Annotated in this window: 102 protein-coding genes (2 of these 102 cut by a window edge); 72 read left to right on the top strand and 30 right to left on the bottom strand. The window is 72.9% G+C overall.

The annotated features are described in order from the left end of the window. The 3 genes in view from BSB02_RS03570 to BSB02_RS03560 are tightly spaced (each overlapping or abutting the next) and all read left to right on the top strand, a layout consistent with a single transcriptional unit that may run on beyond the window. A protein-coding gene (locus BSB02_RS03570) for a carbohydrate ABC transporter permease (RefSeq protein ID WP_084956688.1) crosses the window boundary here: on the top strand, positions 1-246 show its end. It extends 654 nt beyond the left edge of the window; the window shows 246 of its 900 coding nt (coding positions 655-900); its start codon lies beyond the left edge, outside the window; its stop codon occupies positions 244-246. Then, positions 243-1067: a carbohydrate ABC transporter permease gene (locus BSB02_RS03565; RefSeq protein WP_084956686.1), complete on the top strand. Its 825-nt coding sequence runs from the start codon at positions 243-245 to the stop codon at positions 1065-1067. Before BSB02_RS03570 ends, BSB02_RS03565 begins: the two co-directional genes overlap by 4 nt. Beyond that, positions 1064-1627 carry a nucleotidyltransferase family protein gene (locus BSB02_RS03560; protein WP_084956684.1) on the top strand — a complete coding sequence of 188 codons (564 nt, stop codon included), beginning with the start codon at positions 1064-1066 and terminating at the stop codon, positions 1625-1627. Before BSB02_RS03565 ends, BSB02_RS03560 begins: the two co-directional genes overlap by 4 nt. Here the strand turns inward: BSB02_RS03560 and BSB02_RS03555 are convergent, their stop codons facing one another. Further along, a complete protein-coding gene (locus BSB02_RS03555) occupies positions 1628-2515 on the bottom strand; it encodes an endonuclease/exonuclease/phosphatase family protein (protein ID WP_240506150.1) in 888 nt (295 codons plus the stop codon). A gap of 67 nt (positions 2516-2582) precedes the next feature. On the opposite strand from BSB02_RS03555, the gene BSB02_RS03550 reads away from it, so the two are divergent. The 3 genes from BSB02_RS03550 to BSB02_RS03545 are packed head-to-tail and all read left to right on the top strand — an operon-like array spanning position 2583 to position 5094. Further along, on the top strand, positions 2583-3623 hold the full coding sequence (locus BSB02_RS03550; protein WP_084956682.1) for an LLM class F420-dependent oxidoreductase: 1041 nt from the start codon (positions 2583-2585) through the stop codon (positions 3621-3623). Between the two features lie 47 nt (positions 3624-3670). Further along, positions 3671-3757, top strand: a complete 87-nt coding sequence (locus BSB02_RS43385; RefSeq protein WP_420855825.1) for a putative leader peptide — start codon at positions 3671-3673, stop codon at positions 3755-3757. A gap of 59 nt (positions 3758-3816) precedes the next feature. Next, positions 3817-5094 carry a dicarboxylate/amino acid:cation symporter gene (locus tag BSB02_RS03545; protein WP_084956680.1) on the top strand — a complete coding sequence of 426 codons (1278 nt, stop codon included), beginning with the start codon at positions 3817-3819 and terminating at the stop codon, positions 5092-5094. A gap of 55 nt (positions 5095-5149) precedes the next feature. Here BSB02_RS03545 and BSB02_RS03540 read toward each other — a convergent pair whose 3' ends face one another. Further along, entirely contained in the window at positions 5150-6121 is a 972-nt protein-coding gene (locus BSB02_RS03540; RefSeq protein WP_206184488.1) for an NAD(P)H-dependent flavin oxidoreductase, read from the bottom strand. A gap of 93 nt (positions 6122-6214) precedes the next feature. Here BSB02_RS03540 and BSB02_RS03535 point away from each other — a divergent pair, with 93 nt between their 5' ends. The 7 genes from BSB02_RS03535 (at position 6215) to BSB02_RS03505 (ending at position 11824) form a co-directional block, all read left to right on the top strand. Continuing rightward, complete coding sequence (locus BSB02_RS03535; protein ID WP_084956678.1) at positions 6215-7696, top strand: serine/threonine-protein kinase; 1482 nt, start codon at positions 6215-6217, stop codon at positions 7694-7696. 165 nt (positions 7697-7861) lie between these two features. Then, positions 7862-8422, top strand: a complete 561-nt coding sequence (gene efp / locus BSB02_RS03530; RefSeq protein WP_084956676.1) for an elongation factor P — start codon at positions 7862-7864, stop codon at positions 8420-8422. A gap of 2 nt (positions 8423-8424) precedes the next feature. Then, entirely contained in the window at positions 8425-8835 is a 411-nt protein-coding gene (gene nusB / locus BSB02_RS03525; RefSeq protein ID WP_084956674.1) for a transcription antitermination factor NusB, read from the top strand. A 25-nt stretch (positions 8836-8860) separates the two neighbouring features. Continuing rightward, positions 8861-9190, top strand: coding sequence for an MmcQ/YjbR family DNA-binding protein (locus BSB02_RS03520; protein ID WP_084956672.1), 330 nt, complete (start codon positions 8861-8863; stop codon positions 9188-9190). A 69-nt stretch (positions 9191-9259) separates the two neighbouring features. Continuing rightward, positions 9260-10000: a methyltransferase gene (locus BSB02_RS03515; protein ID WP_084956670.1), complete on the top strand. Its 741-nt coding sequence runs from the start codon at positions 9260-9262 to the stop codon at positions 9998-10000. A gap of 9 nt (positions 10001-10009) precedes the next feature. Continuing rightward, the gene (locus BSB02_RS03510; RefSeq protein ID WP_084956668.1) at positions 10010-11278 is read left to right on the top strand and encodes a DNA polymerase IV; all 1269 of its coding nucleotides are present in this window, start codon (positions 10010-10012) and stop codon (positions 11276-11278) included. Positions 11279-11431: 153 nt separating this feature from the next. Continuing rightward, a complete protein-coding gene (locus tag BSB02_RS03505) occupies positions 11432-11824 on the top strand; it encodes a DUF3040 domain-containing protein (protein WP_084956976.1) in 393 nt (130 codons plus the stop codon). Positions 11825-11869: 45 nt separating this feature from the next. On the opposite strand, the gene BSB02_RS03500 is transcribed toward BSB02_RS03505, so the two are convergent. The 3 genes from BSB02_RS03500 to BSB02_RS03490 are packed head-to-tail and all read right to left on the bottom strand — an operon-like array spanning position 11870 to position 16632. Continuing rightward, the gene (locus BSB02_RS03500; RefSeq protein WP_084956666.1) at positions 11870-14338 is read right to left on the bottom strand and encodes a transglutaminase TgpA family protein; all 2469 of its coding nucleotides are present in this window, start codon (positions 14336-14338) and stop codon (positions 11870-11872) included. Further along, complete coding sequence (locus BSB02_RS03495; protein WP_084956664.1) at positions 14335-15615, bottom strand: DUF58 domain-containing protein; 1281 nt, start codon at positions 15613-15615, stop codon at positions 14335-14337. The genes BSB02_RS03500 and BSB02_RS03495 overlap by 4 nt, the downstream gene beginning before the upstream one ends. A 27-nt stretch (positions 15616-15642) precedes the next feature. Continuing rightward, positions 15643-16632: an AAA family ATPase gene (locus tag BSB02_RS03490; RefSeq protein WP_206184487.1), complete on the bottom strand. Its 990-nt coding sequence runs from the start codon at positions 16630-16632 to the stop codon at positions 15643-15645. Positions 16633-17151: 519 nt separating this feature from the next. Between BSB02_RS03490 and mraZ the strand changes: the two genes are divergently transcribed. From mraZ to BSB02_RS03400, 18 genes are all read left to right on the top strand, one after another. Further along, on the top strand, positions 17152-17583 hold the full coding sequence (gene mraZ, locus BSB02_RS03485; protein WP_084956662.1) for a division/cell wall cluster transcriptional repressor MraZ: 432 nt from the start codon (positions 17152-17154) through the stop codon (positions 17581-17583). Between the two features lie 244 nt (positions 17584-17827). Next, positions 17828-18784 (top strand): 16S rRNA (cytosine(1402)-N(4))-methyltransferase RsmH, encoded by a 957-nt coding sequence (rsmH, locus tag BSB02_RS03480; RefSeq protein ID WP_084956661.1) that lies wholly within the window; start codon positions 17828-17830, stop codon positions 18782-18784. Next, positions 18771-19217, top strand: a complete 447-nt coding sequence (ftsL, locus tag BSB02_RS03475) for a cell division protein FtsL (RefSeq protein ID WP_143590195.1) — start codon at positions 18771-18773, stop codon at positions 19215-19217. Before rsmH ends, ftsL begins: the two co-directional genes overlap by 14 nt. 476 nt (positions 19218-19693) lie before the next feature. Beyond that, positions 19694-21412 (top strand): peptidoglycan D,D-transpeptidase FtsI family protein, encoded by a 1719-nt coding sequence (locus BSB02_RS03470; protein ID WP_476756177.1) that lies wholly within the window; start codon positions 19694-19696, stop codon positions 21410-21412. A gap of 91 nt (positions 21413-21503) precedes the next feature. Then, a complete protein-coding gene (locus tag BSB02_RS03465) occupies positions 21504-23018 on the top strand; it encodes a UDP-N-acetylmuramoyl-L-alanyl-D-glutamate--2,6-diaminopimelate ligase (protein ID WP_084956657.1) in 1515 nt (504 codons plus the stop codon). Beyond that, complete coding sequence (locus BSB02_RS03460) at positions 23015-24466, top strand: UDP-N-acetylmuramoyl-tripeptide--D-alanyl-D-alanine ligase (protein ID WP_084956656.1); 1452 nt, start codon at positions 23015-23017, stop codon at positions 24464-24466. Before BSB02_RS03465 ends, BSB02_RS03460 begins: the two co-directional genes overlap by 4 nt. Beyond that, positions 24463-25521 carry a phospho-N-acetylmuramoyl-pentapeptide-transferase gene (gene mraY / locus BSB02_RS03455; protein WP_084956654.1) on the top strand — a complete coding sequence of 353 codons (1059 nt, stop codon included), beginning with the start codon at positions 24463-24465 and terminating at the stop codon, positions 25519-25521. The genes BSB02_RS03460 and mraY overlap by 4 nt, the downstream gene beginning before the upstream one ends. Beyond that, positions 25518-26912, top strand: coding sequence for a UDP-N-acetylmuramoyl-L-alanine--D-glutamate ligase (gene murD, locus BSB02_RS03450; RefSeq protein WP_084956652.1), 1395 nt, complete (start codon positions 25518-25520; stop codon positions 26910-26912). Before mraY ends, murD begins: the two co-directional genes overlap by 4 nt. Continuing rightward, on the top strand, positions 26909-28165 hold the full coding sequence (gene ftsW / locus BSB02_RS03445) for a putative lipid II flippase FtsW (RefSeq protein ID WP_084956650.1): 1257 nt from the start codon (positions 26909-26911) through the stop codon (positions 28163-28165). Before murD ends, ftsW begins: the two co-directional genes overlap by 4 nt. A gap of 1 nt (position 28166) precedes the next feature. After that, positions 28167-29237 (top strand): undecaprenyldiphospho-muramoylpentapeptide beta-N-acetylglucosaminyltransferase, encoded by a 1071-nt coding sequence (murG, locus tag BSB02_RS03440; RefSeq protein ID WP_084956648.1) that lies wholly within the window; start codon positions 28167-28169, stop codon positions 29235-29237. Further along, complete coding sequence (murC, locus tag BSB02_RS03435) at positions 29234-30628, top strand: UDP-N-acetylmuramate--L-alanine ligase (RefSeq protein WP_084956647.1); 1395 nt, start codon at positions 29234-29236, stop codon at positions 30626-30628. The genes murG and murC overlap by 4 nt, the downstream gene beginning before the upstream one ends. 99 nt (positions 30629-30727) lie before the next feature. Continuing rightward, positions 30728-31390 carry a cell division protein FtsQ/DivIB gene (locus BSB02_RS03430; RefSeq protein WP_084956644.1) on the top strand — a complete coding sequence of 221 codons (663 nt, stop codon included), beginning with the start codon at positions 30728-30730 and terminating at the stop codon, positions 31388-31390. Positions 31391-31575: 185 nt separating this feature from the next. After that, the gene (gene ftsZ, locus BSB02_RS03425; protein WP_084956642.1) at positions 31576-33078 is read left to right on the top strand and encodes a cell division protein FtsZ; all 1503 of its coding nucleotides are present in this window, start codon (positions 31576-31578) and stop codon (positions 33076-33078) included. A 552-nt stretch (positions 33079-33630) separates the two neighbouring features. Further along, positions 33631-34350 carry a YggS family pyridoxal phosphate-dependent enzyme gene (locus BSB02_RS03420; RefSeq protein WP_084956640.1) on the top strand — a complete coding sequence of 240 codons (720 nt, stop codon included), beginning with the start codon at positions 33631-33633 and terminating at the stop codon, positions 34348-34350. A 179-nt stretch (positions 34351-34529) separates the two neighbouring features. Next, positions 34530-35024, top strand: coding sequence for a cell division protein SepF (locus BSB02_RS03415; protein WP_084956638.1), 495 nt, complete (start codon positions 34530-34532; stop codon positions 35022-35024). 87 nt (positions 35025-35111) lie between these two features. Beyond that, on the top strand, positions 35112-35381 hold the full coding sequence (locus tag BSB02_RS03410) for a YggT family protein (RefSeq protein ID WP_420855824.1): 270 nt from the start codon (positions 35112-35114) through the stop codon (positions 35379-35381). A 109-nt stretch (positions 35382-35490) separates the two neighbouring features. After that, a complete protein-coding gene (locus BSB02_RS03405; RefSeq protein WP_084956634.1) occupies positions 35491-36357 on the top strand; it encodes a DivIVA domain-containing protein in 867 nt (288 codons plus the stop codon). Positions 36358-36400: 43 nt separating this feature from the next. Then, on the top strand, positions 36401-37780 hold the full coding sequence (locus BSB02_RS03400) for a hypothetical protein (RefSeq protein ID WP_143590193.1): 1380 nt from the start codon (positions 36401-36403) through the stop codon (positions 37778-37780). Positions 37781-37874: 94 nt separating this feature from the next. Here the strand turns inward: BSB02_RS03400 and ileS are convergent, their stop codons facing one another. After that, the gene (ileS, locus tag BSB02_RS03395) at positions 37875-41054 is read right to left on the bottom strand and encodes an isoleucine--tRNA ligase (RefSeq protein WP_084956630.1); all 3180 of its coding nucleotides are present in this window, start codon (positions 41052-41054) and stop codon (positions 37875-37877) included. A 461-nt stretch (positions 41055-41515) separates the two neighbouring features. Here ileS and BSB02_RS03390 point away from each other — a divergent pair, with 461 nt between their 5' ends. Genes BSB02_RS03390 through BSB02_RS03380 form a run of 3 tightly spaced genes read left to right on the top strand, consistent with a single transcriptional unit; the run spans position 41516 to position 43361 of the window. Then, positions 41516-41908, top strand: coding sequence for a TraR/DksA family transcriptional regulator (locus tag BSB02_RS03390; protein ID WP_084956628.1), 393 nt, complete (start codon positions 41516-41518; stop codon positions 41906-41908). Then, positions 41872-42435, top strand: a complete 564-nt coding sequence (lspA, locus tag BSB02_RS03385) for a signal peptidase II (protein ID WP_420855823.1) — start codon at positions 41872-41874, stop codon at positions 42433-42435. Before BSB02_RS03390 ends, lspA begins: the two co-directional genes overlap by 37 nt. Then, a complete protein-coding gene (locus BSB02_RS03380; RefSeq protein WP_084956624.1) occupies positions 42432-43361 on the top strand; it encodes an RluA family pseudouridine synthase in 930 nt (309 codons plus the stop codon). Before lspA ends, BSB02_RS03380 begins: the two co-directional genes overlap by 4 nt. Positions 43362-43459: 98 nt before the next feature. Here BSB02_RS03380 and BSB02_RS41935 read toward each other — a convergent pair whose 3' ends face one another. From BSB02_RS41935 to BSB02_RS03350, 6 genes are all read right to left on the bottom strand, one after another. Beyond that, positions 43460-44830, bottom strand: coding sequence for a serine/threonine-protein kinase (locus BSB02_RS41935; RefSeq protein ID WP_158088545.1), 1371 nt, complete (start codon positions 44828-44830; stop codon positions 43460-43462). Positions 44831-44906: 76 nt separating this feature from the next. Next, entirely contained in the window at positions 44907-45218 is a 312-nt protein-coding gene (locus tag BSB02_RS03370; RefSeq protein WP_084956620.1) for an AzlD domain-containing protein, read from the bottom strand. Continuing rightward, positions 45215-45868, bottom strand: a complete 654-nt coding sequence (locus BSB02_RS03365; protein ID WP_084956618.1) for an AzlC family ABC transporter permease — start codon at positions 45866-45868, stop codon at positions 45215-45217. Before BSB02_RS03365 ends, BSB02_RS03370 begins: the two co-directional genes overlap by 4 nt. A gap of 10 nt (positions 45869-45878) precedes the next feature. Continuing rightward, positions 45879-46709 carry an AraC family transcriptional regulator gene (locus BSB02_RS03360; protein WP_084956616.1) on the bottom strand — a complete coding sequence of 277 codons (831 nt, stop codon included), beginning with the start codon at positions 46707-46709 and terminating at the stop codon, positions 45879-45881. Further along, entirely contained in the window at positions 46706-48235 is a 1530-nt protein-coding gene (locus BSB02_RS42885; protein WP_084956614.1) for a serine/threonine-protein kinase, read from the bottom strand. The genes BSB02_RS03360 and BSB02_RS42885 overlap by 4 nt, the downstream gene beginning before the upstream one ends. Before the next feature lie 14 nt (positions 48236-48249). Next, entirely contained in the window at positions 48250-50199 is a 1950-nt protein-coding gene (locus BSB02_RS03350; protein WP_158088544.1) for a serine/threonine-protein kinase, read from the bottom strand. Positions 50200-50508: 309 nt separating this feature from the next. Here BSB02_RS03350 and BSB02_RS43260 point away from each other — a divergent pair, with 309 nt between their 5' ends. Beyond that, positions 50509-51348 (top strand): chorismate mutase, encoded by an 840-nt coding sequence (locus BSB02_RS43260; RefSeq protein WP_084956611.1) that lies wholly within the window; start codon positions 50509-50511, stop codon positions 51346-51348. Between the two features lie 3 nt (positions 51349-51351). On the opposite strand, the gene BSB02_RS03340 is transcribed toward BSB02_RS43260, so the two are convergent. After that, positions 51352-52455: an SGNH/GDSL hydrolase family protein gene (locus BSB02_RS03340; RefSeq protein WP_143590191.1), complete on the bottom strand. Its 1104-nt coding sequence runs from the start codon at positions 52453-52455 to the stop codon at positions 51352-51354. Positions 52456-52646: 191 nt separating this feature from the next. Between BSB02_RS03340 and dnaE the strand changes: the two genes are divergently transcribed. After that, positions 52647-57335 (top strand): DNA polymerase III subunit alpha, encoded by a 4689-nt coding sequence (dnaE, locus tag BSB02_RS03335; protein ID WP_084956607.1) that lies wholly within the window; start codon positions 52647-52649, stop codon positions 57333-57335. Positions 57336-57406: 71 nt separating this feature from the next. Here the strand turns inward: dnaE and BSB02_RS40445 are convergent, their stop codons facing one another. The 3 genes from BSB02_RS40445 to BSB02_RS03325 all read right to left on the bottom strand — a co-directional run bounded on the left by BSB02_RS40445 (position 57407) and on the right by BSB02_RS03325 (position 59027). Beyond that, positions 57407-57568 carry a hypothetical protein gene (locus BSB02_RS40445; RefSeq protein ID WP_158088543.1) on the bottom strand — a complete coding sequence of 54 codons (162 nt, stop codon included), beginning with the start codon at positions 57566-57568 and terminating at the stop codon, positions 57407-57409. Further along, entirely contained in the window at positions 57565-57954 is a 390-nt protein-coding gene (locus BSB02_RS03330) for a VOC family protein (RefSeq protein ID WP_084956605.1), read from the bottom strand. Before BSB02_RS03330 ends, BSB02_RS40445 begins: the two co-directional genes overlap by 4 nt. A gap of 113 nt (positions 57955-58067) precedes the next feature. Continuing rightward, positions 58068-59027, bottom strand: coding sequence for an AraC-like ligand-binding domain-containing protein (locus BSB02_RS03325; RefSeq protein ID WP_158088542.1), 960 nt, complete (start codon positions 59025-59027; stop codon positions 58068-58070). A 258-nt stretch (positions 59028-59285) separates the two neighbouring features. Here BSB02_RS03325 and BSB02_RS03320 point away from each other — a divergent pair, with 258 nt between their 5' ends. Next, a complete protein-coding gene (locus BSB02_RS03320) occupies positions 59286-62699 on the top strand; it encodes a M28 family peptidase (RefSeq protein ID WP_240506148.1) in 3414 nt (1137 codons plus the stop codon). A 41-nt stretch (positions 62700-62740) separates the two neighbouring features. On the opposite strand, the gene BSB02_RS03315 is transcribed toward BSB02_RS03320, so the two are convergent. From BSB02_RS03315 to murA, 3 genes are all read right to left on the bottom strand, one after another. Continuing rightward, positions 62741-65560: an ATP-binding protein gene (locus BSB02_RS03315; RefSeq protein WP_084956599.1), complete on the bottom strand. Its 2820-nt coding sequence runs from the start codon at positions 65558-65560 to the stop codon at positions 62741-62743. A gap of 91 nt (positions 65561-65651) precedes the next feature. Next, positions 65652-67862 (bottom strand): transglycosylase domain-containing protein, encoded by a 2211-nt coding sequence (locus BSB02_RS03310; protein WP_240506147.1) that lies wholly within the window; start codon positions 67860-67862, stop codon positions 65652-65654. A 45-nt stretch (positions 67863-67907) separates the two neighbouring features. After that, the gene (gene murA / locus BSB02_RS03305; RefSeq protein WP_084956598.1) at positions 67908-69230 is read right to left on the bottom strand and encodes a UDP-N-acetylglucosamine 1-carboxyvinyltransferase; all 1323 of its coding nucleotides are present in this window, start codon (positions 69228-69230) and stop codon (positions 67908-67910) included. A 73-nt stretch (positions 69231-69303) separates the two neighbouring features. Here murA and BSB02_RS03300 point away from each other — a divergent pair, with 73 nt between their 5' ends. Next, positions 69304-69843 (top strand): hypothetical protein, encoded by a 540-nt coding sequence (locus tag BSB02_RS03300; RefSeq protein ID WP_240506146.1) that lies wholly within the window; start codon positions 69304-69306, stop codon positions 69841-69843. Here BSB02_RS03300 and BSB02_RS03295 read toward each other — a convergent pair. Both BSB02_RS03295 and ybaK read right to left on the bottom strand, forming a co-directional pair. Then, complete coding sequence (locus BSB02_RS03295) at positions 69840-71210, bottom strand: amidase (RefSeq protein ID WP_084956595.1); 1371 nt, start codon at positions 71208-71210, stop codon at positions 69840-69842. The genes BSB02_RS03300 and BSB02_RS03295 overlap by 4 nt on opposite strands. 45 nt (positions 71211-71255) lie before the next feature. Next, positions 71256-71711 carry a Cys-tRNA(Pro) deacylase gene (gene ybaK / locus BSB02_RS03290; protein ID WP_084956967.1) on the bottom strand — a complete coding sequence of 152 codons (456 nt, stop codon included), beginning with the start codon at positions 71709-71711 and terminating at the stop codon, positions 71256-71258. Positions 71712-71838: 127 nt separating this feature from the next. On the opposite strand from ybaK, the gene hisD reads away from it, so the two are divergent. From hisD to hisF, 9 genes are read left to right on the top strand one after another with little or no spacing between them, the layout of a single operon-like run. After that, on the top strand, positions 71839-73176 hold the full coding sequence (gene hisD / locus BSB02_RS03285) for a histidinol dehydrogenase (RefSeq protein WP_084956593.1): 1338 nt from the start codon (positions 71839-71841) through the stop codon (positions 73174-73176). Further along, positions 73142-74263 (top strand): histidinol-phosphate transaminase, encoded by a 1122-nt coding sequence (locus tag BSB02_RS03280; RefSeq protein WP_084956592.1) that lies wholly within the window; start codon positions 73142-73144, stop codon positions 74261-74263. Before hisD ends, BSB02_RS03280 begins: the two co-directional genes overlap by 35 nt. After that, positions 74260-74853 (top strand): imidazoleglycerol-phosphate dehydratase HisB, encoded by a 594-nt coding sequence (gene hisB / locus BSB02_RS03275; RefSeq protein WP_084956589.1) that lies wholly within the window; start codon positions 74260-74262, stop codon positions 74851-74853. Before BSB02_RS03280 ends, hisB begins: the two co-directional genes overlap by 4 nt. A gap of 1 nt (position 74854) precedes the next feature. After that, positions 74855-75019, top strand: coding sequence for a hypothetical protein (locus BSB02_RS41015; RefSeq protein WP_169729343.1), 165 nt, complete (start codon positions 74855-74857; stop codon positions 75017-75019). Beyond that, positions 75016-75648, top strand: a complete 633-nt coding sequence (gene hisH / locus BSB02_RS03270; protein ID WP_143590189.1) for an imidazole glycerol phosphate synthase subunit HisH — start codon at positions 75016-75018, stop codon at positions 75646-75648. Before BSB02_RS41015 ends, hisH begins: the two co-directional genes overlap by 4 nt. A gap of 19 nt (positions 75649-75667) precedes the next feature. Then, positions 75668-75997 (top strand): hypothetical protein, encoded by a 330-nt coding sequence (locus tag BSB02_RS03265; RefSeq protein ID WP_084956585.1) that lies wholly within the window; start codon positions 75668-75670, stop codon positions 75995-75997. Continuing rightward, on the top strand, positions 75998-76714 hold the full coding sequence (gene priA / locus BSB02_RS03260) for a bifunctional 1-(5-phosphoribosyl)-5-((5-phosphoribosylamino)methylideneamino)imidazole-4-carboxamide isomerase/phosphoribosylanthranilate isomerase PriA (protein WP_084956583.1): 717 nt from the start codon (positions 75998-76000) through the stop codon (positions 76712-76714). Then, positions 76711-77100 carry a Rid family hydrolase gene (locus BSB02_RS03255; protein WP_084956581.1) on the top strand — a complete coding sequence of 130 codons (390 nt, stop codon included), beginning with the start codon at positions 76711-76713 and terminating at the stop codon, positions 77098-77100. Before priA ends, BSB02_RS03255 begins: the two co-directional genes overlap by 4 nt. Further along, on the top strand, positions 77097-77858 hold the full coding sequence (gene hisF, locus BSB02_RS03250) for an imidazole glycerol phosphate synthase subunit HisF (protein ID WP_084956579.1): 762 nt from the start codon (positions 77097-77099) through the stop codon (positions 77856-77858). Before BSB02_RS03255 ends, hisF begins: the two co-directional genes overlap by 4 nt. Here the strand turns inward: hisF and BSB02_RS03245 are convergent. From BSB02_RS03245 to BSB02_RS40440, 4 genes are all read right to left on the bottom strand, one after another. Then, on the bottom strand, positions 77855-79216 hold the full coding sequence (locus BSB02_RS03245) for a glutamine synthetase family protein (protein WP_084956577.1): 1362 nt from the start codon (positions 79214-79216) through the stop codon (positions 77855-77857). The two genes, hisF and BSB02_RS03245, sit on opposite strands and share 4 nt — an antisense overlap. Positions 79217-79254: 38 nt before the next feature. After that, positions 79255-79416 carry a hypothetical protein gene (locus BSB02_RS41010; RefSeq protein WP_169729342.1) on the bottom strand — a complete coding sequence of 54 codons (162 nt, stop codon included), beginning with the start codon at positions 79414-79416 and terminating at the stop codon, positions 79255-79257. Positions 79417-79504: 88 nt separating this feature from the next. Next, positions 79505-79972 (bottom strand): ABA4-like family protein, encoded by a 468-nt coding sequence (locus BSB02_RS03240; protein ID WP_084956575.1) that lies wholly within the window; start codon positions 79970-79972, stop codon positions 79505-79507. After that, on the bottom strand, positions 79972-80919 hold the full coding sequence (locus BSB02_RS40440) for a hypothetical protein (RefSeq protein WP_158088541.1): 948 nt from the start codon (positions 80917-80919) through the stop codon (positions 79972-79974). The genes BSB02_RS03240 and BSB02_RS40440 overlap by 1 nt, the downstream gene beginning before the upstream one ends. Positions 80920-81010: 91 nt before the next feature. On the opposite strand from BSB02_RS40440, the gene BSB02_RS03230 reads away from it, so the two are divergent. Then, the gene (locus tag BSB02_RS03230) at positions 81011-81652 is read left to right on the top strand and encodes a MerR family transcriptional regulator (protein WP_206184486.1); all 642 of its coding nucleotides are present in this window, start codon (positions 81011-81013) and stop codon (positions 81650-81652) included. Here the strand turns inward: BSB02_RS03230 and BSB02_RS03225 are convergent. Then, positions 81649-82278 (bottom strand): TIGR03085 family metal-binding protein, encoded by a 630-nt coding sequence (locus BSB02_RS03225; RefSeq protein WP_084956569.1) that lies wholly within the window; start codon positions 82276-82278, stop codon positions 81649-81651. The two genes, BSB02_RS03230 and BSB02_RS03225, sit on opposite strands and share 4 nt — an antisense overlap. A 116-nt stretch (positions 82279-82394) precedes the next feature. On the opposite strand from BSB02_RS03225, the gene BSB02_RS03220 reads away from it, so the two are divergent. From BSB02_RS03220 to BSB02_RS03170, 12 genes are all read left to right on the top strand, one after another. Further along, positions 82395-84173, top strand: coding sequence for an ABC transporter ATP-binding protein (locus BSB02_RS03220; RefSeq protein WP_084956965.1), 1779 nt, complete (start codon positions 82395-82397; stop codon positions 84171-84173). Then, positions 84170-85963: an ABC transporter ATP-binding protein gene (locus BSB02_RS03215; RefSeq protein ID WP_084956566.1), complete on the top strand. Its 1794-nt coding sequence runs from the start codon at positions 84170-84172 to the stop codon at positions 85961-85963. The genes BSB02_RS03220 and BSB02_RS03215 overlap by 4 nt, the downstream gene beginning before the upstream one ends. A 59-nt stretch (positions 85964-86022) precedes the next feature. Then, on the top strand, positions 86023-86361 hold the full coding sequence (gene hisI, locus BSB02_RS03210) for a phosphoribosyl-AMP cyclohydrolase (RefSeq protein WP_084956565.1): 339 nt from the start codon (positions 86023-86025) through the stop codon (positions 86359-86361). Further along, entirely contained in the window at positions 86358-86885 is a 528-nt protein-coding gene (locus BSB02_RS03205; protein ID WP_158088540.1) for a Trp biosynthesis-associated membrane protein, read from the top strand. Before hisI ends, BSB02_RS03205 begins: the two co-directional genes overlap by 4 nt. 89 nt (positions 86886-86974) lie before the next feature. Beyond that, complete coding sequence (locus BSB02_RS03200; RefSeq protein ID WP_084956561.1) at positions 86975-87580, top strand: DUF4190 domain-containing protein; 606 nt, start codon at positions 86975-86977, stop codon at positions 87578-87580. A 28-nt stretch (positions 87581-87608) separates the two neighbouring features. Continuing rightward, a complete protein-coding gene (locus BSB02_RS03195) occupies positions 87609-88028 on the top strand; it encodes a DUF2752 domain-containing protein (RefSeq protein WP_084956558.1) in 420 nt (139 codons plus the stop codon). Between the two features lie 105 nt (positions 88029-88133). Then, on the top strand, positions 88134-88973 hold the full coding sequence (gene trpC / locus BSB02_RS03190) for an indole-3-glycerol phosphate synthase TrpC (protein WP_084956556.1): 840 nt from the start codon (positions 88134-88136) through the stop codon (positions 88971-88973). Positions 88974-88984: 11 nt separating this feature from the next. Continuing rightward, a complete protein-coding gene (gene trpB, locus BSB02_RS03185) occupies positions 88985-90208 on the top strand; it encodes a tryptophan synthase subunit beta (protein WP_084956963.1) in 1224 nt (407 codons plus the stop codon). Between the two features lie 2 nt (positions 90209-90210). Further along, positions 90211-91008 carry a tryptophan synthase subunit alpha gene (gene trpA / locus BSB02_RS03180; RefSeq protein WP_084956962.1) on the top strand — a complete coding sequence of 266 codons (798 nt, stop codon included), beginning with the start codon at positions 90211-90213 and terminating at the stop codon, positions 91006-91008. 377 nt (positions 91009-91385) lie between these two features. Then, positions 91386-92381 (top strand): hypothetical protein, encoded by a 996-nt coding sequence (locus BSB02_RS41915; RefSeq protein WP_240506144.1) that lies wholly within the window; start codon positions 91386-91388, stop codon positions 92379-92381. Beyond that, the gene (locus BSB02_RS03175) at positions 92336-94759 is read left to right on the top strand and encodes an endo-alpha-N-acetylgalactosaminidase family protein (protein ID WP_240506167.1); all 2424 of its coding nucleotides are present in this window, start codon (positions 92336-92338) and stop codon (positions 94757-94759) included. The genes BSB02_RS41915 and BSB02_RS03175 overlap by 46 nt, the downstream gene beginning before the upstream one ends. A gap of 159 nt (positions 94760-94918) precedes the next feature. Continuing rightward, positions 94919-95236, top strand: coding sequence for an NPCBM/NEW2 domain-containing protein (locus BSB02_RS03170; protein WP_338064318.1), 318 nt, complete (start codon positions 94919-94921; stop codon positions 95234-95236). Positions 95237-95271: 35 nt separating this feature from the next. Here the strand turns inward: BSB02_RS03170 and BSB02_RS03165 are convergent, their stop codons facing one another. Further along, complete coding sequence (locus BSB02_RS03165; RefSeq protein ID WP_084956550.1) at positions 95272-96993, bottom strand: glycoside hydrolase family 35 protein; 1722 nt, start codon at positions 96991-96993, stop codon at positions 95272-95274. Positions 96994-97100: 107 nt separating this feature from the next. Between BSB02_RS03165 and BSB02_RS03160 the strand changes: the two genes are divergently transcribed. From BSB02_RS03160 to BSB02_RS03130, 7 genes are all read left to right on the top strand, one after another. Continuing rightward, positions 97101-97937: a helix-turn-helix transcriptional regulator gene (locus BSB02_RS03160; protein WP_084956548.1), complete on the top strand. Its 837-nt coding sequence runs from the start codon at positions 97101-97103 to the stop codon at positions 97935-97937. Between the two features lie 83 nt (positions 97938-98020). Further along, positions 98021-98533 carry a MauE/DoxX family redox-associated membrane protein gene (locus BSB02_RS03155; protein WP_240506142.1) on the top strand — a complete coding sequence of 171 codons (513 nt, stop codon included), beginning with the start codon at positions 98021-98023 and terminating at the stop codon, positions 98531-98533. Continuing rightward, positions 98533-99285, top strand: coding sequence for a DsbA family protein (locus BSB02_RS03150; protein ID WP_084956544.1), 753 nt, complete (start codon positions 98533-98535; stop codon positions 99283-99285). Before BSB02_RS03155 ends, BSB02_RS03150 begins: the two co-directional genes overlap by 1 nt. Before the next feature lie 26 nt (positions 99286-99311). Then, complete coding sequence (gene lgt, locus BSB02_RS03145; RefSeq protein WP_084956541.1) at positions 99312-100322, top strand: prolipoprotein diacylglyceryl transferase; 1011 nt, start codon at positions 99312-99314, stop codon at positions 100320-100322. Then, the gene (locus tag BSB02_RS03140; protein ID WP_084956539.1) at positions 100319-101023 is read left to right on the top strand and encodes a VIT1/CCC1 transporter family protein; all 705 of its coding nucleotides are present in this window, start codon (positions 100319-100321) and stop codon (positions 101021-101023) included. Before lgt ends, BSB02_RS03140 begins: the two co-directional genes overlap by 4 nt. Continuing rightward, positions 101020-101871: a hypothetical protein gene (locus BSB02_RS03135; RefSeq protein WP_084956538.1), complete on the top strand. Its 852-nt coding sequence runs from the start codon at positions 101020-101022 to the stop codon at positions 101869-101871. The genes BSB02_RS03140 and BSB02_RS03135 overlap by 4 nt, the downstream gene beginning before the upstream one ends. After that, positions 101871-102458 carry a hypothetical protein gene (locus tag BSB02_RS03130; protein ID WP_084956536.1) on the top strand — a complete coding sequence of 196 codons (588 nt, stop codon included), beginning with the start codon at positions 101871-101873 and terminating at the stop codon, positions 102456-102458. The genes BSB02_RS03135 and BSB02_RS03130 overlap by 1 nt, the downstream gene beginning before the upstream one ends. On the opposite strand, the gene BSB02_RS42875 is transcribed toward BSB02_RS03130, so the two are convergent. After that, positions 102455-104011: a bis-aminopropyl spermidine synthase family protein gene (locus BSB02_RS42875; protein WP_276206308.1), complete on the bottom strand. Its 1557-nt coding sequence runs from the start codon at positions 104009-104011 to the stop codon at positions 102455-102457. The genes BSB02_RS03130 and BSB02_RS42875 overlap by 4 nt on opposite strands. Before the next feature lie 175 nt (positions 104012-104186). Here BSB02_RS42875 and gltB point away from each other — a divergent pair, with 175 nt between their 5' ends. The 5 genes from gltB to pyk all read left to right on the top strand — a co-directional run bounded on the left by gltB (position 104187) and on the right by pyk (position 113789). Then, positions 104187-108677 carry a glutamate synthase large subunit gene (gene gltB, locus BSB02_RS03120; RefSeq protein ID WP_084956534.1) on the top strand — a complete coding sequence of 1497 codons (4491 nt, stop codon included), beginning with the start codon at positions 104187-104189 and terminating at the stop codon, positions 108675-108677. Positions 108678-108742: 65 nt separating this feature from the next. After that, positions 108743-110194 (top strand): glutamate synthase subunit beta, encoded by a 1452-nt coding sequence (locus tag BSB02_RS03115; RefSeq protein ID WP_084956532.1) that lies wholly within the window; start codon positions 108743-108745, stop codon positions 110192-110194. Positions 110195-110383: 189 nt separating this feature from the next. Next, positions 110384-111976 (top strand): S8 family peptidase, encoded by a 1593-nt coding sequence (locus tag BSB02_RS03110; protein WP_084956530.1) that lies wholly within the window; start codon positions 110384-110386, stop codon positions 111974-111976. Beyond that, positions 111973-112323: a DUF2784 domain-containing protein gene (locus BSB02_RS03105; RefSeq protein ID WP_084956528.1), complete on the top strand. Its 351-nt coding sequence runs from the start codon at positions 111973-111975 to the stop codon at positions 112321-112323. The genes BSB02_RS03110 and BSB02_RS03105 overlap by 4 nt, the downstream gene beginning before the upstream one ends. Before the next feature lie 35 nt (positions 112324-112358). Continuing rightward, on the top strand, positions 112359-113789 hold the full coding sequence (gene pyk / locus BSB02_RS03100; protein WP_084956526.1) for a pyruvate kinase: 1431 nt from the start codon (positions 112359-112361) through the stop codon (positions 113787-113789). A gap of 45 nt (positions 113790-113834) precedes the next feature. Here pyk and dapD read toward each other — a convergent pair whose 3' ends face one another. Together dapD and BSB02_RS03090 are read right to left on the bottom strand one after the other, a co-directional pair. Beyond that, positions 113835-114797 (bottom strand): 2,3,4,5-tetrahydropyridine-2,6-dicarboxylate N-succinyltransferase, encoded by a 963-nt coding sequence (gene dapD / locus BSB02_RS03095; protein WP_084956524.1) that lies wholly within the window; start codon positions 114795-114797, stop codon positions 113835-113837. 46 nt (positions 114798-114843) lie between these two features. Next, positions 114844-114871 carry the 3' end of a GbsR/MarR family transcriptional regulator gene (locus tag BSB02_RS03090; RefSeq protein ID WP_084956522.1) on the bottom strand. The gene runs 674 nt beyond the window's last position, so only the last 28 of its 702 coding nucleotides appear in the window; its start codon lies beyond the right edge, outside the window; it ends in the stop codon at positions 114844-114846.

Genomic DNA, 114871 nt, shown 5'->3' with positions numbered 1-114871 from the left:
CCGGTGATCGCCGTGGCGGCCCTCTTCGGCGCGATCCTGACATTTACCGATATGACGGTCGTGTACGTGCTCACCAGGGGCGGCGCCACCCACTCCTCGGAGGTCCTGGCGAGCTGGGCCTACATCCGCGGCATCAGCGGCGGCGACGTGGCCCAGGGCGCCTCGATCGCGCTGTTCCTCTTCCCGCTGCTGCTGGCCGCCGCGATCGCGATCCTGCGCGCCGTACGCCGGATGGAGGTCACATGAGACGCCTGGCTCTCTACGCGGCCGCCGTCCTGTGCGCCCTGCTGTGCGCAGGGCCGTTCCTGTGGAGCATGATCACGATGTTCAAGCTCAACAGGGACCTGGTCGACACCACGCACAACCCGTTCTGGTTCGACCCGGCGCCCACGGCCGACCACGTGCGCTACCTGTTCACCGACACCGCCTACCTGACGTTCGTGTGGAACACGCTGTGGGTGGGCGGCCTCGTGGTGCTCATCACGCTCGCCTTCGCGCTGCCCGCCGCCTACGCCCTGGCCCGGCTGGAGCGGCCGTGGGCGGGATGGATGGCCGTGACCATCTTCATGATCTACCTCATCCCGCCGTCGCTGCTGTTCCTGAGCCTGTCCCGGATGGTCGTCGCCCTGGGCCTGCAGGACTCCACCTGGTCGCTGGTGCTGGTGTATCCGACGATGACGATCCCGGTGTCGGTCTGGCTGCTCATGGGCTTCCTCAAGGCCATCCCCAAGGACGTCGAGGAGCAGGCCATGGTCGACGGGCACAGCCGGCTCGGCGCGTTCGTGCGCACGGTGATCCCGCTGGCTTTCCCCGGGATCGTGGCCGTGGTGGTCTTCGCCTTCACGCTGACGGCCAGCGAGTTCATCTACGCGCTCGCGTTCGTCTCGCCCACCGCCGAGAAGGTCGTCAGCACCGGCGTGCCCACCGAGCTGATCCGCGGCGACGTCTTCTACTGGCAGTCGCTCCAGGCGGCCTCGGTGCTGGTCGCCGTCCCGATCGCGCTGGTGTTCAACCTGTTCCTCGACCGGTTTATCACCGGGTTCACGATGGGAGCAGTAAAGGCATGAAGCGATCGAGCGTGGCCGGGCTGCTGCTGGCCGCTGGAGCGGGGACCCGCCTGGGCACGCCCAAGGCGGTGCTGGAGCACGAGGGCGAGCGGCTGGTCGACCGGGGCGTGCGCGTCCTGGAGGAGGGCGGCTGCCATCCGGTGGTGGTGGTGCTGGGCGCGGCCATGCCGCAGGTGAGCGGCGCGATCGTGGTCCCCAACCCCGACTGGCGCACGGGCATGGGCTCCTCGCTGCGGGTGGGCCTGGCCGCGCTGCCGCCCCACGCGCAGGCCGTGGTCGTCGCCCTGGTGGACCAGCCGTTCGTGCAGCCGCGCGCCGTGCGGATGCTCATCGACAGCGGCGCGAGCGTGGCCGTGGCGACGTACGGCGGGCGCCGCCGCAACCCGGTGCTGATCGCCCGCGAGCACTTCGAGGAGGTCGCGCGGCACGCCGTGGGGGACGTGGGCGCGAGGGCGTTCTTCCAGGCCCGCCCCGAGCTGGTGACCGAGGTGGAGGTGCCGGGCGACCCGCGCGACATCGACGTCCCGGAGGACCTGACCCACCTCCACCCCTCCCGCTGATCACAGCCGCAGCGCGGCCACGGCGGCGCGGTGGTCGCTGCCGGTGGCGGGCGCGACCGTGGCGCTCGTGGCCGTCATGCCCCGGTAGAGGATGTGGTCGGGCCGGGTGACCGGGAACGACGAGGGCCAGGTGAAGCCGAACCCGTCGCCCGCCTCGCGCTGCGCGTCGAGCAGGGGCGGGGCCAGCCCGCGCAGCCCCCGGTCGGTGGAGGCGGTGTTGAGGTCGCCCAGCAGCAGGATCCGCTCGCTGGGGTCGGCGTCGACCAGCTTGCGCACGGCGGACAGCGACCTGTCGCGCAGCGCGGTGTCCCCGGGGCGGGCCGAGCCCAGGTGCACGACGTAGACGGTGACCTCGCCCTTGGGGGTCTTCAGGACGGCGCGCAGGGCGCGCTTCCAGCCCAGGCCGGGGTCGATGGGCTTGCGGTCGGTGATCGGGAAGCGGCTCCACAGGCCCACGGTGGAGACCGTGTAGGAGTGCTCGAACATCTGGTTGAGCTGCTTGGCGGCCGGGCCGCCCGGCGTGAGCTCCTGCGCGGCGAGCACGTCGAGGTCCTGGGCGATGGCGCGTACGGCATGGCCGGAGGCGTTGTTGCGCACGCCGACGTTGACGGTGCCGACCTTGAGGTCGCTCCTGCCGCCCGGCGGGCTGGCCAGCGCGACCGGCCCGAACATGACCGCCCACACCAGGCCCGGCAGCAGCGCGGCCAGTGCCGCGCCCTTGGAACGCGCCAGCAACGCCGCCAGCAGCAGCACCGGCACCGCCCAGCCGAACCAGGGCAGCAGGCTCTCGGCCACCGTGGTCACCCCGCCCAGGGGAGGGATCAGGCTGTGCCCCGCCAGACCGGCGGCGAGCAGGACGGAGACGACGATCACACCCCGTTTCAGCACGCGGCTTACGTTAGCGGCGATGGGCTACGCTAGGGACCGAACTTTCGTCTGTTTGGAGGGCTACGGCATGCGGATCGGGATGGCGCTCAGTTACTCCGGCGGCTTCAAGGAGGCCGTCGCCGAGCTGGCCGACTACGAGAAGGCGGGGCTCGACATCGTTTTCGTCGCCGAGGCCTACAGCTTCGACGCGGTCAGCCAGCTGGGCTACATCGCGGCCAGGACCGAGCGCCTCCAGATCGCCTCCGGCATCCTGCCGATCTACACGCGCACCCCGGCGCTGCTGGCCATGACCGCCGCCGGGCTGGACTACGTCTCCGACGGCCGCTTCACCCTCGGCCTGGGTGCCTCCGGGCCGCAGGTGATCGAGGGCTTCCACGGCGTGCCGTACACCGCGCCGCTGGGCCGTACCCGGGAGGTCATCGAGATCTGCCGCCAGGTCTGGCGGCGCGAGCGCCTGGCCTACCAGGGCAAGCACTACACGCTGCCGCTCCCGCCCGAGCAGGGCACCGGCCTGGGCAAGCCGCTCAAGCTGATCAACCACCCCGTCCGCGAGCGCATCCCGGTCCTCATCGCCGCCATCGGACCCAAGAACGTCGAGCTGGCCGCCGAGATCGCCGAGGCCTGGCAGCCGATCTTCTACCTGCCGGAGAAGGCCGCCGACGTGTGGGGCCCCTCGCTGGCCGCCGGCAAGGCCCGGCGCGCGCCCGAGCTCGGCGAGCTGGACATCGTCGGGCAGGCGTTCCTGGCCATCGGCGACGACGTGGAGCAGTACGTCGAGCTGGGCCGGCCGATGGCCGCGCTCTACATCGGCGGCATGGGCGCCAAGGGCAAGAACTTCTACAACGACCTGGCCCGCCGCTACGGCTTCGAGAAGGAGGCCGAGCAGATCCAGGAGCTGTACCTGGCGGGCCGGAAGGACGAGGCCGCCGCCCTGGTGCCGCGCGAGCTCATCGAGGGCATGTCGCTGATCGGCTCGGAGGGGTTCGTCCGCGACCGCCTCCAGGCCATGCGCGAGTCCGGCGTGACCACGCTCAACGTCACCCCGCTGGCGCCCACCCACGAGCAGCGCGTGCGGCTCATCGAGAAGGTCCGCGAGCTGACCATGTGACCCGATTCACGAAATAGCCGCCTATCGGGGGCGTGTTGTAGCTGCCCGTGAGGTACTCCGTGACACCTGTGCGGCTCGTCGGGCGGCTGCACATCGACCTGTGCCGGGCGACCGGCGCCACCCTCTGTCGCTGAATCTCTTCCAGTCACCTCACCCTCCCTCGTCATCCGAAGGCGTCTTTGTCGTGTTTGTCGTGAAGAGATTTAGCTTCTCCCTGCAATTGCTGCTGGGCCTCGCCGCCGGCGTGGCCCTCGGCTTCGCCGCCCGCCTGTGGGACCTGTCGTGGCTGTCGGCCACGCTCACCCAGGCCGGCAGCATCTTCGTCCAGCTGCTCAAGCTCGCCGTCCCGCCGCTGGTCTTCACCGCCGTCGTGGTCAGCGTGGCCAACCTGCGCAACGTCAGCGGCGCGGCCCGGCTGGCCGGCAAGACCCTGCTGTGGTTCGCGGCCACCGCGCTGGTGTCGGTCACCTTCGCGATCGGCCTCGGCCTGCTGCTCGACCCCGGCCGGGGCGTCACCCTCGACACCGGCGCCGCCAAGGCGCCCGAGACCGTCGGCGGCTGGGCCGACTTCCTCACCGGCATCGTCCCTGCCAACGTCGTCACGGCCTTCACCGAGCTGGAAGTCCTCCAGATCGTGTTCCTGGGCGTCGTCGTGGGCGCGGCGGCCATGGCGGTCGGCGAGAAGGCCGAGCCGTTCCTCTCCCTGAGCCGCTCGGTGCTGGAGCTGGTGCAGAAGGCCCTGTGGTGGGTGATCCGCCTGGCCCCCATCGGGACGGCCGGCCTCATCGGCAAGGCGGTGGCCACCTACGGCTGGGACCTGCTCGCGCCGCTCGCCAAGTTCAGCGTGGGCGTCTACATCGGCTGCCTCGTCGTGCTGCTGGTGATCTACCCGACGCTGCTCGCGGTGGTGGGGCGCGTCAGCCCCGTGCGGTTCTTCCGCAACGCCTGGCCCGCCATCGAGCTGGCCTTCGTCTCGCGCTCCTCGGTCGGCACGCTGCCGCTGACCCAGCGGGTGACGACCGAGCGCAACGGCGTCGACCGCGACTACGCCTCCTTCGCCGTGCCGCTTGGGGCGACGACCAAGATGGACGGCTGCGCCTCGGTCTACCCGGCCCTGGCCGCGATCTTCGTGGCGCAGGTCTACGGCGTCCCGCTCGGCCTCGGCGACTACCTGCTGATCGCCTTCGTCTCCGTGGTCGGCTCGGCCGCCACCGCGGGCCTGACGGGCGCGATCGTCATGCTGACGCTCACGCTGAGCACGCTCGGCCTGCCGCTGGAGGGCGTGGGCCTGCTGCTGGCCATCGACCCGATCCTCGACATGATCAGGACCGCGACCAACGTCGCCGGACAACTGACAGTACCGGTGCTCGTGGCCAGGTCCGAGGGGCGGCTGGACGACGCCGTGTTCAACGCGCCGCCGCAGTCCCTGGACGACGCGCCCGCCCGCAGGCCCGAGCCGGCGCTGGCATAGCGGCTCCTTCCCGGCACCCGGGTGGCCCGTCACCAGGCGGGCCCGCCCGGGCGCGTCAGGCGACCACCGCGCGGCCGGCGGCGGACAGGGCCTCCACCGCCTCCTCGACCATGCGGCGGACGATCTCCTCCGCCGGCAGGATCTCGCGCACCAGGCCCGCGGACTGCCCACAGAACGGCAGGTACTCGTGGCCCCGGCCCTCCAGCACCGCCGCGACGATCCGGGGCCCGGCCTCGGCCGGGTCGATCGACTCCGGGTCCCGGGCCAGCTGCTCGACGAGCGCGGTGCGCAGGGCCCGGGGCTCGTTGGGCGGGACGGGGAGCGTGTAGGGCGGCAGGACGCGGCCGCTGTTGACGACCTTGACGGCGTCCTCGGCGCCGGCCGAGACGATCATTCGCTTCCACTCCTCGGCGATCCGCATCTCCTCCGAGGCCAGGAACCTGGTCCCGACGAGTGCTCCCTGAGCGCCCAGGGTGAGCGCGGCCGCCAGCCCGCGCCCGTCGGCGATGCCGCCCGCGGCCAGCACGGGCACCCGCCCGGCCACGTCCACGACCTGCGGCACCAGCACCATCGTGCCGACCCAGCCGCCGTGCCCGCCCGCCTCCCCGCCCTGCGCGACGATCACGTCGGCCCCCGCCGCGACGGCCTCCTCGGCCTGGCGCAGGGTCATCACCTGCTGGATCCAGGCGACTCCCCGGTCGTGGGCCCGCTTGATGTGGTCGGCGGGCACGCTCAGGTGGAAGGAGACGGCCGCGGGCGCGAAGTCGAGCGTGGCCTCGAACGCCTCCTCGTTCAGGGGCCGCGACGTGTGGTTGATCGCGAAGGGCCGGTCGGTCAGCTCGCGCAGCCGCCGCCACTGCTCGCGCAGCTCGGGCAGCGGCCGGACCGCCGTCCCCAAGCTGCCCATGCCGCCCGCGGCGCAGACGGCCGCGGCCAGCTCGACCTCCTCCAGCGGGCCGAAGGGGGCGCACACGATGGGCACCTCGATGCCCAGCAGATCGCACACCGGAGTTCGCAGGGTGGTCATCACCTCACGCTAGGACTAAATCGGTCATGTGTCCCGCTACGGAAACATGCCCTTAAGGTGTTGCTTGCCGATCCTTGAGTGACTGGTGGGGAAATGCCGGAAGAACTGCTGGCCGGGCGCTACCGCCTCGACGAGCTCATCGCCCAGGGGCCGGACTGCGAGGTGTGGCGCGCCCACGACCGGCAGGCCGACTGGACCGTGGCGGTCAAGCTGCTGCGGGCCGAGGCCGACGCCGTCACCCGCGGCCGCTTCACCCGCCGCGCCCAGGCGCTGGCCGGCGTGCTGCACCCCAACGTGGTGACCGTCCTGGACGTGGGCGAGCACGACGGCGTGCCGTACCTCGTCATGGAGCACCTGGCGGGCGGGACCCTGGAGGGCGCCGGACCGCTGCCCGCCGCGGAGGTCCGCCGCGTGCTGGGCCAGGCGGCGGCCGGGCTGGACGCGCTGCACCGCGCCGGGCTGGCGCACGGCGACCTGAAGGCCCGGGACCTGTGCCGGGCCGGCACCGGGGTGGTCAAGCTGGCCGGGTTCGGGCTGCTGGGCGACGGGCTGCCGCCGCCGGGGGCGCGCGCCCTGCCCGTGACCCCCTACCGCGCACCCGAACAGCTGGAGGGCGGCGCGGCGAGCACGGCGGCCGACCTGTACGCGCTGGGCTGCGTCGGCTACGAGCTGCTCGCCGGGCGCCCGCCCCACACCGGCGAGGACCTGGCCGAACGGCACCGCGGTGCCGAGCCCGCCCCGCTGGGTCCCGAGGCGCCCGCCGATCTGGCGCGGCTGGTCATGGCGCTGCTGGCCAAGGACCCCGCCGCCCGGCCGTCCGCGTCAGCCGTACGGCAGGCGCTCGCGACCGGCGGCCTGGTCGAGACCGGAGCCTGGGCGCCCGCCGCCGGCCCGGCACCGCGGGACGGGGCGGCCGGAAACCCGCCGTCGCCGGGCGACACCGCGGTCTACACACCCGGCCCTGGCGACACGGCCGTCTACATGCCGGGCCCCGGCGACACCCTCGTGGACGAGCCGGCGCACGACCGGCCGGACCGGCGCATGATCGTCCAGCTGGTCGTCGCGCTCGCGGTGATCGCCGCGGTGACCGCGGCCTTCGTCCTGTGGCCCCGCTCCGACGGGCGCCCCACGGCCGCCGCCACCCCCACGCCCACGGCCGCCGAGCCCACGGCCGCCGAGCCCGCGGCCACGACGCCCACGCCCACGCCGCCGCCCACGAGGACGCCGTCCGCCGACCCGGCGCCCACCCTCACCCCGACCGGCGACGTGGTGACCCTCGGCCCCGGCCGGTCCGACAGCTCCCGCTCCACGCCGCCGGGCGGGTGGCGGACCTACCTGTTCAGGCTCGAGGAGGCCGTGGGCATCCACGAGCGGATCGGCGACATCTCGCCCGACGCGGCCAAGGACGCCCGCAAGTCCATCGCCAAGGCCGCCGAGCGGCTCCAGCGCGGCCGGCCCGACAAGGTCGTGGAGGCGGTCCAGGAGTTCATGGACGACCTCGCCAAGGCGCAGGCCAAGGGCGAGGCGCCCACCACCGGGCCGCTGGCCGACATGCAGCAGCGCTGGAACAGCTGATCACGCGGGGCGCCCCGTTCCTGGCCCCCCGCGGGACCGGTAGACTAGAGGATCGAGTTCCGCCCACTCGCGCATCCGAAGCGCCTCGCAAGGCGGCGGGACTCTTCACCAGACGACCGGAGAGCTGCTCGTCCCGTAGTGAGCGGCCGCACGCAGGAGAAACTTGTGGCGACGACCAACGACCTGAAGAACGGCATGGTGCTGAGGCTCGACGGCGGCGAACTGTGGTCCGTCGTGGAGTTCCAGCACGTCAAGCCGGGCAAGGGTGGCGCGTTCGTGCGCACCAAGCTCAAGAACGTCCTCTCGGGCAAGGTCGTCGACAAGACCTTCAACGCCGGCGTGAAGGTCGAGGTGGCCAACGTCGACAAGCGCGAGATGCAGTTCAGCTACAAGGACGGCGAGGACTTCGTCTTCATGGACACCGAGACCTACGACATGGTCCACGTGCCCAGCGCGGTCGTCGGCGACGCGGCCAACTACATGCTGGAGAACACCACGGCCACCGTGGCGTTCGAGGGCGGCAACCCCCTCTACGTCGACCTGCCGGCCGCCGTCGAGCTGGTCATCGCCCACACCGAGCCGGGCGTGCAGGGCGACCGCTCCACCGGCGGCACCAAGCCCGCCACGCTGGAGACCGGCGCCGAGATCAAGGTGCCGCTGTTCATCACGACGGGCGAGAAGGTCAAGGTCGACACCCGCAGCGGCGAGTACCTCGGCCGGGCCTGACGGTGTCCGCACGCGGCAAGGCGCGCAGGCGTGCGCTTGACATCCTCTACGAAGCCGAGCTCCGCGGCGCCGACCCCCTGCAGGTCCTCGCCGAGCGCGTCGAGCGCAACGAGCCGCCGGTCAACGCCTACACCACGGCGATCGTCGAGGGCGTGGTCAAGCACCGCGCCCGCATCGACGAGCTGATCACCACCTACGCCGAGGGCTGGACCCTCGATCGCATGCCCGCGGTGGACCGCAACCTGCTGCGCGCGGGCACCTTCGAGCTGCTGTGGATGCCCGACGTGCCGGAGGGCGTGGTCATCAGCGAGTGGGTGCACCTGGCCGGCGACCTGTCGACCGACGACTCCCCGCAGTTCGTCAACGGCCTGCTGGCCCGCTTCAAGTCGCTGAAGCCGACGCTGGCGCTGTAGCGGGGCCGCTGGCACGATCGGTCGCATGACGACCGAGGACGACGTGCGCGCGATCGCGCTCGCCCTGCCCGAGACGGCCGAGAAGCCGATGTACGGCACGCCCGCCTTCTACGTGCGCGGCAAGTGGTTCGCCAGGATCCGCGAGGAGGGCGACGTCCTCGTGGTCCACGTGCCCTCCGAGGAGCACAAGCGCGAGCTGGTCGCCGCCGATCCGGGGGCGTTCTTCACCACCGATCACTACGACGGGCACGCGGTGGTGCTGGTGCGGCTGCCGGAGGTGGACGCCGAGGAGCTGCGGGAGCTGCTCGCCGACTCCTGGCGGCTGCGCGCCCCCAGGAGCCTGCCCGGCCCGTGACGCCTCCCCGGCGCCCGCCGACGTCATAGGCTGGGCCCGGGACACGCGACACACACGAGGAGGCGCACCTTGCAAGGCGTCACGAGAGCTCCGGCGGCGCGGACCGCGGTGGTGTGGGACGCGCTGCGCGCGGTGCTCGCCGAGCGGGCCGCCGCCGGGGGGCGCGAGCGGCTGGACATCGTCGACGCCGGGGGCGGGACGGGCGGCTTCGCCGTACCCCTGGCGGAGCTGGGGCACGCGGTGACGGTCGTGGACCCGAGCCCCGACTCGCTGTTCGCGCTGGAGCGCCGGGCCGCCGAGTCGGGCGTGGAGGTGCGCGCGCTGCAGGGCGACGCCGCCGACCTGGGCGAGCTGCTCCCGCGCGACGGCGCCGATCTGGTGCTGTGCCACAGCGTGCTGGAGTACGTCGAGGACCCGGCGAGCGCCCTGAAGGCGGTGCGCGGGGTGCTGCGCGAGGGCGGCGTGGTCAGCGTCCTGGCCGCCAACCCCGTGGCCTCGGCGATCCACCGGGCGCTGGCCGGCCACTTCGACGAGGCGCGGGCCGTGCTCGACACCGGCCGCTGGGGCGAGAAGGACCCCACCCCGCGCCGCTTCACCGCCGAGGAGCTGGGCGAGCTGCTGAGGGGCGCCGGCTTGCGCGTGGGCGAGATCCACGGCGTGCGGGTGTTCGCCGACCTGGTGCCCAGCCGCCTGGTCGACGGCGAGCCGGGCGCGGTCGAGGCGCTCATCGCCCTGGAGCAGGCCGCGGCCACGCACCCGGTCCTGCGCGACATCGCCACCCAGCTCCACGTCCTCGCGAGTCGAACATAGAATCGAATCGTGTCGAGGAAGCAGATCACGGGGGTCGGTCCCGTCCCGGCGAGCGGGGCCGACGATGAGGGCTGCCCGATCCTCCACGTCGACATGGACGCCTTCTTCGCCAGCGTGGAACTGCTCGAACGGCCCGAGCTGAGGGGGCGGCCGGTGATCGTCGGCTCGCCCTCCGGCCGCGGGGTGGTGCTCAGCGCCACCTACGAGGCCAGGGCGTACGGCGTGCACTCGGCCATGCCGATGAGCAGGGCGCGCCGGCTGTGCCCGCACGCCACGGTCATCCCGCCCAGCCACGGCAAGTACGGCGAGGTCTCCCGGGGCGTGATGGAGATCTTCCACGCGGTCACCCCGCTGGTCGAGCCGATCGCCTCCGACGAGGCCTTCCTCGACGTGGGCGGGGCGCGCAGGAGGCTCGGCCCGCCGGCCGCGGTCGCCCGGATGATCAAGGAGCAGGTCCGCGAGCGCTACGGCATCACCTGCTCGGTGGGGGTGGCGCCGAGCAAGTTCGTCGCCAAGCTGGCCTCCCGGCAGTGCAAGCCCGACGGGCTGCTCGTGGTCCCCGCGGCCGGGGTGGTCGCCTTCCTCCACCCGCTGCCGGTGTCGGCGCTGTGGGGCGTCGGCGAGCGCACCGAGCAGGCGCTGACCCGGCTGGGCATCAGGACCGTGGGCGACCTGGCCAGGGTGCCGGTCGCCACCCTGCGGCGCGAGCTGGGGCAGGCCGTGGGCGGCCACCTGGCCGCGCTGGCCTGGGGGCGCGACGAGCGGCCGGTGACCCCCCACGCGCCCGACAAGAGCATCGGCAACGAGGAGACCTTCGCCGCCGACGTCGACGACCCCGAGACGATCAGGCGTGAGCTGCTGCGCCTGTCGGAGCGGGTGGCCGCCCGGATGCGTAAAAGCGGCTATGTGGGCAGAACAGTAAGCGTGAAGCTGCGTCGAGCCGACTTCTCCACGATCACGCGGTCGCGGACGTTGAGGGAGCCGACGGACGTCGCACAGGTGATCTACGCCACGGCTTGCTCGCTGTTCGCCGCCGCCGGGCTGGAGCGGGTGCGGCTGCGGCTGGTGGGCGTGCGCATGGAGCAGCTGTCCCCGGCCGAGACCGCCGCGCACCAGCTCAGCCTGGGGGAGCGCGACAGCGGCTGGCGCGAGGCGGAGCGGGCCATGGATCGCGCCATCCAGCGGTTCGGTCCCGATGCGGTGGTCCCGGCTTCGCTGGTGCGGGGGCGGCTTGATGAAATGGGAGCAGGCGAGGCTGACGGAGAGGTGAGGGAATGATCGCGGTATCCCCTCCGGTTTGGACTGCGTTGGCCGTTTTCTTTCGCCCGCGTCTGCAGCCTCGTATTCTGGGGATAACCGACCGCGAGGTTCGGACACCCCGTGTCGTCCGTTGCCGTCTTCCCCGAAATGGGGCCGTCCTTGGGAGGCGCCGTGCCGCTCTCTGAGCACGAGCAGCGCTTGCTCGACCAGATCGAGCAGGCCCTCTACGCCGAGGACCCGAAGTGGGCCAACACCGTCAGGATCAGCGACCCACGCAACCACTACAAGCGGCGTCTGATCAAGGCCAGCATCGGCTTTGCTCTCGGCATCGTCGTGATGATGGTGGGCGTGGTCATGCAGTCGATCCCGCTCGGCGTCGGCGGTTTCGTGGTCATGCTCGCCGCGTGTCTGTGGGGCCTGTCGAGCTGGAAGCGCATGAGTGGAATCGGCGACGCCGCCCCCGGGCCCGGCGCTGCGCAGGGCAAGGGAGCGCGTCGCACGAGCCGTGGCTCCTTCATGGAGCGCATGGAGGAGCGCTGGCGCCGTCGCCACGACGAGCGCTGACCCCCGCGTGCGGCCGCTCCCCGAGGGCAACGGCCGCACCAGGGCCTACTTGCTCACGAGTTCCTTCCGCGTGCCTTCCGATCCCGAGGGCGCCTGAGTCCGCGTCGACCGGCGGAGCCTGATGGTCTCCAGCCGGTCGAAGCCGTCCAGGAGGCCCTCGCCCAGCCGGCGCAGCCGGCGCATGGTCGACGGCGGCAGCAGGGCGGCCCGCAGCCGGGTGCGGCGGCTCACCGTCCTGGCCAGCGCCCGGCGCACGAGCTTGAGCTCCTTGCCCAGCGGTCCCACCTCGCCCGGGTCCCGGGCGAACAGCACCCGCTCGACGGCCTGCGACAGGGCCGAGATCGCGGCGGCCGTGCCGGCGTCGAACTCCTGCTGCTCGGTCAGCCGCCTGGCCAGCGCCCGCGGCGTCTCGCTGGGCTGCCTGGCCATCCCGTAGTCGTCCAGCACGTCGTCCAGCTCCGCCCACGCGGCGGCGACCGGCACGCTGACCCGCGCCGCCCTGGCCGTCACGTCGTCCTGCGGCCCGGAGACCTTCCAGCCCAGCGACCGCACCCGCCGGCTGCGGGTGACCAGCCGGACCCCGGCCGGGACGAGCAGGAGCAGCAGCAGGACGAGCACGCCGATCCCGATCCCCAGGACCGGCGAGACCGACTCCTCCACCGGCACGCCGCCCAGCCCCGCCAGCCGGTCCTCCTCCAGCTCGCGGATGTTGCGGCTGCGGCTGGTGCCGCCCGTGGGCACCTCGCCGGAGCCGGGGGTGCCGGTCGCGGTGCCGGCGGACTCGTCGCCGCTGTCCTGCACCTGAGGCAGCGAGTACGGCGGGACGCGGGCCGTGCCCTGGCCCAGCGGCGCGTTGGCCGTCGGGGTGGGCTCGAAGGCCAGCCAGCCGATGCCCTCGAAGTACAGCTCAGGCCAGGCGTGCATGTCGGAGGTGGCGACCGCGAAGCCGTCGTCGACCTTCGTGCCGCCGGTGTAGCCGATCGCGACCCGCGCCGGGATGCCCGCGGCCCTGGCCAGCACCGCCATCGCCGCGGCGTACTGCTCGCAGTACCCCGTCTTGCTGTAGATGAGGAAGTCCAGCAGCGCGTCGGCCGACTGCCCCTGGGTCTGCAGGCTGTAGGTGTAGCCGTTCCTGCTGTCGCGGAAGTGCTCCTGGATCCGCACGGCCTTCTGGTAGGGGGTCTCGGCCTTCGCCGTGATCTTGTCGGCCAGCTCGCGGATCTCCTCGGGCAGGTCCTCCGGCAGGCGCAGGAGGCGCTCGTTGGCCTCGGTCCGCTGCACCGGCGGGCTGGCGTCCAGCTGCTCCGGCTTGGGGGCGGGCTCGGTGCTCACCACCTCGTACTCCATGCCCGAGGCGTCCTCGCGGGTGGAGAAGACCATGAGCGACTCGACGTCGGCCCGCCAGTCGCCCTCCGCCCGCACCACCGACGGCGGGTACGGCAGGGGTAGGAAGGCCAGGCGCTCGACCTCCTCGCTGATCCTGATCCGCGTGGTGACCGCCGTGACCGGGATGGACTCGCCCAGGCCCGGCGCGCGCGGCAGCGGGCCGTTCTCCACGCGGTTCTCCGGCGCGCCCCTGGGCGGCTCCAGCTCGAACCGGTCGCCGTTGAAGAGGTTCAGCGAGTAGATCTTCAGGTAGCGCGGCTGGTTGTCGTTGTTGGCGTAGGTCAGGACGGTCCGCTTCTCGGGGAGCGTGAGCTGCCCCTTCAGCGCCACGACCGGGTCGGGGATGCTGATGGAGTTGCCCTTGCCGCCCTTGCCGCTGCCGCCCACGCCGAAGGTGAACCACGAGACCGGCTCCATGCTCGGCAGCAGCGCCGGGACCAGGATGGCCAGCGCGATCGCGGCGAAGCCGATCCGCTTGCCCGACAGCCGCAGGCCGCGCGTGTCGGTCGTCTCGCGGGGGCCGCCGGTGGCATTCCTGGTGCGCCGCACCAGCACGGCCCGGCCCCAGCGGCTGATCCGCTCGCGCCCGTCGGCGATCAGCAGGGCGACGAACCCCAGCGCGGCCAGGATGAAGGCGGGCCAGCTCATCGGGTCGGGCAGGATCGTGGCCGGCACCGCGATGAGCGCGAGCAGCGGCAGGCCCGCCACCGCGGTACGGCGCAGCCGCGCGGCCAGCAGGTCCACCGTGATGGCGATGAGCGCGACGCCCGCGGTCGTCAGCAGCGACACGCCCGCGTTGGCCGGCACGGGCGCGGCGAAGCGCTGGATGTCGGCCCATCCGGTGGCCAGCAGCTTGCCCAGGGCGAGCACCGACTCCTTGGTGGGCACGACCAGGGCCCACGCCTTGGTCCCCGTGAAGACCGCGGTCAGGTAGAGCAGCGTCGCCACCAGGCTCACCAGCGTCGCGGCCCAGGCGGGCAGGGCCAGCCGGCCCGACAGCGCGCCGGCGCCGAGGACGACCAGCACCGCGCCGAGCGAGCCCCAGAACCAGCCGCCGCCGTTCAGCAGCGGGTACAGCACCAGCGCCACGCAGAACGTGGCCACGGCCGACGCGAGCGACAGCCTCATGCCGCACCTCCCACGACGCCTCCCGCCGCGCTTCCCATAGCGCCCTGCTGGAGCGCGAACCTGCCCTTGGCGCCCGCGTCCTGCCAGACCGACGCCAGGGACGTGCCCGACGGCAGCCGGACGATGCGCCAGCCGTACCCGGCCAGCACTCCTTGCACGGCCTCGCGGTCGGGGTTGGCCATGCCGTCCCAGGACTCCACGTCGAGCAGGACCGCCACGGCGGTCACGCCCGCGCGTCTGAGCCTGGCCAGTGCCTTGGCCTCCTCCGGGTCCAGGTCGCCGAGGACGGCCACGATGAGGCCGTCGCCGCCGTCCTGCCGCAGCGCGGCCACGCCGATCTCCAGCGAGTAGGCGACGCTGGGCTTGACGACCGCCAGCGTGTCGAGCAACGCCTGCGAGGAGCCCTCGGCCAGGGGCTCGGCGCCCATGTCGGTCACCAGCCGCAGGCCCAGCCCCTCGCGCGCCAGGTGCACGCCGATCGACGCGGCGGCCGAGACCGCCACCTCGAAGGAGGAGCGCGGCCCCTCGCCCGAGTGGCCGACCCGGCGGGTGTCCAGCAGCAGCGCGCCGCGGCTCTGCCACTGCTGCTCCTCGCGCCGCACCATCAGCTCGCCGTACCGCGCGGTCGAGCGCCAGTGCACCCGCCGCAGGTCGTCGCCCTGCCGGTACTCGCGGGGGGCCACGTCGTCGTCCCCGGCCGCCGCCACCGAGCGGGTACGGCTGTCGCCGCCGCCGCTCCACTCGCCCGACAGCCTCACGTGGGGCAGCGGCACGACCTGCGGCGTGACGACCAGGGTGTCGGCGATGGTGAACGAGCGGGTCAGCTCCACCAGGCCGAACGGGTCGGTGATGCGCACCGCCAGCGGCCCGATGGTGAAGCGCCCCCGCAGGTCGGAGCGGACCTTGTAGTCGATCTCCCGGATGCCGCGCGCCTCCACCCGGTCCAGCACGAACCGGGGGCGCACGCCCAGCGCGTAGGGAACGGTGTCCTCGATGAGCAGCAGCCCGGTGGGCAGCCGGGTGACGTTCTCCAGGCGCAGGGTCACCGTGGCCTCGCCGCCGGCCTCGATCCGGCCGGGCGACAGGCGGCGGGCGCAGCTGAGCCGGTAGCGCGTGCGGGCCACCACCATGGCGGCCAGCAGCGGCAGCGAGGCGACGAAGACGCCCACCCGCAGCAGGTCGTGCTCGCCCAGCAGCAGCGCCATGGCCATGGCGGCCGCCCCCGAGGCCAGGAACGACCTGCCGCGAGTGGTCAGCGCCCGCAGTCCGGCCCTCACCGTCTCGCCCTCCTCATCGGGCCCTCCTCATCGGGACCGCGTCTCCGGCACCGGCACCCGCCTGACCAGCTCCGCGATGACCTGCTCGGGCAGGCGGCGCTGGCCGTGCGCCTCCACGCTGGGCAGCAGGCGGTGCGCCAGCACCGGGACGGCCAGGTCCTGCAGGTCGTCCGGGATGACGTAGTCGCGCCCGGACAGCGCGGCGTGCGCCCTGGCGGACCTGATCAGCTGCAGCGTGGAGCGCGGGGAGGCGCCCAGGCGCAGGTCGGGGGAGTGGCGGGTGGCCACCACCAGGTCGATGGCGTACTTCTTGACGGCCTGGGAGACGTAGACGCCGCGCACCGCCCGGATCAGCGCCCGCACCTCGTCGGCGGTGGCGACCGGCTGGAGCTTGTCCAGCGGGGAGGTGCTGCCGTGCACGTCGAGCATCTCCAGCTCGGCCGTGGGCTCGGGGTAGCCCATGGCGATCCGCGCGGTGAAGCGGTCGCGCTGGGCCTCCGGCAGCGGGTAGGTGCCCTCCATCTCGATGGGGTTCTGGGTGGCGATGACCATGAAGGGGGCTTCCAGCTCGTACGTCACGCCGTCGACGGTGACCTGGCGCTCCTCCATGCACTCCAGCAGGGCCGACTGGGTCTTGGGCGAGGCCCGGTTGATCTCGTCGCCCACCACGATGTTCGCGAAGACGGGCCCCGGCTTGAACTCGAACTCGCGGGTCTGCTGGTTGTAGGCGCTGACCCCGGTGATGTCGCTGGGCAGCAGGTCGGGCGTGAACTGCACGCGCCGCACCGGGCAGTCGATGGAGCGCGCCAGGGCCTTGGCGAGCATCGTCTTGCCCACCCCCGGAACGTCCTCGATCAGCAGGTGCCCCTCGGCCAGCAGCACGGTCACGGTGATGCGGACGGCCTCGCTCTTGCCCTCGATGACCGATTCGATGGCCTCCCGTATCCGGTGCGCGGTGGGCACCAGCTCCTCGAGCCGGGGCGGGTTGTCGGGGGTGACGTCATGGGTTACTGCCACCAGGCCTCCATGAGAGGTGCTAAGGCTCTCCCGCGCGCGGGTGATATTGCGGGAGCCACACGATTGTTTTCCATTCTGTGTACCGACCCTACGACGCTGGGGGTTCACAGGCGACTTTTGCCGAAATTCCGACAGAACACTCACAGTGTTCAGTCGCCTCGTCCGGTTCTCGTCGCATAGTCGTGCCAATCCGGTGACAGCCCGCCACCGGGGCCCCACCGGCGGCTCCACTTTCCTCCACCGGCGTCCCCGCGCCTGTCCGGCGGCCCCCGAGCCGGCCGGGAAACGGCCCCGAGACGGCGCCGATTGGGGCGTCGCGACACGCCCGCCACGGCAGCGGGCCGCCCCGCGCCACCCTCCTCCGCACCACCGCATTGACCAGGAGAAATGCAACGAGAAGTGTCATGTTGCAGGGTTGGAATCAGTTGACGGTGGAGAGAAGTGGAGTATGGTGGTGCGCAGTGGAGGGTCGGCGCACACCAGCGTCGACCATTCACTAGGCACGGGAGGTGGGGCCGGTTGTTCCTCGGCACCCATCATCCGCGTCTGGACGAGAAGGGACGGCTGTTCCTGCCGGCTAAGTACCGCGAGGAGCTGGCGGAGGGTCTTGTGATCACCAAGGGCCAGGAGCGATGCCTCTACGTCTTTCCCGTAGAGGAGTTCCAGCGCATTACCGAAGCTCTCCGCACTGCCCCGGTGACCGCCAAGGCGGTCCGCGACTACAGCCGCGTCCTGTTCGCCAGCGCTTCCGACGAGATCCCGGACAAGCAGGGGCGCATCACCATTCCTCAGGCGTTGCGGCAGTACGCCGGCCTGGAACGTGACTGCGTGGTCATCGGGGCCAACACCCGGCTGGAGATCTGGGACTCCCGGGCCTGGGACACCTACCTCAACGAGCAGGAGCAGGCGTTCGCCGACCTGTCGGAGGAGGTGTTGCCAGGGATCTTGTAGAGGTCACGGCCTTTGAGGGGCTTCGACCCCACAAGGCGCGCACGCCGGTGATGTCGTTCGGCGAGGTCTCCAGCCGCAACCATGGCCCCGCGCCAGCTGATGCACCTTCCCCGGTGTCAGGTGGCGCGAGGCGAGGCAGGGTGCGGATGGGGACCTGGCCGGGCGGCACGGGGGTGGGGGCCATCGACCGGCGGACGCCGGGCGCGTCAGTCCGCGAGCCAGACGCGAGAGGGGGGTGGGAGTGATGATCGAAGCCGTTCACGTGCCCGTGATGCTCGAGCGAGTGCTGGAGCTGCTGGCCCCGGCGCTCACCGGCGCCGAGCCGGTCGTCGTCGACGCGAACCTCGGCCTGGGCGGCCATTCCGAGGCCCTGCTCGCCGCGCACCCCACCCTCCACCTCATCGGGATCGACCGCGACCCTTTCGCGATCGACTTCTCCACGCGGCGGCTCGAGCCGTACGCCGAGCGGATCACGCTGGTCCACGCGACGTCGGCCGAGCTGCCCGAGGTGCTGCGCCGGGCGGGCCGGCCCCGGGTCGACGGCGTGCTGTTCGACCTGGGCGTCTCCTCGCCGCAGCTGGACGAGGCCGAGCGCGGGTTCGCCTACTCCTACGACGCCCCCCTCGACATGCGGATGGACCCCACGCAGGACCTCACCGCCGAGCACGTGGTCAACACCTACTCGGCCGCGGAGCTGACGCGCGTCCTGCGTGACTACGGCGAGGAACGATTCGCGCCGCGTGTCGCGTCCTTAATCGTGCGGGAGAGGGCCAAGGACCCCATAACGTCGACCAAGAGGCTCGCCGACATCGTGCGCGCCGCCATCCCGGCGGCGGCCCGGCGCACCGGCGGCAACCCCGCGAAGAGGACTTTCCAGGCGTTGCGCATCGAGGTGAACGCGGAGCTGAGCGCTCTGGAGGCGGCGCTCCCCGCCGCCCTCGACGCGCTGGCGCTGGGTGGGAGGGTGGTCGTGCTCTCCTACCACTCCCTGGAGGACCGGCTGGCCAAGCAGGTCCTCGCGGCGCGAACCAGGGACACCAGCCCGCCCGGGCTGCCGGTCCCGCTGGAGGCCCACCAGCCCCGGTTCCGCCTTCTGACGAGGGGGGCCGAGCTCCCCACGGACGAAGAGGTGGCGCGCAACCCGCGCGCCGCCTCAGCCCGGCTACGGGCGGCAGAGAGGATCCGACTTGACGAGGACTGAGACGAGGACTGAGCAGACCAGGCGGGAGACCCCCGTCCGCGGCGCCGTGCCCCGCACCCGCTCGCCGCGCCAGACGCGGCCCGCCCCCACCGCCCCCGCCGCCCGCCCGGCGGCCCAGGCCCGGCGCGTGCCCGCCGATCGCGTACGGCTGCCGCGGCGCAAGCAGCGGGCGCCCTTCGTGCTGCTCGTCGTCGGCCTGATGTGCGGCGGCCTGGTGAGCCTGCTGCTGCTCAACACCGTGCTCGCCCAGGACTCCATCAAGGCCGGCGAGCTGCGCGAGCAGATCGCCCACGCGAAGCGGGAGTCGGAGCGGGCCAAGACCGAGAACCTCAGGCTCGACCAGCCGGAGCAGCTGGCCCGGTTCGCCGAGGGCCAGGGCATGACCCCCGACAAGTCGATCAACGTGCTGCCCCAGGGCGGCGCGAACCGGTGAGAGGAACGGGCGGCCGGGGCCAGGGCCCCGGCCGCGGCACAGGCGGCGCCGGCTCTCAGGGAGGGTCAGGCGCCTCTCGTCGTGTGCCCCCGGGCCCCGGCCGCCAGGGCCGCCCCGCGCGGGAGGAGGGGACGGGCCGTCCCGGTCCCGACGACTCGCCGCGCCGCCGTCCCGCGCCGCCGGATCCCTTCGAGCTGCCGCGCTTCGACGCCCCCCGGGGCAGGGACCAGCGCAACCCCGCCGACGAGGGACGGCGACGCCCCCGCCCCGACGGCGAGCGCGCCCGGCCGGAGGGCGAGCGCGCCCGTCGCGAGGGCCTTCGGCCGGAGGGCGAGCGAGTCCGGCGCGAACGCGAAGGGGAGCGCGTGCGCCCGCGCGGCGCGGCCCTGCGCCGCGACCCCGGCGGCCGGTTCCCGCCCGGGGGCGGGCGCAAGCCGCCGCCCCCGAGGCCGCCCCAGCCCCCCAAGCCCCCCCTCGTGCTGCGCCTGGGCAACCCCCGCAGGCGCATCAAGATCGGCCTCATCGGCATGACGTTCGTGCTGTCGATCTTCGCCGGCCGCCTGATCCAGATGCAGGGCCTGGACTCCAAGGTCTACGAGGCCGCCGCCGCCGACCAGCGCGTGCGCACCGAGGAGATCCCCGCCAAGCGCGGCGCCGTCACCGACGTCAACGGCCACCCCCTGGCCCTCACCGTCGAGGCGCGCGAGATCGCCGTCGACCCCTCCAAGGTGCCCGCGGACAAGCGCGCCCAGGTCGCCGCCACCCTCGCCAAGGAGCTGGGCAAGCCCGAGCAGGAGATCGCCGCCAAGCTCGCCCGCACCGACAGCCGCTACCAGCTCATCGCCAAGGACGTCGACCCCCTCGTGGCCGACCGCGTCCTGAAGGCCAAACCGCCCCTGCCCGCCGTCACCACCAAGAAGCAGTACAAGCGCGTCTACCCGGCCGGCGACCTGGCCGGCTCGGTGATCGGCTTCGTCGGCGACGACGGCGTCGGGCTGACCGGCATCGAGCAGGCCAAGAACGCCCTGCTGGCCGGGCGCGACGGCGAGCAGCGGGTGGAGATCGGCCGCGACGGGGAGCGCATCCCCATGACGCGCAGCCAGCGCAAGGCCCCCGCCGACGGCCGCGACGTGCGGCTGACCATCGACCGCGACATCCAGTGGGCCGCGCAGAAGGCCGTCGCCGAGCAGGTCGCCGCCACCGGCGCCGACAGCGGCACGGTCATCGTGATGGACGTCGAGACCGCCCAGATCATCGCCATGGCCAACAGCCCCGAGCTGGACCTGAACAACTGGCGCAAGGCGCCCGAGGAGCAGTACGTCAACCGCGCCGCCGCCGAGGTGTTCGAGCCCGGCAGCACCAACAAGGTCATCACCGCCGCCGCGGCGATCGAGGCCGGCGTGGTGCGCCCCGACACCGTCTTCAGCGTGCCGTACCGGATCAGGTGCGCCGACCGGATGCTCAGCGACGCCCACCCGCACCCCACCGAGAAGATGACCTTCCAGGAGGCGATGGAGCAGTCCAGCAACACCGCCACCGTCCAGGCCGCCAAGAAGGTCGGCAGCCAGCGGCTGCACGCGATGCTCAGGGCCTTCGGCTTCGGCGCCCGGCCGGGCGGCGGCGTGCCGGGCGCCGAGGCGGGCCTGCTGCCCGACTACCGCCAGTGGTCCGGCAGCCAGAGCTGCACGGTCGCCTACGGGCAGGGCGTGTCGGTGACCGCGCTGCAGATGGCCAGCGTCTACCAGACGATCGCCAACGGCGGCGTGCGCGTCGAGCCGCAGATCGTCGCGGGAGCCACCGACGGGACCGGCAGGTTCGTCCCCGCCGCCCCCGGCAGGCAGACCCGCGTGATCAGCGAGAGCACCGCCAAGGCCATCACCGCCATGCTCGAGGGCGCGGTGAGCGCGGAGGGCACCGGCCAGGCCGCCGCCATCCCCGGATACCGGGTGGCGGGCAAGACGGGCACCGCGAACCGCTACGATCCCCAGTTGGGGCGCTACCACGGTTACACGGCCTCCTTCGTCGGATTCAGCCCCGCCGACGCCCCCCGGCTGGTCGTGCTGGCCGTGCTGCAGAATCCCAAACAGGGCCATTTCGGGGGGCAGATCGCCGCCCCGGTGTTCAAGGACGTGATGACGTTCGCGATCAAGAGCAAGAAGATCCCGCCGAGCGGCGCGACACGCGCCGCAGGGTGACAGGGGAAGGTACGCTCTCGCCGTGCTCTCCCCGAACGATCCCCACGTCGCCGGGCCCGCGGCCCGCCCAACGGCCGCGAGCCAGGCGACCATGCGCCCCGTGAGCAGCGCGCCCCGCCCGCTCAGCGGGCTGGCGACCATGCTCGACGCGGGCACGACCAGGTCCCCGCACGCCGCGCTCACCGGCGTCAGCATCGACTCCCGCCAGGTCCAGCGCGGCGACCTGTACGTCGCCCTCCCCGGCGCCACCACCCACGGCGCCCTGTACTGCGACGAGGCGATGGCGCGGGGAGCCGTCGCCATCCTCACCGACCCCACAGGCCACGACGCCGCCGCGCGGACGGGGCTGCCCGTGCTGGTCGTCCCCGACCCGCGCGCCGTCCTCGGCCAGGTCGCCTCCTGGGTGTACGGCCGGCCGTCCCACGACATCGCCGTCATCGGCGTGACCGGCACGAGCGGGAAGAGCACCTCGACGTTCATGCTGGAGGCCGGCCTGCGGGCCGCCGGCCACGTCACCGGCCTCATCGGCGGCGTGGAGATCCACGTGGCCGACCTCGTCCTCGCGCCCCGGCTCACCACGCCGGAGGCCTCCGAGCTGCACGGCCTGTTCGCCCTCATGCGCGAGCGCGGCGTGACCGCGGCGGCCATGGAGGTCTCCAGCCACGCCCTGGCCCTGGGCCGGGTCGACGGCCTGTTCTACGACGTGGCCCTGTTCACCAACCTGTCGCAGGACCACCTCGACTTCCACCGCGACATGGAGGATTACTTCGCCGCCAAAGCCAAGCTCTTCCAGCCGGAGTTCAGCCGGGTCGGGGTGACCAACGTCGACGACCGCTACGGGCGCGAGCTGCTGGAGGTCGCCAAGATCCCGATGACCACGGTGTCGGCGCAGGGCGACCCCGCCGCCGACTGGCGGGTCGCCGACCTGCGGCTGGGCGCCGACGGCAGCGCCTTCCGCGTGCTCGGCCCGGGCGGCGTCGAGGCCGACGTCCAGCTGTCCCTGCCGGGCCCCTTCAACGTGGCCAACGCCCTGGGCGCCGTCGTGGCCCTCGTCGAGGCGGGCGTGCCGCTGCAGACGGCCGTCCACGGCGTCGGCGGCCTGACCGGCGTCCCCGGCCGCATGGAGAGGGTGACCTCGCCCTCCGACGAGTTCCAGGCGATCGTCGACTACTCCCACAAGCCCGGCGCCGTGGAGTCGGTCCTCACCGCCCTGCGCCAGGTGACCGCCGGCCGGCTCATCGTCGTGCTCGGCTGCGGCGGCGACCGCGACGCCGGCAAGCGGCCGCTGATGGGCGAGGCGGCGGCGCGGCTGGCCGACGTGGCCATCTTCACCAGCGACAACCCCCGCTCGGAGGACCCCCTGGCCATCCTGGTCGCCATGATGGACGGAGCGTTGCGAGTGCCGCGCGAGGAGCGGGCCCACGTCGTCGTGGAGCCCGACCGCAGGGCGGCCATCGGCCTGGCGATCGCCGGAGCCGGGCGCGGCGACGTCGTCGTCGTGGCGGGCAAGGGCCACGAACAGGGTCAGTACGTCTCCGGCGAGGTGATCCCGTTCGACGATCGGCAGGTCGTCGCCGAAGCGATAGAAAGCAGGAAGGTCCCATGATCCCGATGCCTCTGGCGAGGATCGCCGAGATCACCTCCGGCGCCCTGTCAGGAACGGCGGACCCCCGCGCCGTCGTGCGCGGCCCCGTCGTGACCGACTCGCGAGCCGTGGAACCGGGATCCCTCTTCGTGGCCATCAGGGGCGCCCGCGTCGACGGGCACGACTTCGCCGCGCAGGCCGTCCAGTCCGGCGCGGTGGCCGTGATGGGCACCCGGCCGGTCGACGCCCCCTCGGTGATCGTGCCCGACCCGGTGGCGGCCCTGGCCGACCTGGCCAGGGCCGTGTGCGCCGCGCTGCCGTCGGCCCTCGTCGTCGGCGTCACCGGCTCGGCGGGCAAGACCACCACCAAGGACCTCATCGCCCGGCTGACCGAGCTGATCGGCCCCACCGTCGCCCCCGTCGGCAGCTACAACAACGAGATCGGCCATCCCCTGACCGTGCTGCGCGCCGACGCCGACACCCGCTACCTCGTGCTGGAGCTCGCCGCCCGCCACGCCGGCCACATCGCCGACCTGGCTCGCATCGCGCCGCCGAAGATCGGCGTGGTGCTCAACGTCGGCACCGCGCACCTGGGCGTCTTCGGCGGCAAGGAGGCCATCGCCAAGGCCAAGGGCGAGCTGGTGGAGGCGCTGCCCGCCGACGGCGTGGCCGTGCTCAACGCCGACGACCCGCTGGTGCGCCAGATGGCCGAGCGCACCCAGGCGCGGGTCACCTTCTTCGGGCGCGGCGAGACCGCCGTCGTGCGGGCCGAGGGCGTCGTGCTCGACCAGCGCGGCCGTGCCGCGTTCACGCTGGTGACCCCCTCCGGCGACGCGCCCGTGACCCTGCGGCTGTACGGCGAGCACGCGGTGTCCAACGCGCTGGCCGCCGCCGCGGTCGCCTGGGAGCTGGGCCTGCCCGTCGCCACCATCGCCCGCGAGCTGTCGGCCGCCGAGCCGCGCAGCCGCTGGCGCATGGAGGTCACCGAGCGGCCCGACGGCGTGACCGTCCTCAACGACGCCTACAACGCCAACCCCGACTCCATGCGCGCCGCCTTCCACACCTTCGGCGTGCTGGCCAAGGACCGCCGCCGCTTCGCCGTCATCGCCGCCCTGCGCGAGCTGGGCGAGGACGGCGACCGGCTCAACGAGGAGCTGGGCCACCTGGCCGGCTCCTCGGGCCTGGCCGGGCTGGTGGTCGCGGGCCCCGACGCCCAGCCGGTGCTCGAGGGCGCCCGCGCCGCCGGCGGCGCGCCCGCCGTACCGGACCAACCCGTGGCGCTGCCGGACTACACATCCAGGACTGAGATCGTGCACGTCGCCGACGCCGAGCAGGCGGCCGCCCAGCTCGCCGCCTGGCTGCGGCCCGGCGACGCCGTCCTCATCAAGGGCCCGCGCGCCATGGGCCTGGAACGCACCGCCGAACTTCTCCTCGAGCCGGCCCGCCACCACGGGGGTGCCGGCCAGTGACCAACATCATCATCGCGGGAGCCGTCGGCCTGATCCTGTCGATGCTCGGCACGCCCCTGGCCATCCGGCTGTTCACCCGCAGATCCATCGGCCAGCAGGTCCGCGAGGACGGCGTCCAGTCGCACCTGGGCAAGAAGGGCACGCCGACGATGGGCGGCACGGTCTTCGTGATCGCTGCCCTGCTCGCCTACGGCGCCTCCCACCTGGCGACGCTGGAGCCGCCGACCATCTCCGGCGGCCTGGTGCTGTTCCTGATGACGGGCCTGGGCGCGGTCGGCTTCCTCGACGACTTCATCAAGATCTACAAGCAGCGCAGCCTCGGCCTGCGCAGCGGCGCCAAGGCCCTCGGCCAGCTCATCGTCGGCGCGGTGTTCGCCGTGCTGGTGGTCGGCCAGCCCAACGCCTACGGCATCACCCCGGCCGAGCCCAGGCTGTCGTTCCTGCGCGACTTCGGCCCGTCGATCGGCATCGTCGGCTTCACCATCTGGGTGCTGATCATGATTGTCGGGTTCTCCAACGCCGTGAACCTGACCGACGGGCTGGACGGGCTGGCCAGCGGCGCGGCCGGCGTCGTGCTCGGCGCGTACGTGCTGATCGGCAACTGGCAGCTGCGCAACAACTGCATCGACCAGCTCGGCCCCAACTGCTACTGGGTGCGCGACCCGCTCGACCTGGCGGTGGTCGCCGCGGCGGTCCTGGGCGCGCTGGTGGGCTTCCTGTGGTGGAACGCCCCGCCCGCCAAGATCTTCATGGGCGACACGGGCTCGCTCGCGCTGGGCGGCGTCCTGGCCGGCCTGGCCATCGCCACCCGCACCCAGCTCCTGCTGATCATCCTCGCCGGGCTGTGCGTCATCATCACGATGTCGGTGATCATCCAGGTCGGGTTCTTCAAGATGACCGGCAGACGGGTCTTCCGCATGGCGCCGCTGCAGCACCACTTCGAGCTCAAGGGCTGGGCGGAGACGACGATCGTGGTCCGCTTCTGGCTGATCGCCGGGCTGTGCGCGGCGGTCGGGCTCGGCCTGTTCTACGTGGAATGGATGCCCAAGGCATGACAGGGGTCGTCTGCGTCGCGGGGCTGGGCGTGTCGGGCACGGCGGCGGCGCGGGTGCTGGCCGAGCGCGGCGAGCGGGTCGTGGTCGTGGAGGCCGCCGAGGGCGAGCGCCAGCGGGCCGCCGCCGAGGAGCTGGCCCGGCACGGCGTCGAGGTGCGCTTCGGGACGGCCGAGCTGCCCGAGGGCACCGTGCGCCTGGTCACCACCGGCTGGGCGCCGCACCACCCGCTGATCTCGGCGGCGCTGGCCGCGGGCGTGGAGGTGGTCGGCGAGGTGGAGCTGGCCTGGCGGCTGCGCGGCCCGCAGCCGGCGCCGTGGCTGGCGCTGACCGGCACCAACGGCAAGACCACGGTCGTGCGCATGCTCACCTCGATGCTGCTGGCCGCCGGGCGCAAGGCGGCCGCCGTGGGCAACGTCGGCGTCCCGGTCGTCGAGGCCGTCGCCGAGCCGTACGACGTGCTGGCCGTGGAGCTGTCGAGCTTCCAGCTGCACTGGTCGAGCACGCTGGCGCCGCACGCCGCCGCGATCCTCAACATCGCCCCCGACCACCTGGACTGGCACGGCTCCATGGAGGCGTACGCCGCCGCCAAGGCCAAGATCTACGAGCGGGCGGGCGTCGTCGTCTACAACGCCGACGACCCGCGGACCGTCCAGGCGGCCTCGCCGTACCTCGATGACGACGCGGCGGGCGGGCCCCGGGTCGCCGGGTTCACGCTCGGCGTCCCCAGGCCCGGGCAGCTCGGCGTGGTGGAGGACCTCCTGGTCGACCGCGCCTTCGTCGAGGACCCCCTGCGGCGGGCCGAAGAGCTCGCCACGCTGGCCGACGTGCGCCCCCTCGCCCCGCACAACGTCGCCAACGCCCTGGCCGCCGCCGCCCTGGCCCGCTCCCTCGGGGTGCCCCCGCACGCCGTACGGCAGGGCCTGCTGGACTTCCGCCCCGACCCCCACCGGATGGCCCACGTCGACCGCGTGGGCGGGGTGGACTACGTCGACGACTCCAAGGCCACCAACCCCCACGCCGCCGCCGCCGCGCTGGCCGCCTACCCGTCGATCGTGTGGGTCGCCGGCGGCCAGCTGAAGGGCGCGGACGTGGAGGACCTGGTCCGGCAGGCCGCGCCGAGGCTGCGCGGCGCCGTGCTCATCGGCGCCGACCGGGCCAGGATCGCCGAGGCGCTGGCGCGACACGCGCCGAATGTCCCGGTGGTGGACATCGCCGAGCGGGACACTGGGGTGATGGACCGTGTCGTCACCGAAGCCGCCAGGCTCGCCTCCCCGGGGGACACCGTGCTGCTGGCCCCCGCGGGGGCCTCGCTCGACATGTTCGAGAACTATCCGGCGCGGGGGGAGGCCTTCGCGCGAGCCGTACGGACCCTGAAGCGGCAGGCCTCGTGACGGCCGCGACCGAGCGGCCCGCCAAGGGGCCCACCCGGGCCGAGGAGCGGTTCGGCACGCTCAGGGAGTTGCTGGACAAGCCCCTGACGAGCTACTACCTGATCCTGGGGTGCAGCGCCCTGCTGCTCGCGCTCGGCCTGATGATGGTGCTGTCCGCCTCCAGCATCGAGGCGTTGCAGAAGACCGGCAGCCCGTTCTCCTGGTTCATCAAGCAGTCGCTGTCGGCGACGCTGGGCGTGCCACTGATGTGGGTGTGCTCGCGCCTGCCGCAGAAGTTCTTCCGGTGGGCGGGCTATCCGCTGATGGCGGTGTCGATCCTGGCGCTGGTCCTGGTGGTGTTCATCGGCTCGGCCGAGCAGGGCGCCCAGCGGTGGATCTACATCGGCGACCTGACCGTCCAGCCGTCGGAGCCCGCCAAGCTGGCCCTGGCCCTGTGGGGCGCCGACCTGCTGGCGCGCCGCGCCCGGATGGGCCGCATCGAGTGGCGGCAGCTGCTGCTGCCGCTCATGCCCGGCGTGGCCGTCCTGGCCGTGCTGGTCATGCTGGGGCGCGACCTGGGCACCACGCTGGTGCTGTTCATGATCTTCCTGGCGCTGCTGTGGGTGGTGGGCGCGCCTCTCATACTGTTCGGCGGCATTCTGGCGCTGGCCGCGATCGCCGCCGTCACGATGATCATCCTCGAGCCCTACCGCGTGGACCGCATCGCCTCCTTCCTGGATCCGTGGGGCGATCCCCAGGACGGCGGCTTCCAGGCGGTGCAGGGGCAGATCGCGATGGGCTCGGGCGGCTGGTTCGGCCTGGGCCTGGGGGCGAGCCGCCAGAAGTGGAAGTGGCTGCCGCACGGCGAGAGCGACTTCATCTTCTCCATCCTCGGCGAGGAGCTCGGCCTGATGGGCACGCTCGTCGTGGTGGCGCTGTTCGGCCTGCTCGGCTACGCGGGGCTGCGCGTGGCCTACCGCGCCAACGACGCCTTCGTCCGGCTGGCCTCCTGCGCCGTCGTCGCCTGGATCGCCGGCCAGGCCATCGTCAACATGGGCGCGGTGATCGGCGTGCTGCCCATCACCGGCATCCCGTTGCCGCTGGTCTCCTACGGCGGATCCGCCCTGTTGCCGACTATGGCCGCGCTTGGGATGTTGTTGTCGTTCGCCAGACGAGAGCCCGGCGCGCGCGAGGCCCTGGCCGCTCGTGGCCCCGGACCGGTCCAGCGGGCTCTAAGCTGGCTTGGCCTGGGAGGCAGACGAGGAGGGGCCTGACATGAGGGTGGTGCTCGCGGGTGGCGGGACGGCCGGCCACATCGAGCCCGCGCTCGCCCTCGCCGACGCCCTGCGCAGGCTGGACCCCGCGACGGAGGTCACCTGCCTGGGCACCGAGCGGGGCCTGGAGACCAGACTGATCCCCGCCAGGGGGTATGACCTGCAGCTCATCCCGGCCGTGCCGCTGCCGCGCACGCTGACGCCCGCGCTGCTGACGATGCCGGGGCGGCTGACCGGAGCGGTCAACGCCGCCGCGGCGGTCATGGACAAGGCGCGGGCGCAGGTGCTGGTCGGCTTCGGCGGCTATGTGGCGGCGCCCGCCTACCTCGCGGCCCGGCGGCGCGGCATCCCCATCGTCGTGCACGAGGCCAACCCGCGCCCCGGGCTGGCCAACCGGCTGGGCGCCAGGTTCGCCGACCACGTCTACACCGGGCATCCCGACTGCACGCTGGCCAAGGCCGAGTACATCGGCACGCCGCTGCGCCGCGAGATCGCCACGCTCGACCGCTTCTCGGCCGGCGACAGGGCGCGCTCGTGGTTCGGCCTGCAGACCGACCGGCCCACGCTGCTGGTCTTCGGCGGCTCCCAGGGGGCCAGGTCGCTCAACGAGGCCGCGCTGGCGGCGGCGCCCCGGCTGCGCGCCGCGGGGGTGCAGGTGCTGCACCTGGTCGGGCCCAAGAACGCCGTCGAGGAGGAGCCGCCCCCGGGCGATCCGCAGTACGTGGTGCTGCCCTACATCGACCGCATGGAGTTCGCCTACGCCGCCGCCGACCTGGCCCTGTGCCGCGCCGGGGCGCTGACCTGCGCCGAGCTGACCGCCGTGGGGCTGCCGGCGGCGTACGTGCCGCTGCCGCACGGCAACGGCGAGCAGCGGGTCAACGCCGAGACGATCGCCCGCGGCGGCGGCGGCCTCGTCGTCGACGACGCGGACCTGTCACCCGATTGGATCATCGAGAACGTGCTGCCCATCCTGAACGACCCCGAGAGGGTCGCCGCCATGTCGGAGGCCGCCGCGGCCATGGGGCGCAAGGACGCCGACGCCGTGCTCGCCAGGAAGGTGCTGTCGCTATGAGTCTGGTCAAGCCGGTGGACCCGGTCTCGGCCGAGCAGCTCGGCCGGGTCCACTTCATCGGCATCGGCGGCGCGGGCATGTCCGGGATCGCGCGCATCCTGCTCAAGCGGGGCGTGAAGGTCTCCGGCAGCGACGCGCGCAGCTCCGACCTGGTGACCGAGCTGCGCGAGCTGGGCGCGACCGTCCACATCGGCCACGCCGCCTCCCACATCAGGAACGTCGACACCGTCGTCGTCTCCACCGCCATCCGCGACTCCAACCCCGAGCTGGGGGAGGCGCTGCGGCAGGGGCTGCGGGTCATCCCCCGGGCCGCCGCGCTGGCCTCGGTGATGGCCGGCAAGACCGCGGTGGCCGTCGCCGGCACCCACGGCAAGACGACGACCACCTCGATGCTCACCGTGACGCTGCAGAAGTGCGGCGCCGACCCCTCCTACTGCGTCGGCGGCCAGCTCGTCACCACCGGCCTGGGCGCCGACGAGGGCTCCGGCGGGGTGTTCGTGGCCGAGGCCGACGAGAGCGACGGCTCCTTCCTCATGCTGGCGCCCGACGTCGCCGTGGTCACCAACGTGGAGGCCGACCACCTCGACAACTACGGCGACCCGCAGGCCGTCCACGCCGGCTTCGCCCGCTTCGCCGAGCGCGTGAGCCGCCTGCTGGTGCTGTGCGCCGACGACCCGGGCGCCAGGGCGCTGGCCGCCCGCTCGCCGGTGCCCGTGGTGACGTACGGCACGGCCGAGGACGCCGACTACCGCGTGCTGGACGTCCGCCCCGAGGGCTTCGGGGTGGTCTTCACCGTCCAGGGGCGCGGCCGGGTACGGCTGGCCGTCCCCGGCGCCCACAACGCGCTCAACGCCACGGCGGCGCTGGCCGTGGCCGAGTCCCTCGGCCTGCCCTTCGAGGACGTCAGGGCGGGTCTGGCGGCCTTCACGGGCGCCAAGCGGCGCTTCGAGGCCAAGGGCGAGGCCGGCGGGGTGGCGGTGTTCGACAGCTACGCGCACCACCCGACCGAGCTGGCCGCCGACCTGCGCGCCGCGCGGGACGTGGTGGCCTCCTACTCGGGCTCTGGCCGCGTCCTCGCCGTCTTCCAGCCGCACCTGTACTCGCGCACGCGCTTCTTCGCCGCCGAGTTCGGCGCGGCGCTGGGCCTGGCCGACCACGCGGTCGTGCTCGACGTGTACGGCGCGCGGGAGGATCCCGAGCCCGGTGTGTCGGGCGCGATGGTGGCCTCGCGGGTCCCGCACGAGCGGGTGACCTACGCGCCCGACAAGCGCAAGGTGCCCGCGCTCGTGGCCTCGCTGGCCCGGCCGGGGGACATCGTGCTCACGATGGGCGCGGGCGACGTGACGGAGCTCGGGCCGCTCATCGTCAGGGAGCTCGGCGGGCAGGCGTAGGGCCCGGCGGCGCGGGAGCCGTACCCGGGGCCGGACCGGATCCGGCCGCGGGCGCGGTAGCGTGATCACGGACAGCGCGTAGGTGACGAGGGGGACTGCGTGAAGGCGCGGAGGGCGTTCATCGTCCTGCTGACCGCGGGAGTGGTCGGCACGGCCGCCTGGCTCGTGTTCCTGTCGCCCGTCCTCGGCGTAAGATCCGTACATATCGTGGGAAATATCACAATCCCCTCAGAAGAGATCAAAAAGCGGGCCGGGGTGGCGGAGCTGGAGCCTCTGGCGACCGTGGACCTGGCGGCCGTGGAGAGCCGCCTGCTGGAGATCCGGAAGATCGCCACCGCCAGGGTGGGCCGGTCCTGGCCCGGTACCCTGACCATCGAGGTGGTCGAGCGGGAGCCGGTCGCGGTGGTTCCGGTGAACGGCAAGGCCGCGCTGATCGACAAGGATGGAGTGGTGACGGAGATCAAGGACGTCGCCCCGCCCAGCCTGCCGGTCCTCAGGCTCGACCGGCCAGGTCCAGGCGATCCGGCGACCAAGGCGGCGCTGCAGGTGGCGGGCAGCCTGCCGGCCGGCCTGTCGCGCCGGGTCGAGCAGATACGTGCGACCTCGGCGGACGGGGTCTCGCTCACCCTCACGGACGGGCGCGTGGTCGTCTGGGGCGCCGCCGACCGGGCCGAGCAGAAGTCCAGGGTCCTGGAGGAGCTCCTGACGCGCGAGGGAAGCGTCTACGACGTGAGTTCGCCCGACGTGGTCACGGTGAAATAGGACAGCCGCGACACGCCGGACCGGTTGGGGCGGGGTTAGTTGACCCGCCCGGAGCGAAACTCCTACTGTCCGTATCGACCCTCAGGTTGACATAAGTGTGAATCTCAACTTGAGGTTGAGAGTTTGAAGCGCGGGCTGGCCCCGCACCCATAATGGCAAGTCAACGAGCGGAAAGGCCCCTCGTCGTGGCAGCACCGCAGAACTACCTCGCGGTCATCAAGGTCGTCGGCATCGGCGGCGGCGGAGTCAACGCCGTCAACCGGATGATCGAGGAGGGACTCAAGGGCGTCGAGTTCATCGCCATCAACACCGACGCCCAGGCGCTGCTGATGAGTGACGCCGATGTCAAGCTGGACGTGGGCCGGGAGCTGACCCGCGGCCTGGGCGCCGGGGCCAACCCCGAGGTTGGCCGCAAGGCGGCCGAGGACCACCGTGAGGAGATCGAGGAGGTCCTCAAGGGGGCCGACATGGTCTTCGTCACGGCGGGCGAGGGCGGCGGCACCGGCACGGGCGGCGCGCCCGTCGTGGCCAACATCGCGCGTTCGCTGGGCGCGCTGACCATAGGCGTGGTGACCAGGCCCTTCAGCTTCGAGGGCCGGCGCAGGGCGATGCAGGCCGAGGCCGGCATCGAGACCCTGCGCGACGAGGTCGACACGCTCATCGTGATCCCCAACGACAGGCTGCTGTCGATCTCCGACCGGCAGGTCAGCGTGCTGGACGCCTTCAAGGCCGCCGACCAGGTGCTGCTGTCCGGTGTCCAGGGCATCACCGACCTGATCACCACACCGGGTCTGATCAACCTCGACTTCGCCGACGTCAAGTCCGTCATGTCCGGCGCGGGCTCGGCCCTCATGGGCATCGGCCACGCGCGCGGCGACGACCGGTCGGTGGCCGCCGCCGAGATGGCCGTCTCCAGCCCGCTGCTGGAGGCCTCGATCGACGGCGCCCACGGCGTGCTGCTGTCCATCGCGGGCGGCTCGGACCTCGGCCTGTTCGAGATCAACGAGGCGGCCCAGCTGGTGTCCAACGCGGCGGCGCCGGACGCGAACATCATCTTCGGCACGGTCATCGACGACGCCCTCGGCGACGAGGTGCGCGTCACGGTCATCGCGGCCGGCTTCGACGAGCTCAAGCCCGCGCCCAAGGACCCGCCGCGTCCCCAGGCCCGCGCGGCCGCCCCGCCGTCGTCCCGGCCGACCGTCAAGGCCGAACCGCCCCGCCCGGAGCCGCGCGCCGACACGGGCCGGGGCGACCTTCGCGCCGAGCCGCCGCGGGCGGACTTCCGGTCCGAGCCGCGGGCCGACTTCCGGTCCGAGCCCCCGCGCGGCGGCTTCCGCGCCGAGTCCGGGCGGGCCGAGGCGGCTCGCCCGGAACCGCGCGGCGACTACCGGTCCGAGCCCGCGGCCGGCGAGCCGCGCCTGGAGCCGGTCCGGCCCGTGGACAGCACGCCGGCCCCGGCTCCTGCGCCCTCGCCCGCCCCGGCGCCCGTGACGCCCATCCCGGCGCCCGAGCCGGTGCAGGGGGAGGCGGAGGCCGCTCCGGGGCCCATCTCGATCCCGAAGCCGACCCCCGAGCCGGCGACGCCTCCCACGCCGATCACCTCCCGCATGCCCGACCAGGGCAAGCGCCGGCCGGTCGTGTTCGAGGACCAGGAAGAGGAACTGGACGTCCCGGACTTCCTCAAGTAGGGCCGGGGTCCTTGGGGGTGCCGAGCCTCACCGGCGCCCCTTGCCGCCGCCCCGGACGCGAGCGCCCAACGGGGCGGTGAACCTGCGGTGCGGCGGTTACGCCCTTCCGAGGGCGAACGCCGTAGGGGTGAGGCCCTGGAGACGTGAAGGGCTTCGCCGTCCAGGACGCACGCCGCATGAGGGACCTGGAGTGTGACAGCCCCGCCGTTCCAGGCGTGGACGCCGCAGGAGACGGGAAACCGGGCCAGGGCGTACCTGTCCTGCGGGACGTCGGTCTCGAGGGTGGGATGGTCGCCCGCCCGATCATGGATGCGCGTGTCTTGTGGGGCGCCGGCCTGGAAGCGCGGGGTGGGTCGCGGGCCTGGAGCCCAGCCGCCGGGCGACCGTGGTCCAGCGCGCCGGACGGTGTGTCCGGGTGAGCCCGGCCATGGGAACGGCGCATGCGGGGCATCGCCCGCCGGCGACGGTACGGCAGGCGTGAAGGGCCTCCCATGGGGGAGTGCGGCATCCGGGGATGGGTGCGCCTGCCGTACCGTATGGCCCGACACCCGGATGGCGATACGGCGAGGAGGCGACGTGAGCCGGGAGCAGGAGATCGCGGCGGGGCTGGCCGAGGTCGAGGCCCGCATCGCGCGGGCGTGCCGTGCGGCGGGGCGCGAGCGCGGCGAGGTGACCCTGGTCGCCGTCACCAAGACCTACCCCTCCTCCGACATCCGGATCCTGGCCCGGCTCGGCGTGCGCGACATCGGCGAGAACCGCGACCAGGAGGCCTCCGTCAAGGCGCGAGAGTGCGCCGACCTGCCGCTGACCTGGCACTTCGTCGGCCAGCTGCAGACCAACAAGGTCCGCTCCGTCGCGGGCTACGCCCACCTGGTCCACTCGGTCGACCGGTCCCGCCTGGTACAGGCGCTGAGCCGGGCCGCCGAGCGCGCGGGGCGCGAGGTCGGCTGCCTGGTGCAGGTGGCGCTGGACGACGATCCGGCCAGGGGCGGCGCGAGGCCGGTCGACGTGCCCCGGCTGGCCGACGAGATCGCCGGGAGCCCGGGGCTGCGGCTGGCCGGCGTGATGGCCGTCGCGCCGCTGGGGGAGGAGCCGGGCAAGGCGTTCGCCCGCCTGGCCGAGCTGGCGCGCGCCGTCCAGGCGAGCCACCCGGGCGCGACGATCGTCTCGGCGGGCATGAGCGGCGATCTGGACGAGGCCATCGCCCACGGCGCGACACATGTGCGAGTCGGTACGGCGTTGCTCGGTCCTCGCAAGCTCTTCGTCAGGTAATGTCCCTTCAAGTGGGCCTTGAGGCCTGCTCAAGCGGTGGGCTCCAAGGGGGGTACGGGTATGGGACGGCCGGCAGAGCCGGACACCGCGTGGACCCGGCGTGGGCCACGGGGTGCGAGGCCGCGCGGACCGGCCCGTGGACACCGCCTCGGGACCAACGGCAGGAGGGCGATGTAGCGATGGCCGGCGCGATGCGCAAAATGGCGATCTACCTCGGTCTCGTGGAGGACGACCGCTACGAGAGGTACGAGACCTACGACTATGCCTACGAGGACGAACCGCCTCGCACGGGCGAGGATCGGGCGGTGGCGAGCCAGGAACGCGAGGATGACTCCGATTCCGGCGTCCCCGCTCCCAGGCCGGCGACGACGGTCCTGGAGCGGCGTACGACGGACCTGGCCCGCATCACCACCCTCCATCCACGCACCTACAACGAGGCGCGGACGATCGGCGAGCACTTTCGCGAAGGCACGCCGGTCATCATGAACCTCACCGAGATGGTTGACAGTGATGCCAAACGGCTCGTTGATTTCGCGGCAGGTCTGGTCTTTGGCCTACATGGCACGATTGAACGTGTTACCAACAAGGTGTTCCTGTTGTCCCCAGCCAATGTCGAGGTGACCGCCGAGGACAAGGCACGAATCGCGGAACGCGGATTCTTCAACCAGAGTTAGAGTCTGGGGTATGTCATCAACCCCCGGCCAGAGGGGGCGGTACGGAAGAGGAGGCGCGACCAGACCGTGGGCGTAATCAGTCAGATCTTGGTCGTCGTCCTGTCGCTCTATCTCGTGCTGCTCATCGGCAGAATGATCTTCGAGACGGTGCAGGCGTTCGCCCGGTCGTGGCGTCCGTCGGGGGTCGTGCTGGTCCTCGCCGAGGCCACGTACACCGCCACCGACCCGCCGCTGAAGTTCCTTCGCCGTTTCATTCCGCCCCTCCGGTTGGGTACGGTGGCCTTTGACCTAAGCTTCACGGTGTTGTTCATCGTGGTCCTGATCCTGATCCAGCTGGTCCAGCTGGTGGGGCCCTGAGCAACGGGTGAGGCCCCCGGTCGAGATCCGACACGTGTCCGCGCTGAAGTGATCCGGGTCATGCTCCCTCCGGAACAGACTCAACCGAGCGCGCCAAGGAGACCAGAAAATGCCGCTGACGCCCGCTGATGTGCGGAACAAGCAGTTCAGTACCACCCGGCTCCGGCCGGGCTACGACGAGGAGGAGGTGGACGCCTTCCTCGACGAGGTCGAGGCTGAGCTGGACCGCCTGATCCAGGAGAACGAAGAGCTCCGCGCGAAGCTGGCCGAGTGCCTGCGCGGCAAGGTGCCCGGAGGCATGCAGATGCCGATGGCCTCCGCCCCGGTGCAGCAGGAGCAGCCCATGATGCCCCCGCCGCCGCCCCAGCCGGAGGCGCCGCGGCCCGAGCCGCAGCAGCCGCAGCCCGTCCCCGTGGCCATGGGCATGCCGCCCGCCGAGGACAACATGGACACCGCGGCCCGCGTGCTGGCCCTGGCGCAGCAGACGGCCGACCAGGCCATCGCCGACGCGCGCCGTGAGGCGGACGAGACCGTCACCCGCGCCCGCCGCGAGGCCGACGACATCCTCACCAAGGCCCGCCGCCAGGCCGAGCAGGTCATCGGCGACGCCCGCGCCCGCGCCGAGACGCTCGAGCGCGACGCCCAGGAGCGTCACCGCCAGGCCATGGGCTCGCTCGTCCAGACCCGCGACGAGCTCGAGCGCAAGGTCGAGGAGCTGCGCAGCTTCGAACGCGAGTACCGCAGCCGCCTGAAGCTCTACCTGGAGCAGCAGCTCGCCGAGCTGAACGCCGCCGGCCACGAGGGACCCGGCTTCGCGCCCGTGTCCAACGCCCCCGGCGCGCCCGCCATGTCGCATGCCGTACCGCAGGGCGGGCAGGCCCTGCCCGGAGGCGGCCCGGCTGCGTTCGGCGGCGAGGCCCCGCAGCACCAGGGCGCCTTTCCCGGCGGTGACGGCGGGCACAACGACCGCAGGTAAGGTAACGGGTCGCTGACCCGTTCACTCCAAGAGAGTCCCCCCTGTGATCCTCATCAGTGCTGGATTGGTGCTCGCGGCCATCGTGTTGCTGATCGCGGGCTTCGTCCTGAACCTGCCCCACGTGATCATGTGGTCGATCGTGACCTGCGTGCTTTCCGCGCTCTTCCTCGTGATCGGGGCGTTTCTGCGGCGTCACGAGCTGTTCCCCAGCGGGCGGGATGCTGGGGAGCCGGCGAAGGAGGCCGTTCCTCCGTCGGCGCCGGCGCCGGTGCCGCCCGTTCGGACCCAGGCCAGCCCGATGGGAGCGCCGCCGGTCATCGCGCCGCGCGCGCTGCAGCAGACGGCGACTGTGCCCGCCCCGGCCCCCCCTCGCCGACCCCCGGCGGGCGGGATCGCCCCGGACGCGATCGTCCTGGTGATCCCCGGGCGCAAGCGCTACCACGTAGCGGGATGCCGTCAGCTGATCGGACGGGACCACGAGGAGCTGACCTACGAGGAGGCGCGGGAGGAGGGCTTCACGCCCTGCACCGCGTGCCTACCCGACGCCGCGCTCGGCGGACGGCAGCTACCCCCTGTCGCCGACCCAGAGCCGGCCGAGTCCTCCACGCCGACCCGTGAGCTGCGCACGCCGCGGCCGCAGGCCTCCACCCCCCAAGAGACCCCCCAAGAGGAGGACCGGGCCGTCGGATGGTTCGCCCCGGCCGCGCGCAAGGACCCGTACGCGGCCGAGCGCTCAACGGAGAGCGCCGCGTCGCCGCGGGGCGAGGAGCGCGACGAGGCGGAGACCTCCGGCAAGCCGGAAAGCGCTGAGACGTCCCGGGCGGAAGCCGCCGAGGGCGGTGCCAAGCCCGTCGCACAGGCCCCCGCAGAGTCCCCCACGAAGTCCGCTGCGAAGTCCTCCGAGAAGTCCTCCGAGAAGTCCCCCGAGGGGCCCGCCGAGGAGTCCGCCGCCGCCACGGCGGTGTGGCCCAAGGTCGCCGTCCCCGCGAGCGCGGAACCCGGAAGCGCGGAACCCGGAAGCGCGCAGCCCCCCAAGGACGAGGCCTCCGAGGAGCAGGCCCGAGGCGAGGAAGACGGCGAGGACGCCGCGCAGGACGCTTCGAAGGCCAGCACGTCCAAGGCCGGCACGCGCGCGCCGGAATCCGGCGCCACGGCCCCGAAGGACCCCGAAGCCGGCGCGTCCCGGAGCGTCCGGGAGGAAGCCGACGCGCCCGCCGAAGCCCCCGAGGAAGCCTCGGATGAGCAAGACTCCGGCGAATCACGCGACACCGTGAAGGTCATCGTCGGCACCCGCCGCTACCACACCGGCTCCTGCCCCCTCGTCAGGGGCGCGGGCGAGTCCGGCGTGGAGACCATGACCGTCGACGAGGCCGAGGCCGCCGGGCTGACCGGCTGCTCGGTGTGCCGCGACGCCGACGGCTGATCCGTGCGTCCCTCCCCGCGGTCCCTCTCCGCGACTTCTCCGCAAACGGAAAGCGGGCCGGTGAGGACACCGACCCGCCCCCGTCGCGGTACGGCTAGGCGCGCCGCAGCTGGAAGGTGAGCCCGAGGTCGGCGTCGGTGTGCGAGGTGACCCCTTCGACGGTTCCCTCGGTCACCGAGGCGGCCAGCACCTCCTCCGCCACCGACGACGCGCCCGACCGCAGCGCCTTCGCCACGTCGTCCGACGACGCCGACCACCACAGGTCGATCCTGTCGGTGATGGACAGCCCCGTGGTCTTGCGGGCCTCCTGCACCAGGCGGATGACCTCGCGCAGCAGGCCGGCCCGGCGCAGCTCGTCGGTGATCGTCAGGTCCAGCGCCACGGTCTCCCCGGTGCCCGTGTCGACCGCGCCCGTCTCGACCGCCCAGCCCGCCTTCGGCTGCTCGGTGACGACGACGTCGTCGGCCCCCAGCGTCACCGGCCCCAGCTCGGCCACCTCGAGCGTCACCGGCGAGCCCGCGCGCAGCGTCCCGGCCACCTGCGCCGGGTCGGCGGCGGAGATCGCGGCGGCCACCAGCTTGGTCTGGGAGCCGAACCGCTTGCCCAGCGAGCGGAAGTTGGGCTTGACCGTGAAGGACACCAGGTCGGCGTCGAAGCCGGACAGGTCGGCCAGAACCTGCACGTTCAGCTCGTCGGCGATGAGTGCGCGCAGCTCGTCCGGCAGCGCGGCCCAGCCCGGGGCGCCGACCAGGGCGCGGGCCAGCGGCTGGCGGGTCTTGACGCCGGAGGCGGCGCGGGCCGAGCGGCCCAGCTCCACCAGGCGCCGCACCAGGGCCATCTGCTCCGACAGCGCCGGGTTCAGCAGCCCCTCGTCGGCCGTGGGCCAGGAGGCCAGGTGGACCGAGGACGGAGCGTCGGCGCCGCGCAGCACGTCCCACACGTAGTCGGTGACGAACGGCGTGATGGGCGCCATCATCCGCGTCACCGTCTCCAGGCACTCGTACAGCGTGGCCAGCGCCTCCGGCGAGCCCTGCCAGAAGCGGCGGCGCGAGCGGCGCACGTACCAGTTGGACAGGTCGTCCAGGAACTCGGTGAGCAGGCGGCCCGCCCGCGTGGTGTCGTAGGCGTCGAGCGCCCCGGTCACCTCCTTCACGGTCCGGTGCAGCTCGGCCAGCGCCCACCGGTCGATCAGCGGCCGCTGCGCCGGAGCGGGGGCGTCGGCCAGCATGGACGGCGACCACGACTCTGCGTTGGCGTAGAGCGTGAAGAACGAGGCGGTGTTCCAGTAGGTCAGCAGGACCTTGCGGACGATCTCCTCCAGCGCGGCGTGGCCCACGCGGCGGGCGTGCCAGGGCGAGCCGGAGCAGGCCATGAACCAGCGCAGCGCGTCGGCGCCGTGCTGGTCCATCAGCGGGATCGGCTCCAGCACGTTGCCCAGGTGCTTGCTCATCTTGCGGCCGTCCTCGGCCAGGATCAGGCCCTGGCAGAGCACGTTCTCGTAGGAGGACTGACCGAAGACCAGCGTGCCGACGGCCATGAGCGAGTAGAACCATCCGCGCGTCTGGTCGATGCCCTCGCAGATGAACTGCGCGGGGTAGAGGTTCTCCGGCTTGCCCCGCGCCCCCCACTGGGCGAACGGCATGGCGCCGGAGTCGTACCAGGCGTCGATGACGTCGGGCACGCGCCGCGCGTCGGCGCCGCAGTCGGGGCAGGGGAAGGTCACCTCGTCCACGAACGGCCGGTGCGGGTCCAGCCCCGACAGGTCCTCACCCGCGAGGGTGCCCAGCTCGGCCAGCGAGCCCACGCAGGTGACGTGCGACTCGTCCGCCGAGCACACCCACAGCGGCAGCGGCGTGCCCCAGTAGCGCGAGCGCGACAGCGACCAGTCGACGTTGTTGCGCAGCCACTCGCCGAACCGGCCCCACTTGACGCTCTCGGGGTACCAGTTGGTCTTCTCGTTCTCCGCGAGCATGACGTCCTTGATCGCGGTGGTGCGGATGTACCAGGCGGGCAGCGCGTAGTACAGCAGCGGCGTGTGGCAGCGCCAGCAGTGCGGGTAGGCGTGCTCGAAGTGCCCGCCGCGAAGCAGCAGGCCGCGGGCGCGCAGGTCCTCGGTCAGCGCCTCGTCGGCGTCCTTGAAGAACTTGCCGCCGACCATCGGCACGTCGTCGAGGAAGCGCCCGTCGGGCCCGATCGGGTTGACGACCGGCATGCCGTACGCCTTGCACACGGCCATGTCGTCGGCGCCGAAGGCCGGGGCCTGGTGGACCAGGCCGGTGCCGTCCTCGACGGTGACGTAGTCGCCCAGCACGACGTAGTGCGCGCCCGGACTGTTCCCATCGTTCCCCTCGCTGGGCTCGGGGAAGGCGACCAGGTCGAAGGGCCGGGAGTACGGCGTGCGCTCCAGCTCGCGGCCGGAGAAGCGGGCGACCTCGGTGACGTCCTCGCCGAGCACCTGCGTCAGCAGCGGCTCGGCCACCACGAGCACCTCGCCGTCGGCCGTGCGCGCCGCGACATAGGTGACCTCGGGGTGGACGGCCACCGCCGTGTTGGACACCAGCGTCCACGGCGTGGTGGTCCAGATCAGCAGCGAGGCGTCCAGCTCGGCCAGCGGGCCGGCGGTGACGGGCATGCGGACGTAGACCGACGGGCTGGTGATGTCCTCGTACCCGCCGGGCTGGCCCAGCTCGTGGTCCGACAGGCCGGTGCCGCAGCGCGGGCAGTACGGCGTGATGCGGAAGTCGCGGAACAGCAGGCCCTTGTCCCAGATGACCTTCAGCGACCACCAGACGGACTCGACGTAGGAGGCGTCCATGGTCTTGTAGGCCTGCGACAGGTCGATCCACTGCCCGAGGCGGTGGGTGAGCTGCTCGAAGGCGTCGACGTGGCGCATGACCGACTCGCGGCAGCGGGCGTTGAACTCGGCGATGCCGTACGTCTCGATGTCCTTCTTGCCGGACAGGCCGAGCTCCTTCTCCACGGCCACCTCGACGGGCAGGCCGTGGCAGTCCCAGCCGGGCTTGCGCGGCACGTTGTAGCCCCGCATGGTCTTGTAGCGGGGGAACAGGTCCTTGAAGACCCTGGCCTCGGTGTGGTGGACGCCGGGGATGCCGTTGGCCGTGGGCGGGCCGTCGTAGAACACCCAGGTCGGGTTGCCCTCGTTCTGCTCGATCGACCGCTCGAAGATCTTGCCGTCCCGCCATCGCTCCAAGACCTCACGTTCGAGCGCGGGCAGGTCGACCTGCGCGGGGAGAGAGCGGAAATAGTGGGACATCTCGGGTGGGACCTCCAAGCGATGCCGAGAGACGGGCATGAACGCGCGTGAAGGGACGAAGCCAGGCGGCTCCGCGGTACCACCCTCCTTGGCCTCCCGCGGGGGGAGACCCTCTTCATTTGGTCTGCTGCCGGTTCTACTGAGCTGGGCGAGCCGTTCTTCCGGCGGCTCCGGGGTGATACCCCTGGGCGCGGTCGCGCCGATCAGGGCCCCATCAACGCCTTGCAGGTTCACACCATAACGCAGAGCGAGGCGCAAGGCTTCCCGGAATTGGGGCATGTGGGACAGCCGAGCCGCAAGTCGCGACAAAAAGCTGGGAATGGAAGTGCCACCGGAGGAGTTGAAGCGGCAGCGCGGGATAGTACGGGTGACGTAATCCGTCCGGCGGGTCGTTTGCCAGGCCGTTATCGGCCGCCTAAGCTTCCCGCACCGTTGAGGACCTTGATCAGCATGGAGGAGCCATGACGGCAGTCACGCAGACCACCACCGCCCAGTCGATGTGGTCACCGGAGGAGCTGGCTGAGGTCCGGGCCGCGCTCGAGCAGGAGATAGCCGAGCTCAACCGCGACATCATGCGCCACGAGGCCGAGATAGCCTCGGGCGACGTCATCAGGGGCGCGGGAGACGACCAGGCCGACGCCGGCGCCAAGACCTATGAGCGAGAGCGCGAGATCGCCCTTACCCTGAATGCACGCGACCTGGTCGCTCAGAACGAACGCGCGATCGCCAGGATCGACGCGGGGACCTATGGAGTGTGCGAATCGTGCCACAAGCCGATCGGCAAGGAACGCCTGCAGGCGTTCCCAAGGGCGACGCTGTGCGTGAAGTGCAAGCAGAAGGAGGAGCGCCGCTAGGGGGCGGGGCCAGGCGCCGCCTGGTCGTCTTGCTGGCGGTGCTGGCGGTCGTGGTCTACGCCGCCGATCTGGCCACCAAGACGATGGCGCTGCGCGCCCTGCCCCCCGCGGGCGCGCCCGTCGAGGTGATCCCGGGCGTGCTGCGGTTCCGGCTGGTGTTCAATCCCGGTGCGGCCTTCAGCATCGGCACCGGCATGACGATCGTCTTCACCCTGATCGCCGCGGTCGTGGTGGTGGCCATCATCCGTACGGCGCGCAAGCTGCGCAGCCTGCCCTGGGCGATCACGCTGGGGCTGCTGCTGGGCGGCGCGCTGGGCAACCTCACCGACCGGCTCTTCCGCCACCCCGGCGGTCTGCAGGGCCACGTGGTGGACTTCATCGAGGTGCTGCCGGGCAACTTCCCGGTCATCGACTACTTCCCGGTCTTCAACATCGCCGACTCGGCCATCGTCTGCGGCGGCGTGCTGGCGGTCTTCCTGGCCTGGCGCGGCTACCAGATCGACGGCCACCGGGAGGGCAAGCCGTGAGTGACTTCAGGAGCCTCCCGGTGCCCGACGGGCTGGAGGGCGAGCGGCTCGACGCCGCCCTGTCGCGGCTGTTCGGGCTGTCGCGCACCCGCGCCGCCGAGCTGATCGCGGCAGGCGACGTGCTGGTCGACGGCAAGGAGGCGGCCAAGTCGGAGCGGGTGCGCGCGGGCGCCTGGCTGGAGGTGACGCTGCCGCCGCCGGTCACCACGCCCATGCCGGTGGCCGAGCCGGTGCCCGGCATGACGATCCTGTACGAGGACGACGACATCGTCGTGGTCGACAAGCCCATCGGGGTGGCCGCCCACCCGACCGTGGGCTGGACCGGGCCCACCGTGCTCGGCGGGCTGATGGGGGCCGGCCACCGGATCGCCACCAGCGGCGCCGCCGAGCGCCAGGGGATCGTCCACCGGCTGGACGCCAACACCACCGGCGTCATGGTCGTGGCCAAGAGCGAGGTGGCCTACTCGCGGCTCAAGCGGGCCTTCAAGGAGCGCACGGTCGACAAGCGCTACCACGCGCTGGTCCAGGGGCATCCCGACCCCCTGCGCGGCACGGTCGACGCGCCCATCGACCGGCATCCCGCCGGTGACGGCCGCTGGGCCGTGGTCGCGGGAGGCAAGCCGTCGATCACCCACTACGACACCGTCGAGGCCTTCCGCGCCGCCTCGCTGCTGGACATCAAGCTCGAGACCGGCCGCACCCACCAGATCCGCGTGCACATGGCGGCGCTGCGCCACCCGTGCGTCGGCGACCTCCTCTACGGAGCCGACCCCACGCTGGCCGCGCGCCTGGGCCTGACCCGGCAGTGGCTGCACGCGGTGTCGCTGGGCCTGGAGCACCCCACGACCGGCGAGTGGATGTCCTTCAGCGCCGGCTACCCCGACGACCTGCGCAAGGCGCTGGAGACCGTCCGCGCCGAGTCCTGAGCGTCCCCACGCGGCAGGAGGTCCCGGTCAGCGGCGGCCGTCCCCACCTGGCAGGGGCGCCCTCGGCGGCCGGAGCGTGAGCGGGGCCGCGCGGCTGCTCAGCCGCGGTCCTTCTTGCCGCCCTTCTTCCCCTTGATCTCCTTGCCCTGCTTGCCGCCCTGGCCGTCCTCCGCTCTGTCCGCGCCGTCCCCGTCGCCTCCGTCCTCGCCCTGCGCGCCCGACGGCTCGACCTGGCCGGGGGTCGACGCGGGGGAGGACTGCCTGCCGGTGGCCGAGCGGCTGGGCTGGGGGCTGCCGGAGGGCTGCTTGGTCCCGGCCTGCTTCGACGCCTTCGGCGTCGGGGTGGGCACCGGGGCGATGGCCGAGGGCGCGGAGCCGGTCGGCGTGGCGCCCGAGGGGGTCGCCTGCCGTACCGGACCGGTGCCGGGGGGCGCGACGGAGCTGACGATCGTGGGCATCGGCGGCGGCTGGTCGGCCGTCAGCTCCTTGGTCAGCCACGCCGTCCCCGCCGCCACCAGCGCCACGAGGACCATCGCCCCCACGGCGGCCGACACCAGGCGGCCGTGGGCGGGCGCGAGCCGCGTGGAGGAGGTGGGCGAGGCCAGGGCCGCCCCGCGTCCGGTGCCGCCGGCCTCGGGCGAGGGATGCGGCGCGGGCACGTCCAGCCCTGTCGCGGCCAGGACCGGCCCCGCCGCCGGCACGGCGACGGGAGCCGTCGACTCCGGCGGCAGCCCCGCGGCGATGGCCATGAGCCGCGACTCGGCCTCGTCCAGCGTCATCCGCTCGTCGGGATGCTTTTGCAGCAACCCGGTGATGACGGGCGCCAGCGGTCCGGCGCGGCTCATCGGCGCGGGTTCGGCGTGGATCACGGCGGCCAGCGTGGCCAGCACGTTGTCCCGCTGAAAGGGCTGACGGCCCTCGACGGCCACGTAGAGCGTGACGCCCAGCGACCACATGTCGGAGGCCGGGGTGGCCGGCGCGCCCAGCGCCCGCTCCGGCGCGATGAAGGCCGGGGTGCCGACCAGGACGCCGGTCCTGGTCACGGTGACCTCGTCGTCGGTCGTGGCGATGCCGAAGTCGGTGAGCACGGCCCGGCCGTCCTCGGCGAGCAGGACGTTGTCCGGCTTGACGTCCCGGTGCAGCACGCCCGCCGCGTGCGCCGCGCGCAGCGCCTCCAGCAACTGCACGCCGATCTCCGCGACCCGCACCGGCGGCAGCGGTACGGCGGAGCTGAGCGAGCGCGCCGGGACGAACTGCATGACGATCCAGGGACGCCCGTCCTCCTGCAGGACGTCGTAGACGGCCGCCACGCCCGGATGGGCGACGCGCCCGGCCGCTCGGGCCTCGCGCAACGTGCGCGCGGTGAAGGCGTCCACGTCGCCGTCGGCCAGATCCGGAGGCGGCAGGATCTCCTTCACGGCGACGTCCCTGTCCAGGACCTCGTCGTGGGCCTGCCAGACCTTTCCCATTCCGCCGCGGCCGATGGGCCGAACCAGACGATAACGTCCGCCAACGATCCCCGCAGAATCGGACATGTAGGGCGAGCTACCCCACGAATCCCCGAACAAGCGCGGTGACGGCGGCTGCGACGAGAAGAATGACGAGGAAGGGCGCGCGCAGCAGCAGGGCGGCCACCGCGGCGGCCAGCCCGGCCGTCCTGGCAGCGTCGAAGGTGAGCCGTCCCTCGTGCGTGAACATCTGGACCGCGATCAACGCGGCCAGCAGCGCCACCGGCACCAGCTCGGCGAAGCGGCGCACCCGGGGATGCTCCAGCACCCGGCGCGGCGCGGCCAGACCCGCCAGCTTCAATGCGTAACACCCCGCGCAGACCAGGGCGATCGACCACCACAGCGTCATCGCAGCACCGCCGGAAGCACCGCGACCGCCGACAGCAGCACGGGCACGCCGGCCGGCAAGACCAGCGAGCCGAGCAGCGCCAGCCCGGCCCCGGCCAGCGCCAGCCGCCGCAGCTCCCCGCTCGCCGCCAGCCGCGGCCACAGGATCGCCAGGAACGCCGCGGGCCCCACCACGTCGATTCCCAGGACCGCCGGGTCGCCCAGGAAGGCGGTGCCCAGCGCGCCCAGCAGGGTGCTCAGGTTCCACATCACGTAGATCGTGGCGGCGGTGGTGACGAACCCGACCCTGGCCGCCTCCGGCGTGGGCTGGGCCATGGCCACCGCCGTGGACTCGTCGATCACGCCGTGCGCGGCCACGAGCCTCCTGGCGCCGCGCACCTTCAGCAAGTCGGCCAGGCGCAGGCCGTAGAGGCTGTTGCGGCCCCCGAGCAGCACGGCGCCCGCGGCGGCCGCGAGCAGGCTGCCGCCGCCGGCCGCCGCGCCCACCAGGGCGAACTGCGAGGCCCCGGTGAAGGCGAGCAGGCTCAGCACGCACGCCTGCGCCACGGTCAGCCCCGCCGTGACGGCCGCCGCGCCGAAGGCCACGCCGGACAGCCCCACGGCGATCCCCACGCCCAATCCGTCGCGAATCGCGCTGGATGTCTCTTTCATGGGGACGACGCTAGGCGCCGTGCCGCCCGGTGGTCTTGTACGATCCTGCGGCCCGCTGGTAGGCGGCCGGCGGCACGCCCACGATCCGCTTGAAGTGCCTGGTCAGGTGCGCCTGGTCGGTGAAGCCCACGGCAGCGGCCACCTCCGCGGCCGGCAGGCCCGACTTCAGCAGCCTGCGGGCCTGCCGTACCCGCAGCGTGGTCAGGTAGGCGTGCGGCGGCAGGCCGGTGGCCGCCTTGAAGGCCCGCAGCAGCGGGAACGGCCGCGACCGCACCTCCCGCGCCAGCTCCTCCAGCGTCGGCGGGTCCACCAGCCGCTCGGCCAGCAGCTCCAGCGCCTGCCGTACGGCATGCGGGCCGTCGGCGACCTCCAGGGCGGGACGGGGCGTGGCGTGCCGGGTCAGCAGCCCGCCGAAGAAGCGGCGCACGAGCGTGGAGGCGGCCAGGCCGTCGCCCAGCTCGGCGGCCAGGTGCGCCTGGCGCGCCAGCGCGGCGAGGGCGGGGTCGTCGACCACCGGCTCGGGGAAGTACGGCTGGACCCCGCCGGGCGGCTCCCCGCCCGTCAGCGCCTCGACCGTGGGGTAGAGCATCCGGTAGGACCAGCCGCCGGGCGCGCCCGCGTGGCCGGTGTGCTGGTGGTCGGGGTTGACCAGGATGAGCTGGCCGGGCCCGGCCCGGTAGGTCGTGTCGAGGTAGCCGAACTCCTCCACGCCGCTGAGGATGACGCCGATGGCGTACTCCTCGTGGGCGTGGCGCGCGAAGCGGTGCGTGACGTAGCGGGCCGCCAGCAGGTCCACCTCGGGAACCGCCGGGTGCCGCCAGAACCGCGCCTGCTCGCTCATGACAGGCGGAAGGTCTCCAGGAAGGTGTCGAGCCGGCGCTTCTCGCGCTTCCACGCCTGCTCGGGCGCCTCCCAGGCCAGCGCGAAGATACGGCCGTCGGGGGTTTCCATGCCGCGTATCAGGACATGGATCATCTGGCCGCCGCGCATGCGGCGGAACTCCCAGTCGGCCGCCGGCCTGCCCTGGTAGGTCACCGGGCGGATGCCCAGCCTCCGGTAGGACTCGAACTCGCCGCGGCCGAGGATCTGGGCCTCCAGGTCCTCCAAGTGCGCGACCTGGTCGGGGTAGTCCTTCTCGGGCGTGGTCCACTCCACGATCAGCACGCCGGGCGAGTCCGCGCCGCTGATGGTGACCCTGGCCCGGGTGGGGTGCCTGGTGACGCTCCAACCGCGGGGGACCGCGATGGAGAAGCCGCCCTCGGCGTGGCGCACCAGCCGCCACCCGGCGGGCACGGGCTTGGGGACCGGCTGGGTGGTGCTCGGGGTCCCGGTGCTCGGGGTCCCGGTGCTCGGGGTCGCGGCGGGAGGGGAGGTGGCCGACGGGGTGGCGACGGCCGTGGTCCGGCGGCCGGTCGCCCACCACGCCGTCCCGGCGGCGGCCAGCGCCACCACGAGGACCGCAGGGATGATCCACAGCCGTCTCCGGGCCGGCCGCACCTCGGGGAGGGTCCTGTCGGGACTGCTCGGCGGCACGGGGGCCGGGGGCGGCGTGCCGTACCCCTGGCCGGACTGGAGAGCCGACAGCGCGGCCTCGGCTTGGGCGGCGCCCATGCGGGCGGCCGGATCGCGCTGGAGCAGGCCCATGATGACCGGCGCGAGCGGCCCGGCCAGCCTGGGCGGCTCCACGTCGTCGCGCAGCACGGCGGCCACCGTCGAGGCCCACGACTCGCGGCGGAACGGCGGGGCGCCCTCGGCGGCGGTGTACAGCGTCGCGCCGAGCGACCACAGGTCGGAGGCCGGGGTCGCGGGCAGCCCGTTGAGCCGTTCCGGCGGCGTGAACGCCGGGGTGCCGACGAGGTTGCCGCTGGCGGTCAGGCCCGCCTCCGCCTCCATCGAGGCGATGCCGAAGTCGGTGAGCACGACGCGGCCGTCCTCGGCCAGCAGCACGTTCTCCGGCTTCACGTCGCGGTGCAGCACGCCGGCCTGGTGGGCGCGGCGCAGCGCCTGCAGCACGCACACCCCGATCCTGGCCACCTCGGGCACCGGCAGGGGGCCGCGCCGCCTGATCGCCTCGGCCAGCGACCGGGAGCGGACCAGCTGCATGACGATCCACGGCCGGCCGTCCTCCTCGACGACGTCGTGGACGACCACCACCGAGGGATGGTCCAGCCGTCCGGCGGCCCGCGCCTCCCGGATCGTGCGCCGGTTGAGCTCGGCGCGCTTGCGGTCGCCCACGCCGGTGTAGCGGACCTCCTTGACGGCCACCTCGCGGTCGAGCACGCCGTCGTGGGCCCGCCAGACCACGCCCATCCCGCCCTCGCCGATGGGCTCGAGCAGCCGGTAGCGCCCGGCGACCAGCCTGTCCATCCCAGCCAGCCTACCTAGTCGGCGGGTTTGAACGTGGCGGCGAAGGAGTCGAAGAAGTGCAGGTCCTTCTTCCAGCGGCTGTCGAGGTTGTGCCAGTAGAGGGCGTAGGCGCGGCCGTTGTCGGTGACGAAGCCGCGGTTGCGCACCCGGCACTTGCCCGAGTTGGTCTTCCAGGTGAACTCCCAGTCGGCGGCGTCCTTCATGTAGTCGACCCGCTTGATGTGGAGCTTCTTGTAGCCGCCGAAGTTGTGCTTGAGTACGGGCTCCTGCCTGATCCAGTCCTCGTAGGGGTCGGACTTCGCCTTCCCGCCGTCCTCGATCATGAGGAAGGCGTTCGGCGCGGTGCCGGGGCCGCGGAAGTAGACCTGGGGGCCGTTGCGCTTGTACGGCTTCCAGCCCTTCGGCAGGCCGACGGAGAAGCCCAGCTCCTCGTCCTTGTACATCTTCCAGCCCTCCGGCAGGGCGCCGGCCTGCTGCGACGGCGACGGCGTCGGGGACGGAGAGGGGGAGGCCGAAGGGCTCGGCGTGGTGGGCTGGGCGGACGGGGTCGCAGGCGCCTGGCTCGCGGCCGGGCTGGAGGCCGCGCCCGTGGCGGTGGGGCGGTCCTGGGGCCGCTCCTGCTGGGCGGCCGAGCGCAGGCCCAGCCAGCCGCCCACGCCGGCGACCACGGCGATGGCCGTGGCCACGGCGACGGCCATCGGCAGCACGCGGCGCGGCGCGGGCTCTCCCTCGGTGGAGGGCTCGGTCTGCCGGGCCGTGGCGGACGGGCTCGGGACGGTGCGCGGCGTGCCCGCGCCCGACGGCCGGGGGGACTCGGCGGCCGTCGCCTTGGGCGTCTCGGGTGTCTTGGGCGACTCGGGCGTCTCGCCGGGCTCGCCCTGGCGCGGGCTGTCCTGGCGGGCGGCTCCGGCGTCCGGGCTCAGCCGCGCGCCCGTCTCGGGCGGGGTCGCCGCGCCCCCCTGGGCGGACGCAGGGGACGACGCAGGGGGCACTGGGGGCACGGCAGGCGTGGCGGGCGCGGCGGGGCGGCGCCACAGCCGCGGCCTGCGCTCGGGCCGGGCGGCCGGGCGGGGATCCTCGGCGGGTACGGCACGCAGCGTCGGGTCGGTCGGGGTGTCGTCGACGTCCGGCCCGTCCTCGGCGGCCCGCGTCTGCCGGATGATCTCGCGCAGCATCCTGGCCGCCTCGGCGTAGGTCAGCCGGTGCTCGGGCTCCTTGGCCAGCAGCCCGGCGATGACCGGCGCCAGCGGCCCCGCGTGCGGCGCGGGGTCGGGATCCTCGTTGAGCACCGCGTTCATGGTGGCCATGACCATGCCGCGCTCGTGCGGGGCGCGGCCCTCGACCGCGGTGTGGAGCGTGGCGCCGAGCGCCCACAGGTCCGACTCGCGGCGGGCGGGCAGGCCGCGCAGCCGTTCCGGCGCGATGAACGCCGGCGTCCCGGCCAGGCCGGTCATGGTCAGCTGCGTCTCGGTCTCGAGCGTGGCGATGCCGAAGTCGGTGAGCACGACGCGGCCGTCGTCGGCGAGCAGCACGTTCTCCGGCTTCACGTCGCGGTGCAGGACGCCCGCCTCATGGGCGCTGTGCAGGGCCTCCAGGACGGCCAGGCCGATCTCCGCGACGCGGCCGGGTGGTAACGGGCCGTCCTGTTTGATCACCGCCCCCAGGGACTTGGAGGGGACCAGCTGCATGACGATCCACGGCTGGTCGTCCTCCTCGATCACGTCGTAGACGACGATGACGTTGGGATGCTCGAACCTGGCCGCCGCCCTGGCCTCGCGCATGGTGCGCCGGTTGAGCAGCTGCACCTCCTCGCCCAGGGCCGAGCTGTACCTGACTTCCTTGACCGCGACGGTGCGGTCGAGGAGCTCGTCGTGCGCTCGCCAGACGACGCCCATGCCGCCCCTGCCGATGGGCTCCAGGAGGTGGTATCGACCGGCGATCCGGCGTCCCGCGTCGTGTCTCAACGGCCACAAACCCCTTTCTAGGCCAAGAAATCCTCCCATAGCGATCCGTGATCGGCGACCGGCGCGCCGAGCCGTCCGCTATGTGAGAACCCTGTCCGCCCAGTGGCGGGATCGGTGTAGGGTCATGGACCATGACCTGTCGTTATGCGTTTACCAGGCCGGTTCCGGGAGAGCCGGTCGTGCGCTAGCGACCACCTGGAGCCGGCATCAGGCAGGGACCACTCGCGTCTCTGCCCTTTTTGTTGCCGTCAATGCTTGTCGTCAGGGCCGGCTCCGGGCGCGGGGCCGGGCGAGGGAAGGGAGCGGCCGATGTCAGCGACCCTGGAGCGCCGTGTCGTGGCGCTGGGCGGCCTGCGGATCGGCGAGGGGCCCGCGGTGGTCCTCGGCGGCGAGCGCGGGGACGCGGCGTGGGTGAGAGCGGGCGAGACCGGCGCCGGGCCCGGGGACCGGCCGCTGCTCGTCGAGCCGGGCGGTGGTGAGATCCCGGCGCGGGCGGCGGGTGTGATCGTGGGCGCCACCTGGGCGGACGACCAGGCGCGGGTGCGGGCGGCGGCCCGGCTCGGGCTGCCGCTGGTGCTCCAGCGCGGCACGGGCGCCACCATGGACGAATGGCTCGGCGTGGCCGACGCCTGCGTGGCCGAGGGCAACGACCAGCTGATCCTGTGCGAGAACGACGCGCTGGACCTGGGCCTGCTGCGGGCCGTGCGAGAGCGGTCGGGACGGCCGGTGCTGGCCGAAGTCTCGGGCCGCGCCAGGCTGGCGGGGGCCGCCGTCGCCGCCGGAGCCGACGGGCTGCTGCTGGCCCCGGAGGCCGCCGACGCCGACGTGCTGGCCGCCCGCGAGGCCGCCACGCTCATCGGCGCCCTGGTTCGCCCCGAACGCCCCGGCACGCTCGCCGAGTGCCGCCAGGCCGTCGACCGCGTCGACGCCGCCCTGGCGACCCTGCTGGAACGGCGGGCCGAGCTGGCCGTGCGCATCCAGGCGCTCAAGCCGGTCGGCGGCTTCGCCGGGCGGGACCCCGAGCGGGAGCGCCGGCTCGTCGAGGCGATGGCCACCCGCGCCCCCTCCCTGGGCGAGGCCGGGCTCGCCCCGATCATGAACGCCGTCATCGAGGCCGGGCTGCGCCTGGCCGAGGAGCGCCGCCGCTGACGCTCACCGCGTGGCCGGCGCCTCCTGGACCAGGTTGCGCAACGGCCGGTCCGGGCCCCTGGCGATCTGCGCGGTGACCAGCTCGCCGAAGCGCCGGTAGCCCGCCTCCGTCGGGTGGTAGCTGCGCGGGAGGACCTTCAGCCGCTCGACGTCGACGTCCAGGCCGTTGGCGTACGGCTGCGCCGTGCCGATCTCGTGGCCGTCGAAGGCGTCGTAGGCGTCGACGAACTCCGCGCTGCCCGGCCCGCCCACGGCCGTGATGGCGCGGTCGACCCGGGCCACCACGGCGGCCAGCTCGTCGTTGAGCCGTCGCGCCACCTGGTTGAGCCAGCGCTGGTCGCCCGGGTAGAGGTTGTCGACGTCGCCGGCGGGCCGCTCGGGGAACAGCCGGGGATAGCCCAGCACGATGATCCGCGCCTGCGGCGCCCTGGCCCTGATGGACAGCAGGACCTCCCGCAGGCTCGCGCCGAGCCGCTCGATGCGCCCAAGGACCTGGGGCTCCTGGTCGGTGCACGCGCTCGTCCACGGGAAGCGGACGATGCACGCCTTGAGGACCTCGGCGAACCCGGCGTCGTTGCCGCCGACGCTGACCGTCACGAGGCTGGCATGGGAGGGGACCCGGTCGATCTGCGGCCGGTGCCCGTGCTGGCCCCTGAGCAGCTGCTCGGTCGTGGCGCCCGCGCACGCCCAGAACCCCCAGCCGCCGCTGAAGCGGAACGCCTTCGCCACGAGCGGCACGTAGGAGCCCCGCGAGCGGTGGCACAGGCCCGCGCCGCGGTCGACGGGCGGGTCCTTCTCGTCGTAGACGCCCTCGCCGGAGGAGTAGGAGTCGCCCAGCGCCACGTAGGCGCCGCGCAGGGCCGCCTCCATCGGGGTCAGCTCGCGCCACCTGGGCAGCGGCGGCGGCGTGCCGCGCTCCTCGCAGGCCACGTCCATCGCCTTGCAGGCCACCGTGTCGAACAGGCCCAGGCCCAGCCCCGCCAGGGCCAGCACCACCCCCAGCGCGCCGGCCACGACCGCCTCGAACGTCCGCCTGCGCGCCCCGCGAGCCCCGTCCAGCGTTGCCCTCCCCGACTCGGTGCCGCGTCCGTGCGGGAGGATACCCACTTCTGGGAGGCTCGTCCCGATCTCCACGGTCAGGTCACCCTGTCCGCACCGGAGGATCCGGCGATCTGTACGGCGTGCCGGACAGCCGCCATACAGATCGTCAACGAACGGCGTCGGTGCGCCGGAGTGTCGGTGCGGAGGACTAGGCTCAAGCCTGCAGTTCCCCGCCTGATCGAGGAGGTCGCCGCTCCATGACGTCCAGCGACTCGTTCGTCCACCTCCACGTGCACACCGAGTATTCGATGCTGGACGGGGCGGCTCGGCTCAAGCAGATGTTCAAGGTCGTGGCCGAGCTCGGCATGCCGGCCATCGCGATCACCGACCACGGCAACATGCACGGCGCCTACGACTTCTACAAGCAGGCGACGGCGGCCGGGGTCAAACCGATCATCGGCTGTCTGCTGCCGGGGCAGGAGATCGTCACCGCCGCGGGCGTGAAGAACGTCGAGGACGTCGAGGTGGGCGATCTGGTGCTCACCCACCGCGGCCGGTTCCGCAAGGTCCTGCGCACCATGCGCAGGCCGTATCAAGGCACGGCTTACACCATCAGCCTGGCCGGGCGCTACGGGCGCACGCTCACGCTGACCGAAGAGCACCCGGTCTTGGTCCGCACTCCCGACGGGCTTGTTGACTGGCGCAAACCGGGAGATATCGCGTACGGCAGGCGAAACGCGCGCGGTGGAGCGAAGAGCTGGAACTCGTGGGTGTGCCTGCCCCGGCTCGCGACCGAGGTCGTCGAGCTCGACCTTCTTGAGCACTTGCCCGAGTCCTTCGCCGAGAGCGCGGAGGGAGGGATCGTCCGCTCCTACGCAGCCAAATGCCGCGCAGACGAACGATGGGCGAGGCTACCCCGCCGGATGCCACTCGACCACGACTTCGGCTATCTCCTCGGCGTCTTCGCGGCCGAAGGCCATCTCCAGACTGTCGGCGGCCAGCTCAACGGCGGCATCAGGTTCACCCTGAACCTCACCGAGACCACCCTGGCCGAGCGGCTGCGCCAGATTCTGGGCGAGTACGGCGTGGCCGTGCAGACCGAGGTGCGAGCCGCAAAGGGGAGCCAGGAGCTCCGTGCGTGCAACGTCCCGCTGGCCCACCTGCTCAAGTCGCTTGTCGGCGCGGGAGCCCGCGACAAGCAGGTGCCGTCTTGCGTCCTGAACGGGCCCGTGGAATTCAGGTCGGCGTTCCTGGAGGGCTTCCTTGACGGAGACGGGCGCAATCCCCTCCGCGTGTCCAATCCCTCCGGTCGCCGGGACGTGAAGGTCGCCTCGCGTTCGCTCGCGTGGGGCATCCGCACCCTTTTGGCTGATCTCGGTCATTGGGCAGTCGTCTCAAGCGGGACAGAGAAGGGGCGCTTCCCGCAAGGCGACTCCGAGCGCGAGTACCGCTGGTACCAGGTGGCCTACCAGCCCGAGCGCGCCTACTCCCGGACACTCGGCGACGAGCGTTACATTTACCGGCCGGTCGCGGATGTCGAGCGGGTCGAACTTGACTGCGAGGTCTTCAACTTCGAGGTGGAGGAGGACAACTCCTACATCTCCGACTTCATTCTGCACAACTGCGAGGCCTACGTCGCGCCCGAGACCCGGCACAACAAGAGGCCGGTGCTGTGGGGCGAGCCGCACCAGAAGAGCGACGACGTCTCCGCCGGCGGCTACTACACCCACATGACGATCTGGGCGCGCAACAAGACCGGCCTGCACAACCTGATGAAGCTGTCCTCGCGCGCCTACACCGAGGGCTTCGTGCGCAAGTGGCCACGCATGGACGCCGAGATCCTCGCCGAGCACGCCGAGGGCCTCATGGCCACCACGGGCTGCCCGTCGGGCGAGGTGCAGACCAGGCTGCGGCTGGGGCAGTACGACGAGGCGGTCAAGGCCGCGGCGAGATACCAGGAGATCTTCGGCAAGGACAACTACTTCCTGGAGATCATGGACCACGGGCTCGACATCGAGCGCCGGGTCCGCGACGGGCTGACCCGCATCAGCAAGGAGCTGGGCATCCCGCCGCTGGTCACCAACGACTCGCACTACACCTACGAGTCCGACGCCGCCTCCCACGACGCCCTGCTGTGCATTCAGACCGGCAAGCAGCTGTCCGACCCCGACCGCTTCCGCTTCGACGGCACCGGCTACTACATCAAGACCGCCGACGAGATGCGCGGCATCGACTCCTCCGACCTGTGGCAGGAGGGCTGCCGCAACACGCTGCTGGTCGCCGAGAAGGTCGACCCGGCCGGCTTCTTCGAGCACAAGAACCTCATGCCGACCTTCCCCGTCCCCGAGGGGATGACGGAGGAGGAGTACTTCCGCCGGCAGGTGTGGGAGGGCATGCGGCGGCGCTTCCCCGACGGGGTGGACGAGGAGCACCGCGCCTGGGTCGAGAACGAGATCGCGGTCATCGTCCAGATGGGCTTCCCCAGCTACTTCCTGGTCGTGTCCGACTTCATCATGTGGGCCAAGAACAACGGCATCCGCGTCGGGCCGGGCCGTGGCTCGGCGGCCGGCTCGCTGGTGGCCTACGCGCTGGGCATCACCGACCTCGACCCGATCCCCCACGGCCTGATCTTCGAGCGCTTCCTCAACCCCGAGCGCGTCTCGATGCCCGACATCGACATCGACTTCGACGAGCGCCGGCGCGCCGACGTGATCCGCTACGTGACCGAGAAGTGGGGCGCCGACAAGGTCGCCATGATCGCCACGTTCGGCACCATCAAGGCCAAGGCCGCCGTCAAGGACGCCGGGCGCGTGCTGGGATACCCGTACGCCCTGGGCGACCGCATCTCCAAGGCGTTCCCGCCCGCCGTGATGGGCAAGGACATCCCGCTGTCGGGCATCTTCGACCCCGAGCACCCGCGCTACAACGAGGCGGGCGAGCTGCGCAAGCTGTACGAAGAGGACGTCGACGTCAAGGCCACGATCGACCTCGGGCGCGGCCTGGAGGGCCTGATCCGGCAGACCGGCGTGCACGCCGCGGGCGTCATCATGTCCGCCGAGCCGCTGACCGACTACATCCCGATCATGCGCCGCGACTCCGACGGCGCGATCATCACGCAGTTCGACTACCCGACCTGCGAGGCGCTCGGCCTGCTGAAGATGGACTTCCTGGGCCTGCGCAACCTCACGATCATCGACGACTGCCTGAAGATGATCGAGCTCAACACGGGCCAGAAGATCGACCTGCTGGCCCTGCCGCTGGACGACAAGAAGACCTACGAGCTGCTGGCCCGCGGCGACACCCTGGGCGTGTTCCAGCTCGACGGCGGCGGCATGCGCACGCTCATGCGCATGATGCGCCCCGACAACTTCGAGGACATCTCCGCGGCCCTGGCGCTGTATCGGCCGGGCCCGATGGGCGCCAACTCGCACACCAACTACGCGCTGCGCAAGAACGGCCAGCAGGAGATCACCCCGATCCACCCGGAGCTGGAGGAGCCGCTCAAGGAGATCCTCGACACGACCTACGGCCTGATCGTCTATCAGGAGCAGGTCATGGCCATCGCCCAGAAGGTGGCCAACTACACCCTCGGCGGCGCCGACCTGCTGCGGCGCGCGATGGGCAAGAAGAAGAAGGCCGAGCTGGACAAGCAGTTCGAGTTCTTCGAAAAGGGCATGAAGGACAACGGCTTCTCCGACGCGGCCGTCAAGGCCCTGTGGGACATCCTGCTGCCCTTCTCCGACTACGCCTTCAACAAGGCCCACACCGCCGGATACGGCCTGGTCGCCTACTGGACCGCCTACCTGAAGGCCAACTACCCGGCCGAGTACATGGCCGCCCTGCTGACCTCGGTCAAGGACGACAAGGACAAGTCGGCGCTGTATCTCAACGAGTGCCGCCGGATGGGCATCAAGGTCCTGCCGCCCGACGTCAACGACTCCGACTTCGACTTCACTCCGCGCGGCTCCGACATCCGCTTCGGCCTGTCGGCCATCCGCAACGTCGGCGGCAACGTCGTCGACGGCATCATCACCGCGCGCAAGGAGAAGGGCCGCTTCTCCGACTTCAAGGACTTCCTGCGCAAGGTCCCGGCGATCGTCTGCAACAAGCGCGTCATCGAGTCGCTGATCAAGGCGGGCGCCTTCGACTCGCTCGGCCACGTCCGCAAGGGCCTGGTCATGGTGCACGAGCAGGCCGTCGACGCGATCATCGACATCAAGAAGAACGAGGCCATCGGGCAAGACTCGCTCTTCGGCGCCGTCGAGGGCGGCGAGGACCAGACATTCGACGTGCAGATCCCGGTCGGCGAGTGGGACAAGAGCACGCTGCTGCAGTTCGAGCGGGAGATGCTGGGCCTGTACGTCTCCGACCACCCGCTGCTGGGCGTCGAGCACATCCTGTCGGCCGGAGCCGACTGCTCGATCGCCGCGCTCCAGGACGAGACGCGCGTCGACGGCCAGATCGTCACCGTGGGCGGCATCCTGTCGGGCCTGCAGCGCAAGGTCACCAAGAAGGGCGACACCTGGGTGCTTACCCAGCTGGAGGACCTCGAGGGCGCCATCGAGGTCATGATCTTCCCGTCCACCTACCAGCTGTGCTCCACCATCCTGGCGGAGGACGCGATCGTCTTCGTCAAGGGACGCATCGACAAGCGGGAGGAGGTCGCCAAGATCATCGCCATGGAGGTCACGGCGCCCGATCTGACCGTCGAGGCGGGCGGGCCCCTGGTGGTCTCGCTGCCGTTGCAGCGGTGCACGCCGCCGGTCGTCTCCCGGCTGAAGGAGATCCTCACCACCCACCCGGGCACCTCGGAGGTGCATCTCCAGGTGCACAACGGGCCGAAGACGACGGTCATGCGGGTGGAGGACCGCTACCGGGTCACGCCTTCCCCGGCGCTGATGGGCGACCTGAAGCAGCTGCTCGGGCCCGCCTGCCTGGGCGGGTGACCGGCCGGCGCGGATGCCGCCGGTCGCCCGCGAAGGAGCGATCCGTGCCCGCACCACCGCAGGCCGGAAGCTCACGACTCCCAGTGGGCGGCGAAGAACTCTAAAAGCTCCGGCGCCAGGGCGTCCGGGCTGACGTTGTGGGTCTGGCCGGGGAGGACCCGGTGGACGGCGTCCGGAACCGCCGAGGCGACCGCGCCGCTCGCCGCCGGGCCGGCCTTCAAGGGCGCGGTCATGACGGCTGCACCAGGCACAGCACCTCCCAGTGGTGCCCGTCCAGGTCGGTGAACCCGCGCTGGTAGCGGCCGTCCGCCTCGCGCGGCTCCCCGACCGGCTTCGCGCCCGCCGCGAGCGCCTTGTCCGCCAGCCGGTCGACGCCCTCTCGGTCGTCGGCCGCGATGACCAGGATCACCTGCGTCGCCGCCGTGGGGTCGGCGACGGCGTTGCGCGCGTATCCGGCGAACGTCGGCTCCGCCAGCAGCATCACCTGGGTGCGGTCGTTGATGATGATCGAGGCCATGTCGTCGGTCATGCCGAAGGACTGCAGCCCCAGCTCGGCGAAGAAGGCCTTCGCCCGCTCCAGGTCCTTGGTGGGCAGGTTGACGAAGAGCGTGTGCGACATCGTGGTCTCCTTCAGATCCGGGGTGGTCGTTCGCGACTCCTTGAGTGTGCGCGACAGGCCACCCGCGGGTCTTGCATCCCCGTGCCGGGCCGCTTGACGATGCGCGCACTCCTTCAGCGGGCGTGTGCGCGGCGGTACTCGGCGGGCGGCATGCCGTACGCCTGCCGGAACAGGCGCGAGAAGTGGGCGGCGTCGGGCAGGCCCCAGCGGGCGGCGACGGAGCTGACGGGGACGGTGCGCAGCGCCGGGTCGGCCAGGTCCTGGCGGCAGCGTTCGAGGCGGCGGGCGCGGATCCAGGCGGCGACGGTGGTCTGCTCGCCCTCGAAGAGCCGGTGCAGGTACCGCACCGAGATGTGGTGCGCGTCCGCCACGACGCCCGGATCGAGGCCGGCGTCGCCCAGGTGCTGCTCGATGAAGGCGTGGACGCGCAGGAGCAGGACCTGGCGGCGGCTGTCCTCGGAGACCGCCTCGGCCTGCTCGGCGCGCTCGGCGATTGCCGCGGTGATCAGGTCCATGACGACGCCGGACAGGCGGGCGGCGCTGGCGGGCTGGTAGGTCTCCAGGTCGCCGGCCACGCGGCGCAGGAGCGGGGCGGCCAGGGCGGCCGTTCCCGCGCCGGGGGCGATCGGCACGGCGGTCAGGCCGCGGACCCGGTCGAGGGGGAGGGCCAGCGCGTCGCGCGGGAAGCCGAACACGGCCAGGTGCACGGGCGCGTCGTAGGCCAGGTCGTAGGGCCGGGTGAAGTCGTAGAGCGCGAACTCGCCGGGCTTGAGCTGGGTCTCGCGCCCGTCCTGCGCGAGCAGCGGGCTGCCGGACACCGCGAGCACGATCCGGTACAGCTCCGGGCTGTCGCGCCGGATGAGCCCGGGCGTGCGGTGCACGCTGTGCGGGGTGCTGGTGCGGACCCGGCCGACGCTCACCGCGCCCAGCCGGCCGGCCTCGATCTGCCCCCGCAGCGGCGTGCCGGGGTCGATGCGCAGGTCGAGCGGGCCCAGGGTGTCGCAGACGACGGCGCGCCAGGCGTCGTGGCGCGACGCGGCGGGCACGTCGGATGCGCGGATCAGCAACGCCATGCGATCACCGTCCCGCGCCATGGTATCGGCGTCGATCCGCCCCGCACGAGGCCCGCCGGGAGTCCTCCGGTACGGCGGGGCGATGGCCCCCGAATCCCGTTATTCCGTACCCCTACCGATACCCCTACGGATGTTCTGCCTGTCAGTGAGGTCCTACTGTCAACCCGCCACGAGATCCTCTCGACACCCCCCAAAACTCCCGCGCCCGCCCGCCCACCAGGCGGACTGGTGCGGGAGGACAGCGAAAGGAGCTGGCGAGTGAGACGCAGATCCCTCCTCGCGGCTGTCGCGGCCATGAGCACCGCGGCCACCCTCACCCTGTTACCCCTCTTACCGGCCCCGGCGGCGGCCGTCCCACCGGGCGACCCCCAGCCGTCGCAGGCGGCCTCGGGCGACCCGGCCGCCCTCGCCGCCCAGGCGGCCGACCAGGCGGTCTCCAGCGGCCTGGACGACCTCCGCAAGGGCCCCGACGAGACCTTCTGGCGCAAGTCCGTCACACCGGGCGCCGGCGGCATGTTCTACGTCTCCTACGACCGCACCTACAAGGGCCTGCCGGTGGTGGGCGGCGACGCGGTCGTGGTGACCGACTCCCAGGGGCACGTGCGCGACACCGCCGCGGCCTCCGGCCCCGCGCCGGCGGGCCTGAGCACCCGCGCCCGGGTGAGCGCCGAGCGGGCCACCGAGACGGCCAGGTCCCAGCTGAGCCAGGCCGACGGCGCGGAGCCCCCGCGCCTGGTGGTCCTGGCCTGGGGCGGGCGGCCCAGGCTCGCCTGGGAGGTGGTGGTCTCCGGCCTGGCCGACGGCAACCCCAGCAAGAAGCACGTCTTCGTCGACGCCAGGACCGGCGCGGTCGCCGACTCCTACGACGAGGTCCGGGCGGGCACCGGCCAGGGCTACTACAACGGGAACGTCACCATCGACACCAGCCAGTCCGCCGGCACCTACCGCATGGTCGACACCTCCCGCCCCGGCATCCAGTGCGGCGGGCAGAACGGCCAGCCGTACACCGGCACGGACGACGCCTGGGGCAACGGCTCGGGCACCAACCTGGAGACCGCCTGCGTGGACGCCCTGTACGGCGTGCAGCGCCAGTGGAACATGCTGCGCGAGTGGCTGGGCCGCAACGGCATCGACGGCCAGGGCCGCGGCTTCCCGGCCAGGGTGGGCCTGAACGCCGTCAACGCCTACTGGAACGGCAGCTACACCAACTTCGGCCACTCGCAGGACAACCAGCGGCAGGCCACGCCGATCGACGTGGTGGCGCACGAGTTCGGCCACGCCATCTTCCAGACCACGCCGGGCGGCGCGGGCTCGGGCAACGAGAACGGCGGCATCAACGAGGGCACCGGCGACATCTTCGGCGCGCTCACCGAGCACTACGCCGCCAACCCGGGCGACCCGCCGGACTACGAGGTCGGCGAGGAGGTCAACCTCGTCGGCGACGGCCCGATCCGCTACATGTACAACCCGAGCCGGGCCGGCGACCCGAACTGCTACTCCAGCTCCATCCCCAGCACAGAGGTGCACGCGGCGGCCGGCCCGCTCAACCACTGGTTCTACCTGCTGGCCGAGGGGTCCAACCCGGGCGGCGGCAAGCCCTCCAGCCCCATCTGCACGGGCGGCCCGTCCTCGGTGACCGGCATCGGCATCGAGAAGGCCGGCAAGATCTTCATGGGCGCGCTGGCGCGGAAGACCTCCACCTGGCGCTACGTGAACGTGCGGACCGCGAGCCTGGCCGCCGCGGTGGAGCTGTACGGCGCCACCGGCGTCGAGTGCGCCACCACCAAGGCCGCCTGGAACGCGGTGAGCGTCCCGGCGCAGTCCGGCGAGCCGGCCTGCAGCACGCCGACGCAGGACTTCTCGATGTCCGTCAGCCCCACCTCGGGCACGGTGGAGCCGGGCCAGCCGGCGACGACCACGGTGGGCACCCAGACCACGGCCGGCAACCCGCAGACGGTGAGCCTGAGCGCCTCCGGCCTGCCCGGCGGCGCGACGGCCACGTTCAACCCCGCCGGCGTGACCTCGGGCAACTCCTCGACGCTCACGATCGCCACCTCGGCCTCCACGCCGCGCGGCACCTACACGGTCACCGTGACCGGCACCGGCCAGACGGCCACGCACACCGCCACCTTCACGCTCACCGTGGGCGGCGGCGGCCCCGGCCCGTCCGACCCGCCGGACATCAGCCTGGCAAGCGTCAAGGCGCACCTGCAGCAGTTCCAGACCATCGCCACCAACAACGGCGGCAACCGCAGGTCGACCGGACCCGGCTACACCGCGTCGGTCTCCTACATCGAGCAGAAGCTGCAGGCCGCCGGCTACACCGTGCGGCGCCAGAACTGCGGCTCCACCTGCAGCTCCGGCGCGGGCCCCAACCTGATCGCCGACTGGCCGGGCGGTGACCCGGGCCAGGTCGTCATGGCCGGCGCCCACCTCGACAGCGTCTCGGCCGGACCGGGCATCAACGACAACGCCTCCGGCTCGGCGGCGCTGCTGGAGGTCGCCCTGACGCTGGCGGCCAAGAACCCGGCCATGGCCAAGCACGTCAGGTTCGGCTGGTGGAGCGACGAGGAGCAGGGCCTCAACGGGTCCGAGGGCTACGTCGCCTCCCTGTCGCAGGCCGAGCGCAACGCGATCCAGGTCTACCACAACTACGACATGGTCGGCTCGCCCAACGGCGGCTACTTCATCAACAACATCAACAGCACGGCCGCCCAGCACCTGAAGGCGTTCTACGACGCGCTGAACCTCCAGCCGGAGGAGAACACCGAGGGCGCGGGCCGCTCCGACGACGCCTCCTTCCGCGCCGCGGGCATCCCGACCTCCGGCGTGGCCGCGGGCGCCAGCTACACCAAGACCGCCGCCCAGGCGGCCAAGTGGGGAGGTACGGCGGGGCGCGCCTACGACCCGTGCTACCACCGCTCGTGCGACACCACCTCCAACATCAGCGACACGATCCTGGACCGGGCGGCCGACGCCTCGGCGTACGCGATCTGGAAGCTCGCGGTGGGCAGCAGCTCCTCGCGTGACTTCTCCCTCGCGGCCAACCCGTCCTCCGGCACCGTGACCGCGGGCCAGCAGGCCACCACCCAGATCGTCACCCAGACGACCGCGGGCACCCCGCAGACGGTGAATCTCAGCGCCTCCGGCCTGCCCACCGGCGCGACGGCCACGTTCAACCCGGCCGGCGTGACCTCGGGCAACTCCTCGACGCTGACCATCGCCACCTCGGGTTCGACCCCGGCGGGCACCTACCAGGTGACGGTCACGGGCACCGGCGAGACCGGCGCGCACACCACGGTGTTCGCGCTGACGGTGCAGTCCACCAGCCCGGGACGCACCTTCCGCAACGACACCGACTACCGGATCGACGACTACAGCTGGATCCAGTCGCCGATCACCTCCACCGCGACCGGTCCGGCGGTCTCGCCGGTCAAGGTGACGGTGACCAGCAACCACACCTGCATCGAGGACCTCGACATCTGGCTGCGCGGCCCGAACGGCACCTGGTACCAGGTCAGGGCGGCGGGCGGCAGCTCGTGCAGCGTCTTCGGCACCCGGACGTGGAACGTCCCAGTGAACCAGCAGGCGGCCGGCACCTGGGCGCTGTACGTCGAGGACGTCTACGCCAACGACACCGGCGTCCTGGACTGGTGGAGCGTCACCGTCTAGAGCGTCACCGGCTGGAGCGTCACCGTCTAGGAGCCTTACGTCTAGGAGCCTGACGGGCGACCCTGGCGAGCGTGGCCGCGCTGCTCCGGCAGCGCGGCCACGATGTGCGCGCGGGAGGGCACGCCGAGCTTGCGCAGCACGGTGGCCACGTGCGTCTCGACCGTGCGCCGCGACAGGAACAGCACCTCGGCGATCTCCCTGTTGGTCCGCCCCTGCGCCACCAGGCGGGCCACCTCCAGCTCGCGGGCCGACAGCACGCCGTCCCTGCTGCGGCGCGGCACCGGCGTGGCCAGCCCCCACTCGCGCAGGGCGTGCCGGCAGCGGGCCGCCTCCCGGGTGGCGCCCAGCGCGGCGAACCGCTCGGCGGCCTGCGCCATGCCCTCGGCGGCGGCCGTACGGTCCCCCAGGGCCAGCCGGGCGGTGGCGTGCGCGGCGGCGGCCCGGGCGGCGTTGTACGGCTGGGGCAGCGCCTCCAGGGCCTCGCGCGCCCTGTCGAAGCACTTGGCGGCCTCGGCCTGGCGGCCCCGGGCCGCCTCCAGCGTGCCTTCGGCCAGGTCGAGCCCGGCCAGGGCGGAAGGCGCCAGCCGGCCCTCCAGCCCGGCGGCGAACTCGCCGACGAGCGCGTCGGCCTCCTCCAGGCGCCCGACCGCCGCCAGGGCGGACACCGCGCCGGGCACGAGCTGGTCGCCCCAGGCCCAGACCGTCTTCTCGCGCAGCCGGGCGACGGCCCTGCGGGCCTCCTTGGCGGCCGGCGCGGCCTGGCCGCGGGCCAGCAGCAGCTCCACCAGCCCGGCCCAGGCGGCCAGGACGACGGGCAGGTAGCGGTCGTCGGGCTCGTCCACCCCGGCCGCGCGCAGCCGTGTCTCCGCCTCGGCCCACTCGCCGGTGGCGACGGCGAGCAGTCCCAGTACCAGGTGGGCCTCCACGGCCGCCAGCGGCGCGTCGGCCGCGGCCTCCACCAGCGCCAAGGCTCGCCCGGCCAGCCCGTCCCAGCGGCCGGTCAGCCAGTCCAGCCGCAGCGCCGCCCCCTGCGTCAGGAAGACGGGGAACAGGGCGCCCGACTCCTCGGCCAGCGCCCGTCCCTGGCGGCCGAAGCGCTCGGCCTCGCCGTACACGCCGAGGGTGACGCCCAGGTCGTAGAGGTTGCAGTAGCCGCGGGCCACCTCGCGGCGCACGGCCGCCGAGGGGTGGGTCGCGGGCAGGGCGCGGGCCAGCTCGAACACCTCAGGCGCGCCGACCGCCATGGCGATGGCGGCGCGGTTGGCCTGGACGGCGGCGGCCAGCTCCGGCGCCTCGGCGCCGGCCACCAGCGCCTCCGCCCGCGCCATGTACTCCTCGTGCCCGGCCAGCGACTCGCGGCCCCAGCCCGGCATCGCCAGGCACGCCAGGCCGCGGGCGGCCAGGCCGGGACGGTCGCCCAGCTCCTCCACGGCCGTCAGCATCGCCTGCCGCCCCGCGGCCACGTCGCCGACCTGGCCCTGCAGCAGCAGGCCGAGCGTCAGCCTCGCCTCGCCGCGCAGCTCCCGCGACAGCTGCTCGTCCGACAGCAGGTGCCGCAGCAGGCGCAGCACGCGCGGGTAGAACAGCCCGGTCAGCGCCAGGCGGCTGAGCGCCAGCACCAGCGGCCCGCGCTCGGATGCGGGTAACTCCGGGTCGGCCAGCATGTCGTCGAGCACCTCGACGGCCAGCGGGAGGTCGCCGAGCGCCGCCGCCCGGTGCGCGGCCTGCGTGCCGTACCGCAGCCAGGACTCGATCAGTCCCGCCCGCCGGGCGTGGAAGGTGAGCTGCACCAGCGGCGGCGGGTCGGCCTCGGCCAGGACGCCGGCGGCCCGCTCGTGGGCGCGCCTGCGTTCTGGGCCGGGGATGGAGTCGTAGACGGCCTGCTGGGCCAGGGCGTGGCGGAAGCCGTACCGGCCGTCGGGGCGCTCGGTCAGGACGCCCACGCGCAGGGCCTCCTCCAGCCCGTCGGCCGATCCGGCGACGGCGGCCAGCGCGGGCTCGGTGGCGGGCAGCCGCAGCACCGCGGCGGCGTGCGCCACCCGCAGGGCGGCGGGGGAGAGCCTGGCCAGCTGCTCGGCCATCGCCTCGCGCAGCGGCAGCGGCACCCCGGTCCGCTCCAGCGCCTCCGGCCGGCCGTCCCGGCCGAGGGCGCGCACGACCTCCTCCACCAGGAAGGGGATCCCGGCGGTGCGCTCGTGCAGCCGGGCGGCGAGCCGCGGCGCGAGGTCCCGCCGGCCCAGCAGCCGCGCGGCCAGCTCCGCGACGTCGCGCTCGTCCAGGGGCGCCAGCGAGATCACGACGCTGGCGTAGCCGAGGGGGAGCCCGGCCGCCGGCCGGTGGCGGGCCGGGCGGCAGGTGAGGACCGTCGCCAGGCCCTCGGGCGGCCGCCGGGTGAGGAAGCGCAGCAGGTCCAGGGTGCCGTCGTCGGCCCAGTGCAGGTCCTCGACGATCAGCACGGCCGGGCCGGCGGCGGCCAGCAGCTCGTGGACGGCGCGGAAGAGCCGGTGCCGGTCGGCGGCCGGGTCGGTCAGCGGCTCCGGCGCGGGCGGCAGGTGGCCGGCCAGCTCGGGCAGGTGGCCGCGCAGCGCGCCGGTGACCGGGCTGAGCTCGGCCGGGGGCGGCAGCCGCCCGTCCAGCTCGCGCAGCGCCTCGAACACCGGCCCGTAGGGGAACGGCTCGCGCAGCTGGTGGCACTGTCCCAGCAGGACCGTACGGCCGGCGCCCACCGCCTTGGCCGCGGCGCGGACCAGCCGCGTCTTGCCGATGCCGGCCTCGCCCTCCACCAGGGTGACGGCCGGCGCGCGGGTCATCGAGCCGATCAGCGTCTGAAGCTCCGCGTGTCGTCCGACCATCTCGACCATGAACGGCTCCGTACGGCTCGGCAACCTCCTGCCGAAGTTATGCACCTCCCACCACATCCGGTCAATCCCGGCATGGGGCCCAAAAGCGGCCCTAGTCGCGGGGGTCCCGGTGGTGCCCGAGCCACCACAGCAGCCGCTTGCGGTGCAGCCGCGGGTGGTCGCCCTGCCGGTGCCAGTGCCGCAGGAAGCGGCTCAGCCGGTCCTTGTAGCGGTCCTGGCGCCGGTCCAGCCCGGGGGTGTGGCCGCCGCCGAAGCGGCCCATGTCGGGCCGGACAAAGGGGGTCGGCGGCGTGTCGCGCAGCGCGGCCCGCATGGAGTCGACCCAGATCGGCCCCGGCAGCGACGCGCCCTGGACCGAGCCGTAGTACCGGCCGCCGATGGTCACCCCGCGCAGCGGGTAGCGGTAGGAGCCGCGGATGTCGCCGACGCTCACCGCGGCGGCCAGGTCGGGGGTGTAGCCGGCGAACCAGGCGGAGGTGTAGCCGTTGTTGGTGCCGGTCTTGCCCGCCGCCGGGCGGCCGATGCCCTGGCCGCGCATGGTGCCCTTGGTGAACACCCCGCGCAGCACGTGGCTGACGGCGTCGGCCACCTCGCGCTCGATGGCCTGCGCGCAGGCGGGCCGCACCCGGGTGCGCCGCCCCGCCCGGTCGGCGATCTCGACGATGGCCTGGGGCCGGCAGTACCGGCCGCGGGCGCCGAAGGCGGCGAAGGAGGCGGCGACCGTCACCGGGTCCATCTCGTTGACGCCGAGCGTGAACGTCGGCACCTCGCGCAGCGGGCCGCCGTCGGCCCTGACGACGCCCAGCGCCTTGGCCGTCCGCACCACGTTGCACAGCCCGACCTTGCGCTCCAGCATCATGTAGAAGATGTTCACCGACTTCCAGGTGCCGGTGGACAGGCTGTGGGGGCCGCCCTTGCCCTCGCCGGAGGCGTTGTGGATCCGGACGCGGGGCGCGTTGACCGGCCTGCCGCGGCAGTCGCGGTACCCCTGGGCGGGCACGAACGAGCCCGGCGTGTCGAAGCCCTGGTTGAACCGCCAGCCCTGCTGCAGCGCCGTGGCCAGCGTGTAGACCTTGAAGGTCGAGCCGGCCTGGAAGCCCTGGCCGCCGCCGTGGGCGACGTCGGCCGGCAGGTTGTAGGTGGTGCGCGGCCCGTTGTCGCGGTTGCCGGGGTTGCGGCCGAACTTCTTGCTGGCGGCCATCGCCCGGATCCGGCCGGTGCCCGGCTCGACCATCGCCGCGGCGGCCACCTCGGTGTCGGCGGGCCGCACGCGGGCGGCGATGGCGCTCTCGGCGGCGCGCTGGGCGGCGGGGTCCAGCGTGGTGCGCAGCACCAGCCCGCCCCTGGCCAGGCGGCTGCGCCGCTCCCGGGCGGTGTTGCCGAAGGCCGGGTTGGTCAGCAGCTCGCGCTGGACGTAGAGGCAGAAGTAGGGATACCGGCTGGCCTCGCAGCCGCCCGGCTGCGCCTGCATGCGCAGCCCGAGCGGGGACCTCCGGGCGGCCTCCGCCGCGGCCGCGGGCACCATGCCGAGCCGGGCCATCCGGTCCAGCACGAGGTCGCGCCGCTCCAGCAGCCGCTCCCGCTGCCGGGCCCCGAGCGAGGGGTCGGTCAGGTACGGCGAGCGCACCGCCCCCGCCAGGGTCGCGGCCTGGGCGAGGGTCAGCTCGGCGGCGCCGGTGGAGAAGAAGCGCCGGGCCGCCGCCTCCACGCCGTGGGCGCCCGCGCCGAAGTAGGCGATGTTGAGATAGCGCTCGAGGATCTCGTCCTTGCTGTACTTGTGCTCCAGCGCCATGGCGTAACGCGCCTCGGTGATCTTCCTGGCGAGGCTGCGCTGCGTCGCCTCGCGCCGCTCGGCCTCGGTGTCGGCGTTCTTCACCAGGATGTTCTTGACCAGCTGCTGGGTGAGGGAGGAGCCGCCCTGCCGGACGCCGCCGGCCTGCTGGTTGGCCAGCGCGGCCCGCAGCGTGCCCCTGACGTCCAGGCCGCCGTGCTCGTAGAAGCGGGCGTCCTCGATCGCCACGATCGCCTTGCGCACGTAGGGGTGCATCCGCGCCAGCGGCACGATGACGCGGTTCTCCCGGTAGAACTGGGCGAACGGCCGGCCGTGGCGGTCCAGCAGGCGGGTGACCTGGGTCAGCGGCTCCTCGCGCGGCGCGGGCGGCAGCTCCACGAAGGCGTCGGCCACGTTCTTGACCGCGACGCCCGCGCCGCCGAGCGCCGGGGCGACGAGGCCGGCGGCCAGCACGCCGCTCATGGCTCCCGCCGTGCCCAGCGCGAGCGTCCGCAGGCAGACGGCCCTCACTCCGGCCACAGTCACGCAAAGTGATCTGCGGCCGCGGCGCCGCGGTCAAACCTTGCCTGCTGATCCTTTACTGATGTTCAGCCCAAGGGAGACGAACTGCTCGAACGGCCGGTGGTAGCCCCGCTCGATGTGGTGCACGCCCCGCAGCGTGGAGGTGCCGTCGGCGACGGCGGCGGCCAGCACGGCGGAGAACCCGGCCCGGATGTCGGGGAGCGTCACGTCGGCCCCGCGCAGCTTGGACACCCCGCGCACCACCGCCGAGTGCTTGGCGTTGGTGTCGTGGTAGCGGCAGGCGGGCCCGCCCAGGCACTGGTCGAACACCTCGATCTCGCAGCCCATTTTCTGCAGCGCCGGCACGTAGACCAGGCGGTTTTCGAAGACGGTCTCGTGGAGGACCGACATGCCGTGACTCTGGGTGAACAGCACCATCAGCGGCGTCTGCCAGTCGGTCATGAAGCCGGGATGGGTGTCGGTCTGCACCGCCGCGGCTCGCAGGCCCTCCGGCGGCGCGGTGGCGCACAGGTACTCGTCGTTGATCTCGAACTGGGCGCCCATCCTGGCCAGCGTGGTGATCGCGGTGACCAGGCGGTCCTGGGCGCAGCCGTGCACCCGCACCTCCCCGCCCGTCACCAGCCCGGCCGCCAGGTAGGAGAAGGCCTCGATGCGGTCGCCGGCCAGCCACGTCTGCGCGCCGTGCAGCTGCTCCACGCCCTCGATGACGATCCGCCGGTCCGGTGACAGCTCGATCATCGCGCCCATCCGCTGCAGGAACAGCGCCAGCTCCACCACCTCCGGCTCGGTGGCTGCGTTCTTCAGCACCGTCTTGCCCTCGGCCAGCACGGCCGACAGCAGCACCGTCTCGGTGGCGCCCACGCTGGGGTAGGGCAGCTGCAGCCGGGCCCCGGTCAGCCGCTTGGCCCTGGCGTACACGCCGCCGTCGGTCACCTCGACCTCGGCGCCCATCTGCCGCAACGCCTCCACGTGGAAGTCGATCGGGCGCCGCCCGATGGGGTCGCCGCCGACCAGGGGCACGTACGCCTCCCCGGCCAGGTGCAGCAACGGCCCGAGCATGAGGATGGGAATGCGGTTGAGCCCGGTGTACTTGGCGGGCACCCGCGGCCGGATCTCCTGCCCGCGCTCGATGTGGATCTCCCCTCTGGCGATCTCGACGTGCATGCCGAGGGCCCTGAGCATGTCCGCCGTGATGCCCACCTCGCCCACCTCGGGGGCGTTGTGGATGGTGCTCTCGCCGCCGCCCAGCATGGCCGCCACCATGTGCTTGGAGACCGCGTTCTTCGACCCGCGCACGACGACGTCCCCCCGCAGCGGACCGGAGGGTTCGATCAGCCAGACCTCTTCATCACTCACGTGCCTAGCGTCCCACACAGGTTACGATCGAGCGGATATGCGGCTGGTTGAGGCGTTTCGTGGGGAGCGTGGCGTGCTGCGGGAAGTGCGGGCCTTCGCGGTCACCGTGGCCGCCCTCTCCGTCCTGGGGGCCGTCCTGGGGGTCCCCGCCGGGCTGGCCTGGTCGTGGGCCGCGCCGCGCGCGCCGTACGTGCGCACCGGCAGCGGCCTGGTGCTGGCCGACCCGATGACGCAGGCGCTGATCGCCGCCGACGGCTGGTTCGCCGTCATCACCGGCGGGCTCGGGCTGGCCGGCGGGGTGGCGGTGTGGCTGCTGGCGCGCCGGCGGGGCGTGGCAGCCGTGCTGGGCCTGTGCGTCGGCGGGCTGGCGGGCGCGTTCGTCGCCTACGGCGTGGGCACCCGCTTCACCGTCGGCTCCGTCACCGTGGCCGCCGCGGCGCCCGGCGCCCAGGTGGTGCCGGGGGCGCTGGTGCTGACCGCGCCCGGTGTGCTGGTGAGCTGGGCCTTCCTGGCGGTGGCCGCCTTCGGGGTGCTGGAGGGCGTGGCCGCCTACCGCCGCTCGCCGCTGCGCCGGCCGTACGGGATCTCCGACCGGCCGCCGGAGGGGCCCTAAAGCGTGGGGCGGCGCGAGCCGTACCCCGTGACCTGCTCGAAGGCGCGCGCGAAGCGCAGGACGGTGGCGTCGGCGAAGGGCCGGCCGACGATCTGCACGCCCACGGGCAGGCCGTCGTCGGTGAAGCCCGCCGGGACCGACGCGGCCGGGGCGTGCAGCACGCTGATCCAGTACGCCGAGCGCATCCACGCCAGGTAGTCGGGCATCGCGTGGCCGTCGATCTCGGTGACGTACGGCTGGCCGACCGGGAACGGCGGCACCTGGCTGACCGGGGCGATGAGCACGTCGTACTCCTCGAAGAAGGCCGCCATGCGGTGGTACAGCCGGGTGCGCAGCTGCTCGGCCCTGGCCAGGTCCTCGCCGGTCACCTTCCTGCCCTGCTCGACGTTCCAGGCCACGTTGGGCCCGGCCTTGGGCAGGTCGCCGTAGCTGAGCGCGTAGTTCCACGCCCGGTAGATCCGGAAGGCGTCCTCGGCGTCGGACAGGTCGAGCTCGACCTGCTCGACGTCGGCGCCGAGCCGTTCGAAGACGTGCGGGGCGGTCGCCGTCACGCGAGCGGTGGCCGGGTCCACCGGCAGCCCGCCCAGGTCGGGGCTCCAGGCCACCTTGAGCCCCTGCACCGAGATCTCCGGGTCCGGCGCGAACGGCTCGGTGATCGCGTACGGCGAGCCCGGGTGGAAGCCGGAGATCACCTGGAGCATGAGCGTGACGTCCTCCACGGTCCTGGCCATGGGGCCGAGGGTGGCGAGGGTGAACCAGGCGGACCTCTCGGCGATGTCGGGCACCCGGCCGGGGGTGGGGCGCAGGCCGACCACGTTGCAGAAGGAGGCGGGGTTGCGCAGGGAGCCGCCCATGTCCGAGCCGTCGGCCAGGGGCGTCATGCCGCACGCCAGCGCGGCCGCCGCGCCGCCGCTGCTGCCGCCCGCGCTCCTGGACAGGTCGTAGGGGTTGCGGGTGGCGCCGAAGACCTCGTTGACGGTGTGGGAGCCGGTGCCGAACTCGGGCGTGTTGGTCTTGCCGATCGTGATCGCCCCGGCCCGGCGCAGCCGCCGGACGATGAGGTCGTCCCGGTCGGGGACGTGGTCGGCGTACAGCGGCGAGCCGTAGGTCGTCCTGATGCCGGCGGTGTCCACCAGGTCCTTGTGCGCGACCGGGATCCCGTGGAGCGGCCCTTCGGGGGTGCGCGCGTCGGCGCGTCGCGCGTCGTCGAGGGCGCGCTCGGCGGCGAGCGTGACGATCGCGTTCACCTTGGGGTTGACCTGCTCGATGCGGTCGAGGTGGGCCTGGACCAGCTCCGCCGCGCTCACCTGGCGGGTGCGGACCAGGCGGGCCATCTCGGTCGCGGTCAGGTAGTGGAGTTCCGTCACCTGAGGATTATCCCGCGAACCAAGTGAATCTACAATGTAAAGGTGTCAGCTTGTCTTGGCAATGGGCGCCGTGATCGCCTGGGTGAGGTCCACGAGGTTCCGCGGCGCGGTCTCGATCTGCAGCCCCCGCCGGCCTGCCGAGAAGTAGATCGTCTCGAACCCCAGCGCCGAGGAGTCCACCACCGTGGGCAGGAGCCTGCGCTGGCCGAGCGGGCTGATGCCGCCCACCACGTAGCCGGTGACCCGCTCCACCTTCGCCGCGTCGGCCATCGCCGCCCGCTTGCTCTTCAGCGCCGCCGCGAACGCCTTGAGGTCGAGCTTGGCCGCCACCGGCACCACCGCGACCGCCAGGCCGCCCTCGACCTCGGCGACGAGAGTCTTGAAGATCCTGTCGTAGGGCACGCCGAGCGCGTCGGCCGCCTCCTCGCCGTAGGCCTGGGCGCCGGCGTCGTGCTCGTAGGGGTGCAGCCGGAACTCCACTCCCGCCTTGGCCAGCGCCATCGTGGCCGGAGTGCCCTGCCCGCCCTTCTTCGCCTTGCTCACGATGGCCGATCGTATCCCTGATCATTGCGATGTCCGCATGGTGGACGGAATGGGATTCGGTGTGAGCGCTCCGTAGACTGGACGGGTGATTTCCCGTATCGACCTTCGCGACGGTCTCCCCGCGGACCTGCGCGACGTGCTGCCCCGCGCCGACCTCGACGTGGAGGCCGCCCTGGAGAAGGTGCGGCCCATCTGCGAGGCCGTGCGCCATCGCGGCGTGGCGGCCGTACGGGAGCTGACGGCGAGGTTCGACGGCGTGGAGCTGGCCTCGACCCGCGTGCCGGCCGAGGCGCTGGACAGGGCCCTGGCCGAGCTCGACCCGAGGGTCAGGGCGGCGCTGGAGGAGGCCGTCCGGCGGACCCGGCTGGTGCACCGCGACCAGCGGCGCGCCGACGTCACCACCCGGGTGGCGCCCGGCGGCACGGTGACCGAGCGCTGGGTGCCGGTCGACCGGGTGGGGCTGTATGTGCCGGGCGGGCGCGCGGTCTATCCCTCCAGCGTGGTGATGAACGTCGTCCCGGCCCAGGAGGCCGGGGTGCCCTCGCTGGCGGTGACGAGCCCGGCGCAGCGGGAGTTCGGCGGCCTGCCGCACCCCACGATCCTGGCGGCGTGCGCGCTGCTGGGCGTGGAGGAGGTCTACGCGGTGGGCGGCGCGCAGGCCGTGGCCATGTTCGCCTACGGCACCGAGGAGTGCCCGCCGGCCACGATGGTGACCGGGCCGGGCAACATCTGGGTGGCCGCCGCCAAGCGGCTGCTCAAGGGCCGCATCGGCATCGACTCCGAGGCCGGCCCGACCGAGATCGCGATCCTGGCCGACCGCACCGCCGACCCGGTCTGCGTGGCGGCCGACCTGATCAGCCAGGCCGAGCACGACGTCATCGCCGCCGCGGTGCTGGTGACCGACAGCGAGGAGCTGGCCGAGGCGGTCGAGCGCGAGCTGCCCGCCCAGGTGGCGGCGACCAAGCACGGCGAGCGCATCGCCGAGGCGCTGCGTGGCAGGCAGTCGGGCATCGTGCTGGTCCGCGATCTGGACGACGGCCTGCGCGTGGTCGACGCCTACGCCGCCGAGCACCTGGAGATCCACACGGCCGACGCCCACGCCGTGGCCGCGCGCGTCCGCAACGCGGGGGCGATCTTCGTGGGCGCCTACGCTCCCGTCTCGCTGGGCGACTACCTGGCGGGGTCCAACCACGTGCTGCCGACCGGCGGCTGCGCCTGCCACTCCGGCGGCCTGTCGGTCCAGACGTTCCTGCGCGGCATCCACGTGGTCGACTACAGCCGCGAGGCGCTGGCCGAGGTGGCCGGGCACGTGGTGGTGCTGGCCGACGCCGAGGACCTGCCCGCGCACGGCGCGGCGATCAGGGCCCGCTTCGGGTGGGAGGTGCCGCATGGCGGCCAGGTCCCGTCCGAGCCCGCCTCCTGAGCCAGAAAGAAGCCACGTGAACCTGCAAGACCTGCCCCTGCGCGACGACCTTCGCGGCAAGACGCCGTACGGCGCGCCGCAGATCGACGTCCCGGTGCGGCTCAACACCAACGAGAACCCCTACCCGCCCTCGCCGGAGCTGGCCGAGGACCTGGCCCGGGCGGTGCGCGAGCACGCGGTGGAGCTCAACCGCTATCCCGACCGCGACGCGGTCGCGCTGCGCTCGGAGCTGGCCGCCTACCTGGGGCACGGGCTGGACCACACCCGGGTGTGGGCGGCCAACGGCTCCAACGAGGTGCTGCAGCAGATCCTGCAGGCCTTCGGCGGCCACGGGCGCACGGCGCTGGGGTTCGAGCCGTCCTACTCGATGCATCCGATCATCACCACCGGCGCTGGCACCGAGTGGATCTCCGGGGCGCGGGAGGCGGACTTCTCGCTGGATGCGGGCAAGGCGGTGGCGGCGGTGGAGGAGCACCGGCCCGACATCGTGTTCCTGACCTCGCCCAACAACCCGACGGGGACGGCGCTGCCGCTGCAGACCATCCGGCGGGTGGCCGAGGCCGCGCCGGGCATGGTGGTGGTCGACGAGGCGTATGCGGAGTTCGCCAGGGCGGGCACGCCGTCGGCGCTGACGCTGCTGCCGGAGTTCCCGCGGCTGATCGTGACCAGGACGATGTCCAAGGCGTTCGCCATGGCCGGGACCCGCCTGGGCTACCTGGCGGCGCATCCGGCGGTCGTCGAGGCGTTGCTGCTGGTGCGCCTGCCGTACCACCTGTCGACGCTGACCCAGGTGGCGGCGCGTACGGCGCTGCGGCACCGGGAGGAGCTGCTGGGCACGGTGGCGCGGCTGCGTGAGGAGCGCGACGCCACGGTGAGCTGGCTGCGCGCCAAGGGGCTGGAGGTGGCCGACTCGGATGCGAACTTCGTGCTGTTTGGCCGTTTCCCCGACCGGCGGCGGGTGTGGGAGGCCCTGCTGGCGCAGGGGGTGCTGATCCGCGAGGTGGGCCCGCCGGAGTGGCTGCGGGTGTCGATCGGGACGGGTCAGGAGATGTCGGCATTCCGCGAGGCGATGGAGGCTGTGCTGTGAGCCGCAAGGGGCGCGTCGAGCGCGTCACGAAGGAGACCTCGGTCCTGGTCGAGGTGAACCTCGACGGCACAGGGACGGTGGACGTCTCGACCGGGGTGGGCTTCTTCGACCACATGCTGGCCCAGCTGGGCAAGCACGGCCTGTTCGACCTGACGGTCAAGACCGAGGGCGACCTGCACATCGACTCCCACCACACCATCGAGGACACCGCTCTGGCGCTGGGCGCGGCCTTCAAGGAGGCGCTGGGCGACAAGTCGGGCATCAGGCGGTACGGCAACGCCGCCTGCCCGCTGGACGAGTCGCTGGCGCAGGTGACGGTCGACGTGTCGGGCCGGCCGTACCTGGTGCACGAGGAGCCGGCCGGGATGGCGCCGATGATCGGGCCGGACTACGACACCACCATGACGCGCCACATCCTGGAGTCGTTCGTCGCCCAGGCGGCGGTGTGCCTGCACGTGCGCGTGCCGTACGGCAGGAACGCCCACCACATCGTCGAGGCGCAGTTCAAGGCGCTGGCCAGGGCACTGCGGGAGGCGTGCGAGCCCGACCCGCGCGCCACGGGCGTGCCGAGCACCAAGGGCGTCCTGTGAGATGAGCCTGTTGCCGGACAACTGGGCGGCGCTGGCCCTCGTCTTCGTCGGGCTGTTCCTCGTCGGGGGCGTGGTCTCCTTCGTCAAGCAGGGCATGAGAGTGGGCGCGCTGATCTGCGGGATCGGCGCTGCCCTGGCGATCACCGGGGCGGTGTTGTGGTGGTGAGCAAGAACGTCGTCGTCCTCGACTACGGCTCGGGCAACCTGCGCTCGGCCGAGCGGGCGCTGGCCAGGGCCGGCGCCGGCGTAACGGTGACCTCCGACTACGACGCCGCGCTGAATTGCGACGGGCTGTTCGTGCCTGGGGTGGGCGCCTTCGAGGCGTGCGTCACCGGGCTGAAGGGGGTCTTCGGCGACCGGATCATCGGCAGGCGGCTGGCCGCCGGGCGGCCGGTGCTCGGCGTGTGCGTGGGCATGCAGATCCTCTTCGAGCGCGGCGTGGAGCACGGCGCGGAGACGCCGGGCTGCGGCGAGTGGCCGGGCACGGTCGAGCTGCTCGACGCCCCCGTGCTGCCCCACATGGGGTGGAACACGGTCACGGCGCCCGAGGGCAGCGTGCTGTTCGCCGGGATGGACCCTGACACGCGCTTCTACTTCGTCCACTCCTACGGCGTGCGCCACTGGGAGCTGCACGCCGGGCCGGGGTTCGCCGAACCGCTGGTGACCTGGGCCGAGCACGGCGTGCCGTTCGTCGCGGCGGTGGAGAACGGGCCGCTGATGGGCACCCAGTTCCACCCCGAGAAGTCGGGCGACGCCGGGGCGGCGCTGCTGCGCAACTGGCTCGGCACCCTGTGAGCGGCCGGGTGAGCCGCGCATGAGCAAGGAGCGGGCGCGGCGCCGCGCCGTACGGGAAGCCGAGCGTGCGCGGGCCGCCCGGCTCAACGAGGCCCGCATGGCGCGCCGGGCCCGCAGGAGGCGCATGCTGGCGCGGCTGCGCCCGGCGACTGTGCGCGTGGCCCGCCAGCGCGGCCTGCTGGCCCGGCGGCGCCGCGTGCGCAACGCGCTGGTGGCGGCGGCGTTCGCGCTGGTGCAGGTGCTGGCCTGGCTGCTGTGGGCGTCCTGGGGCGTGAGCCTGGCGGTGCTGGTGCTGTCGCTGCTGTTCGTCCCCGTGATCGTGACCCTCGCATTCGACCGGAGGAGTTAGATGTCGTTCATCGTGCTGCCCGCCGTGGACGTGGCGGGCGGCCAGGCCGTGCGCCTGACGCAGGGCGAGGCCGGGACCGAGACCGGCTACGGCGATCCGCTCGCCGCCGCGCTGGCCTGGCAGGAGGCCGGCGCGGAGTGGATCCACCTGGTCGACCTGGACGCCGCGTTCGGGCGCGGCTCCAACCACGAGATCACGGGCCGGATCGTGCGGGAGGTGGGCGTCAAGGTCGAGCTCACCGGCGGCATCAGGGACGACGAGAGCCTGGCCAGGGCGCTGGGCACCGGGTGCGCGAGGGTGAACATCGGCACCGCCGCCATCGAGAACCCCGACTGGTGCCGCAAGGTCATCGCCGAGCACGGCGAGCGCATCGCGATCAGCATCGACGTGCGCGGCACCAAGGTCGCCACGCGCGGCTGGACCGAGGAGCGCGGCGACCTGTGGGAGCTGGTGGATCGCCTGGAGGCCGAGGGCTGCCCGCGGTACGTGGTCACCGACGTCACCCGGGACGGCATGCTCGCCGGGCCGAACCTGGAGCTCTACCGGGAGCTGTGCGCCCGCACCGGCAAGCCGGTGGTGGCCAGCGGGGGTGTGTCGTCGCTGGAGGATCTGGTGGCGCTGGCGTCACTGCATCCTGCCGGTCTCGAGGGTGCCATCGTCGGCAAGGCGCTCTACGCTCATGCTTTCACGCTTCAGGAAGCGCTGGGGGCGGTATGAGGCGCGCGGGGAACCGGGTCTTCTCCGGTGGTATCTGGGAGGAGCGGTACGGTTACGCCAGGGCCGTCATCGCCGGTTCCCGTGTAATCGTTTCGGGCTGCACCGCCACCGTGGAGGGCGAGGTGCGGCACGTCGGCGACGCCTACCAGCAGAGCCTGACGGCGATGACCATCGCGCTGGACGCGGTGGAGGCGGCCGGCCTGACCCGCGAGGACGTGGTGATGGTGCGGTACTACGTGGTGGACGACCGGCACTACGACGAGTTCGGCCGGGCCTTCTTCGAGGTCTTCGGCAAGGTCCGCCCGGCGTGCACGGGGCTGCGCGTGGCGGGGCTGGTGGACCCGCGGATGCTGGTGGAGATAGAGATCGAGGCGTACAGGGCATGACAGTCGCGGTGCGGGTGATCCCGTGTCTGGACGTGGACGCGGGCCGCGTGGTCAAGGGCGTGAACTTCGAGAACCTGCGCGACGCGGGCGACCCCGTCGAGCTGGCCAGGCGGTATGACGAGGAGGGCGCCGACGAGCTGACCTTCCTCGACATCACCGCCTCCGCCGGCGAGCGGGAGACGATGTACGACGTGGTGCGCCGCACGGCCGAGCAGGTGTTCATCCCGCTCACGGTGGGCGGCGGGGTGCGGTCGGTGGAGGACGTGGACCGGCTGCTGCGGGCGGGGGCGGACAAGGTGTCGCTGAACACCGCGGCGATCGCGCGTCCCGAGCTGCTGACGGAGGCCTCCCGCCGGTTCGGCGCGCAGTGCGTGGTGCTGTCGGTGGACGCGCGGCGGGCTCCGGGGACGCCGAGCGGGTTCGAGGTGACCACGCACGGCGGACGCCGGGGAACCGGCATCGACGCGGTGGAGTGGGCGGCCCGCGGCGAGGAACTGGGGGCGGGGGAGATCCTGCTCAACTCGATGGACGGCGACGGCACGCTCGACGGCTACGACCTGGAGCTGATCCGGGCGGTGCGGGCCGTGGTGCGGGTGCCGGTCATCGCCAGCGGCGGGGCGGGGCGGCTGGAACACTTCCCGCCCGCGATCGAGGCCGGCGCCGACGCGGTCTTGGCAGCGTCGGTCTTCCACTTCGGCACGCTGAAGATCGGCGAGGTGAAGTCGACGCTGCGCGCCGCCGGGTATCCGGTGCGTTAGAAGGCCCGCAGGTGGTTGAACAGCTCGTAGGCGACGTCGCGCTCCTTGAACGCCGCCGCCTCCGAGCGCTTGACGGCCAGGTAGGCGCTGCGGCGCAGCGGCCCGAGGGCCTCCATGAGCAGCTCGTCGGCCTCCAGCGCGTCGAGGGCCTCCGCCAGGCTGCCGGGCAGGCGCGGGTAGCGGCCGGGCACGGTGTCGGGGTCGGCCTCGGCGGGTTCGCCGGGGTCGAGCTTGCGGCGGATGCCGTCGAGCCCGGCGTGGATGACCGCGCCCAGCGCCAGGTAGGGGTTGGCCGAGGAGTCCGACGGCTTGAGCTCGAGGTTGGGCTCGCCGGTCTCGCCGAGGGGTGAGCAGATCCGCACGGCCGCCTCGCGGTTGTCGGGGCCGTGGCAGACGTACGCGCTGGACCACATGCGGGGCGCCAGGCGGCGGAAGCTGTTGACGCTGCCGCAGGTGAGGGCGACCAGGGCGGGCAGGTGGGCGAGCAGGCCGCCGATGAACCAGCCGCGTTCGGGGGAGTCGCCGGCGAAGACGTTGCGCGACTCCCGCCACAGCGACATGTGCAGGTGCGCGCCGTTGCCCGCCTGGTCGGCGATGGGCTTGGGGGCCAGCGAGGCCCACATGGCCATGCGCAGGGCCACGCCGCGGACGCTCTCGCGCAGCAGCACGTGGTTGTCGGCGGCCCGCAGCGCGGGCGCGTGCCGGATGGACAGCTCCTGCTGCCCGGCGCCGAGCTCGGGGTGGTAGTGCTCGACCCGCAGCCCCTGGCTCTCCAGGGCGCGGATGAGCTTCATGGTGTAGTCGTGGGCGGTGTCGAAGCCCGTGGCGGCGTAGCAGAGGCTGTCGTCGAGCGGCACCAGCCGGTCGGGCCCGCCCGCGGGGTCGGGCAGGCGCCGGCCGAGGGTGAACTCCGGCTCGAAGGCCGCCACGAGCGTGTAGCCCTCGGCGGCCAGCTCGGCGACCGCGTCCTTGAGGAAGGTGCGCGGGCAGGCCTCCCACGGCGAGTCGTCCTGCCGGCGCAGGTCCGACAGCATGGCGGCGGCCCCCGGCGCGTAGGGGAGCGGGACGTAGGTGGCGGGGTCGGGCACGATGCGCACCTCGCCGACCGGTCCCATCCTCTCGACCTCCTGGAGCTGGTCGAGCATGTTCATCGCCATCATGGCCACCGTGTGGCCGATCCCCGTGCCGAGCCGTTCGGCCAGCCGGGACCGGGAGACGGCCTTGCCGCGCACGACCCCGCCGTGGTCGACGTAGAGGAAGCGGATGAGCTCGATCCCCTCGATCTCGGCGCGCTCAAGGATGCGCTGGACGGCGGGGTCGGGCGGCTGGGTCTTGGCGACGCCCTGGCGATCTCTCATCTAGCCTGCGTAACACGAACCGCCAGCGCAGAAAAGTATCAGGACAGAACGTTGGTAAAGAAGACGGCGAGTCGGTCGGCTCCCTGCATGATCCCCTCGAAGACGCCACTCACGGCCGCGGCCGCCTCGGTGGGCCGGGTGAACAGGTAGAAGACCGCGAACGCCACGGCAACGTAGGTGAGGACCTTCTTGACCTGCATGGGGGGCCTCCTGCAGTCCGTTCCCAGCCGTCTTATACCCAGGGACCTTCTTGACGATGTCTTTGATCTTATCGGGGGAGGTGCATCCCTACGCCATGCTACGGCCAAGCGCCGGCTCCGGCGTGTCGCTCCGCCGGGATTCGGTCTGGTACGGCAGGCGGATCAGCAGATACAGGGGCAGGGCGAGCGGCGAGAGCACGATGGTGAAGACCAGCACGGGCGCCATGACGAGCGGATGGATGCCGCGCTCGCGGCTGTCGAGGTAGATCCACCGGCCCACGAACAGGTCCCAGGCGATGATCTGCGCCCACAGCGCGGTGAGCGCTTCGGGGCTGGTCACGAGCTGCTGCAGCCCGGCGAGCGTGGGCCGGGTGACGACGGGCCAGAACTCGGCCAGCATCGGCACCAGCAGGACCAGCTCGACGGCCACCGCGGGCAGCACGATGAGCGGGGAGGCGGCCACGCGGCGGGTGACCCGCCAGGTGGGGGCGAGGATCATCAGCGCCCAGAACGGCGCGGCCAGGAAGAAGCTGAGGTTGAACAGCGTCGAGGTCATCACACGGCCTCCATGGTCTGCGGCTCGGACGGCGAGCCGGTCTCGGGCTTGGGCTGGGACCTGGCGACGACGGCGAGGGCCGCGCCGAGAGTGAGGACGGTCAGCAGGCCGAGGGCGGCCAGCGTGAGCCCGTCGGGACGGATGAGCGGCTGGCCGCGCATGGCCTGCCAGGTGACCAGGGCGAGCAGTCCCGCGTAGGCGAAGCCGGCGATCCGGATCAGGCGCAGCCGTACCTCCTGCGGGGCCAGGGCGGGCAGGCGGCGCGCGGCGGCGGCCAGGCCGATGGCCAGCAGGGGGAACAGCTGCAGTGCGTGCATGCCGACGAAGTGGGGGATGCGCAGGTCGCCGCCGGTGGTGCTCCAGCCGAGCAGGGGCAGGCCGGGGCCGCCGTCCGGCACGCCGACGCTGTGGGCGCCGGCGAAGTCCCCGAAGACCGGGCGTCCCGGCCAGGGGATGAACATCAGGGCGCCGAGCAGCAGGCCCGCGGTGCCGATGACCAGCCCCAGCCGGATGGCCGAGGCGGTCACGCGGTCGGCCTGGCGGGCTAGGAGCACGGTGACCGCGCCGACGATGTTCCCGATCATGAGCACGACGATCGTGACGCCCATGATCGTGAACAGCGTGTCGTCGAACGGCGTGTCGTCGTTGAAGTGGCTGCGGGTGTGCCGGGTGGCCTGCAGGGCGATGATGCCGAACTCGATCACGCCGGCGACGACCAGGGCGGTGCCCGCCCACCAGCTCGTGCGCCTGGCCTTGTGGGGCAGCGACAGCAGCCAGGCCCACACGAAGCCGTACAGCGCGAAGGAGACGGCGAACTTCAGCGGCTTGGCCCACAGGGGCATGCCGTCGAGCGTGCGCGGGTCGACCGCGTACAGCACGCCCGTGATCAGCGTGGCGGCGACCATCGCGGCCGTGAAGAGCATGAGGGGCCGGTGCCGGCGGAGCATCGGTCCTCCCTTCATGGGGAGTGGATAGTGCTACTTACCACTATCCATAGCTATGATGTCCGCTGCAAGAGGGGATGGGAAAACCGTGCGGATGGCGGAGCTCAGCGAGGCGGCGGGCGTGCCCGTGCCGACGATCAAGTACTACATGCGGGAGGGTCTCGTGCCGCCCGGCCGGCCCACCGGCCGCAACCAGGCCGACTACGACCAGGGCCACGTGCGCAAGATCAAGCTCGTGCGGGCCCTGGCCGACTACGGCGGGCTGTCGATCGCGGCCATCCGCGGCCTGATGCACGAGCTGGACAACCCGGCGACCGAGCTGCACCGCCTGCTCGGCGCCGCCCAGCGGACCGTGACCGAGCACACCGAGCCGCGCCCGGGGCCGCACGTGGAGGAGGCCCAGCGCCGCATCGCCGACCTGGCCGCCAGGCGGGGCTGGCACTGGGAGCCGGACCATCCCAGTTTCCGCACCGCGGTCGGGGTGCTGTCACTGCTGGCCGAGATCGGCCGGCAGGACATGATCGACGTGCTCGACGGCTACGCCGAGGCCGCCGAGCGCATCGCCCAGGCCGACCTGGCCGCGCTGGGCGACCTGTCGGACCGCGAGCGCGTGGTCGAGGTCGTGGTCATCGGCACCGCGCTGGGCGACACGCTCATCGCGGCGCTGCGGCGCATGGTCCAGGCGCACCTGTCGCACGAACTGCTGGGCGGCCACGTGGAGCCGCCGGCCCGCTAGACCCCCAGGGAGGCGTTGGCCAGGCGCTCCACCGCGTCGGGAGCGCCGGTGAGCTCCACCTCGGCGTGCCTTTGCCGGCCGAAGCAGAACAGCACCAGCTCGCCCGGCCTGCCGGCCACCTCCACCGCCGGCCCATCGGAGGGTCCCGCCTTCAGCGTCGCGCCGCCCGGGCCGCGCAGCACCACGGGCACCGGCGAGCGGCGCAGCGTCAGCCGGGCCGCGGCGCGCAGCCGCCACGCCAGGGCGCGCTCCAGGCTCTCGGGCAGCGCGCGCGGCTCCCACGGCTCCTGGGCGCGGCGCACGTCCTCGTGGTGGACGAAGTACTCGAGGGTATTGACCTGCTCGTCCAGGAACGGCAGCAGGCCGTACGGCCCGCCGGGGCGGCGCGCCATCGCCACCAGCTCGGCGTAGGAGTGCTTCTCCTTCAGCCCGCGCTGGACCGAGGCGGTGTAGCCGGCCAGGGGCCGCAGGGCGATGCCGCCGGCCGCGTCGAGCCTGCGCTCCCGCAGCACCAGGTGGGCGGCCAGGTCGTAGGTGGTCCACCCGGCGCACAGCGTGGGCGCGTCGGGGCCCAGGCGGTCGAGCAGATCACACAGGGCGGAGCGTTCGGCGCGTGCGTGGGACACGGCCCCACCCTATCCCGGGGAATATCCAGTCGATCAGCCGTGATAGTCACATAAGGAGAAAACGTTCCCGTCCGGAAGGATCCCCCCGAGTGGCGACCAAAGTCACCTCTGCCGTCATGCGCGAAGGGCTTTCCGTCCTCGGAGTGGCGATCCGCGCCGAATGGGCTGTCTTCACCGCCGCCGTGCTCTCCAGCGCCGTCTACGGCGGCATGACCGTCGCCTCGGCCTGGGCGCTGGGCTGGGCGGCGGAGAACGCGGTGCTGCCCGCCTTCGCCCAGGGCCGCGCCGCCGCCGGCGCGCTGTGGACGGGCGTGCTGCTCATCCTCGGCACCGCGCTGCTCAAGGCGATCGGCATCGCCGGGCGGCGCATCTGGGCGGGCACCATGCAGTACAACATGCAGGCCCGCTCCCGCCGCGAGGTCACCAGGCAGTACCTGCGGCTGCCGCTGGCCTGGCACCACCGTCACCCGACCGGGCAGCTGCTGTCCAACGCCAGCTCCGACGCCGAGGCCGCCTGGGCGCCGCTCGCGCCGCTGCCGATGGCCGTCGGCGTGATCGTCATGCTGCTGGTCGCCGCCGTGGCGATGGTCGTCACCGACCCGGTGCTCGCGCTCGTCGGCTTCCTGATCTTCCCGGCGATCGCCGTCCTCAACCTCGTCTACCAGCGGCGGCTCAGCCCCCTGGCCACCCGCGCCCAGCAGCTGCGCGCCGAGGTCAGCGAGATCGCCCACGAGAGCTTCGACGGCGCGCTGGTGGTCAAGACCCTGGGCCGCGAGGAGGAGGAGACCGAGCGCTTCCGCCGGCGCGCCCACGAGCTGCGCGACGCCAACATCGCCGTGGGCCGGGTGCGCGGCCTGTTCGACCCGCTGCTGGAGGCCCTGCCCACGCTGGGCGTGCTGGTCGTGCTGGCGGTCGGCGCGCACCGCCTGGCCGGCGGCTCGATCTCCTCCGGCGAGCTGGTGCAGGTGGCCTACCTGTTCACCCTGCTGGCCTTCCCGATCCGGGCGCTGGGGTGGGTGCTGGCCGAGCTGCCGCGCAGCGTCGTGGGCTGGCGCCGGGTCCGCCAGGTGCTGGAGGCCACCGGCTCCATGGAGTACGGCCAGGCCCGCCTCCAGGGCGACGGCGCCGCCGCCCTGGAGGTCAAGGAGCTGTCCTACGCCTACGGGGAGGACCCAGAACGCCTGGTGCTGCGCGAGGTCGGCTTCGAGGTCCCGGCCGGCCGTACGGTCGCCCTCGTCGGCCCCACCGGCTCGGGCAAGTCCACGCTGGTGCAGACCCTCGTCCGGCTGGTCGACCCGCTCGCGGGCCAGGTGCGGCTGGACGGCGTCGACCTGCGTGAAATCGCTTACGGCGGCATCGCCGAGTCGGTCGCGCTGGTGCCGCAGCAGACGTTCCTGTTCGACGACACCGTGCGCGGCAACGTCACCCTCGGCCTGCCCGTCGACGACCAGGAGGTGTGGGCCGCGCTGCGGCTGGCCCAGGCCGACGGCTTCGTCAGCCGCCTGCCCCAGGGGCTGGACACCCGGGTGGGGGAGCGCGGCGCGACCCTGTCCGGCGGCCAGCGCCAGCGGCTGGCGCTGGCCAGGGCCGTGGTCCGCCGCCCGCGCCTGCTCATCCTCGACGACGCCACCTCCTCGGTGGACCCGCAGGTGGAGGCGCGCATCCTGCAGGGGCTGCGCGGCGAGAGCGCCACGGTGGTGCTCGTCGCCTACCGCATGGCCACGATCGCCCTGGCCGACGAGGTGATCTACCTCGAACACGGCCGCGTCGTGGACCGCGGAACCCACGAGCAGCTGCTCGCCCGGTGCCAGGGCTACCGCAACCTGGTCACCGCCTACGAGCGTGAGGAAGCCGAACGAGCCGCCGTCGAGGCGGGAGAAGGGGTCAGCGCGTGAGCCAGGTCGTCGAAGGCACCAGGATCTCCAGGAACGCCGAGGGCTCGGCGCTGGGGACCGTCCGCCGCGGGCTGGCGCTCACGCCCGAGTTCCGCAAGGGCCTGCTCGGCACGCTGGCGCTCGCCGTGGCCGCCACCGCCGGCAAGATCATCGTCCCCATCGCCGTGCAGCAGACCATCGACACGGGCCTGCAGTCGGCCACGCCCGACCTCGCCTACATCTCCAGGGCCGTGGGCCTGTGCGCCGTCGCGGTGCTGGTGACCATGCTGGCCGGCTACGCCATGAACGTGCGCCTGTACCGGGCCACCGAGTCCTCCCTGGCCACGCTGCGGGTGCGCGGCTTCCGCCACGTCCACGACCTGTCGGTGCTGACCCAGAACACCGAGCGCCGCGGCGCCCTGGTCTCCCGCGTCACCGGCGACGTCGACCAGATCAGCACCTTCATGCAGTGGGGCGGGCTGATGATCATCGTGGCGTGCGGCCAGGTGCTCGTCGCCACCGTGCTGATGCTCGTCTACTCCTGGCAGCTCACGCTGCTGGTGTGGGGTTGCTTCCTGCCGCTGGTGATCGCGCTGCCGCGCTTCCAGCGGTGGCTGTCGTCGGCCTACACCACCGTCCGCGAGCGCACCGGCGACATGCTGGCCGCCGTCAGCGAGTCCGTCGTGGGCGCGGCCGTCATCCGCGCCTACGGCTCCGAGCGCCGCACCGGCGAGCGCATCGACGCCGCCATCGAGGCCAACCGCAGGGCCCAGATACGCGCCCAGAAGATCGTCGCGACCGTCTTCCCGCTGACCGAGGTCGTGGCCGCGGTCGCGATCTCCGGGATCGTGCTGCTGGGCGTCCACCTCGGCCTGGGTGGCCACATCACCGCCGGGCGGCTGGTGGCCTTCCTGTTCCTCATCACGCTGTTCGTCTCGCCGCTGCAGATCGCCACCGAGGTGCTCAACGAGGCCCAGAACGCCGTCGCGGGCTGGCGGCGCGTGCTGGGCGTGCTGGACACCCCGCCGGACGTGGCCGACCCGGGCCAGGACGGCGTGGAACTGCCGCGCGGGCCCATCTCGGTGGCCTTCGAGGACGTCACCTTCGCCTACCCCGGCGGCGAGCCGGTGCTGAAGGAGGTGACGGTGACCGTCCCGCCGCGCACGCGCGTCGCCGTCGTCGGCGAGACCGGCTCGGGCAAGACCACCTTCGCCAAGCTGCTGACCCGGCTCATGGACCCCGTGTCGGGCCGCGTCACCGTCGACGGGGTCGACCTGCGCCGGGTGTGCTTCTCCTCGCTGCGCGAGCGGATCGTCATGGTGCCGCAGGACGGGTTCCTGTTCGACGGCACCCTCGCCGACAACATCCGGTACGGCAAGCCCGGCGCCACCGACGAGGAGATCACGCTCGCGCTGACCGAGCTGGGGCTGGCCGACTGGCTGGAGGGGCTGCCCGACGGGCTGGAGACCAAGGTGGGCCAGCGCGGCGAGTCGCTGTCGGCAGGGGAGCGCCAGCTCGTCGCCCTCGCCCGGGCCTACCTCGCCGACCCGGACCTGCTCCTGCTGGACGAGGCCACCTCCGCCGTCGACCCCGCCACCGAGGTACGGCTGGCGCGCGCCCTGGAGGGCGTCACGCGCGGCCGTACGGCGATCACCATCGCGCACCGCCTGTCCACGGCGGAGAACGCCGACGAGGTGCTGGTCTTCGACGCCGGCCGCCTGGTGCAGCGCGGCCCCCACGCCGAGCTGGTGCGCCAGGACGGCGTCTACGCCGACCTTCACGCCTCCTGGGTCAGCGCCGCCCGCACCTGAGCCTCCAGCGAGTCCGGAGCGGTTCGGGGAGCGGGCGGGGGAGCTGGTTGAATGGCCGCATGGCCCTGGATCCCGCGATCGCAGCACGGCTGAAGCGCACCCCCGACGGGCTCGTGCCCGCCATCGTGCAGCAGTACGACACCGGCGAGGTGCTCATGCTGGCGTGGATGGACGACGAGGCGCTGCATCGCACGCTGACGACGGGCCTGGGCACCTACTGGTCGCGCAGCCGCCGCGAGTACTGGGTCAAGGGCGCCACCTCGGGCAACGTCCAGCACGTCAAGTCCGTGTCGCTGGACTGCGACGGCGACACCGTCCTGGTCAAGGTCGACCAGACCGGCGGGGCCTGCCACACGGGCGACCGCACCTGCTTCGACGCCGGGCTGATCGGGCCGTGACCGGGCGGCGCGAGCTGTGGCTGTGGCTGGCCGGCACCGCCCTCGGCTGCGGCCTGGCGCTGCTGGCGGCCGGCCGCGAGTGGGCCGTGGCCACCGGCGGCACCCCGGCGGCCGCGACGGGCGCCGAGCTGAGCCCCGCGCTGACGCCCGTGGCGCTGGCCGGGCTGGCGGGCGTCGTGGCGGTCCTGGCCACCCGCGGGCTGGGCCGCCGCCTGGTGGCCGCGGTCGTCGCCCTGTGCGGCCTGGCCGCCGTCCTGGCCGCGTGGAGCGCCACCTCCGCCGGCCGCGTCCGCGCCGAGCTGTCCGAGCAGCTGGTCGCCGCCCCCGCGTGGCAGACCACCGTCTGGCCCGCCGTCGCGGTCGTCGGCGGCGTCCTCACGCTGGCCGGCGGGCTGCTCGCCGTCGTCCGCGGCGGCCGCTGGGCGGGCATGTCCGACCGGTACGGCAGGCGGGCCCCTCGCGAGCGCGACACCTCCCTGTGGGAGGCGCTCGACCGGGGCGAGGACCCCACCGACCGCCCCTGACCCGGGCGGTTATGGAGTCGTTCCTCCGTGTCGAGGATGGTTTGTCGCTAAGCTTCGGCGGGACCGCCGGATCAGAGGAGTGGACAAGCATGACATACGGGCCGCAGGACGGCAGCGGGGGCTACAACGCCGGACAGCCCGGCGGGTACGGCCAGCCGTACCCGGGAGACCAGCCGGGATACGGCCAGGGCGGTTACGGGCAGCAGGGCAGCTACGGGCAGGGCGGTTACGGCCAGCCGGGCCAGCCGGGCTACGGCAGCGGGCCCCAGGGGTACGGCAGCGGCCCGCAGGGCTATGGCAGCGGCCCGCAGCAGGGGTACGGCCAGCCGTACGGCAGCGGCCCGCAGAGCTACGGGGACCAGCCCTACGGCGGCTACTCGCCTCCTCCCGGCGGCTACGGCCAGCCGGGCGGCTACGGCGCCCCGCAGGGCACCAAGACCAACGGCATGGCCATCGCCTCGCTCGTCCTCGGCATCGCGGGCCTGGCGCTCTGCGGCGTGTCCTCGATCGTGGGCGTCATCCTCGGGCACATCGCGCTCAGCCAGATCAAGCGCACCGGCGAGGAGGGCAGGGGCATGGCCATCGCCGGCCTGGTGACGTCTTACATCATGGTGGGCTTGGCGCTGGTCTTCCTCCTGTTGTACGTCGTGTGGGGCGTGGCGATCCTGGGCTTCGGCGCCGCGTCGAGCTACTAGGCCGGGCCGCGAGGGATAGCCTGGCCCCATGGCAGCACAGGAGACGGCGGCGCGGACCCTGCGGTCCGTGCTGGCGCCCCTCGGCGTGGCCGCCGCCACGGCGGCCGGCGTCGCCTTCGTCGGCGTGGTCGACCCCAACGAGCCCGGCCACTACCCGACCTGTCCCTTCCTGTGGCTGACCGGCCTGTACTGCCCGGGCTGCGGCACGCTCCGCGCCGTCCACGGCCTGGCCCACCTCGACGTCGGCGCCGCGCTGGACATGAACCCGCTGTTCGTGGCCATGGTCCCGGTCATGGTGTTCTGGTGGGCCCGCTGGCTCGTGGCCCGCTGGCGCGGCCGGCCGCCCCGCCCCGTGCCCGCTCCCCGGCTGCTGTGGGGGTTCATCGCGGTGATCGCGGTCTACTGGGTGGCCAGGAACCTGCCCTTCGGCGCCTTCCTGGCACCCTAGGCGGCCCCCGGCGGCTCGCCGGCCGCCGGCGGACGGATACCATCGCACTCGAGGCGGGGCCATCCGCCCAGTCCCCACGAAGTCGACCGGAGGGATCCCAAGCGCGTGAGTGAGCGGACCGAAGGGCTAGGCGTCCTCGACGACATCCTCGCCGGCGTGCGGGAGGATCTCGCCGAACGCCAGAAGGCGACCTCGCTCGACGAGCTCAAGGAGCGTGCCGAGCGGGCTCCCTCGCCCAAAGACGTCTACGCCGCCCTCGGCGGCGACAGGGTGTCGGTCATCGCCGAGGTCAAGCGTTCCAGCCCGTCCAAGGGCGCGCTGGCGGCGATCGCCGACCCCGCGGCGCTGGCCGCGGACTACGAGGCCGGCGGGGCGCACGTCATCAGCGTGCTGACCGAGCGCCGCCGCTTCGGCGGCAGCCTGGAGGACCTGGCCGCGGTGCGCGCCCGGGTCGACGTCCCCGTGCTGCGCAAGGACTTCATCCTGACCTCCTACCAGCTGTGGGAGGCCAGGGCCTATGGCGCCGACATGGCGCTGCTCATGGTGGTCTGCCTGGAGCAGGAGGCGCTGGTCTCGCTCATCGAGCGGGCCGAGTCGATCGGGCTGACCCCGCTGGTGGAGGTGCACACCGAGGAGGAGCTCGAACGCGCGGTGGCGGCGGGCGCCAGGATCATCGGTGTGAACGCGCGCAACCTCAAGACGCTCGAGGTGGACCGCGACGTCTTCGCCAAGATCGCGCCGAAGATCCCCGACGGCGTGCTGCGCGTCGCCGAGTCGGGGGTGCGCGGACCGCACGACCTGCTGGCCTACGCGCGCGCCGGCGCCGACGCCGTCCTGGTGGGTGAGAGCCTGGTGACCGGCAAGGACCCGCGCAAGGCCGTGGAGGCGCTCGTGACCGCGGGCGCCCACCCGGCGACCCGTCCCGATCACGGATCAGAAGGTTGACAGTGGCAAACATCCTCACGCCCGCGGACCTCGCGGGCCACGGCCCGCGAGGCGACGACCCCGACCCGCGGGGCAAGTTCGGGCTCTTCGGCGGGCGCTTCGTGCCCGAGGCGCTGATCCCCGCCCTGGACGAGGTCGCCGCCGAGTACGAGAAGGCCAAGAGCGACCCGGCCTTCGTGCGCGAGTTCGACCACTTGCTGCGCACCTACGCGGGCCGGCCCACCACCCTGACCGAGGTGCCGCGCTTCAGCGAGCAGGCCGGGGGCGCGCGGATCGTCCTCAAGCGCGAGGACCTCACCCACACCGGCGCCCACAAGATCAACAACGTGCTGGGGCAGGCGCTGCTGACCAAGCGCCTGGGCAAGAAGCGCGTCATCGCCGAGACCGGCGCCGGCCAGCACGGCGTGGCCACCGCCACCGCGGCCGCCCTGATGGGCCTGGAGTGCGTCATCTACATGGGCGCCGTCGACTGCGAGCGGCAGGCCCTGAACGTCGCCCGCATGAAGCTGCTCGGCGCGAGGGTGGTGCCCGTCCACAACGGCAGCAAGACCCTCAAGGACGCCATCAACGAGGCCTTCCGCGACTGGGTCACCAACGTCGACACCACCCACTACCTGTTCGGCACCGTCGCGGGGCCGCACCCGTTCCCGGAGATCGTCCGCGACTTCGCCCGCATCATCGGCGTCGAGGCCCGCCGGCAGATGCTGGAGCTGACCGGGCGCCTGCCCGACGCGGTGTGCGCGGCCGTGGGCGGCGGCAGCAACGCCATCGGCATCTTCCACGCTTTCATCGGCGACGAGGGCGTCCAGCTCCACGGCTACGAGGCCGCCGGGCACGGCCTGGACAGCGGCGAGCACGCCCTCACGCTGACCGCCGGCTCGGTCGGCGTGCTCCACGGCGCGCGCACCTACGTGCTGCAGGACGAGGAGGGCCAGACGATCGAGTCGCACTCGATCTCCGCGGGCCTCGACTACCCCGGCGTCGGCCCCGAACACGCCTGGCTGAAGGACAGCGGGCGCGCCACCTACCACGGCGTCACCGACGACGAGGCCATGGCGGCCTTCTCGCTGCTGGCCAGGACCGAGGGCATCATTCCGGCCCTGGAGTCCTCCCACGCCCTGGCCGGGGCGCTGCGGCTGGGCCGCGAGCTCGGGCCCGAGGCGACCATCCTGGTCAACCTCTCCGGCCGCGGCGACAAGGACATGGGCACCGCGATGAAATACTTCGGACTGTGATCATGACGACTCTCCAGACGGTCTTCGACCGGGCCAAGGCCGACAACCGCGCCGCGCTGGTGGGCTACCTGCCCGCCGGATTCCCGACCAAGGACGGCGCCGTCGCGGCGGCCACCGCCATGGTGGAGGCGGGCTGTGACGTCATCGAGATCGGCCTGCCGTACTCCGACCCCCTCATGGACGGGCCCACCATCCAGGACGCCGTCCACCGGGCGCTGACCAACGGCACGCGCATCGCCGACGTGCTGCGCACCGTCGAGGGGGTCGCGCGCACCGGCGCCGCCACCCTGGTGATGACCTACTGGAACCCGATCGACCGCTACGGCGCCGAGCGCTTCGCGCGCGAGCTGGCCTCGGCGGGCGGCGCGGGCACGATCACGCCGGACCTGACGCCGGAGGAGGCCGACACCTGGCGCGAGGCCTCGGCGGCGGCGGGCATCGACACGGTGTTCCTCGTGGCGCCCAGCTCCACGCAGGAGCGCATCAAGGCCGTGGTGAACTGCTGCACCGGGTTCGTCTACGCCGCCTCGCTCATGGGCATCACAGGCGCGCGGGAGACCGTCAACGCGGCGGCCGAGGGGCTGGTCCGCCGCACCCGCGAGGCCACGTCGCTGCCGGTGTGCGTGGGCCTGGGCATCAGCAACGGCCGGCAGGCGGCCGAGGTGGCGGCCTACGCCGACGGCGTCATCGTCGGCTCGGCGTTCATCCGCCTGCTGCTGGACGCGCCCGACGAGGCCTCCGGGCTGACCGCCGTCCGCTCCCTGGCCGCCGAGCTGGCCGAGGGCGTACGGCGGCGCTGACGCCGCTCGCGCTTGAGGGCGGGGGAGGGGCGCCGCTCCAGGCGCCGGGTCCCCGCCGACCCGCTCCTTCCCACCTCTCGGGCTGAGGACCGGGGATGTGGGTGGGTGGGTGCTCGCCGACCCGAGCTTTCGCGCCTCTCCGGCTGAGGACCCGCAGTGTGGGTGGGTGGGTGCTCGCCGACCCGAGCTTTCTCGCTTCTCGCACCGGCGACCCGGGGGTAGTAGCGCCGGGTGGCCGCCGGTGCGCGCTGTCGCGCTTTTCGGGGTGTACGGCCTGGGCAGGAGACGGGGCGGCATAGCGGATTTGCCGGACGGGGTTGCTTCGTGTCGGAGGGCGGGTCAGCCTGGGGCGTACCCCGGCACCCCCAAGGAGATCCATGCGCGGACTCATGGCGGGCTTACTCGTGCTGGCCGCCTTGGCCGCCCCCGCCCACGCCGAACCGCCCCCGCCCGATCCCACCCCCACCCCGGCCCCGACCTACCGGCTCAACAACCCCGACGAGCCGGCCGCGGGCCGCCCCCGGCCCACGGTCCAGAACCTTCCCCCCACCCCGCGGCCGGTCGGCGAGCCGCTCAAGCTCACCTCCGATCAGCTGATCGTCGAGGTCGATCCCGCCTTCCCGCGAGTGCTGCGCTACACCGACCGGGCCGGTGGCGCCCATCTCGGGGGAGCGCGGGCCGTGCCCGCCGTGGTGCTGAACGGCCAGCCGTACGAGACGACCGTCACGGCGCGCGGCCACGACACCAGCACGGCCCGATATGTCCTGAAATTTCAACAATTACCGGGGGTGGAGCTCGACGCCGCCATCTGGGTCAAAGGCCGCGTGACCGGGTTCTCCATCGAAGCCGTCCGCGACACCGAGGCCTTCCGCGTCCAGACCGTCGACCTGCCCGGCCACGACCTGGTCTCCGTCTCCAGCGACCAGCCCGGTGCCGCCACCGCCTTCACCCGCCTGGACCCCAACTCCACCCGCACCGCCGACGTCTTCACCGCCCTGACCGACCGGACGCCCGCCGACCCCGCCCCCGTCGGCGCGACGTACGGCATCGTGTCCACCTCCCGCCTGGCCGCCGCCGTCGAGACCAACTCCACCTACGACCTGCCCGCGGGCCCCACCGACAAGGACGCCGCCCGGCTGTGGCACCAGGCGCGCGAGCTGCCCGGCGGCGGCATCGAGGTGGGCGTGTGGAGCGGCCAGTGGACCCACCGGGCGACCGGCTCGCCGTTCACCGAGGACCTGCCCTGGCCAAGGTCGTCGTCACCCCCGACGCCAACGGCGACGGCGCGGTGGACTGGCAGGACGGCGCGATCGCGTTCCGCGACATCATGGTCGAGCCGCTGGGCGCCGAGCGGACCCGCGACCGCGTGGTGATCCACATCCCCTTCAACTTCGGCAGCCAGGCCACCCACCCGTTCCTGCGCACGCTCGACGACGTCAAGCGCATCTCCCTGGCCACCGACGGGCTCGGCCAGCTGGTGCTGCTCAAGGGCTACCAGTCGGAGGGCCACGACAGCGCCCACCCCGACTACGGCGGCAACCACAACACCCGCGCGGGCGGCCTGGCCGATCTCAACACCCTGCTCAAGGCCGGCAGGAAGTGGAACGCCGCCTTCGGCGCGCACGTCAACGCCACCGAGGCCTACCCCGAGGCCAGGACCTTCGGCCAGACCCCGGTCGACCTGGCGGCCAAGGGCTGGAACTGGCTGGACCAGTCCTACCGCATCGACCAGCGCCGCGACCTGGCCTCCGGCACCCTCGCCGGGCGCCTGCGCCGCCTGCGGGCCGAGACCGACCCCAACCTGCAACTGCTGTACGTGGACGTCTTCCGCCCCTTCGGCTGGGTGGCCGACCGGACGATCGCCGAGCTGCGCGCCCAGGGCTGGCAGGTGGCCACCGAGTGGTCCGACAAGCTCGAACGCGCCAGCCTGTGGGCCCACTGGGCGGGCGACCTCAACTACGGCGGGGTCACCAACAAGGGGCTGAACTCCCAGATCATCCGCTTCATCCGCAACCACGAGAAGGACGTCTGGAACGCCCACCCGATCCTCGGCAACGCGCGCATCGTGGAGTTCGAGGGCTGGACGGCCGAGAACGACTGGAGCGCCTTCTACCGCAACATCTGGGAGCACAACCTGCCGGCCAAGTTCCTGCAGCGCGAGCGGATCACGCGCTGGGGCGCCGACGAGATCGTCTTCACCGGCGGCCTGCGGGCGAGCTTCGCCGACGGCAGGCGCGAGATCTTCGCAGGCTCCGCCAAGGTGCTGGACGGCACGGCCTACCTGCTGCCCTGGGACGGCAAGCTCTACCACTACAACGCCCGGGGCGGCCGGACCACCTGGCAGATCGCCCGGCCGGACGGCCGCCCGCTGACCGTCTACCGGCTCACCGGCCAGGGCCGCGTGCGGGCCGGCGAGGTCAGGCCCGCGGGCGGCCGGATCACGCTCGACGCCGTGCCCGGCGTGCCGTACGTCCTGGACACCCGGGCCAGGCCGGCCAGGCCCGGCTGGGGCGAGGGCACCGGCCTGAGCGACCCCGGCTTCAACGGCGAGCTGGACGGCTGGCAGGCCACCGGCCCGGTGAGCGTGCGCACGACCGAGCTGGGCCACCGCGTCGCCGTGCTGGGCGGCGGCGCGCCCGCCGCGCTGGAGCAGCGGATCGCCGGCCTGCGCCCGGGCCGGACCTACACCGCCTCGGCGTTCGTCGAGATCGAGCCCGGCCGCAGCCGCGAGACCGTGCTGCGGGCCGGCGACCGGTCGGTCACCCTGCACCGCTCCACGGCCAGGAACCACATCGCCGCCGACGAGAAGCGCGACACCTACTTCCAGCGCGTGTCGGTGACGTTCACCGCCCGCGGGGCGCGGGAGCCGCTGCGCATCGCGGCGGCCGGGGCCGAGGGCGAGGTCCGCGTGGACGACGTGCGGGTGATCCCGTCCGTTCCGCGGGGCGACAGGTGGACCTTCGAGGCGCCCGAGCCCGGCTGGGGGCCGTTCGTCAAGGGCGACGCGGGCGGCTCGCTGGACGCGCGCACCCACCTGTCGGAGCGGCACGAGCCGTACACGCAGAAGGGCTGGCAGGGCAAGGCCGTCGACGACGTGCTGGCCGGCCGGTGGTCGCTGAAGTCCCACGAGGAACGGCAGGGCCTGGTCTACCGGACGGTGCCGTGGACGGCGCGGTTCGAGACCGGCCGCGCCTACGAGGTGTCCTTCTCCTACCAGAACGCCCTGGCCGGCACCTACGCCTGGGTCACCGGCTACGACAAGGCGGGCCGCAGCGTGCAGACCCGCCTCACGCCCGTCCCGGAGCGGCGCTCCACCGCGCGCTTCACCGAACGGGTGGTGGCCGGCTGCGGCGACGTGTGGGTGGGCCTGCGCTCGCTGCGCCCCGAGCAGCCGGGCGCCGACTTCGTCCTGGACGACTTCGCGGTCGAGGACCTCGGCCCGGCCCCGGAGGCGGGTGCGTGCGCCACCGTCGAGGTCAAGCCCGCCTCGCCCGCCTTCGAGCAGGGGGCGGCGGGCGAGGTGACCACGGTGTTCACCAACCTGGAGGACCAGGCCGCCGAGGTGAGCCTCACGCTGGCCGCGCCCGCCGGGTGGACGGTCACCGGCCAGGGGAGCGGCGTCGTCGAGCCCGGCGGCACGCTCACCAGCCGCTGGCAGGTCACCCCGCCGGCGGACGCGCCCTACCGGATTCGTCCGCAGTGCTCCGGCCTTCCGGTCAGGGTGAAGCGGCTTCTTCCTCGTAGCGGGTAGGAAAAGCCGATTCGCCGCCGTGGCGGATCGGCGTCTGCTAGATTGACCGCGTTGGGTACCGCCGGACGGGCGGGAACGGAGCCGCAAGGCTCGAAAGCCTGTGGAGATCTGGTAAGACCACTTCGGTGGCGCAGGTCGGCGAAGCAGGAAGCCACAGAAGTGCCGCCCGTGCGGCACAGGCTGAATCTTCGGCGTTCATGCCGGAGAGCGCGTCAATACCTGGGCGGGCGCTGCACGGCCTTCACGGCCCAGGTCGGCGTGGACAACTCCCAGGGCACGCGCGGCTCGGTCCGGTTCAGCGTGAAGTCCGGCGAGCAGGTGCTGGCCGCCAGCCCGGTGCTGCGCAACGCCGATCCCGCCCATCCGCTGACGGCCCGGCTCGACGGGGTCCGCTACCTGGACCTGGTGGTGGACAACGGCGGCGACGGCAACGGCAACGACCACGCCGACTGGGGGGAGGCGCGCCTGACCTGCTGACTCAGGGCTGACTCAGGGCTGACTCGCGGGCCGGCTCAGGGCTCGGGCCGGATCTCCACGGCCGGCCCGCCCACCCGGTCCAGCTCCAGCACGACGATCTCGTTGCCGCCCGCCCGCAGCAGGGGAGCGGGCAGGTACAGCGCGCGCTGCGGGCCGCGCTCCCAGTAGCGGCCCAGGCAGAAGCCGTTCACCCACACATACCCCTTGCCCCAGCCGGGCAGCGCCACGAAGGCGTCGGCGGGCTCGCCCGCCTCCAGGACGCCGCGGAAGAAGGCGGGCGGCGCGGCTGCCGTGCCGGGCTCGAAGCGCACGCCGGAGACGTCCTCCAGCGGGTAGGCCGTGACGGAGAAGCCGTGCAGGTACTGCCGGCCGTGCAGCACCCCGTCCACGCCCTTGCGCTCGCCCAGGCGGGGCCCGAAGTTCGTCCGCCCCATCGACTCCACCAGCAGCTCCACCGTGGCGGGACCCGCCACCGCCAGGCCGGGCCGCTCCCCGTCACGCTCCAGCACCGCCACCGGCTCGCCGTCCACGCTCACGTGGGCCCGGTCGCGCAGGCCGTCCACGGTCAGGGGGCGCGGCCCGCGCGGCCCCGGCACCTCGACGCGGTAGCGGACCAGGCCGTGGGCCATGCCGAGGTCCTCGAAGGAGGGCGGCGTCGGCGACGTCGACTCTGCGCCCAGGCCGCTGTCGGCCAGCCGTACCGACTCGGTCAGCGGCACCGATGACGGCGGCAGAGCGGGCGGCGTGGGCGGCACCTCGGGCAGCTCGCCCGTGTGGCGGGCGAGCACCTCGCGGAACAGCCAGAACTTCGCCGTGGGCGCGCCGCGCTCGTCGATGGGGGCGTCGTAGTCGTAGGAGCCGACCGTGGGCCGGTAGGGGCCGTCGTGCAGCTCGCCGGTCCGGTTGGCGCCCGCCCAGGTGCCGAAGCTGGTGCCGCCGTGCGCCATGTAGACGTTGACCGACGCGCCGGTGGCCAGCAGCCGCTCCAGCGTCGCGGCCGCCTCCTCGGGGTCGCGTGTGACGTGCTCCTGGCCCCAGTGGTCGAACCAGCCGCACCAGAACTCCATGCAGAACAGCGGGTCGCCGGGGCGGTGCTCGCGCAGCGTGGCGAAGGCCCGCTCGGGGTCGGAGCCGAAGTTCACCGTCGCCGGCACGCCCGGCAGCGTGCCGCCGGTCAGGTACCAGTCCTCCGGCCCGTCGGAGGTGAACAGCGGCACCTCGACGCCGTGCCCGGTCAGCCGGTCGGCCAGATGCCGCAGGTAGTCCCGGTCGGTGCCGAAGGAGCCGTACTCGTTCTCCACCTGCACCATGATCACGTTGCCGCCGCGGGTGACCTGCCGCTCGGCGACCCGCGGGATCACCTCGGCCAGGTAGCGGTCGACGTGGGCCAGGTAGCGGGGGTCGCTGGTGCGCACCCGCACGCCGGGCCGGGCCGTCAGCCAGGCGGGCAGGCCGCCGTTGTCCCACTCGGCGCAGATGTACGGCCCGGGCCGCACGATGGCCAGCAGGCCCTCCTCGGCGGCGGCGTCGAGGAAGGCGCCCAGCTCCTCCACCCGCGTGAACCGGCCGGGACCGGGCTCGTGGAGGTTCCACGGGACGTAGGTCTCGACCGTGTTGAGCCCCATCGCGCGCAGCATGCGCAGGCGGTGCCGCCAGTGCCCCGGCACGACGCGGAAGTAGTGCAGGGCGCCCGACAGCACCCGGAACTCCCGGCCGTCGAGCCGGAAAACCCGGCCATCAATGATAAAACTTCGCATTCGCGTCCTTAAAGGTATGTATGTCTTTAAAGTAGGATTCTTCGGCTCCAGCATGGAGCCCCCGGCCGGTCCGGGGCCATGGACAAGCGTGGGGAGTTCTTGGACGGATGGGCGCGGGGTTCCGGCAGTGGATGCACTACCTCACGCCGAGCGACGCCCACCGCCGGCTCGGCCTGGTGTGCCTGGGCGTCGGCCACCAGGAGGGGCACCTGCCCACGGTGGGCCCCCGCACCATGCGCAACCACGTCGCCGTGGTGGTGACCGAGGGCAAGGGCTGGTTCCGCCACGGCGCCGGCCCGCTCCTCGAGGTCGCCGCCCCCGCGGTGCTGTGGCTGTTTCCCGGGGTGCCGCACCACTACGCCCCCTACGACCCGGGCTGGACCGAGTGGTTCGTCGACTTCACCGGCCCGGCCGTGGCCGCCTACCAGGGCCTCGGCTTCCTCGACCCCGCCGCCCCGGTCACCCCGCTGACCACCGCCGACCTTCCGGTCCAGGCCATCGGCCGCATCGCGCGGGCGTGCCGCCTGGGCAGCCCCTACCTGGAGGTGGAGACCTCCGCCATCGTCCACGACGTGCTCGTGGCGCTGCGGCGCTGCCGCGCCGACGAGCACCCCGGCGGCGAGCCCGTGCTGGCCCGGCTGGCACGCGACGCCTGCCTGCCGCTGTCGGTGACCGAGCACGCCAGGCGCCTGGGCATGCCGCCGGCCGAGCTGCGGCAGGTGGTGCGCCGCCTGACCGGCTCCAGCCCCAAGGACTACCTGCTGACCGTACGGCTCAACCGCGCCAAGGACCTGCTGGCCACCTCCGGGCTGCCGGTGGCGGCCGTCGCCCGGCGCGTCGGCTACGACGACGCGGCCTACTTCACGAGAATTTTCACCCGGCGCGTCGGGCTGCCGCCCAGCGAGTTCCGCGCGCAGCACTATCGTGGGCTCACGCTTAACTGAGGCTTATCCGGGGCGTGGTCGGATACTGCGGGGTAGCGTTACGCATCCCTCCGGCCAACTGAAACCTCCAAGGAGTGCACGCGGTGGAATGGTCGCGTAACGTCGCGGGAGCGATACCCTGGGTGACAACCGCCGCCCGGCTGGTCCTGGGCATCGTGCTGATCGTCGCGGGCGTGCCCAAGTTCCGCGACCAGATCCAGTCCGTGACGGCGGTCAAGGCCTACCAGCTGCTGCCCGACTCGGCGGCCACCATGGTCGGGCACGCCCTGCCGGTCGTGGAGATCGTTGTGGGCGTGCTGCTGGTGCTGGGCCTGCTGACCAGGGTGGCCGGAGTGATCGGCGGGCTGCTCATGGCGGCCTTCGTCTTCGGCATCGCCTGGGCGTGGGCCAACGGCCTCAGGATCGACTGCGGCTGCTTCGGCGGCGGCGGCCAGCTGGCGGCCGGGCAGGAGCCGACCTATCTGGTCGACATCCTGCGCGACTTCGGCCTGGCGCTGTGCGCCGCGTGGACCGTGCGCTTCGCGCCGGGACGCCTGGCGCTGGACGGGGCGCTCGGCCTGACGGGTGGTTCGGGTGGTTCGGAAGGAGAAGGGTGATGGGCAAGGCCGGGCGCGAGAAGTCGGTGCGCGAGCGCATCAAGGAGCAGCAGCAGGCCGCGCGGGCCGCCGAGAAGCGCCGCAGGATGCTGACCTACGCGGCCGTGGGCGTCGTGGCCCTGGCCGCCATCGGCGGCGGCTGGTTCTACACCTACAGCCAGAGCCGGTCCGAGCAGCCCGCGGCCGGCCCGCTGGCGCCCATCACCGTCCAGCCCGACGGCTCGGTGGCGATGGCCAAGCAGGGCGTGGCCAAGCCCGTCATCGACGTCTACGAGGACTTCCAGTGCCCCGGCTGCCAGCAGTTCGAGGAGCTCAGCGGGCCTACGCTGAAGAACCTCGCCTTCGAGGGCAAGGCCAAGGTCGTCTACCACCCGATCACGATCTTCGGTCAGGAGCCGCTCAAGAGCAACTCCGTGCGGGCCGCCGCCGCCCTGCGCTGCGTGCCCGGCGGGGAGCCGTGGATGCGCCTGCACGACAAGCTCTTCCAGGAGCAGCCGCGCGAGGGCGACGTGGGCTTCCAGATGGCCGACCTGGTCGCCTGGGGTAAGGAGGCCGGCGTGACCGCGCCCGGCTTCGAGCAGTGCGTCACCTCCCAGCAGCACGCCCAGGCGCACCTGGCCTACTCCGGCAAGACCATGAAGGAGGCCGCCATCGAGGGCACGCCCACCGTCAAGCTCGACGGGCAGGCCCTGGAGGGCGAGCAGCTCAGCCCCGTGGGCCTGCGCCAGGCCGTCGAGGATGCCGCCAAGTAGCCCCGGGTCCGCTACTCTCAGCTGACATGCCCCTAGTCTCGATTCCCAGCCCCTCCCAGGGAGTCTGGTACCTGGGCCCGATCCCGCTGCGGGCCTACGCGATCTGCATCGTGCTCGGCGTCGTCGTGGCCGTGTGGCTGGGGGAGCGCCGCTGGCGTGCCCGCGGCGGCCGGCCCGGCACGATCGTCGACATCGCGGTCCCCGCCGTGATCTGGGGCCTGATCGGCGGCCGGCTCTACCACGTGATCACCGACTGGCAGATCTACTTCGGCAGCCGGGCCCAGAAGGAGCCCTACGAGGCGCTGTTCATCTGGGAAGGCGGGCTGGGCATCTGGGGGGCGATCGCGCTCGGCGCGTTCGGCGTGTGGCTGTCGTGCCGCAAACGGGGCATCTCGCTGAGCGCCGTGGCCGACACCGTCGCCCCCGGCATCGCCTTCGCCCAGGCCATCGGCCGCTGGGGCAACTGGTTCAACCAGGAGCTGTACGGCTCGCCGACCACGCTGCCGTGGGGCCTGGAGATCGACACCGCGCACGGCGGCGAGCCGGGGGTGCTCTACCACCCGACGTTCCTGTACGAGTCGCTGTGGAACGTCGCCCTCGGCCTGCTGCTGCTGTGGGCGGGCAAGAGGTTCGAGCTGCGCCACGCCAGGCTCTTCGCCCTCTACGTCGCCGGCTACACCCTCGGGCGGTTCTGGATCGAGGGGCTGCGCATCGACCCGGTGGGCGGCGTCGACCACGCGGTGACGTTCCTCGGGCTGCGGCTCAACCAGTACACCGCGCTGCTGCTGTTCGTCGGCGCGCTCGTGTACTTCTTCAGGGCCCGGGGCAAGACCACGCCGGAGATCGTCGACCCCGAGGCCACGGCGGACGAGCCGCGGGACGACACGGGCGACACGACGGATAAGGCCGACACGGGTGACACGGCGGATAAGTCCGCCACGACCGACAAGGCTGACGCGGACGACGCCACGGACGACGGGGCGGACACGGCCAAGGCCGGGGACGAGGCCGTGGAGGAGGAGAGGAACGCGCGATGAGCAGTCGCGCGGAGATCCACCACCAGCACCGCGACGTCACCGGCGGCTGGCTGCGGCCCTCGGTGTTCGGGGCGATGGACGGCCTGGTGTCGAACTTCGCGCTCATCGCGGGCGTGGCGGGCGGCACCGGCGACACCAGGGTCATCGTCCTGGCCGGCATCGCGGGCCTGGCCGCAGGAGCCTTCTCCATGGCCGGGGGCGAGTACGTCTCGGTCGCCAGCCAGCGTGAGCTCGCGCTGGCCGAGCTGGCGGTGGAGCGGCGCGAGATCGAGCGCCACCCCGAGGCCGAGCAGGCCGAGCTCGCCCAGTCCTACGTGGACAAGGGCGTGGAGCCGGCGCTGGCCGCCGAGGTGGCCCGGCAGCTGTCCCGCAACCCCGAGCAGGCGCTGGAGGTCCACGCGCAGGCGGAGCTGGGCGTGGTCCCCTCCGACCTGCCCTCGCCCCGCCTGGCCGCCGTCTCGTCGTTCCTGTCCTTCGCCGCGGGGGCGCTGCTGCCGCTCCTGCCGTACCTGCTGGGGGTGCGCAGCCTGTGGGTGTCGGCCGTGGTCTCGTGCCTGGCGCTGTTCGGCGCCGGCGCCCTGGTGTCGGCGGTGACGGCGCGCAGCTGGTGGTACTCGGGGCTGCGCCAGCTCCTCGTCGGCGTGCTGGCCGCCGGGCTCACCTTCGGGCTGGGCAGCCTGATCGGGACGACGGCGCTGTGAGGGCCGCCAAGGCCGGACGGACCGTCGCGCCCGGCAAGCCCCCCGGCGTCACGCGCCGGCGCCGCCGCGCTCCCAAGTCCGACTGGCAGTTCCCCCTGCTCACCGACTGGGGCCTGCGGCCCGAGCAGCAGCGCCTGCTGGTGATCATCGCCTCGGTCGTCGGCGTGCTGGCCGCCGCCGCGACCGGCGTGGCGCTGATCGCCTCGCTGGGCGGCGCCCGGCCCGAGCCCGCCACCCTGTCCGCGCAGGCCGCGCCGTCCCAGGACTGGCCCTCGGACTTCCAGGGCTGGACCTCGCCCAAGGAGTTCGCGCCCATCGCCGAGCGCGGCAAGGACTCCCGGCCGCTCACCGCTGGGGAGCTGTTCGGCGCCAAGACGCTGACGGTCGACAAGAAGGTGACGCTCAAGCTGGCCGGCAAGGCCGTGGAGGCCGACTGCGCGGCCGCGCTGTGGGGCCGGCACCTGGTCGAGGAGGTGGCCAAGGCGGGCTGCACCCAGGTCGCCCGCGGCCTGTACGTCAGCGCCAGCCGCCGCTACGTGGCCCAGTACACCCTGCTCAACCTGCGCGACGTCCGCGCCGCCGACGGGCTGGTGACCGCGCTGAAGACGCTGTACCGGGACGGCTGGGTGCGGCCGCTGCCCGCCGGGGAGGCGGCCATGCCCCAGCGCGGCTACACCCAGGCCAGCGCGTACGCCATGGGCCACTACGTCGGCCTGGTGTGGGTGGCCAGGGCCGACGGGGCCGAGCCCGGGCCCAAGGACGACTTCGTCTCGCTCGCGCTGGCCCTGCGCACGCTGGAGAAGCCCCTCTACCGCCGGGTCGTGGCCGTCGCGGGGCCGACGGGCTGATGTCCCGCCGCCTGGTCGTCGCCCTGCTGCTCGCCGCGGTCGCAGTGGCGGCCGGTGTCGCCTGGCTGGCGTTCGGCCGGTCCGGCCCGCCCCGTCCCGCCGCCTTCGCCGGGGAGCCCACCTCGGCGATGTACTCCCCGATCGACACCCGTGCCGCCGATCCCCGGCCGCTGACCGTGGCCGAGGTCTTCGGCCAGGCCCGGGTCGGCTCGCTGGTCAGAGGGGAGACCGCCGAGTTCGCCGACTGCGCCGAGGTGCTCGACGGCGTGAGCGCCCCGGGCTGCACGCAGGCGCTGCGCGCCGTCTACGGCGGCGGCCCGGTGGCCGGGCAGTTCGTGGTGTTCAACATGCCCGACGGCCGCGCCGCCGACGCGCTGGTGGCGGCGCTGGGCCGGGACGGCTTCGTCCGCCAGGCGGCGCCGTTCGACGCCGCCCGCAGCCGCGCCCAGGTCCGCGCGCTGGGCCACTACGTCACCGTCAGCTGGATCGGCCCGGTCTCCGGCTCGCCCGACCTGTCCGACCCGCACGTCCACCTCGACGGGCTGGCCGCCAAGGCCATCCAGGCCCGCGTGGTCGCCGCTCTCTAGCCCGGCCCCGCGCGGCCGGTCCGCAGGGACGCCCGCACGGCCGCGGGCAGCTCCTCCAGCCGGTGCAGCGGCGCCTCCACCGGTGTCAGGTCCGCCACCCACGGCGCCACCTCGCGCAGGACGGCGCGCGCCTCGTTCTTGGTGAGCCGCCGCTCCCCGGACGCCGCGATGATCCCCTCCCGCCAGGCGTTGGCCATCTTCCCGTGCCCGCGGGCCAGGATGCGGCGCGCGACCTCCTCCGCCGGATCGGACGCGGGCCCCGGCTTGCGGAACGCGTCCACGACGGACCCCCTGGCCTCCAGCCGGAAGACCGGCGACAGCGCCCGCCGCAGCCGCTCCAGCTCCCGCGGCGGCTCGGCCAGCCACACCCGCACGTGCTCCGCGCCCGCGGCCAGCAGCACCCGCGGGAGGGCCGCCTCCATCCCCGGCGGCAGGGCGACGGCCACGCGCTCCTGCCTGCCCTGGTACGGCCTGGCCAGCCAGGTGGCCGGCTTGACGCGGGGCGCGCCGAGCTGCCTGGGCCACTCGCCCACCAGCACGTCCCAGGCCGCCTCGCCGAACTCCGCGGGCACCGCGACAGGCCCCGTGGCCGCCGCCTCGACCGACTGCGGCCCGTGGGTGTAGATGGCCGTGCCGTACGTCTCGACGCGGGCCGCCACGGCCGGGCGGGTCTTGGAGGTGGGGCGCAGGACGTAGAGGTCGGCGGCCGACCCGATGGCCTCCGCCCCGAAATAGCGGTTGAAGTCGGGATAGATCGCCTCATAAGCGAGGTTGAGGTCCGACAGGCTGCTTTGCACCTTCAGCGCCAGCATGGGGGTGCGCTCGCTCGCGCCGTACGCCAGCAGCACCCGCCCCTCGTCGGCGATCCCCTCCACGGCCCTGGCCACGAACAGCCCGACGCCCTCCGGCGTGTACGGCGGGTCGGTGAAGGCCAGGTCGTGCCCGCGCGCCGACGGCGGCAGCCCCAGCCGCAGGTCCGCCCACCGCGTCCGCACGCCGAGGTCCTGCTCGTCCAGGTAGGCCAGGATCCGGTCGTCGACGTCGACCACGGTGACGTCGACCTCGGGATGGACGAGCTTGACCGCCAGCGAGGTCAGGTCGTGGTCGCCCACGCACAGCAGCCGGCTCCCCGGCAGCCAGAACCGCGCCCCCAGCAGCAGCGCCCGCCGCAGCACGGTCTCCGGCGTGGCCGCCACGTGGTCGAGCTGCCTGCGGGCGCGCGGCGCCTTCGCCACGAGCTCCTCCAGCCGCGCCAGGACCTCGCCGTGGCGGGGGAGCAGGTGCTCGACGGGGTCGGCGGGCGGTGGGGTGAGCGGGAGCAGGTCCCGGTAGCCGGGCGCGCAGGCGGGCGGGACGCGGAAGCGGTCGCCCCACCGTTCCAGCTCCACCTCGCGCAGCAGCGCCTCCAGGGCCCGCCGGGAGGTGGCGGCGTGCCTGACCAGGTCGGCCAGGCTCCACCAGCGGCCCTCGCACAGCAGCATGAGGGCGTGCCGCAGCCGCCTGCTGTCCGGCCCGAGCTCCTCCAGCAGCTTCTCCAGCCCCCCACGATCCATGCGGTCACCCTACGGGAGGTTGCCGGGGGATGAATGTTCGCGATGTGGACGTGGTGGGCACCATTGCGACAAGGTGCTGGTAACCTCTATCGCACAACCACAGAGCAGCAGGGCCAACGTCGTCCCTCGCCTGGCTGAAGCAGTTGAGACAGACGAAGACGACGGGAGGGTTTTCATGCCTGCTGCCCGCCATGGGTTCCCCGAGCCCCAGGGCCTTTACCACCCCGCCAACGAGCACGACGCCTGCGGTGTCGCCATGGTGGCCGATGTGGCCGGGCGCCGCGGTCACGACATCGTGGTCAAGGCGTTGACGGCCCTGTGCAATCTCGACCATCGGGGGGCCAAGGGTAGCGAGCCGGACACCGGAGACGGTGCCGGCATCCTGACGCAGGTGCCCGACGCCTTCCTCCGCGCGCAGGTCGACTTCCCGTTGCCCGAGCCCGGCCATTACGCGGTCGGCATGGCGTTCCTCCCGGTGGACGAGGAGGCGCGCCGCACGGCGGTGGGCATGATCGAGGAGATCGCGGCCGAGGAGGGCCTGACCGTCCTGGGCTGGCGCGAGGTCCCGGTCGACCGGGAGCTGCCCGGCCCGAGCGCCCGCGCCGTCATGCCGCACTTCGCCCAGCTGTTCGTGACCAGCCCGGGCGGCGAGAGCGGCCTGGAGCTGGACCGGCTGGCGTTCTGCCTGCGCAAGCGGGCCGAGCACGAGGCGGATGTGTACTTCCCCTCGCTGTCGTCGCGCACGCTCGTCTACAAGGGCATGCTGACCACCACGCAGCTGGAGCCGTTCTTCCCCGACCTGGGCGACGAGCGGTTCGAGACGGCGATCGCGCTGGTGCACTCGCGCTTTTCCACCAACACCTTCCCCAGCTGGCCGCTGGCGCACCCCTACCGGTACATCGCCCACAACGGCGAGATCAACACGGTCAAGGGCAACCGCAACTGGATGCGCGCCCGCGAGGCCATGCTGGCCTCCGACCTGATCCCGGGCGACTTCGCGCGGCTGTTCCCGATCTGCGACCCCGACGCCAGCGACACCGCCAGCTTCGACGAGGTGCTGGAACTGCTGCACCTGGGCGGCCGGTCGCTGCCGCACGCCGTGCTGATGATGATCCCCGAGGCGTGGGAGAACCACACCGAGATGGATCCCAAGCGGCGCGCGTTCTACGAGTTCCACGCCTCGATGATGGAGGCCTGGGACGGCCCGGCCTCGATCACCTTCACCGACGGCACGCTCGCCGGCGCCGTGCTCGACCGCAACGGCCTGCGCCCCGGCCGCTTCTGGGTGACCGAGGACGGCCTGGTCGTGCTGGCCTCCGAGGCGGGCGTGCTCGACATCGCGCCGGAGAAGGTCGTGCGCAAGGGCCGCCTGCAGCCGGGCAAGATGTTCCTCATCGACACCGAGCGCGGCAAGATCATCGAGGATGACGAGATCAAGGCCGAGCTCGCGGCGGCCCAGCCGTACGAGGACTGGCTGCACGCCGGCCTGGTCCGCTTCGAGGAGCTGCCGGCGCGCCAGCGCGAGATCCCCACGCACGAGGCGCTGATCAAGCGGCAGCAGACCTTCGGCTACACCGAGGAGGAGCTGCGCATCATCCTCGCGCCGATGGCCAAGACCGGGCAGGAGCCGATCGGCTCGATGGGCACCGACACGCCCGTGGCGGTGCTGAGCGAGAAGCCGCGGCTGCTGTTCGACTACTTCAGCCAGCTGTTCGCCCAGGTCACCAACCCGCCGCTGGACGCCATCCGCGAGGAGCTGGTCACCAGCCTGGCCAGCGTGCTGGGCCCCGAGGGCAACCTGCTGGACCCCGGCCCCGCCTCCTGCCGCCAGCTCGTCCTGCCGTACCCGGTGATCGACAACGACGAGCTCGCCAAGATCATCCACATCAACGACGAGGGCGACCTGCCGGGCTTCCACCCGCACGTGATCAGCGGCCTGTACGAGGTCGCGGGCGGCGGCGCGGCGCTGCGCAGGCGCCTGGAGGAGATCTGCGCCGAGGCCTCGCAGGCCATCAGGAACGGTGCGCGCATCCTCGTGCTGTCCGACCGCGGCTCGAGCGAGGCGCTGGCGCCGATCCCGTCGCTGATGCTGACCGGCGCGGTGCACCACCACCTCATCCGCGAGAAGACCCGCACCCGCGTGGGCCTGGTCATCGAGACCGGCGAGGCGCGCGAGTGCCACCACATGGCGCTGCTCATCGGCTACGGCGCCGGCGCGGTCAACCCCTACCTGGCCATCGAGACCATCGAGGACATGGGCTTCGGCCCCAAGGGCGTGCGCAACCTGATCAAGGCGTACGGCAAGGGCGTCATCAAGATCATGTCCAAGATGGGTGTGTCGACGGTCGCCTCCTACACCGGCGCGCAGATCTTCGAGGCGCTGGGCCTGGGCGAGGAGGTCATCGACACCTGCTTCGCCGGCACCACCTCGCGCCTGGGCGGCGTCGGCTTCGAGGAGCTGGCCCGCGAGTCGGCCGAGCGGCACCGCAAGGCCTACCCGCGGGTGGAGAACCCGCACCGCCGGCTGGAGGTCGGCGGCGAGTACCAGTGGCGCCGCGAGGGCGAGCCGCACCTGTTCAACCCCGAGACGGTCTTCAAGCTGCAGCACGCCACCCGCAGCCGCCGTTATGAGATCTTCAAGGAGTACACCAGCCTGGTGGACTCCCAGTCCGAGAGGCTCATGACGCTGCGCGGGCTGTTCAAGCTCAAGACGGGCGTGCGGCCCCCGGTGCCGATCGAGGAGGTCGAGCCGGTCAGCGAGATCGTCAAGCGGTTCTCCACCGGCGCGATGTCCTACGGCTCGATCTCGGCCGAGGCGCACGAGACCCTGGCCATCGCCATGAACCGGCTGGGCGGCAAGTCCAACACCGGCGAGGGCGGCGAGGACCCCGAGCGCCTGTACGACCCCGAGCGCCGCTCGGCGATCAAGCAGGTCGCCTCCGGCCGGTTCGGCGTCACCTCCGAGTACCTGGTCAACGCCGACGACCTGCAGATCAAGATGGCCCAGGGCGCCAAGCCCGGCGAGGGCGGCCAGCTGCCCGGCCACAAGGTCTACCCGTGGGTCGCCAAGACCCGGCACTCCACACCGGGCGTGGGCCTGATCTCGCCGCCGCCGCACCACGACATCTACTCCATCGAGGACCTGGCGCAGCTCATCCACGACCTGAAGAACTCCAACCCCCGGGCCAGGGTGCACGTCAAGCTGGTCGCCGAGGTCGGGGTCGGCACGGTCGCGGCGGGCGTGTCCAAGGCCCACGCCGACGTCGTGCTCATCTCCGGCCACGACGGCGGCACCGGCGCCTCGCCGCTGACCTCGCTCAAGCACGCCGGCGCGCCCTGGGAGCTCGGCCTGGCCGAGACCCAGCAGACGCTGCTGCTCAACGGCCTGCGCGACCGCATCGTCGTCCAGGTCGACGGCCAGCTCAAGACCGGCCGCGACGTGATCATCGCGGCGCTGCTGGGCGCCGAGGAGTACGGCTTCGCCACCGCCCCGCTGGTGGTGTCCGGCTGCGTGATGATGCGCGTGTGCCACCTGGACACCTGCCCGGTCGGCGTCGCCACCCAGAACCCCGAGCTGCGCAAGCGCTTCACCGGCAAGCCCGAGTTCGTGGTCAACTTCTTCGAGTTCATCGCCGAGGAGATCCGCGAGTACCTGGCCGAGCTGGGCTTCCGCTCCCTGGACGAGGCGATCGGCCACGCCGAGCTGCTGGACGTGACCGCCGCCGAGAACCACTGGAAGGCCGGCGGCCTGGACCTGTCGCCGATCCTGCACCAGCCGTCGCTGCCGGCGGGCACGCCGCTGCGCAAGGTCGTCGAGCAGGACCACGGGCTGGAGCACGCCCTGGACAACACGCTCATCCAGCTGGCCGAGGGCGCGCTGAGCGACGGCACGCCCGTCACGCTGGAGCTGCCCATCCGCAACGTCAACCGCACGGTCGGCACGATGCTCGGCTACGAGGTGACCAGGCGGTACGGCGGAGCCGGCCTGCCCGACAACACCATCGACATCGGCTTCACCGGCTCGGCCGGCAACTCCTTCGGCGCCTTCGTGCCGCGCGGCATCACGCTGCGCCTGACCGGCGACGCCAACGACTACGTCGGCAAGGGCCTGTCGGGCGGGCGGATCGTGGTCCGGCCGCACGAGTCGGCCCCGCTGGACGGGCACATCATCGCCGGCAACGTCGCCCTGTACGGCGCCACCTCCGGCGAGGTGTTCATCCGCGGCGTGGTCGGCGAGCGGTTCTGCGTGCGCAACTCCGGCGCCACCGCGGTGGTGGAGGGCGTGGGCGACCACGGCTGCGAGTACATGACCGGCGGCCGCGCCGTCGTCCTGGGCCCGACCGGGCGCAACTTCGCGGCCGGCATGAGCGGCGGCATCGCTTACGTGCTGGACCTGGTGCCCGAGCGGGTCAACCGCGAGATGGTCGCCATCGAGGCGCTGACCGAGGACGACGCCGAGTTCCTGCGCGAGACCGTCGAGAAGCACTTCGCCGAGACCGGCTCGCCGGCCGCCAAGGAGCTGCTGGCCGACTGGGACGCGGCGCTGGCCCGGTTCGCCAAGATCATGCCGACGGACTACAAGCGGGTGCTGCGGGCCGCCGAGGCCGCCCGCCTGGAGGGCCGCGACGTCGACGAGGCCGTGATGGCGGCCGCGGTGCAGGGGTGAGCGCCATGCCTGACATCACCGCCGTGCCGTACATCACCGAGACGATCGAGAGGGAGGCGTAACCGATGGCCGACCCGAAGGGTTTCCTCACGCACGAGCGGGAGCTGCCGGCGCGCCGCCCCGTCGAGGTCCGCATCCAGGACTGGCGCGAGGTCTACGAGGGCTTCTCCCAGGAGAAGCTGACCAAGCAGGCCGCCCGCTGCATGGACTGCGGCATCCCGTTCTGCCACAACGGCTGCCCGCTGGGCAACCTCATCCCCGAGTGGAACGACCTGGTCTACCGCGACGACTGGCGGGAGGCGATCGAGCGGCTGCACGCCACCAACAACTTCCCGGAGTTCACCGGCAGGCTCTGCCCGGCTCCGTGCGAGGCGGCGTGCGTGCTCGGCATCAACTCCGACCCGGTGGCGATCAAGCGGGTCGAGGTCGAGATCATCGACCGGGCCTTCGCCGAGGGCTGGGTCACCCCGCAGATCCCGGCGAAGAAGACCGGCAAGAAGGTCGCCGTCGTCGGCTCGGGCCCGGCCGGCCTGGCCGCCGCCCAGCAGCTCACCCGCGCGGGGCACGACGTGGTCGTCTTCGAGCGGGCCGACAAGGTCGGCGGGCTGCTGCGCTACGGCATCCCCGAGTTCAAGATGGAAAAGCGCCACCTGGACCGGCGGCTGGAGCAGATGCGGGCCGAGGGCACCGAGTTCCGCACCGGCGTCAACGTCGGCGTCGACGTCACCGCGGCCCGGCTGCGGGCGGAGTTCGACGCGATCGTGCTGGCGGGCGGCGCCACGGCCTGGCGCGACCTGCCCATCGCCGGGCGCTCGCTCAAGGGCGTCTACCAGGCGATGGAGTACCTGCCGCCGGCCAACCGCGACCTGTCCGACTCGCCGATCAACGCCCGCGGCAAGCACGTGGTGGTGATCGGCGGCGGCGACACCGGTGCCGACTGCATCGGCACGGCCATCCGGCAGGGCGCGGCCTCGGTCACCCAGCTGGAGATCATGCCGAAGCCGCCGCGGACGCGGCCCGGCCACCAGCCCTGGCCGACGTACCCGACCCTGTTCAAGGTCGAGTCCGCGCACGAGGAGCTGGAGAAGCAGGGCGGGCAGCGCGTCTACGCCGTGTCCACCCTCGAGTTCGTCGGCGACGAGTCCGGACATGTCCGGGCACTGCGCGTGGTCGACGTCGAAGGCCCGGAGACCGGCTTCCGCCCGATCCCCGGCACCGAGCGCGAGATCCCGGCCGAGCTCGTCACCCTGGCCATGGGCTTCCTCGGGCCGGAGAAGGGCCCGCTGCTGACCGACCTCGGCGTCGAATACGACGCGCGTGGCAACGTCGCCCGCGACAAGACGTACATGACCAACGTCGAGGGCGTCTTCACCGCGGGCGACATGGGGCGCGGCCAGTCGCTCATCGTCTGGGCGATCGCCGAGGGGCGGGCCGCCGCCTCCGGCGTGGACCGCTACCTAACCGGGGAGACGGCTCTGCCGTACCCCATCCTGCCGACGGCCAGGCCGCTGGTCTGAGCACGCCGAACGCGGGCGCGAGCGGCCGGTGTCCCGCCCCGGGGCGCCGGCCGCTTCGCGTGGGGCGGGGCGTCCACGGCCCCGCCGTACCAAAAGCTGATATGTGCCGAAATCTCGGCGCTTGTTTGCTTTTATCCCCATAGCGGGGGAAGATGCCCGGCCTAAGGGCGTCACCGCGAAGGGGGATCAATGGGACGGCTGGGCCGGGGACTCGCAGCGATGGCCGTCGGCGCCGCCCTCCTGTCGTGCGCGCCCGCCACGCCCCCGGCGGCGGCCGAGTACCTCGTCTTCTACGCCGCCGGAGCACGCGCCGACGCCCTGAAGGCCGTGCGGGCCGCGGGCGGCACCGCCGTCGCGACCGAGCCCAAGCTCGGCTACATCGTGGCCGCCGGCCGCCGGGACGGCTTCGCCGAGGCGCTCGGCGCCAGCCCGGCGATCGCGGGCGTGTCCTCCGACCGCCCGATCGGCTACGCCTCGGCCCGCACGCTCGACGCCCTGCCCGACGCCGCCACCCTGGCCGGCAAGCCCGGCGACGCCAAGCCCGGCGCCTCGGGCGAGCCGCTGGCCCACCGGCAGTGGGACATGCGGATGATCGGCGCCGACCGCGCCCACGCGCTGGCCCCCGGCACCAAGCAGGTCCTCGTCGGCGTCATCGACACCGGCGTGGACGGCGACCACCCCGACATCGCGCCCAACTTCAACCGCGAGCTGTCGCGCAACTTCGTCACCGACATCCCCAAGGACCCCCGCGGTCAGGTCGTCGACGGCCCGTGCGAGCACAAGGGCTGCAAGGACCCCGCCGACGTGGACGACGACGGCCACGGCACCCACGTCGCCAGCACCATCGCCGCCCCGGTCAACGGCTTGGGCATCGCGGGCGTCGCCCCCGGCGTGCAGATCGTCAACCTGCGCGCCGGCCAGGACTCCGGCCTGTTCTTCCTCAAGCCCAGCCTCCAGGCCCTCACCTACGCCGCCGACATCGGCGTGGACGTGGTGAACATGAGCTACTACGTCGACCCGTGGATGTTCAACTGCGCCGACAACCCGGCCGACAACCCCCGCGAGCGGCAGGAGCAACGGGCGGTCATCACCGGCATGCAACGGGCCATCGACTACGCCAGGAGCAAGGGCGTCACGCTCATCACCGCCCTCGGCAACGACAGCCTGGACCTCGGCCACCCCGTGACCGACCACGTCAGCCCCAACTACCCGCGCGGCGTCGCCGCCAAGAGCCGCAAGCTCGACAACTCCTGCCTCAACGTCCCGGCCGAGTCCAAGGGCGTCGTCTCCGTCGCGGCCGTCGGCCCCTCCGGTAGCCTGGCCGGCTACTCCAACTACGGCCTGGAGCAGACCGACCTGGCCGCGCCCGGCGGCGACGTCACCGACGGCGAGGGCATGGCCGTGGGCGGGGCCATCCTGGCCGCCGCGCCCGAGGACGTGCTGCGCCGGAAGCGGAAGATCCGCCCCTCCGGCGAGCCCGCCACCAGCCAGATCGTCCGCGACTGCCGCGGCGGCACCTGCGCCTACTACCAGTACATGGAGGGCACCTCCATGGCCGCGCCGCACGCCGCCGGCGTGGCCGCCATCCTCATCAGCCGCTTCGGCAAGCCCGGGCCCGGCGGCCTGCACCTGGCGCCCGCCGAGGTCGAGCGGCTGCTGTACGCCACGGCCACCCCCAAGGGCTGCCCCTCCTCGAGCGAGTGCCGGGGCGACAGGAAACACAACGGTTTCTACGGCAGGGGCATCGTCGACGCCTTCAAGGCGGCTACCGTCAAACTATGATGTACCGCCTCATCGGCGAGACGGCGATGGTCGTGCACTTCGTCTTCCTCGTCTACATGGCGGTGGGCGGGTTCCTGGCCTGGCGGTGGCCGCGCACCATCTGGCTCCACGCGGCCGTGGCCGCCTGGGGCCTGCTGTCGGTGCTGACCGGGATCGAGTGCCCGCTGACGGTCGTGGAGGACTGGGGACGGCGGGGCGCCGGGCAGGCCGGGCTGCCGCCGACGGGATTCATCGACCACTACATCGAGGGCGTCATCTACCCGGAAGAACACACCAACCTGGTCCGATGGGCCGTCGCGGCCCTCGTGTTCACCTCCTGGACCGGCTACGTTCTGCGCAGACGGTGATGGCCGAGTGGTCTGTACCAATTAAGGTAGGAGCTGTGACTCGTCGCGCGAAAATCGTCTGCACCCTCGGCCCCGCCACCTCCTCGCCCGAGCGGCTTCGCGAGCTGATCTCCGCGGGGATGGACGTAGCCCGCTTCAACCTCAGCCACGGCACCCACGAGGTCCACAAAGAGGTCTACGACCGGGTCAGGGAGGCGGCCGCCGAGCTCGGCAGGGGCGTGGGCGTCCTGGCCGACCTGCAGGGCCCCAAGATCCGCGTCGGCACCTTCGAGGACGGCCCCGTACGGCTGGGCTTCGGCGACGTCTTCACCATCACCACCGAGGACGTGCCGGGCGACCGCGAACAGGTCTCCACCACCTACAAGGGCCTGCCGGGCGACGTGCGCCCGGGCGACACCATCCTCGTCGACGACGGCCGCCTCGTGCTGGAGGTCACCCGCGTCGACGGCCCCCGCGTCACCACCCGCGTCGTCATCGGCGGCATGATCTCCGACAACAAGGGCCTCAACCTGCCCGGCGTCAACGTCAGCGCCCCCGCCCTGACCGACAAGGACGAGGCCGACCTGCGCTGGGCGCTGCGCACCGGCTTCGACATGATCGCGCTGTCGTTCGTGCGCCGCCCCTCCGACGCCGACGTGGTGCGCAACATCATGGAGCAGGAGGCCGTACGGCTCCCGCTCCTCGCCAAGATCGAAAAGCCGCAGGCGGTGCACCGGCTCCCCGAGATCGTCGAGGCGTTCGACGGCATCATGGTCGCCCGCGGCGACCTGGGCGTCGAGCTGCCCCTCGAAGAGGTGCCGATCGTCCAGAAGCGGGCCATCGAGCTGTGCCGCGAGAAGGCCCGCCCCGTCATCGTCGCCACCCAGATGCTCGACTCGATGATGCACAGCCCGCGGCCCACCCGCGCCGAGGCCAGCGACGTGGCCAACGCGGTCATGGACGGCGCCGACGCGGTCATGCTGTCGGGGGAGACCTCGGTCGGCAACTATCCCGTCGAGGCCGTCGCCACCATGGACCGCATCGCCCGCGCCTCGGAGAAGGTGTCGCTGCGGGCCACCCACACGCTGGAGCGCATGCCCGAGACCGTCGGCGGCGCGATCGCGCGGGCCGCCGCCGAGGTGGGCGCCATCGTCGGCGCCAAGGCGCTGTGCGCGTTCACCATGTCCGGCGAGACCGCGCGGCGGCTGGCCCGCTACCGCTCGCCCATCCCGCTGCTGGCCTTCACCTCCGCCCCCCACGTGCGCGGCCAGCTGTCGCTGACCTGGGGCGTGGAGACCTTCGAGGTGCCCTTCGTCCACCACACCGACGACATGGTGCGCCAGGTCGAGGCGTCCCTGCTGGCGCAGGGCCGGCTGGAGAAGGGCGACAAGGTCGTCATCGTCGCCGGCTCGCCCCCCGGCACCCCCGGCTCCACCAACGCGCTGCGGGTCCACACGATCGGCGCGGCCGTCTCCCACCCCAACTGACGGCCACAGGCCCGGGGCTCGCGGCCCCGGGCCCCGTGGCGCGGCTCAGTTGGCGTGCAGGGCCGCGTTGAGCTCGACGCCCTGACCCCGGCGCGGCACCGCCTCCACCGCCCCGGTCTGCGAGTTGCGCCGCAGCAGCAGCCCGCTCACGCCCGACAGCTCCCTGCCCTTCACCACGCGCCCGTCCGGCAGGGCGACCTTCGTCCCCGCCGTGACATACAGGCCCGCCTCCACCACGCAGTCGTCGCCCAGCGAGATGCCGATCCCGGAGTTGGCGCCCAGCAGGCAGCGCTCGCCCACCGAGATGACCTCCTTGCCGCCGCCCGACAGCGTGCCCATGATCGACGCCCCGCCGCCGACGTCGGAACCGTCGCCCACGACGACGCCCGCCGAGATCCGCCCCTCCACCATGGACGCCCCCAGCGTCCCGGCGTTGAAGTTCACGAACCCCTCATGCATCACCGTGGTCCCCGCCGCCAGGTGGGCGCCCAGCCGTACCCGGTCGGCGTCGGCGATGCGCACCCCCGAAGGCACCACGTAGTCGACCATGCGCGGGAACTTGTCCACTCCGTAGACCGTCACCGGGCCGCGGGCGCGCAGCCGCACGCGGGTCCGCTCGAAACCCTCCACCGCACACGGCCCGTGATTGGTCCACACCACGTTGGCCAGCACGCCGAAGATGCCCTCCAGGTTGAGCCCGTGCGGGCGGACCAGCCGGGCCGACAGCAGATGCAGCCGCAGGTAGGCGTCGTGCGCGTCCACCGGGGCCTCCGACAGCTTGGCGATGCCGGTGCGCACGGCCACCACCTCGACCCCGCGCGCCGGATCCGGGCCGACGAGCGAGGCCAGCTCGCCCGCCTCCTCCGCGGGCAGGCGCCGCGTGCCGGCGGCCGGCGGCTCGCCCAGCTCGGGGCTCGGGAACCAGGTGTCCAGGACGGTGCCGTCGGAGGCGACGGTGGCCAGGCCGACGCCGTACGCGCCGGTGGCGGAAGGATCGATAGCACTCACGCGGCCCAAAATACCGGCCCGCCGGCCGCGCCCTCCCGGCGACCCGCTAACGGCCCGGGTGCAGGCGCACCCAC

The sequence above is a fragment of the Thermoactinospora rubra genome, assembly GCF_002093975.1.
Taxonomy (GTDB): Bacteria; Actinomycetota; Actinomycetes; order Streptosporangiales; family Streptosporangiaceae; genus Nonomuraea; species Nonomuraea rubra_A.
Note: the sequence above shows the minus strand (reverse complement) of the source record. Positions and strands in the feature narration are given on the sequence as shown.

Excerpts from the sequence above, each read along its gene's own strand:
- BSB02_RS03245 (WP_084956577.1), bottom strand. The coding sequence starts at position 79,216 with ATGAGAGATCGCCAGGGCGTCGCCAAGACCCAGCCGCCCGACCCCGCC.
- BSB02_RS03500 (WP_084956666.1), bottom strand. The coding sequence starts at position 14,338 with ATGAGGCTGTCGCTCGCGTCGGCCGTGGCCACGTTCTGCGTGGCGCTG.
- BSB02_RS03200 (WP_084956561.1), top strand. The coding sequence starts at position 86,975 with ATGACATACGGGCCGCAGGACGGCAGCGGGGGCTACAACGCCGGACAG.
- priA (WP_084956583.1), top strand. The coding sequence starts at position 75,998 with ATGTCGTTCATCGTGCTGCCCGCCGTGGACGTGGCGGGCGGCCAGGCC.
- ileS (WP_084956630.1), bottom strand. The coding sequence starts at position 41,054 with ATGTCCCACTATTTCCGCTCTCTCCCCGCGCAGGTCGACCTGCCCGCG.
- murD (WP_084956652.1), top strand. The coding sequence starts at position 25,518 with ATGACAGGGGTCGTCTGCGTCGCGGGGCTGGGCGTGTCGGGCACGGCG.
- BSB02_RS03405 (WP_084956634.1), top strand. The coding sequence starts at position 35,491 with ATGCCGCTGACGCCCGCTGATGTGCGGAACAAGCAGTTCAGTACCACC.
- BSB02_RS41010 (WP_169729342.1), bottom strand. The coding sequence starts at position 79,416 with ATGCAGGTCAAGAAGGTCCTCACCTACGTTGCCGTGGCGTTCGCGGTC.
- BSB02_RS03315 (WP_084956599.1), bottom strand. The coding sequence starts at position 65,560 with ATGGTCGAGATGGTCGGACGACACGCGGAGCTTCAGACGCTGATCGGC.
- BSB02_RS03535 (WP_084956678.1), top strand. The coding sequence starts at position 6,215 with ATGCCGGAAGAACTGCTGGCCGGGCGCTACCGCCTCGACGAGCTCATC.
- BSB02_RS03370 (WP_084956620.1), bottom strand. The coding sequence starts at position 45,218 with ATGACGCTGTGGTGGTCGATCGCCCTGGTCTGCGCGGGGTGTTACGCA.
- BSB02_RS41015 (WP_169729343.1), top strand. The coding sequence starts at position 74,855 with ATGAGCCTGTTGCCGGACAACTGGGCGGCGCTGGCCCTCGTCTTCGTC.
- BSB02_RS03195 (WP_084956558.1), top strand. The coding sequence starts at position 87,609 with ATGGCAGCACAGGAGACGGCGGCGCGGACCCTGCGGTCCGTGCTGGCG.
- BSB02_RS42875 (WP_276206308.1), bottom strand. The coding sequence starts at position 104,011 with ATGGATCGTGGGGGGCTGGAGAAGCTGCTGGAGGAGCTCGGGCCGGAC.
- BSB02_RS03105 (WP_084956528.1), top strand. The coding sequence starts at position 111,973 with ATGATGTACCGCCTCATCGGCGAGACGGCGATGGTCGTGCACTTCGTC.
- BSB02_RS03520 (WP_084956672.1), top strand. The coding sequence starts at position 8,861 with ATGACGACCGAGGACGACGTGCGCGCGATCGCGCTCGCCCTGCCCGAG.
- BSB02_RS03240 (WP_084956575.1), bottom strand. The coding sequence starts at position 79,972 with ATGACCTCGACGCTGTTCAACCTCAGCTTCTTCCTGGCCGCGCCGTTC.
- BSB02_RS43260 (WP_084956611.1), top strand. The coding sequence starts at position 50,509 with ATGTCAGCGACCCTGGAGCGCCGTGTCGTGGCGCTGGGCGGCCTGCGG.
- BSB02_RS03330 (WP_084956605.1), bottom strand. The coding sequence starts at position 57,954 with ATGTCGCACACGCTCTTCGTCAACCTGCCCACCAAGGACCTGGAGCGG.
- BSB02_RS03255 (WP_084956581.1), top strand. The coding sequence starts at position 76,711 with ATGAGGCGCGCGGGGAACCGGGTCTTCTCCGGTGGTATCTGGGAGGAG.
- BSB02_RS03265 (WP_084956585.1), top strand. The coding sequence starts at position 75,668 with ATGAGCAAGGAGCGGGCGCGGCGCCGCGCCGTACGGGAAGCCGAGCGT.
- gltB (WP_084956534.1), top strand. The coding sequence starts at position 104,187 with ATGCCTGCTGCCCGCCATGGGTTCCCCGAGCCCCAGGGCCTTTACCAC.
- BSB02_RS03140 (WP_084956539.1), top strand. The coding sequence starts at position 100,319 with ATGAGCAGTCGCGCGGAGATCCACCACCAGCACCGCGACGTCACCGGC.
- trpA (WP_084956962.1), top strand. The coding sequence starts at position 90,211 with ATGACGACTCTCCAGACGGTCTTCGACCGGGCCAAGGCCGACAACCGC.
- BSB02_RS03230 (WP_206184486.1), top strand. The coding sequence starts at position 81,011 with ATGGCGGAGCTCAGCGAGGCGGCGGGCGTGCCCGTGCCGACGATCAAG.
- BSB02_RS41935 (WP_158088545.1), bottom strand. The coding sequence starts at position 44,830 with ATGGGAAAGGTCTGGCAGGCCCACGACGAGGTCCTGGACAGGGACGTC.
- hisF (WP_084956579.1), top strand. The coding sequence starts at position 77,097 with ATGACAGTCGCGGTGCGGGTGATCCCGTGTCTGGACGTGGACGCGGGC.
- dnaE (WP_084956607.1), top strand. The coding sequence starts at position 52,647 with ATGACGTCCAGCGACTCGTTCGTCCACCTCCACGTGCACACCGAGTAT.
- BSB02_RS40440 (WP_158088541.1), bottom strand. The coding sequence starts at position 80,919 with ATGCTCCGCCGGCACCGGCCCCTCATGCTCTTCACGGCCGCGATGGTC.
- BSB02_RS03550 (WP_084956682.1), top strand. The coding sequence starts at position 2,583 with ATGCGGATCGGGATGGCGCTCAGTTACTCCGGCGGCTTCAAGGAGGCC.
- BSB02_RS03110 (WP_084956530.1), top strand. The coding sequence starts at position 110,384 with ATGGGACGGCTGGGCCGGGGACTCGCAGCGATGGCCGTCGGCGCCGCC.
- rsmH (WP_084956661.1), top strand. The coding sequence starts at position 17,828 with ATGATCGAAGCCGTTCACGTGCCCGTGATGCTCGAGCGAGTGCTGGAG.
- ybaK (WP_084956967.1), bottom strand. The coding sequence starts at position 71,711 with ATGGCGCTGGCCAAGGCGGGAGTGGAGTTCCGGCTGCACCCCTACGAG.
- BSB02_RS03175 (WP_240506167.1), top strand. The coding sequence starts at position 92,336 with ATGGTCGAGCCGCTGGGCGCCGAGCGGACCCGCGACCGCGTGGTGATC.
- BSB02_RS03540 (WP_206184488.1), bottom strand. The coding sequence starts at position 6,121 with ATGACCACCCTGCGAACTCCGGTGTGCGATCTGCTGGGCATCGAGGTG.
- BSB02_RS03280 (WP_084956592.1), top strand. The coding sequence starts at position 73,142 with ATGGCGGCCAGGTCCCGTCCGAGCCCGCCTCCTGAGCCAGAAAGAAGC.
- BSB02_RS03150 (WP_084956544.1), top strand. The coding sequence starts at position 98,533 with ATGGGCAAGGCCGGGCGCGAGAAGTCGGTGCGCGAGCGCATCAAGGAG.
- BSB02_RS03165 (WP_084956550.1), bottom strand. The coding sequence starts at position 96,993 with ATGCGAAGTTTTATCATTGATGGCCGGGTTTTCCGGCTCGACGGCCGG.
- hisI (WP_084956565.1), top strand. The coding sequence starts at position 86,023 with ATGGCCCTGGATCCCGCGATCGCAGCACGGCTGAAGCGCACCCCCGAC.
- BSB02_RS42885 (WP_084956614.1), bottom strand. The coding sequence starts at position 48,235 with ATGGACAGGCTGGTCGCCGGGCGCTACCGGCTGCTCGAGCCCATCGGC.
- murC (WP_084956647.1), top strand. The coding sequence starts at position 29,234 with ATGAGTCTGGTCAAGCCGGTGGACCCGGTCTCGGCCGAGCAGCTCGGC.
- BSB02_RS03115 (WP_084956532.1), top strand. The coding sequence starts at position 108,743 with ATGGCCGACCCGAAGGGTTTCCTCACGCACGAGCGGGAGCTGCCGGCG.
- BSB02_RS03365 (WP_084956618.1), bottom strand. The coding sequence starts at position 45,868 with ATGAAAGAGACATCCAGCGCGATTCGCGACGGATTGGGCGTGGGGATC.
- BSB02_RS41915 (WP_240506144.1), top strand. The coding sequence starts at position 91,386 with ATGCGCGGACTCATGGCGGGCTTACTCGTGCTGGCCGCCTTGGCCGCC.
- BSB02_RS03360 (WP_084956616.1), bottom strand. The coding sequence starts at position 46,709 with ATGAGCGAGCAGGCGCGGTTCTGGCGGCACCCGGCGGTTCCCGAGGTG.
- BSB02_RS03460 (WP_084956656.1), top strand. The coding sequence starts at position 23,015 with ATGATCCCGATGCCTCTGGCGAGGATCGCCGAGATCACCTCCGGCGCC.
- BSB02_RS03560 (WP_084956684.1), top strand. The coding sequence starts at position 1,064 with ATGAAGCGATCGAGCGTGGCCGGGCTGCTGCTGGCCGCTGGAGCGGGG.
- BSB02_RS03130 (WP_084956536.1), top strand. The coding sequence starts at position 101,871 with ATGTCCCGCCGCCTGGTCGTCGCCCTGCTGCTCGCCGCGGTCGCAGTG.
- BSB02_RS03325 (WP_158088542.1), bottom strand. The coding sequence starts at position 59,027 with ATGGCGTTGCTGATCCGCGCATCCGACGTGCCCGCCGCGTCGCGCCAC.
- lgt (WP_084956541.1), top strand. The coding sequence starts at position 99,312 with ATGCCCCTAGTCTCGATTCCCAGCCCCTCCCAGGGAGTCTGGTACCTG.
- BSB02_RS03160 (WP_084956548.1), top strand. The coding sequence starts at position 97,101 with ATGGGCGCGGGGTTCCGGCAGTGGATGCACTACCTCACGCCGAGCGAC.
- BSB02_RS03415 (WP_084956638.1), top strand. The coding sequence starts at position 34,530 with ATGGCCGGCGCGATGCGCAAAATGGCGATCTACCTCGGTCTCGTGGAG.
- BSB02_RS03465 (WP_084956657.1), top strand. The coding sequence starts at position 21,504 with ATGCGCCCCGTGAGCAGCGCGCCCCGCCCGCTCAGCGGGCTGGCGACC.
- BSB02_RS03220 (WP_084956965.1), top strand. The coding sequence starts at position 82,395 with ATGCGCGAAGGGCTTTCCGTCCTCGGAGTGGCGATCCGCGCCGAATGG.
- BSB02_RS03565 (WP_084956686.1), top strand. The coding sequence starts at position 243 with ATGAGACGCCTGGCTCTCTACGCGGCCGCCGTCCTGTGCGCCCTGCTG.
- BSB02_RS40445 (WP_158088543.1), bottom strand. The coding sequence starts at position 57,568 with ATGACCGCGCCCTTGAAGGCCGGCCCGGCGGCGAGCGGCGCGGTCGCC.
- murG (WP_084956648.1), top strand. The coding sequence starts at position 28,167 with ATGAGGGTGGTGCTCGCGGGTGGCGGGACGGCCGGCCACATCGAGCCC.
- BSB02_RS03420 (WP_084956640.1), top strand. The coding sequence starts at position 33,631 with ATGGCGATACGGCGAGGAGGCGACGTGAGCCGGGAGCAGGAGATCGCG.
- BSB02_RS03390 (WP_084956628.1), top strand. The coding sequence starts at position 41,516 with ATGACGGCAGTCACGCAGACCACCACCGCCCAGTCGATGTGGTCACCG.